This is a genomic window from Aliigemmobacter aestuarii (genome assembly GCF_004799285.1).
GTDB classification, from domain to species: Bacteria; Pseudomonadota; Alphaproteobacteria; order Rhodobacterales; family Rhodobacteraceae; genus Aliigemmobacter; species Aliigemmobacter aestuarii.
The window spans coordinates 338961-421714 of sequence record NZ_SSND01000004.1; the positions used below are offsets into that span (position 1 = coordinate 338961).

At 64.0% G+C, this 82754-nt stretch carries 73 protein-coding genes, 1 tRNA gene, 1 other RNA gene and 1 pseudogene (1 of these 76 only partly in view); 19 read left to right on the forward strand and 57 right to left on the reverse strand.

The window, feature by feature from the left end; all coding sequences use genetic code 11:
- A protein-coding gene (locus E7811_RS15200; RefSeq protein WP_136395500.1) for a carboxypeptidase M32 crosses the window boundary here: on the forward strand, positions 1-225 show its final stretch. It extends 1260 nt beyond the left edge of the window; the window shows 225 of its 1485 coding nt (coding positions 1261-1485); the start codon falls outside the window, past its left edge; it ends in the stop codon at positions 223-225.
- Complete coding sequence (locus E7811_RS15205; protein ID WP_168733050.1) at positions 222-1421, forward strand: MFS transporter; 1200 nt, start codon at positions 222-224, stop codon at positions 1419-1421. The genes E7811_RS15200 and E7811_RS15205 overlap by 4 nt, the downstream gene beginning before the upstream one ends.
- Here the strand turns inward: E7811_RS15205 and E7811_RS15210 are convergent.
- The 9 genes and pseudogenes from E7811_RS15210 to ssrA form a co-directional block, all read right to left on the reverse strand.
- Positions 1403-1627, reverse strand: coding sequence for a ribbon-helix-helix domain-containing protein (locus E7811_RS15210; RefSeq protein ID WP_136395502.1), 225 nt, complete (start codon positions 1625-1627; stop codon positions 1403-1405). The two genes, E7811_RS15205 and E7811_RS15210, sit on opposite strands and share 19 nt — an antisense overlap.
- 107 nt (positions 1628-1734) lie before the next feature.
- A complete protein-coding gene (locus E7811_RS15215; RefSeq protein ID WP_136395503.1) occupies positions 1735-1965 on the reverse strand; it encodes an N-(5'-phosphoribosyl)anthranilate isomerase in 231 nt (76 codons plus the stop codon).
- Positions 1966-2013: 48 nt separating this feature from the next.
- Positions 2014-2193: a DUF4169 family protein gene (locus tag E7811_RS15220; RefSeq protein WP_136395504.1), complete on the reverse strand. Its 180-nt coding sequence runs from the start codon at positions 2191-2193 to the stop codon at positions 2014-2016.
- A 15-nt stretch (positions 2194-2208) separates the two neighbouring features.
- A complete protein-coding gene (fumC, locus tag E7811_RS15225) occupies positions 2209-3603 on the reverse strand; it encodes a class II fumarate hydratase (RefSeq protein ID WP_136395505.1) in 1395 nt (464 codons plus the stop codon).
- A gap of 103 nt (positions 3604-3706) precedes the next feature.
- Complete coding sequence (locus E7811_RS15230; protein ID WP_136395506.1) at positions 3707-4180, reverse strand: SspB family protein; 474 nt, start codon at positions 4178-4180, stop codon at positions 3707-3709.
- 95 nt (positions 4181-4275) lie between these two features.
- A complete protein-coding gene (gene chrA / locus E7811_RS15235) occupies positions 4276-5556 on the reverse strand; it encodes a chromate efflux transporter (protein ID WP_394345627.1) in 1281 nt (426 codons plus the stop codon).
- Positions 5557-5559: 3 nt separating this feature from the next.
- A pseudogene (locus tag E7811_RS18400) lies at positions 5560-5793 on the reverse strand (chromate resistance protein ChrB domain-containing protein); the annotation flags it as partial.
- Positions 5794-6099: 306 nt separating this feature from the next.
- Positions 6100-6759, reverse strand: a complete 660-nt coding sequence (locus E7811_RS15245) for a DUF1194 domain-containing protein (protein ID WP_136395508.1) — start codon at positions 6757-6759, stop codon at positions 6100-6102.
- Positions 6760-6821: 62 nt separating this feature from the next.
- Positions 6822-7177, reverse strand: a transfer-messenger RNA (tmRNA) gene (gene ssrA, locus E7811_RS15250).
- 120 nt (positions 7178-7297) lie between these two features.
- Between ssrA and E7811_RS15255 the strand changes: the two genes are divergently transcribed.
- Positions 7298-8389: an alcohol dehydrogenase family protein gene (locus E7811_RS15255; protein WP_246020477.1), complete on the forward strand. Its 1092-nt coding sequence runs from the start codon at positions 7298-7300 to the stop codon at positions 8387-8389.
- A 114-nt stretch (positions 8390-8503) separates the two neighbouring features.
- Here the strand turns inward: E7811_RS15255 and E7811_RS15260 are convergent, their stop codons facing one another.
- Positions 8504-9550 (reverse strand): extracellular solute-binding protein, encoded by a 1047-nt coding sequence (locus tag E7811_RS15260; RefSeq protein WP_136395509.1) that lies wholly within the window; start codon positions 9548-9550, stop codon positions 8504-8506.
- Positions 9551-9809: 259 nt separating this feature from the next.
- On the opposite strand from E7811_RS15260, the gene E7811_RS15265 reads away from it, so the two are divergent.
- From E7811_RS15265 to E7811_RS15305, 9 genes are all read left to right on the forward strand, one after another.
- Entirely contained in the window at positions 9810-11069 is a 1260-nt protein-coding gene (locus E7811_RS15265; RefSeq protein WP_136395510.1) for an aminotransferase class V-fold PLP-dependent enzyme, read from the forward strand.
- A 98-nt stretch (positions 11070-11167) separates the two neighbouring features.
- On the forward strand, positions 11168-12676 hold the full coding sequence (locus tag E7811_RS15270; RefSeq protein WP_281277065.1) for a cryptochrome/photolyase family protein: 1509 nt from the start codon (positions 11168-11170) through the stop codon (positions 12674-12676).
- Positions 12677-12744: 68 nt separating this feature from the next.
- Positions 12745-13956: an SAM-dependent methyltransferase gene (locus E7811_RS15275; RefSeq protein ID WP_136395512.1), complete on the forward strand. Its 1212-nt coding sequence runs from the start codon at positions 12745-12747 to the stop codon at positions 13954-13956.
- A gap of 30 nt (positions 13957-13986) precedes the next feature.
- Positions 13987-14427 (forward strand): TrgA family protein, encoded by a 441-nt coding sequence (locus E7811_RS15280; protein ID WP_136395513.1) that lies wholly within the window; start codon positions 13987-13989, stop codon positions 14425-14427.
- A 3-nt stretch (positions 14428-14430) separates the two neighbouring features.
- Positions 14431-15555 (forward strand): NUDIX domain-containing protein, encoded by a 1125-nt coding sequence (locus E7811_RS15285; RefSeq protein WP_136395514.1) that lies wholly within the window; start codon positions 14431-14433, stop codon positions 15553-15555.
- A gap of 108 nt (positions 15556-15663) precedes the next feature.
- Positions 15664-16698 carry a cysteine synthase A gene (locus E7811_RS15290; protein ID WP_136395515.1) on the forward strand — a complete coding sequence of 345 codons (1035 nt, stop codon included), beginning with the start codon at positions 15664-15666 and terminating at the stop codon, positions 16696-16698.
- 62 nt (positions 16699-16760) lie between these two features.
- The gene (locus tag E7811_RS15295; RefSeq protein ID WP_136395516.1) at positions 16761-19418 is read left to right on the forward strand and encodes a DUF3772 domain-containing protein; all 2658 of its coding nucleotides are present in this window, start codon (positions 16761-16763) and stop codon (positions 19416-19418) included.
- Positions 19415-20140: an alanyl-tRNA editing protein gene (locus E7811_RS15300; protein WP_136395517.1), complete on the forward strand. Its 726-nt coding sequence runs from the start codon at positions 19415-19417 to the stop codon at positions 20138-20140. Before E7811_RS15295 ends, E7811_RS15300 begins: the two co-directional genes overlap by 4 nt.
- A gap of 78 nt (positions 20141-20218) precedes the next feature.
- Positions 20219-20308, forward strand: a tRNA-Ser gene (locus E7811_RS15305).
- 696 nt (positions 20309-21004) lie between these two features.
- Here E7811_RS15305 and E7811_RS15310 read toward each other — a convergent pair.
- On the reverse strand, positions 21005-21820 hold the full coding sequence (locus E7811_RS15310; protein WP_136395518.1) for an AbiU2 domain-containing protein: 816 nt from the start codon (positions 21818-21820) through the stop codon (positions 21005-21007).
- Positions 21817-25308 (reverse strand): class I SAM-dependent DNA methyltransferase, encoded by a 3492-nt coding sequence (locus tag E7811_RS15315; protein ID WP_136395519.1) that lies wholly within the window; start codon positions 25306-25308, stop codon positions 21817-21819. The genes E7811_RS15310 and E7811_RS15315 overlap by 4 nt, the downstream gene beginning before the upstream one ends.
- Positions 25309-25622: 314 nt before the next feature.
- Between E7811_RS15315 and E7811_RS15320 the strand changes: the two genes are divergently transcribed.
- Complete coding sequence (locus tag E7811_RS15320; RefSeq protein WP_136395520.1) at positions 25623-26468, forward strand: hypothetical protein; 846 nt, start codon at positions 25623-25625, stop codon at positions 26466-26468.
- Between the two features lie 586 nt (positions 26469-27054).
- Here the strand turns inward: E7811_RS15320 and E7811_RS15325 are convergent.
- From E7811_RS15325 to E7811_RS15350, 6 genes are all read right to left on the reverse strand, one after another.
- Positions 27055-27624 carry a hypothetical protein gene (locus E7811_RS15325; protein WP_168733052.1) on the reverse strand — a complete coding sequence of 190 codons (570 nt, stop codon included), beginning with the start codon at positions 27622-27624 and terminating at the stop codon, positions 27055-27057.
- Between the two features lie 460 nt (positions 27625-28084).
- Positions 28085-30640: an AAA family ATPase gene (locus E7811_RS15330; protein WP_136395522.1), complete on the reverse strand. Its 2556-nt coding sequence runs from the start codon at positions 30638-30640 to the stop codon at positions 28085-28087.
- Between the two features lie 69 nt (positions 30641-30709).
- Positions 30710-30910: a helix-turn-helix transcriptional regulator gene (locus E7811_RS15335; RefSeq protein ID WP_136395523.1), complete on the reverse strand. Its 201-nt coding sequence runs from the start codon at positions 30908-30910 to the stop codon at positions 30710-30712.
- Complete coding sequence (locus E7811_RS15340) at positions 30907-31107, reverse strand: helix-turn-helix transcriptional regulator (RefSeq protein WP_136395524.1); 201 nt, start codon at positions 31105-31107, stop codon at positions 30907-30909. Before E7811_RS15340 ends, E7811_RS15335 begins: the two co-directional genes overlap by 4 nt.
- 324 nt (positions 31108-31431) lie before the next feature.
- Positions 31432-32781, reverse strand: a complete 1350-nt coding sequence (locus E7811_RS15345; RefSeq protein WP_136395525.1) for a tyrosine-type recombinase/integrase — start codon at positions 32779-32781, stop codon at positions 31432-31434.
- Positions 32782-32797: 16 nt separating this feature from the next.
- Positions 32798-33004: a hypothetical protein gene (locus E7811_RS15350; protein ID WP_136395526.1), complete on the reverse strand. Its 207-nt coding sequence runs from the start codon at positions 33002-33004 to the stop codon at positions 32798-32800.
- A 482-nt stretch (positions 33005-33486) separates the two neighbouring features.
- Between E7811_RS15350 and E7811_RS15355 the strand changes: the two genes are divergently transcribed.
- Entirely contained in the window at positions 33487-33846 is a 360-nt protein-coding gene (locus tag E7811_RS15355; protein WP_394345628.1) for a hypothetical protein, read from the forward strand.
- 344 nt (positions 33847-34190) lie between these two features.
- Positions 34191-37676 (forward strand): beta strand repeat-containing protein, encoded by a 3486-nt coding sequence (locus tag E7811_RS15360; protein ID WP_136395527.1) that lies wholly within the window; start codon positions 34191-34193, stop codon positions 37674-37676.
- Positions 37677-37997: 321 nt separating this feature from the next.
- On the opposite strand, the gene E7811_RS15365 is transcribed toward E7811_RS15360, so the two are convergent.
- The 19 genes from E7811_RS15365 to E7811_RS18275 form a co-directional block, all read right to left on the reverse strand.
- Positions 37998-38963: a metallophosphoesterase family protein gene (locus tag E7811_RS15365; protein ID WP_168733054.1), complete on the reverse strand. Its 966-nt coding sequence runs from the start codon at positions 38961-38963 to the stop codon at positions 37998-38000.
- On the reverse strand, positions 38960-40396 hold the full coding sequence (locus tag E7811_RS15370; RefSeq protein ID WP_136395529.1) for a hypothetical protein: 1437 nt from the start codon (positions 40394-40396) through the stop codon (positions 38960-38962). The genes E7811_RS15365 and E7811_RS15370 overlap by 4 nt, the downstream gene beginning before the upstream one ends.
- A 17-nt stretch (positions 40397-40413) precedes the next feature.
- A complete protein-coding gene (locus E7811_RS15375) occupies positions 40414-41079 on the reverse strand; it encodes a hypothetical protein (RefSeq protein ID WP_136395530.1) in 666 nt (221 codons plus the stop codon).
- Positions 41080-41130: 51 nt separating this feature from the next.
- Complete coding sequence (locus E7811_RS15380; RefSeq protein ID WP_168733055.1) at positions 41131-42048, reverse strand: SdiA-regulated domain-containing protein; 918 nt, start codon at positions 42046-42048, stop codon at positions 41131-41133.
- An 11-nt stretch (positions 42049-42059) separates the two neighbouring features.
- Entirely contained in the window at positions 42060-42941 is an 882-nt protein-coding gene (locus E7811_RS15385) for a hypothetical protein (RefSeq protein WP_136395532.1), read from the reverse strand.
- 42 nt (positions 42942-42983) lie between these two features.
- On the reverse strand, positions 42984-43424 hold the full coding sequence (locus E7811_RS15390; RefSeq protein ID WP_136395533.1) for a hypothetical protein: 441 nt from the start codon (positions 43422-43424) through the stop codon (positions 42984-42986).
- A 49-nt stretch (positions 43425-43473) separates the two neighbouring features.
- Positions 43474-44481, reverse strand: a complete 1008-nt coding sequence (locus E7811_RS15395; RefSeq protein ID WP_168733056.1) for an SH3 domain-containing protein — start codon at positions 44479-44481, stop codon at positions 43474-43476.
- Between the two features lie 337 nt (positions 44482-44818).
- Positions 44819-45364 (reverse strand): hypothetical protein, encoded by a 546-nt coding sequence (locus E7811_RS15400; protein ID WP_136395535.1) that lies wholly within the window; start codon positions 45362-45364, stop codon positions 44819-44821.
- A 147-nt stretch (positions 45365-45511) separates the two neighbouring features.
- Entirely contained in the window at positions 45512-45739 is a 228-nt protein-coding gene (locus E7811_RS15405; RefSeq protein ID WP_136395536.1) for a hypothetical protein, read from the reverse strand.
- Between the two features lie 208 nt (positions 45740-45947).
- On the reverse strand, positions 45948-46901 hold the full coding sequence (locus E7811_RS15410; RefSeq protein ID WP_136395537.1) for a LysR family transcriptional regulator: 954 nt from the start codon (positions 46899-46901) through the stop codon (positions 45948-45950).
- Positions 46894-47079, reverse strand: a complete 186-nt coding sequence (locus tag E7811_RS15415; RefSeq protein ID WP_136395538.1) for a hypothetical protein — start codon at positions 47077-47079, stop codon at positions 46894-46896. Before E7811_RS15415 ends, E7811_RS15410 begins: the two co-directional genes overlap by 8 nt.
- Positions 47080-47123: 44 nt before the next feature.
- Positions 47124-47393, reverse strand: a complete 270-nt coding sequence (locus E7811_RS15420; protein ID WP_136395539.1) for a hypothetical protein — start codon at positions 47391-47393, stop codon at positions 47124-47126.
- A gap of 67 nt (positions 47394-47460) precedes the next feature.
- On the reverse strand, positions 47461-47793 hold the full coding sequence (locus E7811_RS15425; protein WP_136395540.1) for a hypothetical protein: 333 nt from the start codon (positions 47791-47793) through the stop codon (positions 47461-47463).
- Positions 47794-47846: 53 nt separating this feature from the next.
- Positions 47847-48539 carry a hypothetical protein gene (locus E7811_RS15430; RefSeq protein WP_136395541.1) on the reverse strand — a complete coding sequence of 231 codons (693 nt, stop codon included), beginning with the start codon at positions 48537-48539 and terminating at the stop codon, positions 47847-47849.
- A 27-nt stretch (positions 48540-48566) separates the two neighbouring features.
- The gene (locus E7811_RS15435; RefSeq protein WP_136395542.1) at positions 48567-49526 is read right to left on the reverse strand and encodes an SH3 domain-containing protein; all 960 of its coding nucleotides are present in this window, start codon (positions 49524-49526) and stop codon (positions 48567-48569) included.
- A 30-nt stretch (positions 49527-49556) separates the two neighbouring features.
- Positions 49557-49898, reverse strand: coding sequence for a GlsB/YeaQ/YmgE family stress response membrane protein (locus E7811_RS15440; RefSeq protein ID WP_211092126.1), 342 nt, complete (start codon positions 49896-49898; stop codon positions 49557-49559).
- A gap of 5 nt (positions 49899-49903) precedes the next feature.
- Positions 49904-50812: an SH3 domain-containing protein gene (locus E7811_RS15445; protein ID WP_136395543.1), complete on the reverse strand. Its 909-nt coding sequence runs from the start codon at positions 50810-50812 to the stop codon at positions 49904-49906.
- Between the two features lie 486 nt (positions 50813-51298).
- Positions 51299-52231, reverse strand: a complete 933-nt coding sequence (locus tag E7811_RS15450) for a LysR family transcriptional regulator (RefSeq protein ID WP_136395544.1) — start codon at positions 52229-52231, stop codon at positions 51299-51301.
- A 238-nt stretch (positions 52232-52469) separates the two neighbouring features.
- Complete coding sequence (locus tag E7811_RS18275; RefSeq protein WP_246020478.1) at positions 52470-53261, reverse strand: hypothetical protein; 792 nt, start codon at positions 53259-53261, stop codon at positions 52470-52472.
- Between E7811_RS18275 and E7811_RS15460 the strand changes: the two genes are divergently transcribed.
- The 4 genes from E7811_RS15460 to E7811_RS15475 all read left to right on the forward strand — a co-directional run bounded on the left by E7811_RS15460 (position 53220) and on the right by E7811_RS15475 (position 58228).
- Positions 53220-54563 carry an alginate export family protein gene (locus E7811_RS15460; protein WP_246020480.1) on the forward strand — a complete coding sequence of 448 codons (1344 nt, stop codon included), beginning with the start codon at positions 53220-53222 and terminating at the stop codon, positions 54561-54563. The two genes, E7811_RS18275 and E7811_RS15460, sit on opposite strands and share 42 nt — an antisense overlap.
- Entirely contained in the window at positions 54544-55875 is a 1332-nt protein-coding gene (locus E7811_RS15465) for a serine hydrolase domain-containing protein (protein ID WP_136395547.1), read from the forward strand. The genes E7811_RS15460 and E7811_RS15465 overlap by 20 nt, the downstream gene beginning before the upstream one ends.
- Before the next feature lie 6 nt (positions 55876-55881).
- A complete protein-coding gene (locus tag E7811_RS15470; RefSeq protein ID WP_136395548.1) occupies positions 55882-56421 on the forward strand; it encodes a hypothetical protein in 540 nt (179 codons plus the stop codon).
- Between the two features lie 130 nt (positions 56422-56551).
- Positions 56552-58228, forward strand: coding sequence for an alpha/beta hydrolase (locus E7811_RS15475; protein ID WP_136395549.1), 1677 nt, complete (start codon positions 56552-56554; stop codon positions 58226-58228).
- A gap of 269 nt (positions 58229-58497) precedes the next feature.
- Here the strand turns inward: E7811_RS15475 and E7811_RS15480 are convergent, their stop codons facing one another.
- The 20 genes from E7811_RS15480 to E7811_RS15575 form a co-directional block, all read right to left on the reverse strand.
- On the reverse strand, positions 58498-58878 hold the full coding sequence (locus E7811_RS15480; RefSeq protein WP_136395550.1) for a hypothetical protein: 381 nt from the start codon (positions 58876-58878) through the stop codon (positions 58498-58500).
- 442 nt (positions 58879-59320) lie between these two features.
- Positions 59321-62173 (reverse strand): PAS domain-containing protein, encoded by a 2853-nt coding sequence (locus E7811_RS15485; protein WP_136395551.1) that lies wholly within the window; start codon positions 62171-62173, stop codon positions 59321-59323.
- 92 nt (positions 62174-62265) lie between these two features.
- Positions 62266-62940, reverse strand: coding sequence for a response regulator transcription factor (locus E7811_RS15490; RefSeq protein WP_168733057.1), 675 nt, complete (start codon positions 62938-62940; stop codon positions 62266-62268).
- Positions 62941-63233: 293 nt separating this feature from the next.
- Positions 63234-64163, reverse strand: a complete 930-nt coding sequence (locus E7811_RS15495; protein ID WP_136395553.1) for a type II secretion system F family protein — start codon at positions 64161-64163, stop codon at positions 63234-63236.
- Positions 64164-64178: 15 nt separating this feature from the next.
- Complete coding sequence (locus E7811_RS15500; RefSeq protein WP_136395554.1) at positions 64179-65132, reverse strand: type II secretion system F family protein; 954 nt, start codon at positions 65130-65132, stop codon at positions 64179-64181.
- Between the two features lie 7 nt (positions 65133-65139).
- Positions 65140-66543 carry a CpaF family protein gene (locus tag E7811_RS15505; RefSeq protein WP_136395555.1) on the reverse strand — a complete coding sequence of 468 codons (1404 nt, stop codon included), beginning with the start codon at positions 66541-66543 and terminating at the stop codon, positions 65140-65142.
- Positions 66544-66568: 25 nt separating this feature from the next.
- Complete coding sequence (locus E7811_RS15510) at positions 66569-67129, reverse strand: L,D-transpeptidase (protein ID WP_136395556.1); 561 nt, start codon at positions 67127-67129, stop codon at positions 66569-66571.
- Positions 67126-68301 carry a response regulator gene (locus E7811_RS15515; protein ID WP_136395557.1) on the reverse strand — a complete coding sequence of 392 codons (1176 nt, stop codon included), beginning with the start codon at positions 68299-68301 and terminating at the stop codon, positions 67126-67128. The genes E7811_RS15510 and E7811_RS15515 overlap by 4 nt, the downstream gene beginning before the upstream one ends.
- Positions 68298-68909, reverse strand: a complete 612-nt coding sequence (locus E7811_RS15520; RefSeq protein ID WP_136395558.1) for a TadE/TadG family type IV pilus assembly protein — start codon at positions 68907-68909, stop codon at positions 68298-68300. The genes E7811_RS15515 and E7811_RS15520 overlap by 4 nt, the downstream gene beginning before the upstream one ends.
- Entirely contained in the window at positions 68903-69370 is a 468-nt protein-coding gene (locus E7811_RS15525; protein ID WP_136395559.1) for a TadE/TadG family type IV pilus assembly protein, read from the reverse strand. The genes E7811_RS15520 and E7811_RS15525 overlap by 7 nt, the downstream gene beginning before the upstream one ends.
- Before the next feature lie 92 nt (positions 69371-69462).
- Positions 69463-69654: a hypothetical protein gene (locus E7811_RS15530; RefSeq protein ID WP_136395560.1), complete on the reverse strand. Its 192-nt coding sequence runs from the start codon at positions 69652-69654 to the stop codon at positions 69463-69465.
- Positions 69632-71101 (reverse strand): type II and III secretion system protein family protein, encoded by a 1470-nt coding sequence (locus tag E7811_RS15535; RefSeq protein WP_211092127.1) that lies wholly within the window; start codon positions 71099-71101, stop codon positions 69632-69634. The genes E7811_RS15530 and E7811_RS15535 overlap by 23 nt, the downstream gene beginning before the upstream one ends.
- Positions 71102-71158: 57 nt before the next feature.
- Positions 71159-72274: a Flp pilus assembly protein CpaB gene (gene cpaB / locus E7811_RS15540; RefSeq protein WP_136395561.1), complete on the reverse strand. Its 1116-nt coding sequence runs from the start codon at positions 72272-72274 to the stop codon at positions 71159-71161.
- Positions 72275-72472: 198 nt separating this feature from the next.
- Positions 72473-72643, reverse strand: coding sequence for a Flp family type IVb pilin (locus E7811_RS15545; protein WP_211092128.1), 171 nt, complete (start codon positions 72641-72643; stop codon positions 72473-72475).
- Positions 72644-73007: 364 nt separating this feature from the next.
- Complete coding sequence (locus tag E7811_RS15550; protein ID WP_136395563.1) at positions 73008-74564, reverse strand: pilus assembly protein TadG-related protein; 1557 nt, start codon at positions 74562-74564, stop codon at positions 73008-73010.
- 131 nt (positions 74565-74695) lie between these two features.
- Complete coding sequence (locus E7811_RS15555; protein ID WP_136395564.1) at positions 74696-75178, reverse strand: A24 family peptidase; 483 nt, start codon at positions 75176-75178, stop codon at positions 74696-74698.
- Between the two features lie 37 nt (positions 75179-75215).
- Positions 75216-75737 carry a tetratricopeptide repeat protein gene (locus tag E7811_RS15560; protein ID WP_136395565.1) on the reverse strand — a complete coding sequence of 174 codons (522 nt, stop codon included), beginning with the start codon at positions 75735-75737 and terminating at the stop codon, positions 75216-75218.
- 128 nt (positions 75738-75865) lie between these two features.
- A complete protein-coding gene (locus tag E7811_RS15565) occupies positions 75866-76654 on the reverse strand; it encodes a zinc metalloprotease (RefSeq protein ID WP_136395566.1) in 789 nt (262 codons plus the stop codon).
- Between the two features lie 241 nt (positions 76655-76895).
- Entirely contained in the window at positions 76896-80501 is a 3606-nt protein-coding gene (locus E7811_RS15570; RefSeq protein ID WP_136395567.1) for a porin family protein, read from the reverse strand.
- A 31-nt stretch (positions 80502-80532) separates the two neighbouring features.
- Positions 80533-82754, reverse strand: a 2222-nt coding sequence (locus E7811_RS15575) for a DUF7507 domain-containing protein (protein ID WP_136395568.1), incomplete at its 5' end; no start/stop codon positions are given.

Here is an 82754-nt window from a genome sequence, read left to right on the forward strand (position 1 = left end):
GGATGCCTGCACAAGGCGTTGCGCGCGGATGTGCCCGACCTGGACGACCATCTGGGGCGGGGGGAAACGCAGGTGGCCACCGAATGGCTGCGTGACCGGGTGCAGCGCCACGGCGGCCTTTACGAACCGCGCGAGGTGATCCGCCGGGCCTGCGGCTTTGTGCCGGACGAGGGCCCGCTTCTGGACTATCTGGAAGGCAAGTTCACCGAGATTTACCGGCTGTGACAGTCGATCCGCCCGGCGATGGCCTGTCCGTCTGGCTTCTGGCCTTCGGGCAGACCCTGACCTATGCCGGGCTCTACTATGGGTTCGCCGCGCTTCTTCCCGCGCTCGAGGCCGATTTCGGCTGGACCAAGGCCGAACTCGCGGCGGGGCCGACGCTGGCCTTCCTGGTGACGGCGGTGCTGACGCCCTTCACCGGCGGGTTGGTCGACCGGGGCCGCGCGGGCGAAATGCTGACCCTTCTGCCGCTTCTGGGCGGGGCCGCGATGGCGGGAATGGCGCTGGCGCAGACCCAGGCGCAGTGGCTGGCGCTTTGGGCGCTGGTGGGGGTGGCGCAGGCCGGGGCGATGTATGAAACCTGCTTTGCCTTCCTGACCCGCCGTCTGGGGCAGGGGGCAAGGGCGGCGATCACCCGTGTGACGCTGGTGGCCGGGTTTGCCGGCACCCTGGCTTTTCCCTTCGGGGCGGCGCTGGCTGCGGTCGTGGGCGGCCGGGGCGGCCTTGTGGGCTTTGCGGTGCTGGTCGCCCTGGGGGTGGCGCCGGTCAACCTCTGGGCCGTGGTGCGGCTGAGGCGGCGATCGCCGGCGGCGCGACGGAGGGCCGATCCCGAACCCGGCGCGATGGCGGCGGCGCTTCGGCGACCTGCCTTCTGGGGGCTGGCGGCCGTCTGGGGGCTGATCTGGCTCAACCATACGATCCTGATCACCTATGCGCTGGAACTCTTCACCAGTCGCGGGGCCGCGTCGGGCGTGGCCGTGGTGGCCGCGTCCTGCATCGGACCGGCGCAGGTGTCGGGCCGCCTTCTGCTGATGCTGAACGAGGCGCGGGTCGGAAACGCGCGGGCCACGATGTTCGCCTTGGTGTCGATCCTTGTGGCCTCGGTCTGTCTGGCGGCGGCGGGGGTGGCCCTGCCGCTGATCTTTGCCTTCGCGCTGTGTCAGGGGATGGGGGCGGGGCTTCTGTCGATCCTCAAGCCGGTCCTGACCGCCGACCTGCTGGGGCGGCGCGGGTTCGGCGCGGTGTCGGGTGCGCTGGCGGTGGCCCCGATCCTGTCCTCGGCGGCGGGGCCGTCGGTGGGTGCGGCCCTTCTGGCAGCGGGCGGAACGGCCGCTGTCCTTTCGGCCTCGTTCGCCATGGCGGTGGCCGGAACGGCGATTGCCGCGGTCCTGCTGGCGCGGGGTCAGCGCGATCTGGCCTGAAACTGTTTCAGGACGAAGACCCGGATCGCCGAGGCCAGCCCCTCGCCCCCGCTGCGCGATCCGTCGATTTCTGCCGCCAGCGCGTTCAGCGTCTGCCCGCGTTCGGCGGCGATGTCGCGAAAGGCCTGCCAGAACTCCGGCTCCAGCGAGACGCTGGTGCGATGGCCGTGAAGCGTCAGGGAATGTTTGGCAGGTGGGCGGGGCATGGCGCCAGGCTAGCGCGCATTTCAGGGTGGAGCCAGCCGGAGTTTTCGAAAACTCCGGCGCGAGGAGCCTTTAAAGGCTCCGCCCCGATTTCTTCGAAGAAATCGGATCAACACACACGGCGGATCGGTTCCCGGTTGTAAAAGATCACGAACTGCCCCGCGTTTTCGACCACCGGAAAGCCGCGTCTGCGCATTTCGGACAAAAATGCCTCGCGCCCCACGAAGCGTTCCACATCGCGCACCTGGCGCCGGATCACGCCACCCTCGCGCGCGGCCTGCGACGAAAACAGATGCCCGATCCATCGGTCGGGGCTCAGGTATTCGGGAAAGCTGTGCATCGGGACCCTCCTTGGCGGCAGGTTGCCCCAAGGATGGTAAAGGCGCGGTTAATCCGTCTCGCGCCTGTGGCTGTCAAGCGCACGGGCCGATTTCTCGGCCCGCGCCTGTTCGAGGTCGCGTTCGGCCTTGGTGCGGCCGAACTTCGCGGCGTTCTCGTCACCCTTCGCGCGAGCGGCCTTGCGGGCCGCTTCCTTGCGTTTCTGGCGAAGGTTGACGATCTCGGCCATCGCGGTCTTTTCGCCTCAGCCTTTCGGGCCGATCATGTCTTCGGGCCGCACGATGCGGTCGAAGGTCTCGGCATCGACAAAGCCAAGCGCGATCGCCTCTTCCTTCAGGGTGGTGCCATTCTTGTGCGCGGTCTTGGCGACCTTGGTCGCATTGTCATAGCCGATCGTGGGCGCCAGCGCGGTCACCAGCATCAGCGATTCCTTCATCAGCTTGTCGATCCGCGCCGTGTTGGCCTGTGTGCCCACCACCATGTTATCGGTGAACGACCCCGCCGCATCGCCCAGAAGCTGCATGGATTGCAGCACGTTGTAGGACATCATCGGGTTGTAGACGTTCAGTTCGAAATGGCCCTGGCTGCCGGCAAAGCCGACCGCCGCGTCGTTGCCCATGACATGGGCGCAGACCATGGTCAGCGCCTCGGCCTGCGTGGGGTTCACCTTGCCCGGCATGATCGAGCTGCCCGGTTCGTTTTCCGGCAGGATCAACTCGCCCAGGCCCGACCGCGGACCAGAGCCCAGCAGGCGCAGGTCATTGGCGATCTTGAACAGGCTTGCCGCAACCGTTTTCAGCGCGCCCGAGAACATGACCATCGCGTCATGGGCGGCCAGCGCCTCGAACTTGTTGGGCGCGGTGACGAAGGGCAGGCCGGTGATATTGGCGATTTCAGCGGCCACGCGGGTATCCCAGCCGACGCGGGTATTGAGCCCGGTGCCCACGGCGGTGCCGCCCTGCGCCAGTTCGTAGATATGCGGCAGGCACATCTTCACGCGCTCGATCCCGCGTTCCACCTGCTTGGCATAGCCCGAGAATTCCTGTCCCAGCGTCAGGGGGGTGGCGTCCTGCGTGTGGGTGCGACCGATCTTGATGATGTCCTTGAATTCCTCGGACTTCGCCACCAGCGCGCCATGCAGCTTTTCCAGCCCCGGCAACAGCACGTCGCGCGCCATCATGCCGATGGCCACATGCATGGCGGTGGGGAAGGTGTCGTTCGAAGACTGGCCCATGTTCACATGGTCATTCGGATGGACGGGCTTTTTCGAGCCCATCACGCCGCCCAGCATCTCGATCGCGCGGTTCGAGATCACCTCGTTTGCGTTCATGTTCGACTGCGTGCCCGACCCGGTCTGCCAGACGACCAGGGGGAAGTTGTCGTCGAACCGGCCGTCGATCACTTCCTGTGCGGCGGCGGCGATGGCGTCGGCCAGTTCGGGCGCCATGTCGCCCTGCGCCTTGTTGACCAGCGCGCAAGCCTTCTTGATCACGCCAAGGGCGCGGATGATCGCCACGGGCTGACGTTCCCAGCCGATCGGGAAGTTGATGATCGAGCGCTGCGTCTGCGCGCCCCAGTACTTGTCGGCGGGAACTTCCAGCGGGCCAAAGCTGTCGGTTTCGGTGCGGGTCGCGGTCATAGCGGGCCTCCATGATGCATCACGCGCCGTCTTTAGGGCGGCGGGCGTGCGAAATCAATTGGCATACCGTGGTATACGATGCCGCGGGGGCGGATTTTTCCGACTATTTGCGGAACTTGTCGAGGCTGACGACCTCGGCCTGGTGCGGACGGTCGTCGGGCGCGTCGCCGTCGCCATCGGGATCGTCATCATCGCCGTCGTCGTCGTCCATGTCCTCGTCGTCATCATGCGTTTCGAAGCGCAGGCCGAATTCGACCGAAGGATCGACAAAGGTGCGCACCGAATCGAAGGGGATCACCAGAGGTTCGGGCGAGTTGCCGAAATTCAGCGTGACGGAAAAGCCGTCTTCCGTCACCGTCAGGTTTTCGAACCAGTGCTGGATGACGACCGTCATTTCCTGCGGATAGCGGGCCCGCAGCCAATCGGCAATGGCGACATCGGGATGAGTCGTGTCGAAGGTGATGAAGAAGTGATGCGCGCCGGGCAGGCCGTTATCGGCCACATCCTGAAGAACGGACCGGATCAGACCACGCATGGCGTGATGCATCAGCGTGCCATAATCGATCGAACGCGCCATCGGCCCCCCATGCTTCTTTGTCGCAAGCATAGGGGATTCGGACCGGAAAGGAAGAGGCGGGATTGCCTAATCTGAAGGCGGAACCTGCCCCGCGGCTAGAGCCCCACGGCCGCCAGTCCGACCGAAACCGCCGCCGCCGCGACAAGCGTTGCCACCAGTCCGAGATGCAGACGCAAGAGCATGATCCCGGCCAGCACTGTCAGCAGGGCCGGAACCGGCAGCAGGCTGGCCAGGTCCGGCACCGGCACCGTGACCGGGCCGAACTCCCGGTCCGACAGGCGGGAAAACAGCACGTGCAGAGCGAACCAGACCGAAAGATTGCCGATCACCCCGACAACGGCGGCGGTGATCGCCTCCAGGGCGCCGCTCAGGCGGGGCGCGCGGGTCAGGGCCTGAACATAGGGTGCCCCGGCAAAGACCCACAGGAAACAGGGCACGAAGGTCATCCACAGTGTCACGACCGCCGCGGCCAGCCCCATCGCCACGCCGCCTGCGCCAAACCCCGCCAGATAGCCCACGAATTCCGTGACCAGGATCAACGGTCCGGGCGTGGTTTCGGCCAGACCCAACGCATCCATCATCTGCGCCGTGGTCAGCCAGCCCTTGTCCTCGACCACCGCCTGGGTCATCCAGGCCAGAACGGCATAGGCCCCGCCAAAGGTGACGACGGCCAGCTGCGAAAAGAAAAGCCCGATCTCGGCCAGAAGCCCGCCCTCAAGCCAGATCAGTCCGGCCAGCGGGATCAGCCAGAGGCCGCCCCACAACGCAACGGTCCGCGCCGTCTGTGCCGCACCTGCCGGCACAAAGCCGGCGGTCTCATCCGGCCCGTGGGGCGGTCGGCGGCTTGCCGCAAGGGCGCCGGCGAGGCCGGCCAGCGCAATCACGACGGGAAAGGGCGTGTCAAAGGCGAAAAGCGCCAGAAATGCCAGTACCGCGATTGCCATCGCCAGCCGCCCCTTCAGGGCACGTCGTGCCACTCGCAGAAGCGCCTCGATGACGATGATGACAACGGCGGTCTGGACGCCCCGGAATACGGCCTGCACCCCCGGCACGTCGCCCCATGCGGCATAGATCATCGCCAGCGCCAGGACCACCGCGGCACCGGGCAGGACGAACAGCGCCCCCGCCAGCAGGCCGCCCGGCGTGCCGCGCGCCTTCCACCCGGCATAGGTGGCCAGTTGCATCGCCTCGGGTCCCGGCAGCAACATGCAGAAGGACAGGGCGCGCAGGTATTCGGCCTCGGTCAGCCAGCGTTTTTCGTCGACCAGCACCCGGTGCATCAGCGCGATCTGCGCCGCCGGTCCGCCAAAGGACAGCAGGCCGATCTTGCCGAAGACCCGCAGAAGTTCGGGATAGAGTGGGGGCGCCTGCATCATCGTTCAGCGTCCTGCGGGCCAGTCGTGGCCCCCGTCAAAGCCATCGCGCGCCCATCGGTACAGCGCATCATAAACCGCCATTCCCGCCTCAAGCTGGGCCATGTCGTTTCTGAACTGGCGCGACAGCCCCACCGAAACCGCCAGCAGCCCCGCCGCCTGCGGCGCCAGGTCCGGCCGGTTGGTATCCGCCGCGCGCACGATCAGAGCCAGCCGGTCCAGCGCGGGATGCGCCAGCCCTGGCAGAAGGGGGGCGATCCCTTCTGGCGCGACGCGTTCCGTCGTCGGGATCACGGCGGGCATCGCGGCGAAATCGTCGGGCGGACAGATATCCAGGATGCGGGGGGCTTCCGGGGTGCCGATCAGGCGGAACAACTGGGAGGGGGCGATCTGGTTGAAATTCGGCATGGGGCATCCTGCGATAAGCCTACGGGACGCGAGTCTTGGGCCGATGCCTCACGGGGCGTTCGCAAACCCCACGTGGAACAGGTAGCGACCCGCCGCGACCGGGTCAAGCCACTGCCGGGCGGCGGCAATGGTCTTTGACTAGCCCACCGGTTTTGACAGTTCGCGGATCAGCTTTTCGCGGATCGCGCGGGGGTAATCCTCCAGCCCGCGCGCGACGATGACAAAGCCCTTGGGCGAGATGACCCATTTCCGGTAGAAGGCGGCGATCGGGGTGGTCACGCCCATGTCCTCGATCGCGATGGCGTTGATCTCGATGCCCTGCCGGATCGCCTGCGCGCGGGTCTGTCCGATGGTGAAACCCGCGTTTTCCGGACCGTCGCCGGAAATGTCGATCACGTGGCGGCGGCAGTCGGGCACCTGCGCGAACTGCGCCGTGGCAAAACCCACGGCCTCGCCCACGGCGGTATCCGATCCATCGAAGGCACGCGGCAGGCTGCGCGCGGTGGTGGCAAAGCCTGCCACATCGGCGGGCGTGCGCATCCGCCGCCACGGCACGACGAGCGATTGCAACCCCGTCCCGGACCATTGCACGACCGACAAGGCGACCTGCCCGCGCTGCAAGATCTCGGCCACTTCGGGATCCTCCAGCGCGGCGGCAAGGCCCTGCACCTGCAGGGCATATTCGCCCGCGTCGATAGAGCCTGAGACGTCGATGGCCAGCAAAAGCGCCGTCTCGCAGGCCTTGGCGTCAAGGGCCGGCAACATCAGGCACAAACCAGTCACGAGCGCGCGCATCATGACGCAAGGGTTCCGCAAAGCCGAAGCCAGCGCAAGCGGTTTGACCGGGGGGGAGGGAAGGAAATGCAGGATTCTGTTGCCAGGCTCCTGCGGGCCCCGCCTTGAGCGGCAAAGCCCAAGGACTTGAGGTTTCGGTTACCCGAGCTGCTTACGCAGCCAGAGCGACCGGAGCACGGTTGTCGTTGGCAACTGTACTTTTCGGACCGATAACGGTGGTACCTCACCGAGCGAAAGCTGGCCTCTTTAGACGTTCGTCGATCCTGTTTCGGCCCCCTCCGCCCCCAACGAGGGAGTGTTGGTGGAGCCGCCGGGTACCGCCCCCGGGTCCGATCCGCTTATTACAGGTGCGTTTATCGCCATAGTCCGGGCGAACCCGAACGACCCGAATATAGGAAGTGTCGGGGATGGGGGCAAGGGACGGTCGTATCCGGTCTGACCTTGCCTGTGGAAAAGTTCCGCGCTGCGGGATGGAGGATTTCCCGCTATGGTGCGGTGCCATCGGCTTTTCCACGACGCATGGCAGGAAAGGGGATTTCCCATGGATCAGCTGCACGGTCCTGCAGGAAAAGATGCCACGATGATGGCCGTCGTGACCACCGGCACCGGCGGTTACGACCGGCTGGACTACCGGCCCGTTCCGGTGCCTGCGCCAGGGGAGGGCGAGGTGCTGCTGGCGGTGCTGGCTGCGGGGGTCAACAACACGGACATCAACACGCGGCTGGGGTGGTATTCCGAATCCGTCAGGCAGGCCACGGACAGCACCCCCGAGGATGCCTTGTGCGCGGACGGCGGGTGGAACGAGGCCACGCCGTTCCCGCTGATCCAGGGGACGGACTGTTGCGGGCGGGTGGTTGCCGTGGGGCCGGGCGTCGATCCGGGCCGTATCGGCACCAGGGTTCTGGTGCGCCCCTGCATGCGCGTGGTGGGTTGCGACCGCATGGAGACGCGCTGGCTCGGGTCCGATCTTGACGGGGCCTTCGCGCAATACGTGAAGGTTCCTGCATCAGAGGTCTTTGCCGTGGATTGCGACTGGACCGATGCCGAACTGGCCACGATTCCCTGCGCCTATGGCACGGCGGAAAACATGATCCAGCGCGCCGGCGTGACGCGCGGCGACCGCGTTCTGGTGCCCGGTGCGTCAGGGGGCGTGGGGTCTGCCCTTGTCCAGCTTCTGACGCGCCGCGGGGCAGAGGTGATCGCCGTCACAAGCGATGCAAAGCGCGTGGCCATCCGGGACCTTGGCGCAGCCTCCGTGCTGGACCGGCAGGACGATCCGCTTGCCGTTCTCGGGCCGGAAAGCGTGGATGTCGTCATCGACAACGTGGCCGGGGCGGGGTTCGGCCAGATGTTGAAGACGCTCAGGCGCGGGGGGCGTCTGGCCACCTCGGGGGCGATTGCGGGCCCGGTCGTCGAACTGGATCTCCGCACCCTGTATCTGAAGGACATAACCCTGATCGGCTGCACGGCATGGGATGCGCCGGTCTTTCCCGACCTCATCTCTTGCATCGAAAGGGCCGAGATCCGCCCCCTGCTGGCCGCGACCTTCCCGCTTGACCGGATCGCCGACGCGCAGCGCCTTTTCCTGACCAGGCAGCATATCGGAAAGATCGTTCTGGTTCCGCCAGGCTGATGGCGCGCCGCAGTCACGGGGGCACGCGCCGCGCTGCGGGGGGCGTGACCGCCTGTCGAAAGGAAAAGGCCCGGTCGATCGACCGGGCCTTCGTGTCTTGCGAAACGGCGTGGATCAGAAGCCAGCCTTGATCTTCTCGAACTCTTCCAGCATGCGGTCGCGCATCGCCTGGTCGATCGGCGTCTGTGCCAGAAGCGTCGTCTCGATCGGGTTCACGTCGGCCGCGACGAGTTCCTCGGCGCTGATTTCGGCCATCGCGGCGTCGTTCGAATGGGCATAGCCGAAGTTGTCCAGAAGACCCTTGGCCGAGCCGTGATCCAGCCAGGCGTTGATGAAGTCATAGGCCTTGTCTTCGTTGCCGGGCGCGTCCTTGACATTGACATAGCCGCAGAACCAGGACGAGGCGCCTTCGGTCGCCTGACGCTGGAAGCCGACGGGGAAGCCTTCCTCGCGCATCAGCGCGATGGAATCGTTCCACGACCATGCGACCAGAACTTCGCCCGAAGCCATCAGCTGGGCCAGTTCCGACGGGTCGGCCCAATAAGCGCGGACGTTTTCATGCGCGGTGCGCAGCCATGTGGCGGCAGCGGTGAACTGTTCGTCGGTGACGTTGGTCCAGTCGGTCACGCCGGTGGCCAGCAACGCCAGAGACCACACGTCATCGGTGTTGTCGGGCAGCGAGATGCGGCCGGCGTATTTCGGGTTGTGGAACACCTGCAGCGAGGCGATGTCCTCGGCCGGAACCTCGTTCGTGTTGTAGGCCACGGCGGTGTAGGCGTAGTCGGTCGGGATGTACCAGACGCCGCTGTCGTCCTTGAAGATCGACGAATTCAGGAAGCGCGGGGCGATTTCACCGAAGTTCGGGATGCGGCTGACATCCCAGGGCTCGATCAGGCCGGCATCGCGGTATTTCGACACCATCTGCGAGCAGGGGTGGACGACGTCGGCCTTGAAGCCCGAGGCGACTTTCTGGAAGGCCTCGTCATCGTCGCCGAAGAAGGCGTAGGTGGGCATCTGCCCGTGCTTGGCGACGTAGGACTCGACCAGGGACTGTTCCTCGAATCCGGCCCAGTCAAAGACGATCAGGTCGGGGTCTGCCGCATAGGCCGGCAGGGCCAGTGCCAGCAGGGCGCTGGCCATCAGGTGCTTGCGAATAGTCATGTTACCTCTCTGCGGTCGTTGTGGCATGCCGGGTCGCGTCTGGGGCGCGTGCCGACGACAGGGGAAAGCTAGTGCAGCCACTTGCCCCCCTCAAGTCATTTCCGCATGAGGGCGGCAAATTTGATCAAATTTGGCCAGTCAGGGCGCTTGCGCCCGCGCAAACGCCGGTTAGGATCGGCCCGGATGGCAGGCAGGGTGCCGCTTTTTCCGGCGAATCCCCCCTTTGCCCCGATCAGGCCCCGTCGCACAGGAAACCAAGATGCCCCACGCCCCGATCGCCGCCCCGAAGCTGGACCTTGCCTTCGTGCGCGCCCAGTTCCCGGCCTTTGAAAGCCCGGCCCATCAGGGGCAGGCCTTCTTCGAGAATGCGGGTGGGTCCTACCCCTGCCGTCAGGTGGTGGATCGCCTGACGCGCTTTTACCTGCATCGCAAGGTCCAGCCCTATGCGCCCTATGACGTGTCCGAGGTGGCGGGGGCCGAGATGGACGAGGCCCGCGCGCGACTGGCCGCGCTGATGGGCGTTGCGGTGGACGAGGTGTCCTTCGGGCCGTCAACCAGCCAGAACACCTATGTGCTGGCCAACGCCCTGCGCCAGCACCTGCGCGGGCAGAAGGGCCGTGCGGTGGTGGTCACCGATCAGGACCACGAGGCCAATTCCGGCGCCTGGCGGCGGCTGGCAGACGAAGGCATCGAGGTGCGGGAATGGAAGATCGACCCGCAGACCGGGCATCTTGACCCGGCCCGCCTTGCGCCGCTTCTGGAGGATGGCAAGGTCGCGCTGGTGGCCTTTCCGCATTGTTCCAACGTCGTGGCCGAGATCAACCCGGTGGTCGAGATCTGCGCGATGGCGCGGGCGGCGGGGGCCTGGACCTGCGTCGACGGGGTCAGCTATGCGCCGCACGGTTTCCCCGACATCCCCGCGCTTGGCTGCGACATCTATCTGTTTTCCGCCTACAAGACCTATGGCCCGCATCAGGGGATCATGGTGATCCGCCGCCCCCTGGGCGAGGCGCTGCCCAATCAGGGGCACTATTTCAACGGCGGCACCCTTTACAAGCGCTTCACCCCCGCCGGGCCGGATCACGCGCAGGTTGCCGCCAGCGCGGGCATGGCCGACTATATCGATGCGCTTTTCGTGCAGCATCACGGCGTGACCCATGCAACGCCTCTGGAACGGAACAACGCGGTTCATGCGCTGATGCGCGGGCAAGAGGTGAGGCTGTTGCAGCCGCTGCTGGATTACCTGGCCGGACGGAACGACCTGCGTCTTCTGGGGCCGCGCGACGCAGGCGCGCGGGCGCCTACTGTCGCCGTGGCGCTGGACCGCCCGGCCGAACCTGTCGCCGCCGCGCTGGCCGGGCGGGGCATCATGGCAGGGGGCGGGGATTTCTATGCCGTCCGGCCGCTCAAGGCGATGGGGGTTGACCTTGATCGCGGCGTGCTGCGGATGAGCTTTGTCCATTACACCAGCGAGGCCGAGGTGAAGAAACTGATCGGGGCGCTGGACCGGGTTCTGTAGGGCCGTCCCCGCCCGGCCCATCAAGGGCGGGACGTGACGTTGGGTAAAGTGATCCGCCCCGGTCAACCGGGCGTATTCGTTGAAAAAGACGGACGGTGATGACTGACGCCCCCCTGATCCTGTGGTTCCGCCGTGACCTGCGGCTGGCCGATCATCCGATGCTGACGGCCGCCGTTGCGACCGGCAGGTCGCTCATTCCCGTCTTCATCCTCGATCCGGAAACCGAAGCCACCGGTGCTGCCGCACGCTGGCGGCTCGGCTTGTCCGTGGACGATTTTGCGCAGCGGATCGCAGGCCTCGGCAGCCGCCTTGTCCTGCGGCGCGGTCCGGCGGGAGATGTGCTTGACAGGCTGATCGCCGAAACCGGGGCGGCGGGCGTGATGTGGTCGCGTCTTTACGATCCGGCATCACGGGCGCGCGACGGCGCGGTAAAGGCCGCGCTGAAGGCGCGTGGGCTGATCGCGGAAAGCCATCCGGGCCATGTCCTGTTCGAACCCTGGACGGTGGAAACCGGGCAGGGCGGGTTCTACCGGGTCTACACGCCCTTCTGGAAGGCGGTGAAGGATCGCGCCGCCGGCGCGGCACTGCCCCCGCCGGCGGCGCTGCGCCCGCCAACGGCCTGGCCCGCGTCGGACCGGTTGCAGGACTGGCACCTTGGCCGCGACATGCATCGCGGTGCGGCGGTGGTTGCCCAGCATCAGGCCGTGGGCGAGGTCGCGGCGCGCGCGCGGCTTGACCGGTTCCTGGCGCAATCCGTTGGCGACTATCGCGAGGCGCGCGATTTCCCCGCCCGCGAGGCGACCTCGCGGCTTTCGGAAAACCTGACCTATGGCGAAATCAGCCCCCGGCTGATCTGGCATGCGGGCATGCGCGCGCATCACGAGGGCGCGGCAGGGGCCGAACATTTCCTCAAGGAACTGGTCTGGCGCGATTTTGCCTGGCACCTGATGTATCACACGCCCCATATCGCGACAGCGAACTGGCGCGAGGACTGGTCGCGGTTTCCGTGGCGCGACGACAACCCCGATGCCGAACGCTGGCGGCGGGGCATGACAGGCGAACCCTTTGTCGATGCGGCCCTGCGCGAGATGTATGTGACCGGCACGATGCACAACCGCGCCCGGATGATCGTCGCCAGCTACCTGACAAAGCACCTGCTGACGCACTGGAAGGTGGGGCTGGACTGGTTTGCCCAATGCCTGACCGACTGGGACCCGGCCTCGAACGCGATGGGATGGCAGTGGGTTGCCGGTTCCGGCCCGGATGCCGCGCCATACTTCCGCATCTTCAACCCCGCCTCGCAGGCCGAGAAGTTCGATCCCGACGGACAATACCGGCGCCGCTATATCGCCGAGATGTCGCGCACCCCCGGACCCGAGGCGCTGGCCTATTTCGACGCCGTGCCGATATCCTGGGGGCTGGACCCCGCCGCGCGTTATCCGCGGCCCGTGGTCGATCTGGCGCAGGGGCGGGCGCGGGCGCTTGCGGCCTATGCCCGGCGCGATGGCGTGGATACGGCCGGAGGGAAAATGACCGGCGGGGAAGTGACCGGCGGGGATACAATCGGCGGGGCCGGGCACCGGAAGCCCGGACACCGAAAGGCTTGAGTGCGCGCGAAGGTTGGGGAAAGATGAACGCAATAAACAAAATACATTCACCGGGGGGTGAGACAGCAATGGAAGTCCTGACCACGCCGAAGGGTCAGACCAACCTGCCACGATATTTCGGGCAGGTCTTCTCGGTCGCCCGCAAGCTGAAGGAGGGGCGGATGGATTTCGTCCTGCCCGATGGCCGGCGGTTCCGCATCGAAGGCCAGCGGCCCGGCCCGGTGGCCGAACTGGACGTGCATGATCCCGACATCTTCGCCCGGCTGATCCGCGAAGGCGATCTGGGGTTCTGCGATGCCTATCTGGAAGGCGGCTGGTCCACGCCCGACCTTCAGGCCTTCATGGATCTGGTCCATGCCGACAATGACGATGTCTATGACGGCTATCCCGGCATGGGGCTGGTCCGCGCCTATGAACGGATGCGGTTCTGGCTGCAATCGAACACCCGCCGCGGATCGAAGAAGAACATCGCCTATCACTATGACCTCGGGAACGATTTCTACCGGCTCTGGCTGGATGACAGCATGACCTATTCCTCGGCGCTGTTCGTCACCGGGCAGGAAAGCCTGGAGGCCGCGCAAGAGGCGAAATATGCCTCGATGGTCGATCGGATGGGGGTGCAGCCGGGCGATCATGTGCTTGAGATCGGCTGCGGCTGGGGCGGGTTCGCGGAATATGCGGCCGGAAAGCGGGGGCTGCGCGTCACCGGGCTCACGATCAGCCGCGCCCAGCATGACTATGCCGTGGACCGCATCGCGCGTGCGGGCCTTTCCGACCTGGTCGAGATCCGGTTGCAGGACTACCGCGACGAACGCGGCAGTTATGACGGGATCGCCTCGATCGAGATGTTCGAGGCCGTGGGCGAAAAATACTGGCCCACCTATTTCGACACGCTCAAGGCCTGCCTGAAGCCCGGTCGGCATGCCACGCTCCAGATCATCACGGTGGCCGACAAGCGCTTTGAGGCCTACCGAAAGACGGTCGATTTCATTCAGAAATACATCTTTCCGGGCGGGATGCTGCCTAGCCCCGGCGCGCTCCTGCGCGAGGTGGACCGGGCGGGGCTTCTGTTCCGCGACAGTCTGGAATTCGGCGAAAGCTACAGCCTGACGCTGCGCCGCTGGCACGAGGTGTTCAACGCCCGCTGGCCCGAGATCGCCCGGCTGGGGTTCGATGAAAGGTTCCGGCGGATGTGGAATTTCTACCTGACCTCTTGCGCGGGGGCGTTCCACGGCGGAAACTGCGACGTAACGCAAATCACCGTGACAAGGCCCGCCTGACAGGGCCAGCAGCCCGAGGCCGAGCCATCCATGCCCACTGCCGCGAAACTCGTCTCTGCCGTAATGTTCGCTGCCATCGCATGGCTGGCGGCCGAGGCGCTGAAGCCGGGCCTGCCCGAAGGCATGAGCCCCGGCTTCCTGTCCGAGGTCATGGTCGGGATCGGCCTGCTTAGCGGCTGGCTGGTGATGGGGCGGCTGGTCGGTTCCGGCTACGGCCCGGCGATCAGTTCGGGGGTTCAGACCGCTGCCACCTTCACCTTCTTCGGGGTGCTGGGATTTGCCTTCTACGAGATGATCCTGCGCTCGACCAAGCTGCGTTACGACGGCCCGTTCGAGGCCATTCAGGGCATGATGGAACTGATGTGGGAATATGCAGGCCTTCTGGTGCGGATGGAGGTGCTGGTGATCCTTGTCGTCGGATCGGTCATTGCAGGGGTCGTGGCCGAATGGGTCGGGCGGCGTTGGCCATAGACGATGACCGACCTGTTCTTCTATGGCACGCTGTGCCACGCACCGCTTCTGCGCCTTGTGCTGGGCCGCGAGGTGCAGACCGAACCCGCGCGCCTGCCCGGATACCGGGTGCTGTTCGAGGCGTCCGGGGCCTATCCGCTGATCGTGCCGGATGACGCCGGGGTGGCCGACGGGCTGCTTCTGCGCGGGGCCAGCGCGGAGGATCTGGCGCGGCTTGATTTCTACGAGGGCGCCTTTGGCTATGAAACCCGAAACGTGCCGGTTCTCACCGGCGCAGGGCCGGGAACCGCACTGACCTACTTCCTGCCGATTTCCGGGTTTCGGACGGCGGGCGCCTGGTCATTGGACGATTGGGCGCGGGACTGGGGCGCGGTCGTGGTGGCGACGGCGGCGGACCTGATGGACCAGATGGGCCAGCGTCCGGCGGCCGAGGTGGCGGCGCGCTACTGGCAGATGCTGGTCAGGGGCGCCAGCCGCCTGCGCGCGACCGAACCCGCGCCCGCCACGCTGCGCCGCCGGGGACAACCCGACGATGCGCTGGTCGAACGGCGGCGCACGCCTTACGCACATTACTTCGCAGTCGAGGAATACGACCTGCGGGTGCGGCGGTTCGATGGTGGCCATGGCCCGCTCATGAACCGGGCGGCCTTCGTGTCGGGCGACGCCGTCACCGTCCTGCCCTATGATCCGGTGCGCGACCGGGTGCTTTTGGTCGAACAGTTCCGTGCCGGGCCGTTTGCGCGCGGCGATGCCGAAGTCTGGCAGATCGAGGCGATCGCGGGCCGGGTCGATCCGGACGAAACCCCGGAACAGGCGGCGCGCCGCGAGGCCGTGGAAGAGGCGGGGCTGACGCTTGGGGCGCTTCTGCCGGTGGCGAACTACTACCCTTCGCCGGGGGCCAAGACCGAATTCCTTTACTCGTATGTGGCCCTGACAGACCTTCCCGACGGCTGCGCAGGGATCTTCGGCCTTGCCGACGAGGCCGAGGATATCCGCGGCCACCTGCTCGACTTTACGGGGATGATGGCGCTTGTGGCCTCGGGCGAGATCGCGAATGCCCCGCTGATCCTGACGGCGCTCTGGCTGGAACGGGAACGCCCCCGTCTGCGGGCCGCGGCAGGGGCGTGAATCGGGGGTCACAACCCCGCCAGATGGCCCCGGCGCGGGTCGGCGGTGCTTGAGTTCCGGGCGCGCGCCCCCTACACCTGTGGGACGCGACGAAGAAGGACACCGCCCATGCGCATCTGCAACGATCTGGCCCAGGCGATCGGCAATACGCCTCTCATCAAGCTGAAGAAGGCCAGCGAGATGACGGGCTGCACGATCCTTGGCAAGGCCGAGTTTATGAACCCCGGCCAGTCGGTCAAGGACCGGGCGGCGCTTTTCATCATCCGGGATGCCGTGGCGCGGGGGCTGCTGAAGCCCGGTGGGACGATCGTCGAGGGCACGGCCGGCAACACCGGCATCGGGTTGGCGCTGGTGGGCGCCTCGATGGGGTTCCGCACCGTGATCGTGATCCCTGAAACCCAGAGCCAGGAAAAGAAGGACATGCTTCGCCTGGCCGGGGCGGAACTGGTGCAGGTGCCCGCCGCGCCCTACCGCAACCCGAACAATTACGTCCGCTATTCCGGGCGTCTGGCCGAGGAACTGGCCAGGACCGAACCCAATGGCGCGATCTGGGCCAACCAGTTCGACAACGTCGCCAACCGCCAGGCACATATCGAGACGACCGGCCCGGAAATCTGGGACCAGACCGGCGGCAAGGTCGACGGCTTCATCTGCGCGGTGGGGTCGGGCGGCACTCTGGCGGGGGTGGCGATGGCGCTTCAGCCGAAGGGCGTGAAGATCGGCCTCGCAGATCCCGAGGGCGCGGCGCTCCATTCCTTCTACACCACGGGCAAGCTTGAATCGCCCGGATCATCGATCACTGAAGGGATCGGGCAGGGGCGGATCACCGCCAACCTCGAAGGTTTCACCCCCGATTTCAGCTGGCGCATTTCCGATGCCGAGGCGCTGCCCATCGTCTTTGACCTTCTGGCCGACGAAGGTTTGTGCCTTGGCGGGTCTTCCGGCGTGAACGTGGCGGGCGCGATCCGCATGGCGCAGGAAATGGGGCCGGGCCACACCATCGTGACCATTCTCTGCGACTACGGCACGCGGTATCAGTCGAAACTTTTCAACCCCTTGTTCCTGAAGGAAAAGGGCCTGCCGGTTCCGGCCTGGCTCGACCGTGCGCCGCAGGTTCTGCCCGAGGTCTACCAGGACGCATGATGGCTGTCCTGACGGCGATATCCCGGCTTTGGTCCCGGCGAACCCCCGCCTTTCCGGCGGCCTTGGGGGTAGCGCTTCTGCTGCTGGCGGGGACGCCCGCGCTGCCACAGGATACCGGCGACGCTGGAGAGGCCGCGCGCACCGAGACGGCGCCGCCCGCCCCGACGGCGGCCGAAACCGCGCCCGCCAAGCCCAAAAAGTCGATCTCGATCACCCCCAGCGACCAGTCCAACACACCGGACTATCCGGCCTGGGAGAGGCTGGCGGAACGGGCGGAAGACCTTCTTTCGGATCGCGGCGCGGACCCCGAGGCGCTGACCGAACTGCGCAGCCAGCTTGTCGACTGGCGCGCGGCCTTCCTCGTCGCGCAAAGTACCAATTCGGCCCGGATCCAGACCCTGCGTTCGCAGATCGACGCGCTTGGGCCGCTGCCCGCCGATGGCGAAAGCGAGCCGATCGACATCGCCGAACGCCGCAAGAAGCTGACCGATCAGCTTGTGCGGCTTCAGGCCCCCGGCATCGAGGCGGAAGAGGCCTATACGCGCGCCGACGGTCTGATCAAGGAAATTGACCGCATCCAGCGCGAACAGCAGGCCGACCAGTTGTTGCAACTCTGGCCCTCGCCGGCCAACCCGGCGAACTGGCCCGAGGCGCTGTCCGCCGCCCGCACGGTGATTGCAAAATACTGGGACGAAACGCGCGTCCGCTGGCAGTTGAAGGGCCCGCGCGAGGAGTTGGTGAACAACCTGCCGTTGGTGCTGATCCTGCTGACGATCGGGGTCGCGCTGATGTGGCGCGGGCGGCACTGGATCGAGACACGGGTCGATCGCTGGCAGGAACGGGCATCGGTCAAGGGGCGCGAGATCTGGGCGCTTCTGGCCTCGCTCGGGCAGATCATCGTGCCGACGGTCGGCGTTCTGCTTCTGTCGATGGCCTTCAGTTCGACCGGGATGATCGGCGAGAGTGGCCTTTTGTTCCTGTCGATCCTGCCGTTCCTCGGCTTCATCATCTTCTTTTCGCGCTGGTTGGGTCTGCGGGTCTTTCCGCGGACCGAAGCCGAACGCGGCATCCTGCGGCTGACGGAAGCCGGACGCAACGAAGGCCGTTTCCTGAGCCTGCTGAGCGGGGCCGTGTTCGTGGCCGCGGGCATGCTGGAAACCGTGATTTCCGGTGTCGAGATCAGCGAAGCCGCGCGGGCGGTGGCAAGTATGCCGATCCTCTTGGCCGGCGCCGTCCTTCTGTTCCGCTTCGGCAAGCTCTTGCGCCGGCACGTCCTGAACGACACCGCGCCGGACGAACCCACGAATTTCCGCAACAAACTGGTCGGTTTCGTCGGCCGGGCGGCGGTCATCATCGGCATCGTCGGGCCGCTGCTGACGCTGATCGGCTATGTCTCGGCGGCCGAGGCGATGATCCTGCCCGCGCTCATTTCGCTGGCCTTCATCGGGGTGCTGTTCATCCTGCAAAGGCTGCTGGTTGACCTTTACACGTTGTTCGCCGGCGACGAGGAGGCCGCGCGCCAGGCGCTGGTGCCGACGCTGGCCAGCTTTGTGCTGACCATCGCCACGATCCCGGTCTTCGCTCTGATCTGGGGCGCACGATGGGCGGACCTGACCGAACTCTGGACGCGGTTCCGCGAGGGGTTCCAGATGGGCTCCACCCGGATCTCGCCCACCGATTTCCTGTACTTCGCCGTCATCTTCGCCATTGGCTACATGCTGACGCGGGTGTTCCAGGGGGCGCTCAAGACCTCGATCCTGCCCAAGACGCGGATGGATCAGGGCGGGCAGAACGCGGTTTCCTCCGGGGTGGGCTATATCGGGATCTTCCTGTCGGCCCTCGTCGCGATCAATGCCGCCGGGATCGACCTTTCGGGCCTTGCCATCGTCGCCGGTGCGCTTTCGGTCGGCATCGGCTTTGGCCTTCAGAACATCGTGTCGAACTTCGTGTCGGGCATCATTCTTCTGATCGAACGGCCGGTGTCCGAAGGCGACTGGATCGAGGTGGGCGGCGTCCAGGGGGTGGTGAAATCCATCTCGGTCCGGTCGACCCGGATCCAAACCTTCGACCGTTCGGACGTGATCGTGCCCAATGCCGACCTTGTGTCGGGCCAGGTTACCAACATGACCCGGTTCAACCTGACCGGACGGCTGATCCTTGCCATCGGTGTGGATTACGGGTCCGACACCCGCAAGGTCGAGGCGGTGCTGCGCAAGGTGGCCGAGGCGCATCCCCTTGTCGTGCTGGACCCGCCGCCGATGGTGGCCTTCGTGGGATTTGGGGCCGATGCGCTGAACTTCGAGATCCGCGCAATCCTGCGCGACGTGAACTTCACAATGTCCGTGCGCAGCGAAATGAACCACGAGATCGCGCGGCTGTTCAAGGAGGAAGGTATCGAGATGCCCTTCTCGCAGCGCGATGTGTGGTTCCGCAATCCCGAGGCCATCGCCGAGGCCTTCAGCCATCTGCAGGCGACCACGAAAGGCGCGCCGGGGCAGGGCAAGGGGGCAGGGCAGGCCGCAGGGGGGCCGTCCGCCTCATCCGGGCCGCAGGACAAGGCGGAACCCGAGGCCCGGCCGCCGGCGGCCCCCCCCGTCGCCGATCCGACCAAGATCGTCTTTGATCCGAAACCGCTTCCCAAGGCCTTGCAGGACCGCGAGGACGGATCGGGCGAGCCCTGGAGCCGCGAGGACGACACGGACGACGGAGACAGCCGATGACCGCCACAGACCTGCTTTTCCGGGAAGATCCCTACCTGCGCGAGGCAGAGGCGCGGGTGATCGCCCACACGCCCGAGGGCGGCATCGTGCTGGACCGTTCGGTGTTCTACCCGATGGGGGGCGGGCAGCCCGGCGACAGCGGCGTGCTGCACTGGAACGGCGGGCGGATCGCCATCGCGACGACGGTCAAGGCCGAGGCGGGGCAGGTGGCGCTGGTGCCCGCCGAGCCTGCCGCGATGCCCGCGATCGGCGCCGGGGTGCGTCAGGTGCTGGACTGGGACAGGCGCCATCGCCACATGCGGGTCCACACCGCGCTGCACCTTCTGTCGGTCGTCATCCCGCTTCCGGTCACCGGCGGGCAGATCGGCGCCGAACGCGGCCGGCTCGATTTCGACATGCCCGACCCGCCCGACGATCCTGTCCTTCTTGCAGAGAGGCTCAACGCGCTCATCGAGCGTGACCTGCCGGTGACCGAGGACTGGATCACCGACGCCGATCTGCTGGCCAATCCGGGGCTGGTCAAGACGATGTCGGTCCGGCCGCCAACGGGGCAGGGCCGTGTCCGGCTGGTCCGGATCGGCGAAGGCCCGCGCCAGATCGACCTGCAGCCCTGCGGCGGGACGCATGTGGCCCGCACCGCCGAGATCGGCCAGGTCGAGATCGCCCGGATCGAAAAGAAGGGCCGCCAGAACCGCCGCGTGGTGATCCAGCTTTCCGACTGAACCGGCAAGGGAAATCCCGCGCCCGCCGCATTCCGCCCCTTGCGCCCGCCCGACAAGGCAGGCTAAACACCCGCGGACGGACAGTTGGCCGAGTGGTCGAAGGCGCACGCCTGGAAAGTGTGTAGGCGGGGAACCGTCTCGAGGGTTCGAATCCCTCACTGTCCGCCAAAATCCATTGATGTTATTGGATAATTTGGATTGACTGCTGTGCGGGCACTAAATGGGCACTAGACTGTCCGGTGCTTTGCGGATCGCCTCCTGCCCGGGAAGCGGACCGCCTCAATCACGATACTGTGACAGGTTGACGCATCCGGCTTCGGTGGCTTTAGCGGCTGGCCCTGTGTCCCCGTCCGCATCCACGTCCAGCGCGCGTGCGCCTGTCTGCGTCTGCCGTCCATGTCCAGCGCGGCGGACCTGACAAACCCCGGACGCCTGTCCGCGTCCGGCGCGGGATTTGTCTGGACATGATCCCCCGGCAGGGGGGCGCGTCTCTGGACCTGCGATGCTGCCAGACCGGGAAGGAACCCGGACGAATATACCGCAGCCGCGTCCCGGACGTGCCGCCCCGTGCCGGTGGACCCGGACGCGCCTCGGACGTGGACCCGCCGTCCACGGCCGCACGTCCGGCGCGGACGTCCTGTCCGCGTCCAGCGTGGCGGACGCCGGTCCGCGTCCACGTCCGCCCCGGACCGACCGCGACCCCACCCCCCGGCCTGCCCCGGCGCGGGCGAGGTTTTTCTTTACCCCACGGGCGCACAAAGCGGCGATTTTCTGAACTTTTCTCGCCACGTCGTTGGGTGGTCTTAGCGCCTCAAGGGTCGAAATCCGAGAAAGCCACCACGGTTCGTGGTTGTATCATGGCTTTTATCGCTTCATGAACTTCGTGCCGGTGCTTGGTATTGAGAACGTGCAATTATCCCACAATTCTGCCGTGCAGTTTTTCCAGTTCTTGTCTAACATCTGAAAAGCAAAATCAGATTCATTCACTGAGCGATGAAGGCAGACTATGATGCGAGCGCCAATTGAAAGCAGTTTGTTCTCATCTCCATATCGCAACTTGGGTAATCCCAATTCAGACGCTTCTTTGGAAATACTAGACAGGTTGTGGGCGATCCGTTGATGCCGAAAGCGTGTAACGGACTCATAGGTTCCTGATCTTTCAACGCACTGTGTGGCACGCAGGGCACTTCGAAGCTCTCTCTTGGCGACAGCAACAGCTTGCTTTGCTATCTCTACCCGCTCAATTTTCCACCTTTCCGAGAGTAACGCATTAAGTTCGGTGGGGATTGGAAATCGTGTAGTTGTGTTTGGTTGTGCAAGAGTGGAATGGTATTTAAAAATCTCAGTCAGGAGAAGCTTTTGAACGTCTGGATGGTCCAGCAGGCTTTTGACGGTTGGAACGCTGTTTCGATCTTTCGCTGGGCTATCCCAAATGGCCATTGTTCTAATAATCGCATACTTGTGTAGCGAATTTTGAAGTTGATTGAATGCGTTTGCCGCATAAGACTTTGGGATAAGGTTACTTAATGTTTTCGAGTAAATGATGTGCTTGTTGGTCCATTTTACCGCAATAAGCTCATCGAGCTGACCTATCAGCGCTTTCACTTTTTCCCGAGCCAAGCCTAACCGTTGTTCGCTTGTAAGGTTGTTTACCCACGCATCACTTTTCTTCTTTTTCATATCGCGAACCGGCCTTCCTTCATCACTCGGGCTTGGCCCAAGGCTGTAAGGCTTTCCAGAAGGGGTTGGACGGAACCGGCGCGGGCGCGTTGGAATTGGCGGGCGACCTGTTCGGGGGTGGCTTCGCCCAGATCGGACAGGGCGGCGCGGACGGCGGCGATCTGTTCGGGCAGGGTCTTGGGCCACGGGGCTTTCTCGGCCTTGTCCTTGGGGCCAATGTCCATCGCGGTCTGTTCGCCTTTGGCGGCGACGGCGCGCCCTGCCGGGTTCTGGTATTCGGGGCGCAGCCAGCGGACCAGCCCGCGCGCTTCCTCGGCCGCGCGCTCGCGGTTCAGGTCCACCAGACGGTGCAGGATTTCGTCGTCGGACAGGTCGGCAGGCCAGCCGTAGGCTTCGGCCACCGCCCTGTCGATCTGGTCGTGCAGGTCGCGCAGGATGCCGATCAAGCCTTGGTCATAAGTTTCGCGGTCCTTCCCTTCGATCCGTTCGCCCGCGCGCAGTTTTTCCAGCACGTTATACATGGCGGTCAGGGTCAGTTTCGGATGCGCGGCTTGCTGCGCCTTGCGGTGTGCATCAAGCTGTTCGCCCAAGGAGCGCAGACGGGCTTTCTGATCCTCGGTCGGATCGGGGAAGGGGAAGGGGTCGATGCAAAGCGTCTTGTTATAGCGCGGCCTATCTTCAAGCGTTCCACCTGCCTTGAGCGCCCAAGTGACATGGAAGCGCGACGACAGCACCGCCAGCGCTGCCGCATCATCAAGACCCATGGCGATCAGCATATTATCGGGCAAAACGGATTCATCCAGAAACTGAAAAACCCGATGCTTCGTGGTTTCGACCGTGGCGATGTAGCGGGGCAGACCTTCCAGTGCGGGGCGCAAATCCTTGCGCGGCTCACCGTGTATCCACCAATTCCGTTTGTAGGTGTCGCGGTTGTTCTGGTCACGCTCGGGCTTCACCTTGTCCAGAACATGCTGATACACCGCCGGAAAGCGGTTGCGCACCTCGGCCTCGGTCAGCCCGAACAGATCAATCACCATCACATCGCGGGATGTCGCCGTCAGGTCGCGGCCATTGCGATAGGCGCGGATGTGTTTTTCCAGCCCTGGCACGATGCCAAGGCCCAAGGCCGCAGCCTCTGCCGGGGTAACGATGAAGCCCGCGCCATGCAGCTTCACCCCCGGTGAGCAAATCCCCTCATTCGCCCGCAGGGCCACTGCGCCCGCCACATCCGCCCCGATCCGCAGATCAGCGAAAATCCGGCCCTTTTCCATGGTGAAGGTCACGGGGCGCCCCTCATCCTCGCTTTCGCCCTTGCGTTCCTCGGCAATGGTCAACAGTCGGCCGTTGTCCTTGCCTGCCTTGGCCACGGTCATGGCGATGCGCACCGCCGCGCCATCGCCCGCATCCACCCAAGGGTGATCGGGAATGGCAAAGACCAGCGACAGCGGTGTTTTCGGGTCTGACAGGTGGGGTTCCAGAACCTTGCGGTTGAAGGTCTGCCGCAGGGAATTGGTGGTGATGAAGCCAAAGCGCCGCGCCCCCTTGGCGCGGGCCTTGTCGGACGCGGGCTTGTAGCCCCGCGCGGCCAGCGCCGCCTTTTCCCACCAGAACATCACGAAATCCGCACTTTGCGGCATTTTCGGGTAAGCGGCCCAAAGCGCCTCGGCATAGCCATCGCCAAGGGCGTCGCGCATCCGGCTGGCCCCGATGAAGGGCGGATTGCCGATGATGAAATCGGCCTCGGGCCATTTGGCCGGGACGGGCTTGACGTAATCCAGCACCGCCACCCGCGCCGCAGGGTCAGGCACAGCCTCGCCCGTGACGGGGTGCCGGGTGGTGGTGATGCCATCCCACCGGGTGACAGGCGCGCCGGACGCGTCCAGCCGGGCGCGCGTGTCCTGATAGGTCAGCACCGCGTCGCGGTTTTCGATATTGCGGAAATCGCGCAGCACCGGTTCGGCGGGGGATGCCTTGCCGTGTGTGCGGAAATGCCATTGCAGGTAGCCGATCCACAGCACCAGTTCGGCCACGGCAGCGGCCCAGGGATTCAGTTCCAGCCCGAGGAATTGGTGAGGGTCCACCGTGTGCCCGGCGAGGGCAAGGGCGGTCTGTTCCTCACCCAGATCGTGCAGAAGGGCGGTCACTTCGCCCTCTAGCCGTTTCATCAGTTCAAGGGCGACATAGAGGAAGTTGCCCGATCCGCAGGCCGGGTCCAGCACGCGGATTTCGCACAGGTGGGTGTGGAAGGCGCGGACGGTTTCGCGGGCCTCGTCCAGACGGCCCTGATTGGCAAGGGTCAGGGCGGCGGCCTGCACATCGCGCCAGTCGGCCCGCAGCGGTTCCATGATGGTGGGCACGACAAGCCGTTCGACATAGGCGCGCGGCGTGTAATGCGCGCCCAGCTTGTGCCGCTGGCGCTTGTCCAGCGCGCGTTCCAGCAGCGTGCCGAAAATGGCCGGTTCCACTTCGCGCCAGTCGTGTTCTGCGGCTTGGATCAGAAGCGAAAGCTGGATTTCCGACAGCGGCAGAGCCGTTGCATCCTTGAACAGCCCACCGTTGAACCGCATCAGGTCGCACATCAGGGCGGGAGAGAACCCGCCCGTGTTCATCGTTGTCCAGAGGCTTTGAAGGGCAGGGGCCGCGTGTTCGGGGTGGCCACGCAGCTTTCTCAGCAGGTCGGTGAAGGCGCCTGCCGGGATCAACCGGACGTCCTCGGCAAACATCGTGAACAGGGCGCGCATCAGAAAGCGCGCGACGTCCTCGGATTTGTGGCCCTGACCTTCAAAGGACTTCCCGAGTTCGGCCAGATGCCCGGCAACCCGGCGCGTGACCTGTGCGCTGATCCGCGAAGGGTCCAGACTGTGCGGATCGTTCCAGATCGCAACCAGACGCGTCCGGACAGACTCATGCCGCAGATCATCCAGCGTGATCCGGTAGCGGTTCCCGTCCGGGAATTGGGTGTAGCCCTGCCCTTGCCCGGAGAAGTCGGCAAAGACTTCGATCACATGGCCGACGTCCACGACCAGCAGGAACGGCGGCCAGCCATCTTCGCGTGCCACGGCACGGGCGTAGCCGTCCGCCTGATTGCGGGCGCGCAGCATCGTGTCGTCCCAGCGGCGACTGCCCCGGACGCCGTGTCCTTGGCGCTGGACGCCGGGTTCGGTGGCGAGAAGCGACAGTTGGCCGGGGTCCGCCGCCGCAGACCGCCCCGTGCCTTGCTTGGCCTCCATCACGAAGCGGTGGCGGCGGTAAAGGTCGATGAACCCGTGCGTCTGCGCAGCGGTGTGAATGAACTTCACCGGGCGCTCGAACCTGTAATCGTCGTTCTGCCCGTCCTCGGATGCAGGTTTGGGGGCCTCGACCCCTAGCAGGCGTGTCAACTCGATTGCGAACTGCTGGAAGTTGGCGCGCTCGCTGCCGCCTGATGCCTTCCAGCGCGAGATGAATTCCGAAACCGTGTCCACGAACCGCCCTTGAACTTGCCGCATCCCATTGATGCCCTTCAAAATCCGTTCGCGCAATCGGTGAGTGAGCGTTATAGTGTAACACTCATGTCTGTTTTGTCAGCCATAAGGTGTCTGCCGTGACAAGCCGGGGTTTCAGAAGTCAGGCCCAAGCCGATAACTTTCTGTCAATCGCGCCGCTCTACCGGCGCGGTGGTCCGCTCGCTCAAATTTGCGGGGCACGGACCAAGACCGGCGGCCCGTGCAAGCAATCACCGATCAGTGAGGGAAACGGTCGCTGCCTGAAACACGCCGGGCCGCTTGCTGCCCGCGCGCACCTTGAAACCAAACGCCGCGAAATGACGACGGGCAAGATCAGCGCGGCCGAACTGGCACGGGCCGAAGCCCGTCGGGCACGGAACGCGCTGACATGGGCGTGGCGGAAGAACCCGTCCCTGCCGGGATCGACAATCGACCTGGGGGAATGGGAAGGGGCGTTCCTCGCGTCCGCGTCCGGCGCGGGCGTGGACGTGGGCACGCTCATGCCTGCCGTCCGGGACTGGCTGCAATGGCGGTTCAAGCGGACGCAGATCGACCGGACGGACGCGGCGGCGTGGACGCGGGCGCTGCGGACGGAACTGCCCCGGCGGATCATGGCTGCCGACCGGGCGATGGTCTGGGTCCGGCTGGGGAACCCGGACGGGCGGACCAAGCAGGGGCGTGCCCTCAAGGCCGCCCTGCGTGCAGGGGGCGAGGCGCACGCCCGGGCGCTTGGGTTTGGCTTGGCGCGTCCGCCGGGCGAAACCGGGGCGGACGTGGACGTGGACGCGGCGCAGGGCGGGCTAGGTCCAGCGCGGTCCGCTCCGCAATGGCGCGCTTCGGCACCGGACGGTCCGGACGGCCGCACCGGCAGGCGGGCCATGCCGGATCGGACAAAAGCCCCGCCGCAGGTGCGGGACCGATTGCCCGGACGGCCGGGGCGTCCTCGCAAGACGCCTGAAAGTCAGGACGAAATTGCCGAACTGGCGTCGGTCATCCGGCAGGCGCCGCCGCAGGTCCGGCGCATGTTCGCCGCGCTTTCCCGGCCGGAGGACCAGCTTTGCTTCCTGCGGACGCTGCGTGACCTGACCGCCAATCCGGATGATCCAGCGGCACAGGGCCGCTGGACCCGCTGGGTTATTGCGCTGCACAAACGGGGGTTCTAGCCCCGTCAATCATCGACGCGGTTTGTTCGCGAGACTTGGTTGGGTCAGGAACTGGTGCAGCGACAGACCCTGTTGCCCCGCAACCAAGGCCGCTTCAACGAGGTAACGCCCAAGGCGATCCCGATCTTTCCAAGTGCGCGGGTGGAGGTAGCCTTTGTCTTTCAGGCACTGAGCCGTGGCCTGGAGTACGACCAAGGTAGCGTAGGTTGGCGCTTTGTTGGACGGATCCCCAAAGCGCCGTTCCGTCGGGGGCAGTTTTGAGCCTTTCGGGATGGGCATCCACGGATTTCGCACAACGACGATCATGTTCTCGCCCGGGGCGGGCCCAGCATTATGGTGTCGCCGTGGCCTTTTTCGGTCGAAAGGGACAGACGAAATGATGAGAGGACTACCCCAGTCGTAAATGTCCAACGTCGCCCCGGGAGAGACTTGGCGAGCGTAGTATTCCAAGCCGGGGAAGCTATGAAAGAAGCTGTTGGCCTCAAGAATGTGCTGGGGAGCCGGAGACCACATTGGTGTGATAAACGGAAGGCCCACAGTCGGCTTACGCTTTACGGGGAGGGGGACGCCGACGTCAGGAAGAACGCTACCCATGGTGATCCTCCGTCGCATCGGGGTGGCGCACGGGTGCAGGCTTCGGCGCGAACATGGCGGCCCAGTTCGGGCTGAGTTCAGACAGGTCCGGCAGGACCAACAGGCGAAGGACCGTCAGGGCGTGCCCGGCGTCCACGTCCGCGTCCGCCGTGATGACATGCAAGGCAAGATCGTTTGCGTGCCGGACGGTGGGGTTTTGCGTCCATGTCCGCGCCGCGTCGGACGCCAAGTGTGCGGGGTGTCCTTCCAGACAGACCGGCGTCCAGCCGTCCAGTGCGGACGGATTGAGGACGCGGACGGTCAGAAGCAGCACGCGCTTGTCCGTCCGGGTTTCATCCCGGAAGGTGCGGATGCGGGAAACGGCTTCGGGATTGTCGCGCAGCCATTGCAGATCGGAAGGCAAGGAAAGATCGCGCGGATAGACGCGATCAAGGTCCGGCACCGGGCCGGTGAAAATGTGAAATCTCGCGAACACGAGGTTGTCCCCTTTTTGGTTCGGGGTGGCGTAGGCAAAGGGTCTGTGCCCCTTTGCAGTTCTGTCGCCGGGGCGAGTGCGACACATTTGCGCCCCTTGGCGGTCCGCGAGCCGCCCGTCAGTTCGGGGCCGACCATGGCCCGCCGCAGGAAGATTTGCACGGGCAATCAGCGCCCGGAAAAAACCAAACGAATTTTCACGTCCGGGCTGAATACTGCGCCCGATGGGGTGGAAGGCCCTGCCTATCGGCCCGATTTGCGACAGTCGGCGCTGCCCCCGTAAGGCCCCCGACAGGGGGTGAAACCGCCGATTTTGCGCCAGTCGCAACCTTGCTATCCCGGCACGGGGCCAACCCTTGAAAACAAGGGGTTTTGGGGTGCGCCAGACAGTTGTTTCCCTAAGCACACAACTGGAGCGTCGCACCCGCAACGGTGCCCCTTTTAGGGGCGCATCCGCCGCCGGGCGAGGACGCTTTTGCGCCAGTCTGCGACAGTCTGCGACAGTCAACTGTCGCAACTGTCGCAAGCCCAAGCCCCCCTGCCGGAAATTACTCGACATTTTCGGCGGCGTCCCTCTCGGACGGGCTGTCCGCCGGGTCGGCGTCCAGCACAACGGCGGGCGTCCCGGCATAGACAAAGGGGCGCTTCTTGCGGCTGTCGGTGTCAAGTTCGGTCCGCACCTCCAGCGCGCCAATCCGCACCCACTCATCCACCATGGCCCGGACACGCGCCAACACGGCCGCCTGTGCCGGTGTGCGGTCCGCCGCGCTGGTGGTGGGGCTGCCCATATCAAGGCCCATCACCCGAGCCACCCGCCAGCCAACCCATTCCGGGGAACGTTGGTCGGCGCGCGGCGGACGCGGGGAGGCAAGCAAGGCGTCTTGGACGCGGGCGAGGTCCGCAGCCGTGCCGGTTTGGGATGTCGGCGGGGTCCAGCGTTCGCAGGTCTGGACGCTATCGCCGGACGGGTAGTCCGGAGTTCCATTGCCGAGGTTCACGGACACGATCCTAATCCAGCGGGCGTCCTCTGCCCGTGTGAGGTTCGCTTTCCCGTTTTCGACGCGCATGAAATCCCGACGGTCCCCCGGCTGGACACCGAACCGTCCGGCTTCTGCCGGGGTCATGCGCACGATCTGACGAACGGAGCGGGCCGCGTCTGTGATTGCGGACGCGCCGCGAGACGCACCTGCGCCCGCCGCGTCCATGTCCATCGCGGCGGCCTTGGACGTGTGGTGGACAAGTCCGATGGCGATGTTGGCGCGCTTGGCGATCTGGCGCAATTCTGCGGCCAGCAGGTTCATCGCCTCGTTCGAGTTCTCCGGCAGGGTGTGGACGGCGCCCATCGGGTCGAGAATGAGCACATCGACGCCCAATCGCTTTGCTTCGCCCACGATCCAGTCAGCGGTCGCCGGTGTTGTTTCCGGCCCGTTACGCCCCATCTGGCCCAGCTTGATCGGAACGTCATGCCCCGAAGTCAGGATCAGTCGGCCACCAAGGTCTGCCTGTGAAACCTTATGCTGCAACATCACGGCCAGAAGGCGGCGGTTCTGTTCATCAACGCTGTCCTCTCCGTTATGATACCAGACGGTCAGCGGACGGTTTGCGACTTTCTCCCCCGAAAGGAGTTCTCGCCCCGTGGCCATTGCCACCGCCTCAACCATCGTGAGGGCGGATTTGCCAGACCCGCCGGGCGCGACCAGCGCAGAAATGAACCCGCGAATGTAGACGCGGCCATAAAGCCATTCGCGCGGGGGAATTTGGGCGGGTGCAAGCGCCAGAACGGGCTGAATGGGCACCGCCGAAAGCGCCGCGACGTTCTGCGCCGCCTGAACGCCGAAGGCCGCACGCAACTCGGCTTCCTTGACCTTTTGTGCCCCTGCCGGGTTCTCCCGTTCAAGGGTGCGCATCACGGTGCCCCATCCGCTGTGCGGCTGGCCGATGCTGTCCCATACGCGTTCCGGTTCGTCCGGATCGCCGCCCCACTGCTGCGACCACTGGATGAACGCCTCGCGTCCCTCGGCCTCAATTCCGGCCGCAACAGCGGCCCCCTTGATGGCATGGGCCATGTTCACCCAATCGCCCCGGTTATCAAACCGACCGCCGAGCGTGTTCGGCAATTCCTCAAGAGCCATACGCAGAATGTCCGCGCTCGGGGCAGGCCACCCCGTCTTTCCCCCGGCAACGCTTGCCGCGCTGGACGTGCCAGCGCCTTGCCTTCCCGGAAGTCCAAGCCGTTGTGCAATGCCTTCCAACGTCCGGCACAGGTCGGTAACGCGGGGCACGGTCACGGACGCGGACGTTGACGCGGGGTGAACCGTGCTGTCCGGGACGGCCAGTCGCACCTCAGCCCCCCGTTGCCGCTTCCCACTGTTCGGCAGGTTCACCGTATAGGGGAGCCTGATGATGCGCGGCAGGTCGGACATATCGTCCGAACCGATACGGTCCATGGCGTCCTTGATCGCCACTCTGGACGCGTCCAGGTCCGCCCCGGAAGTCGGTTCCACCTCCAGCCAGACGTGGACGCCGTTTCCGGTCTGGACGACCAGTCCGGGGTCCAGTTCTGTCCGGATCGTGTCCACGGTATTTTTCCAGCCCCGGTCCGCTGCCGGGGCATCCTTGAAGTCAAGGTCCAGCACCACAGCCCGGCGCTGGGTCACGTCCGGGGCGGACGCAGAGCGCGCCGTCCCGGCCATGTCCGCCCGGCGGGGATTGATACCGACATAGAGGTTCCGTTGGCCGATATGGCCACGGATGAAAGTCTCAAGCGCCTGTCGTTCTGCCGGATCGTCCAGACGACCGCAGACGGACGCGGGGCCAGTTCCGGACACGCTCAATGCTCGGAGTTCGATCACATCACCGGGGGCGAAGAACGGGGAAATGGCGTCCAGCGCCTTCGTCGCTGCCGGACCGTCGGCCAGCAGGCGGAATACCCGGCTTTCCAGCCCGGCTGCGTCCACATTGCTCACCAGATAGTCCCCTCGGAGACGTTGCGTTTCTTCCGGATCAGTGATGCCGTGGCTTGCCGCAACTTCAAGAACGTCACACCATTCATTGCCAAGGCTGGCAGGTTGTCCCGTGGGGGTCTTTGTGCTAAAGAAGGTCATAGGTTTTGCCCTAATTTGGGCCGTTTCGCGCGGGGGCGCGGGGCGGCCCTTTCGTTTCCGGATTGTAGGTCAGGCCAGCAGGCGCTGAACTTTTCGGACTTCAAGCCAGTGCAGGACTTCGCTCTCTGGCCATGCCGAAGCGCGTCCGATCTTGACCGGTTTGGGGAAGTTCTTAGCGCGATAGATGTAAGCGCGGCTCATGCTTGTGATCTTCTGCACTTCGGGCAGTCGTATCAGGCGGTCGGGCTTGGGCGTCAGAGCACCGGTCATCGCGCGGCCCCCTCCTGAACGCGATGGCTCTCCATCCACGCAAGAATTTCGTCCTCGCGCCAACGCAACGTTTTCCGGCTGATCCGGATCGGGGTCGGGAAGGTGCCAGCCTTGCGCCAGCGCCATAGAGTGTTGAAATCAATACCGATAATTTTCAACACCTGTTCGGTGTTGAGGAAGGTCGGGTTCTCTCCCACGGTGACGTCTCCTACATCATGGGTTGTCTGTGATCAGATCGGCGCTCCTTCTTTGGGTGGCGTAACGGCGGTCATATTCAAGGAAATGGAATCAGTTTCAAGCAAAAAGAGACCTATGTTGCCCCTTTAAGTCATTGACAAAGCAGACAATTCCGCGATTTTTTTTTGGGCTAGGGGGCTTGTCGGGTCGGACAATTGCGTTCTTCGCGAAGGGGTTAGCGCAAAGAGTTCTCCCAAGCGGTGCAGCAGAGGAACGAACGAAGCCGACGGCGTTCGCCAGTCTCGCGCCGCGCCGTCGGTTGCTCACCAGAGATTAGGGCCGCCTCATGCCTGCCCGCGCGCCGCTACAGACACATGCAGCGGCACAACATTCCCCGAACCCTCTGACGGGACTTGTCCCGCACACACGGCCGCCCATGCTTCCATCATCGGCCTGCGCCGCTCATGCGTCGAGCCACGCTTGTAGGCCCTTTCGACAGCACCGAGTTGGTGCGCAAGCTGTTCTTCGATCAGGTCGCGCGGAAAGTCCGTCTTTTCCGCCGCCCAGTCCCTAAACGACGAGCGCAGCCCGTGGGCGGTGTATTCCTTGAAGGCGTCTGTGCGGCGCAGCAGCATCAGCGCCGTCATTTCGGACAGGGGGCGCCCCGTGCTGGACGTAAATACGGGGTCCGCCGGGTCCGGTTTCTCACCCCGCAACGTGGCGGGGTGCCTGCGTTTCGCTTCCGCGAGGATTTCGTCCATCCGCCCGGTGATCGGCACGACATGGTCGCGGCGCATCTTCATGCGCCCTGCCGGGATCGCCCAAACCATTCGCTCACGGTCGATTTCGCCCCATGTCGCGAAGCGGGCTTCGCCCGTCCGGCACGCGGATAGCGTGATCCATTCCAGCATCAGGGCCGCCATGCTTTCAGCCTGTTTGGTCCTGATGGTCGCCACGAATTCGGAAATCCGTCCGTAAGGGATGGCCGGGTGGTGCCGGGGTGCCACTCGGGGCGGGGGTAAGGTCGCATCGAACTGGCGCCACGACGCGGGGTTGTCGCCTCTATAGTGCCCGTTCTGGATGGCGTGCGAGAACAGCCGTTCGATCCTCTGGCGGCTGCGGCTGGCGGTGACAGTGTGGCTGGACCAGATCGGACGCAGCACGGCAAGCACGTCCTCGCGTGTGATCGTCGCCAGCGGCTTGTTCCGCAAGGCAGCGGCGTGATTGGAGAAGGTTCCCCGCCATTGCTGAATGTGGGCCGGGTTCGAGAAGCCTTGCAGGACAAAGGGTAGGAAATGCTCATCTGCGTAGCGGCCGAAGGTCATGGCCTGCTCTGCGGCCGCGCGGGCCATTTCCGCCGCCCGTTGCTGCATTTCTTCCTCGGCGCGACGTTCCGCTTCAATCGGGTCAATCCCCCGTGCCAACTGGTCCCGCGCCGCAGCGGCCTTGTCCCGCGCCGCAGCCAGCTTGACCGCCGGATATGTGCCCAGCCCCATCGACCGCTGTAGTGATTTGCTGCCCTTCGCTGTTTGCGCTGCCCGGAAGTCCGCATCCGGGCTGACAAACTTGAAGGACCATTTTCCAGACCCCTTCGCGGTGGAGCGGTAGAGAAGGCCGCCCCCGTCCGTCAGGGCCGTGCCGGGTGCGGCGGCTTCGATCTGTTTCACAGTCAGTCGGTGCAGGGGCTTCGACATGGGGGCGGTCCTTGGTTCAGTGAAGGCGGCGCGGATCGACCGGACGCGCGGTGACGTCCAGTTCCGCCCGGCAAGCCGTTTCGTCCAGGCGAATAGCGGCGATCCGGTCCGGATCGTCCAACTGACCGCTGATCGTTGCGATCAGGTCCAGAAGCGCGTCCATGTCCGGGGCGGAAAGTTGAAGCGTCAGCGCGATCTGCGGGGCGGCGGGAACGTCGTTCATCGGGTGTCTCCATTTAGTGCCCGTGGGTTCTGGGCACTAAATGGGCACTAAAATTTGTGTAGCTGTCAAGCGATGGCTGTAGACACTAGTAGACAGGGATTTCCACAAAACTCTGAAATTCAATGATTTTTAACATTCATCCGAAGCCCCAAAGTTATGCTATAGACGTTGATAGACGCTAGTTCGGTGGTCTCACTGTCCGCCATTTCATCCTAAGGATTATATGAAAATCAATTCGCTAGGGGATGATCTTCACTTCCTTCCCCCAGCCCTTCCCTGACCTGTCCTGTCCGAAGGGCTTTTGCCCGAGTATCGGCGCCGCCGCGAAGGGCGGGTGAAAGAGGCAGGGGGTACCCCTTCGTTCGCAACTCCCCCCACCCACGGCAGCATCCGACGGCGCCTCGTCTATGTCCGCATGACCCGTGTCATGCGGAAAGCGTCCCGTTCGACCTTGAGATTGCCGCGGCGCACACCGGCCCTCGATGTCGAAGTGGTCGATCGCGTTGGTCGAGGACCACAAGCTGATCCGCGAAGGCGCGCGGATCTTTGATGTGGGCGGATGGGGGGTCGCGGGCGCGGTCACGTCGGGCGCGTTCCTGTCGCTTTGCACCTTGCCGGTGATCCTTGACCATTACACTGCGCTGGAACTGAACGACATGTCCCGCCAATGGGACCTGCTGAACTTGCGTTCGTTCGGCTATGGGCATTCCTTCGGGGGCCTGTCGCACGACTTTGGTCGCGAGGCGGGCGTGGAGCTGCGCGAGGCCATCGACACCCAGCTGAAGCCCGCCATGGTCGTGTCGAGGGCCGATGGTCATGCTGCCCGAACCGAAGCGTGCTGACGGGTCGATCTCAGGCGAAGGCTGTCGCGAGGGCAGGCAGATCAAGGGGCCAAGAGACAACCCGAATTCGGCGGCGCATCCCGTGTGTGCACTGGCGTTTGACCGGGAAACCCCCGTTATCGAAGTCCGGTCCCTGCCTGTTGATCACCCGAAAGGGGGCATCGTTTGATGAATGAGACTCAGCAATCCGGAATCCCCTTCAATTGACAAACTGATCGTTCCGACAACCATTTAGGGGCCACTTTCACACGCTCAGTGCAGACGTCTCACCGGACCTTTGGAAGGTTGGCGATTCGATATCTCGGTGTGTGCGGCAGATCTCAATTCGGACTCGGTAAGGGCAGATGGCACAAATTGACGGAACGCAGAATGCGGATTTCATTCATCGCCGTGGCGATGGACTTACCGTACCCTCAGGTTTGAACGAGATTGCTGGCACAACCGCAGGCGCGGATATCGTGAGAGCCGGTGACGGCAACGATGTCATCCACGCAGACAGGGGCGCCGACACCATTCACGGTGGCGCCGGGGCGGATCGAATGTTCGGTGGCGATGGGGATGACACCTATCACCTCAATTCGGTCGCCGATCGCGCCAAGGAACTTGTCGGCGCGGGCACAGACCTCGTCATTGCCTCGGTCAACCATGTCCTTGGTGAAAACATCGAAAACCTGCAGCTTGTCGGCGCAAGGGCGATATCCGGAACCGGCAACCGGTCCGACAATCTGATCGTTGGCACCAATCTTGACAATCGCCTCGTCGGTGCGGCCGGGAACGACACGGTCAGGGGACGCAAGGGAAACGATACCATTCTGGGTGGAACGGGCGAAGACGAGCTTTTTGGCGGCAAGGGCGCCGACGAATTGCGCGGTGGCGCCGGCGATGACACGGTCTGGGGATATCGGGGAAATGACACGGTCCTGGGTGGCCTGGGAAATGACCAGGTCTGGGGCGGCGTCGGCGACGACACGGTGCAGGGCGGCGCCGGAAACGACACGCTTGGCGGTTTCTTGGGCATCAATCGCCTCGTGGGGGGCGACGGATCGGATACATATCTTGTTTCGAGCGCGAACAACGTTCTCGTCGAACGGGCGAACGAAGGGCGGGACCTTGTTCGGTCCAAGGTGAGCTTCGTTCTGGGGGACAACTTCGAGAACCTCGATCTGTTGGGGACGGGCAACCTTTCGGGCACCGGCAATGACCTGGGCAACCGGTTGCTTGGAAACGCGGGAAACAATGCGCTGTCCGGGCGGGGCGGGGGGGACACCCTCGTGGGCGGCCGTGGCAACGACACTCTGGACGGCGGCATTGGGAACGACACGCTCTACGGAGGAGCAGGCAATGACACCTACGTCGTCTCTGAGGCGGGCGACCTCGTGGTCGAACAGGGGAACGAAGGAGGCGACAGCGTCCTGACCTCGCTCACGACATATTCGCTTGGCAAAAACCTCGAGAACCTGCGCTACACCGGCACCGGCGATTTCACCGGTAACGGCAACGGGCTTGCCAACCGGATTTCGGGCGGCAGCGGAAACGACACGCTGAACGGTCGCGGGGGGGCGGACAAGCTGATCGGCGGGGCCGGGAACGACGTTTATATCGTGGACAACACCCAGGAAACGATTGTCGAGGAAACCGGCGGCGGTGAGGACGAGATCCGCACGACGCTTGGCAGCTATACCCTGGGGGCCAACATCGAGAACCTGCGCTACACCGGCACCGGCGATTTCACCGGCAACGGCAACGGCCTTGCCAACCGGATCTCGGGCGGCAGCGGAAACGACACGCTGAACGGTCGCGGGGGGGCGGACAAGCTGGTCGGCGGGGCCGGGAACGACGTCTATATCGTGGACAACACCAAGGAAAAGATCCTGGAAGAGGCTGGCGGCGGTGAGGACGAGATCCGCACGACGCTTGGCAGCTATACCCTGGGGGCCAACCTTGAAAACCTGCGCTACACCGGCACCGGCGATTTTGCCGGCAACGGCAACGGCCTTGCCAACCGGATCTCGGGCGGCAGCGGAAACGACACGCTGAACGGGCGCGGTGGGGCGGACAAGCTGGTCGGCGGGGCCGGGAACGACGTCTATATCGTGGACAACACCAAGGAAAAGATTCTGGAAGAGGCTGGCGGCGGTGAGGACGAGATCCGCACGACGCTTGGCAGCTATACCCTGGGGGCCAACCTCGAAAACCTGCGCTACACCGGCACCGGCGATTTCACCGGCACCGGCAACGAATTGGCGAACCAGATCATCGGTGGCGACGGCAACGACTTTCTTGCGGGCCTGCTTGGCGCTGACCGGCTGACCGGCGGCAGTGGCCGCGACACACTGGATGGCGGCGCCGGGGTCGACACGATGTCAGGCGGCACTGGCAACGACACCTACCTCGTCGATAACACCAATGACGTTATCGAGGAACTGGCAGGTGAGGGTGACCGCGATATCGTCCGGTCCACGGCGAACGTCTACACGCTAGGCGACAACGTCGAGACCCTACTCTTCATCGGCACCGGCGATTTCACCGGTACCGGCAACGGCGCCGCCAACAGCATTGTCAGCGGCGGCGGCGACGATTCGCTTGTGGGCCTGCAGGGCGCTGACCTGCTGAGCAGCGGCGATGGCAGCGACACGCTGGATGGGGGCGCCGGGGTGGACACGATGTCGGGCGGCGATGGCAACGACACCTACCGCGTCGACAACACCAATGACCGCATTACGGAATTGCCGGGCGAGGGATCAGATACCGTCCGGTCCACTGCAAACGTCTACACGCTGAGTTCCCACATCGAGAACCTGGTCTTCGCCGGCACTGGCGATTTCACTGGCACGGGCAATGACCTCACGAACTACATCGTCGGCGACGTCGGAAACGATACGCTTTTGGGCCTGCAAGGTGACGACCGGCTGGTCGCGGGCGCCGGCGATGACAGGCTGGATGGCGGCGCGGGCGTGGACACGCTGGATGGCGGCACCGGCAACGACACGTATATCGTCGACAACGCCAATGATGCGATCATCGAGAAATCGGGTGCTGGCACCAGTGACACGGTGAACTCCACCAGCAACAGCTACACGCTGGGTGACAACATCGAAAATCTGGTTTTTGTTGGATCGGGCGACTTCACCGGAACGGGGAACGCCCTGAACAACCGGATCGATGGTTCGGCCAACGGGGCTTCCACCCTTGATGGTCGGGGCGGCAATGACACCATCTCATCCGGTGACGGAAATGACGTGCTGTTGGGCGGTGCTGGCAACGACAGTCTTTCGGGCGGGGCGGGGAACGACACGCTGGACGGCGGCGCAGGCAATGACGTGCTGACAGGTGGGTTGGGCCGCAACCGCCTGATCGGAGGTGGTGGAAACGATACGCTGAACGCCGGTCTTGGCGACGATCGTTTCGTATTCAACTCCACCGATGGGGTGGACCGTATCGCCGGCGCGATGGACCCAAACGACAGGGTCATCTTCGACATGTCGACCTTCAACATCGGCAATGGCGACGCGACGATCGACAACGACATCCTCCTTGGCGGCACGGGCAATGCGACCACCTGGGACAGCAGCAACGAGTTTGTGTTCTTTGTCGGGCCAACCCAGCTTGATAGCGCAAGTGTGGCACAGTTTGTGTCGCAGACGGCCGGCACGACGACCGCTGGCACGGCCCAGTTGTTCTATGTGCGCAATCGGAGCGACTTGGCCGTCTTCTTGCATGTCTCGAACGGAACGGGCACCGTTCAGGCCGCAGATCTGGATCTGATCTTTACCTCGGATGCGAGCAACGTGGCGCAGTTCGGTGTAAACGATGTCTTTTTCGAGCTGTGACGCCATCCCGGCGGGCCCCATGCGCAATGGGGCCCGTGCCGCATGCGGAACTCATCTGCACACCGCTTGCTGAGAACGCGGCCCCGGCGCATCAAGACAGGCGGGGGCCTTGCCCCCCGCTTTCCCGTCGCCTGGCGATCTTGGGTGCAGGGACCCGAACAGCCGCGGGTTTCGGGATATGCCGTGCGGGTTTTGTCCCGTTCCTGATGGAAAGCTGTCCGCCTCCCGCGTACGCGAGATCACACGGTCGAAAACTGGCAGGCGATCATTTCACCGAAGGCCCTGCGAGACGCCGGTGCCGTCGATGACGGGACCGAACGTCTACAGGTCCGGGGCATCCCGGGAAAAAAGAACAAGCCCTGCCGACCCCCGCCCGATTTGCGCGGGCAGCCGGGATTGGCCGATCGGAACCGTGTAGTCCGGCGCGGCGCGGCTGGAGAAGGCGAGCCCTTTACCGGTGCCCAGTTTCAACAGGCCGAAGCCGCGCTCTGCCCGCTCGCCGCCGATATACTTGCGTGGACCACCACCAAGACAGGCTTGCGACAAGAGCAGCACGCCGTCCTTTCGTGCCGGATACCAGCCGTGGTGATGCCCGCTGAGATATGCATCCACCCGGCGATTGACCAGCAAGGTCATGAAGTCGGGATCGCCGATGACGTCGTTCTCGCGGCCCTGTGTGACCGGCCAGACAGGAAGATGACCAAAAACCAGCCGCACGTCGTGCCTGTCGCCCTCATCGCGCAGCAGGCCGTCGAGCCACTCCATTTCTTCGACCGGCAGGCGCCCTGCCACCGTGATGTCGAGCCCGATCAGAAGGATTCCCTTGTGCGAGGCGGCATAGCGGAAGGGGTAACGTTCACCGTCGAGGATTTCGACCTGCGGGGCATTTTCCGTCCAGGTCCGGTCAAAGGCCCGCCGTTCGGCCTGAAAGCCCGGATAAGCCGAAGCGTCGTGGTTTCCGGGCGTGACCAGCAACGGGATGCCTGCGTCGGTCAAGGGGTGGGTGACCGCGACGTGGAAGGCCTGCCACATGGCGGCGATCTGTTGGTCCGAAAGGTGCGGGCCGGTCTTCTGGCCTGCCACCATGTCGCCGGTGCAAATGACGAGATCGGGCGTCAGCGTCCGGATGGACCGGATCGCGTCATGCACCCTCTGGTCATACTCTGTCGATCCGTAGCTTCCATTCAGATCCGAGATCACCGCGATCGTCAGCGGCGATGCTGCCTGTGCCACGCCGGGAACAAGCCCGACCGCAACAGTTGCGCCCAGAAAGGCGCGCCGGTTCAATCCTGTCCGTCGCATGCGATGTCGGCCTCTGTCACTGATCCACTGACAAGAAATGCTTGTGGGTCGAGATCAAAGCGCAGGTCGCCCCGTTCGCAGCTTGTCCGAAGGATATTGGCTGCAAGGGCGGTATTGGTGACCAGCTGTTCAAACTGCGCTGTTGCAAGGCCGAAACTGTCGCGAAGATAGGCATGGAGCGGACCCTGAGCCTGCAAATCCGCGTCCAGCGCCATCAGCTTTCGATAGGTTTCGACAGGGAAGTGACGCAGCTTTTGAAGCATCTCGGTGGATTTCGCGAAATTCGCATATTCGACCCTGCCACCCGCATCGTTGTCGTTGAGATGCGTCCGCTTGATCCGTACGGCCCCTTCCGGCGGAGGGTCGGTTTCGGCCCCGTGGCTGACTGCCTTGCGCGATTTCACCTCGCCGTTTTCCACCCAGAACCAACGCGCGACATAGTCGATGTTGCCCACCCGGTCCTGCTGGCTGAGCATGAAGTCCAGCAGCACGATATTGGCAATGTCCGACATCCAATAGGCCATCTGAGCGGGGTGCACGTTTTCCCCCATGTCCTTGCGGATCTGCTTGTCCTTGATTGCCTCGGCCACGCCTTCGGCGATGGCCTTGTCCAGTTGGGCAGGGGATCGTAGCGCAAGGAATGGCGCAGTGTTCTGGAAGTCCAGATTCTGGCCTTTGCCCCAGCCCGATGCCCGGGTGCCGTTCACCTCGGAATTGTAGCGATCGCCGCTGGATTTCAGCATCACGCCATAGACCGCGCTAAGATCGGACGTGAAAAGGTCAGAGGTCGGGACATAGGCGGTGGGATCAGTATCTGCCGCAACCAGCGTTCGCCATCCGGCCTCGTTCATGTTGGATGAATGGCTGTGGCCCGACAAGGCAAGGCCAGGGCGCGCCACTTCCGACAGGTGCTGTTCCCGGTCCATGCTGCGCCATACGGCGACGGGCACCCCGATATCGGCCCCGAAGTAGCGTGACAGGTGATAATAAAGCAGGGGCGAGGCCGAGAAGGTGCCGCTGGTGCCGCGCGCATTCATTGTCGGCTTGAATTTGGCAAGGTCGCCCGCGGACTGGGACTTGGCGTCCTTCCCCAGTGGGCAGGCGTTGCGCTCGAACCCCGCGCGATCGCCCGCGTATGGTCCGGACGACAAATCATGGATGATCATGCCGGGGCTCGTGCTCCAGGTCTTCGGGCACAGCCCGACAGAGGGCGAATAGAGGTCGATCGCGCAGAAGGCGGCCTCGTCCTTGAGGTCGCCTTTGGAATAGTCGGCACCAGGCATCGGCGCGATCCGCACGCAGGTTTCCCTGACCCCGTTCGGGCTGGTGAAGGTGGTGGCTTCGCCAAGGATGCTGTCATTGGCGGCCGCCAGCGACGGGATCGAGACGGCAAGAAGGAAAAGGGTTCTGGACAGCATGAGGGCCTCCGTCGTGGTCATTTCGGGCAGATTGCGGCGCGTTCGGCGTCGCTGATGGTCAGGGCAGCGTTGAACTTGAAGTGGTCGAAATGGTGGTCGATCCAGGCGTCGCAGCCATCCGAACAATCCGCCCCGTTTCGGGCGTCGTTCCAGTAAGCCTTCGCGCGCTCCTCGCTCCAGCCGCAGAATTGCACGAGCGCCATGGCCGAGATCGCGCCCGACGAATGGACCCCCCACATGCAATGCACCAGCATCGGGCCGCGGCCCGGATCCTTGATGATGCCATGCAGTTCCTGCATCACTTCGCTCGGGCTTGTCGATTTTGCCGACGCATAGGTCATCTTGCCCGTCGAGCAGGATGTGTTGCCGTATTTCGTGTTCTTGCCGAAATCGACATAGCGCGCGCTGGAAAAGCCCGCGCCGCACAACTCCTCTCGCTGGCCCGAAGACAGGCCATCACGTTCCTTGTCGCCGCCCTTGAAACCCGCCCGATAAAGAACCCCGCTCAGGACCGGCCGCACGAAAGCCAGGCCCGCAGCCGGGCTGTGGCCGGACTTGCCGACCAAGGCGGATTGGCTTGGGCCTCCGTTGCGAGCCGTGAAGGACGTGTCAGCGGCAACCGCGCCAGCGGACATAAGGGAAAGGGCGAGTGCGGCAACGATCTTGGTGCGTGTCTTCTGCATGGCAGGTGCTCCTTGTTTGGCGGGATGCGAGATGTTTTAAAAGGTTGGGGTTCATTCGATTGAAAGGATGACCATGCGGGAGTCCTTTCCGTCATCGGTCACGATCCGAAGTCTGGTGCCCTCCGCATCGAGGGAGATGCCTTCGGGGTTCTTCGGCAATCTCAGCGGTTTTTCCGGGGAAAGCCCCCGAGCGCGACCAATGACCAAGCCTGTGTCGGGGTCGGCGATCAGGATGCAGGCCCCGGTGTCGCTCAGCACCCAAAGCACCCGGCGATGGCGGTCGTAATGGATATCGGACACGTCCAACGCTGAATCGTCGGTTCCATCGCAGGCGAAGCCATCCTCTTCAGAAAGAACGACGGCACCCAGTATGGTCGTCAGGTCCGACGACAATCGCAGCAGCAGGCGCGGGTTGGCCTCCTTGACCAGGAGAACCTCGCGGCGGCTCGTGTCGAAAGCTATGCCTTCCAGGCCATTGTTCGTCCGCAGCGATCCGAAGGTTTCGGCAACCTCGGGAAACCCTGCCATATCGGCAATGGGAAATCCCGACACGGAGCCATCTTCCAGGCTGATCTGGACGACGGTCGATGTGCCCTCCTGGACCGCCAAAAGCCGATTTCCGTCTTCGTCGAGCGTGATCCCTTCAAGATCGTCGACGCCCACCGAAAGGGCCTCGCTTGGCTTCAGCTTGCCCTTACCGGTCATCAGGAAGACTGTCGCGCTGTTGTCGCTGACGACCCAATAGTGGCTTCCGTCCGATGCAAGAGTGATGCCGGAGGGTTCGGTGAATTTTCTGGATGGCTCCGCGATGCGAACCGTATCGACCTCACCTAGTGCAAATTCAGTCACTTGTGCGAAGGAAGGTTCGGACCTGAGCCCGACAAGCGCCAGGATCACGCAGATGCCACATGCCACGAATGCATTTTGGGCTTGTGCGTTGTCCGGCCGCGCTGATCGGTGGTCCTGCATCGCTCCTCTCATCAGTCAATGTGCCAGTCGGTGATGCCGTGAAGCTTTGACGACACGATTGATGTCATCTCGCGCAGCAGGGCGTTGCGGCCCGGACCGCCTTCAACGACCAGCAGATATTCGGCATTCGATTTGAATTTCTGCTTGTTTGCCGAGATCACCTGGAAACCACGCTCGCGCAGCAGATCGCGCAGAACATCCATGTTCAGTCTCTGAAGCTTGCCGCTTTCGAACTGAACTTGCAGCGTGACATGCATCTGCCGACCAAGGACCCAGATAATGGCCCAGGCGCAGGCTGTGCCGATTGCCGCCATCACAGGTAGATTCAGGCCGACGCTGAGAGAGATCAGCGTGACGAGGATCAGGCGGCGCGTGTCTCCGATATCACCGGTATCGGTCTTGAAGCGCATCAACCCGCCCAGACCGAAGATCACGAAGCCGATGAGATAGCCGTGGTGCAGGACCATGAAACCGATCAGAAGCCCGACCAGCCCGAACATGAAAAGGGTCCGCGGCTCTTGGTAATCGTCCGCCGTACGGCGTTCCGACCTGACTACCGGATGGTAGGCGATGGAGGCGGTGAGCGCTGAAGCAAACAAGACCGCTACAAGAAACTCAAGGAGTTCCGGCAGGTTCTGAAGCTGCTGCCAGCCCTGTTCGCGCAATTGCAGGGCGCCGTCGATTTGTGTCAGGCCGTCGATACCGGCTGCGGTTCCCGGCAGGGCCGTCATTATGACCATGATCATCGCAACAGGAAGCGCGTCTGATTGTGTCTTACTGATTTGAAGCAATAGTCTGGTCCTCTTGGCGGCCTCGGCAAAGCGGTTCATGGGGAAGTCCGGTTTGGGGTGTGCGGGTATCATCGTTGCCTTCGGGAACTGCGTCGCCAGCATCCCTGGCCGCCCACGCCAGAAGGGCGCCGACCGGACCATCCCTCAGAAGGTGTTCGACCTTGGGCGTGCCGCGATCTGGACCGCGCCACGGACCCGCATCCCAAGCCCGAGCATGAGCAGAGCAAGCATCAGGAACACTCCATTCGCGACGACATTTCCATGAAGGGCAGCGGATGTCTGAGGTGCGCGACCCGTGATGAAAAGGCTTGCCAGCACAAGGGGCCCTGCGGACATCCAGGGCAGCAAGACGACCATCGTCACCGGCCCAAGCGATCGGGAAAGAGATCGCATCATCTGGACAGAAGAGTGCGGCATCGTCCGAACAGGTTGTCTGACGAAACAGCACATGACATGAAAAGCCCCTCTGTCCAGTGTCAATCGGATCGGTGCCGCCATGCAGGCTGAAGGGCAGGGGCGCCCGCGATCGCGGCCGATGATGCGCTCGGCCGGCATGACGATCTTCTGGAATGCGGCCTTGTCCACACATCGACTCCTCGCTGAACCCTTCGTTGCGGCGACCCGGTTCTACGGGTCAACCGCCCCAGATCACGGCATCCGGGATCTCGAACCTTTCACTGCCGATCATGACGATGTTCATGTCGTTCTCTGTGCGCGTGACCGTCATGCTTAGCCCCTGGTCTGCCTGGGACTGGTCGAATGACACCGGGTTTCCTGCCTCGAAGTAGATCACCCGGCTGCCACCATCGGGCCAATCAATGGTGACCGAGCCATTGCCGCTTCCCGGGCTTTCCCGGATCACGCCGAAATTGCACTCTTGCATCGGCGCATCGGCGCTGCGCACGCACGAGATCATTCCGGTCGCGTTGAACGCGGTGCCGGGGACCAGCACATCTTCGACTTCGGGAACGGGCACCATGTCCGGCAATTGGGTCGCAACACCGTCTCCGCCGCTTGCTTCGATCAAGAAATCGCCCGCTGCCCATGCTTCGATGCCCGGATCGGCCAAGGTCGCAACCTGACACCAGCGGCGGCCTTCGTTCATCCGGCAGCCAAGGTTGCGAAGCACCGTTCCATCCTTTGCCACAGTCAGCACCGTGGCGCCCGTCGAGGGCGCATCTCGCAAGTTGATATGGCCGCCAGCCGTGGCTGTCCTGACTGCCAGAAAATCCGGGCCACCCTGAAGGCCATCGGCAAAATCGCCGTGCAGGATTTCCGACCTCTCGCCGACGATCGAAATGTCGAGCGTGAAGTCCGATCTTTCCCCGCGTCTCGCAGCCGAACGGTACATGTAGACCAGCACGGTGTATTCGCCCGATGTCGACAGAACCGAGTCAAACCGGTTCAGGTCGGGGACCATCGGCCCGATCATTTCCGAATTGGCGAGGCCTTCGCCGCCCGGCGCCTGTCCCGGGCCGAACACGGTGAAGTAGGTCGCCAGATTGCTGGCGTTCAGGCTGATGACCATGCGCTGGCCCGCCTCGGCCCCCAGCATGTAGGCGACGGACTCACGCCCGACGATGGTGTCTGTGATCGTGGTTCCTGAGGTTCCGGCAGCAAAGCGGACGGCCTGGCTTCGCATGTCGTCTTGCGCCAGTGCAACTGGCGCAGGCGCAAGAAGCGCGACCGAAAGCAGGAGAGCGGGGAAAGAGATTGGGCGCATGTTGGAATTCCTTCCGGCAAGGTCACTCGGTGGGCGCGCAGGTTCAGGGGCCGGGCACCTGCCGGGTGGTCTGCGCCCGCGCCAAAGACGGGGCCGGACAAACACAAGAGAAGAACGGGGTCTGTTCATCCGGGTTCCTGACGCGGACTACAAAAGCGGAGTGGAAGAGGCAGGCTGGAACAAATACCAGGTTCAAACCCATAAAAGAGCCTGCCTCTACCCCGCCGGCGGTTTCTGGGGCCCGCCGACGAACCAATCAGAGGCGACGATACTCGGTGTTGAAAATCTCGCCCTTGGAGTTGACCGAGCAGACCACATGCTTATGGCCGTGCGCGAGTTCGATATAGAAGTTGTCTGCACCTTCCTGCGCGGCCTTGACCACATGCACGTTGTGCGGGCTCGTCTGAAAGACACCCGTCACGGCGTCATTGAAGCACGAATCCATTGCGGCCTTCGGCACCTTCACGCCGGCAACATTGTTCGTCCGGTGCGCCCTGCTGTTCGTACGTTCCCGTTGTCCGGCATGGTAGCCGTTCATGTAGGCCTCCGTGGGATAGTCCGAGGCATATTGGTGGTTGTGCAGCCCGTCGCGATAGCCCATCTCGAACTGCGCCGTTGCCTCGCCATCTGCCGGCGCATAGCCCTCGCGATAATGATCGTTGTGGTGCAACAGGACCGCCGTCCCGAGAATTGCCAAGGCTGCCGCGGCCTTCTGTTCCTTGCTCATTTCGGCATGGACCGGCGCAGTTGCGAGTGTCAGCAGAAGAGCCGTGCTTGCGAACAGGGCGATAGTTTTCTTCATGGTATTCCTCTTTCGTAGTGTGGTTTTCAACGATTGCGCACTGATCCGACGGAAAGGCCGGAACGGGGAACGGGCCTTTCGAAATCGCGTTCCGTCCCGCTCCAGTGCAGGTCGGGTCGCGCCCGGCTGCCAGCAAGCTGGCAAGTCTCAGGCAGCCCCTTCACGACCGGCGAACATCACCTCGGACACCCGGCCACTGATCTGTGCGTACACCGCCGTACTGCAGGCGCCTCCTGCCGCGTTGCTGACATCCGGCGAGAAACCAGTGTCGGGCAGCATCGGGTCTTGCGAGCTGATTGGAACAACGTCCTGCACGCAATTCATGGGCCGGCCGAAGGCCGCGAAGCCCCCGATGAACTTAACCCGGTGTTTCAACAAGGGTTCCTTCCCGAACAATAAATTCACGCCACGCCCTGACCCGAGCCCCATTTGGACTCGACACTGTGGTTTGGCGTCAGACTCAAGACCATTGACCGCGTGACTCGCTAATCTCGCCTTCAGGGTGCATAAGCCGGCTCATCAAGACAATTGAAAAGAATTCGAACCACTGAGCAGGATTCAGCATATCTCGCGTGGCAGGTCACTATGAGGCCGCCGACTGCTGGCGCGGCTTCAGGCTGACGATCTGGTCGGATCTTGTCGAGCTGTTGACCAATGATTTCATCCATTGGATCAATGTGCGAAGATCCGGGTCGGATCTGCGTGCCGCTTTGTAGCAGAACCTGTAACGGCGCCCCGATGGAACCCGCACAGGATTCAGACAGACGACCTGACCTGCTTCTATCGCCTCGTTCGCCACGAACTCAGGCACAAGCGCCACCCCCACGCCAGCCTTCGCCAATGCCAATGCAAGCAGGTAATGTGTGCAGCGCACGAATTCGGTGTCCTCAATTCCCGTTGCGTCAAGCCCGGCGCCCGCGCAGAAATCGTGCCAGTCCTTCCCCAGCGTGTCTGGTGGAACGTCTGTCGTGATCAGCGATTCCGGAAGGTCGTCCTCGATCGGTGCCGTGCCGGGCTTTCCGACCGCGATCAGCGTTTCTTCGAACAATGTCACCGAGTCGAACCCCTCGCGCACAGTGTTTGCCGTCACGATGACGTCAGCCACCTGGTCCGACAATTCGGGATCCTGAGCGTAAAGTCGAAGCTCGATGTTCAATCCCGGATTCCGGGCAAGGAATTTTGGCAGCCGCTCCGCAAGCCAGAAGGGGCCGAAACTGGAACACACCGCAATCCGAAGGCACTTCTTTTCCTGAAAGATCGTGCCCGAAAGCGCCGTATCCAGTTGCGAGAACGCGGTCGCGATCATTGATTGAAGAAGAATCCCTTTTTCAGACAGGACCAATCCACGGCCTGACTTGTGGAAAAGAACCTCGCCGACAAAACCGGAAAGTGAACGCAACTGGTGACTGACAGCGCTGGCCGATACGCCCAGCTCCTCTCCGGCCGCGGCAACGGACCCAAGGCGGGCAACGGCCTCAAAATACTGAAGCGAACGAAGGATGCGGGGGTCACGAACCAACAGGCTTTTCCTAGACATTCCGCCCCCGCTGCGTTTTGAACGCCTTGATGATCTCGGCGGGCGATCTCATTTTGTCTTCAGTGTCGGCGGGCGCACCGAACCCGGTGACCGGCTGCATCTTCGCGGCCCGACGCAGCGAGAGGGCGCAACTGCCCTGTGCGTCCGTCCTCGATTTGAAGGCGATAAGGTCAAGCATGTCGTCGGTACCTATTCCGTCCAGTTTGTCCCGCGGGCGGCGCTTCAGTTTCGTGCCCAACGGCACAAGGTGGCGAGAAGGCCGATGTTCAACAGCGGCGAGAGCGCTGCGAGCCAAGGCCATGCCGGTTCCGGCGCGAGGTCTACAAACTGGTTCCATGGCAATCCAAGCGGGATCAGGAAGATCCCGGACAAGGGGTCTCGGGGCTGACCGAACAGCCCGAATGTCCCGATGAGGAACAGCGCACCCGCAAGGAGGTAGAGGGCAATGAATGCCCGAAGGACCCAGACGCAGATCGCAGCTCCAAGTGCCATCACGGTTCCCCTGTTTCAAAAACCCGGTGGGCGGCTGGTGCCGCCCACCCTCACTCGCTACCAACGCTCAGGCCGCACCTTCGCTCCCGAGGAACATCAGTTCCGCCCCGCGACCGTCATTGCTCACCAGGCAGCGCCACGGCGCGCCGTTGGCACCGACCCGCATGTAAACCCCGACATTGGCCTCAGAGTATTCGGTGCCGACGACGGAAACGTTGCCGTCGACTTGCTGCGCCAGCGTATTCTGGCAGACGCTCACTGCCGTGTTGCTGACGGCGGGGTCAAAGGTCGTACGGATCGAAGGGCCCGCTGGTGATGCGGGCATCATCCCGTCATCGACGCAGGCTCCAAGTGCGGACAATGCGGCAACGGCAAGCACAGCCTTCGTGATCTGGAACATGTCTTTTCCCCTTGTTTCCAGTGTAAGATGAAGTTTTCGTCGCAAGAGATGCCTCAACCGCCGATCAGCAGGGCATCGACCACCTCGAAGCGGGCATCACCCACGGTGACGATCTGGATATCGCCGTCGCGTGTGACGCTCAGTTGTGCTCCGCCGTCGGCTTCGGATTCATCGTAACGGACGATCTCGCCGTTCTCGAAATACAGAACGCGGCTGCCGGTGTCGGGCCAGAACACGAAGAGGGCGCCGTTGCCGTTGCCTTCCCTTACGACGCCGGCGTCACATTGCCCGGCGCCGGTTCCGGGCCGTTCGCAATTGATGATCGATCCCGCGGTGAAGCTGGAACCCGCGGGCAGGACGCCGCCTACGGGACGTTCATAATTTGGCATGTCGGCACCGCCGCTTACGCCACCAGATTGCAGCGTTGCCAGTTGATCGGACCCGTCGACGAAGAACTCGGACAAACGCAGCTCATTGGCGGGGAAGCCGCAACGGACTTCTGCAACATAGTTCCCAAGGTCCAGTGTGCCGCCTGCCGTGCGGCTGCCGTCGGTGCGTGGTTCGTCGGCGCGCATGTCGGCCACGGCATCGAAGTTGTTGAAGAACTGCCGGGCGGCGTCCGCGCAGGCGCCGGCGACGTCTTCCTGGGCGGAGACCGGCGCGGCGAGGACGAGCCAGGCCAAAGACGCGCCGATGATGCCAGCTGGAATGCGTTTTTTTCGCAAGGAGTGGATGCTGTGGGACATGGTGACTTGCTTTCCTTCAGAGGATGATCATTCGACGCTCAGGATGACCTGGTAAGTTCGGCTCTGGCCGCTGCTGTTGGTGATCTCGACCACATGATCGCCAGACTTCCAGAGTTGACCCTGGTAGGACTTCGAGGCCGGACCCCGATCCAGAAGTGTTCCATCAGGGTTGAGAATGCGCCAGGTCACGGAAGGGCTGCCTGATCCCAGGTTGAAATACAGGAACTGTCCGTTACTGGCCCGCAGCAGGTAACGACGGACCGAGTTTCCGTTGAGTGAATCGTTGAATTGGACGCCGGTCTGCCCCGCCGGGAAACGGATGCGGGCGGTGGTCGTTGCCGAAGGGCCAGAAGGCTCGGGCAACTGGGTGGCCGTGCCCCCGCCGTTTACCTTGCCCGAGGTCAGATAGCGCCCGCTGACCCATCCCTGATCCCGCATGTCGCCCGGAAGCTCGATCAGGCACCAGCGCGCGCCGTTCGGGGCTTCGCAGCGCAGAAGCCGGACACGGTCGCCATTGGCAAGTGCCCCGACGATCCGGTATCCGGTGCCCGGACCGCTTCGAACGTTAAGCACGTCCCCGGCCGAGACCCCCGTCACCCGGGCAAAGCCTTTTCCCGTTTCTGGCGCGGTTGCACTGCCGCGTGACAGGGGGTTTGGCCGCCGTTTGCCCTCGGCAAAGAACTCCACGATCTCTCTCCCGCTCCGGTCATAGGAGCAGGCAAAATCTTCGTATCGCGTTTCAAGGAAAATGCGGCCGTTGATGGCATGTGTCCCATCGACGCGCTGGCCGTTGTATTGCATTTCGGTCGCGGCGGTGAAGTCGCGGAAATAGGTCTGTCCCGCACTCGAACATTCGTTCCGCATGAACTCTCGCGACTGCGCCAAGGCCTCCCCGCCGGACCCGAGCAGGACAGCCGAAAAGAGAGCCGAGGCAGTCACAATCCGACAGAACCGGCTGACTGAGACGATTGAGATCCGGATTGCCATCGCTCATTGCTCCCTTTTGATGGCCGCCTTTCAGGCGCGACGCACGAGTCTGAGGATGAAGAGGATCAGCACCGCACCGGCAAGCGCGGCAAGGAAGGCGCCGAACCAGCCGCCACCCAGCGGGATGCCAAGCCGCGGCAACAGGAAACTTGCCAGCATCGAGCCACCCACGCCCGCCAGAATGTCGGTCAACAGGCCCGAGCCGCTGCCCTTGACGATCAGGCTCGCCAGCCAACCGATCACGGCTCCGATCAGGATCGCCATGGTCATTCCCGCGACAAACCCGATCCCTGCACCGACCGATTGGGGGGATACCTGTGCAAGAGCCGGCGATGCGACGAACACCGGAACAAGCGCATATCTGGCGGACATGGCGGTTACTCCACCCCGATGATTACGCGGAACGACATCGCGCTTCCGCCCCGATTGAACACCTCGATGACGTGATCCCCGGACTGCCAGAGCTGACCGCGGTACTCCATGTCGGTGCGGACCTCATCCAAGAGGGCCGTGTGATTGGGATTGAGAATGCGATAGGACAGTCCCGGCCCGTCAGCAGCGATGCGGACGTAAAGATCCTGCCCGTTCGATGCGCCGACGACGAAACGATGCGACTTGCCGGGGGCGAGGCTGTCGGCAAATTCGGTGCCTGTAGACCCGCGCGGAAAGCGCACGCGTTCAGTGGTATGGCTGGCCTCATTGCCGGCATGGACCGGCGTCGCCCGCGCCGACCGGACCGGCCCCGTGCCCTCGATCAGGAACTCCGCTGCGGCCCAGCCGGAAACGTCCCCATCGGCGATGTGGCACCAGTTGCGCCCCTCGGCCTGTCGGCACCCAAGGTTTTCAACCACCGTCCCGGTTGGCAGGATGCCGACCGTCGGCGACGACGTCGACGGTTGCGAATGGACCTTCAGCCGGGTGTCCACGTTCACGGTGAAATGGTCCGGACCGCCGGCGCCGCCTTCGGGCGCCGCCGGCGCCGCAGCACTTTCAACACCAAGAACCGTGCAGACGCCGTTTGCTCCGCCGGGGCCGGTGAAACTCACGATAAGATCGCGGCCACCGCCTTCATGGCTGATGCTGATGGTAAGGCTCTCCATCCGAGCCTGGTAGTAGTGTTTGTTGAACCGTTCGACGTCCATCACCGCGCCGTTGATGCGGACTGTCCCGGTGCGGTCGGCGTCGATGTAGTTTCCCATGCACTGCGCCGAAAACACCGGCATCTCGGCGAAAGCTGCGGCCGGAAGGATCAGGGCCGTTGCCAGAAAGAAGGAACGCAATGCCATTCTTCATCTCCATGTATCAAACGGTTTCATGTTCCGGGCAGCCAGTGCCCGGGCTTTCATCTTGTTGCGTGACGCGCGCCAGTCCCCGTGAAGCCGCTTCGTCCTCTGCCATCCGGACGCACCGCGCAAACCTTGCCCTTCGAGCCGTGGCCGGAGGTCGGCGACACGCCAGGGCATCAAGACCAAAACGGATCAAACCAAAGCCGGGATGCTTTAGAAAATCAGTCACGTTTTGCTCAACTTTGCCAACGGCCTGCCGAACGGCTGTTCAGCCGGTAACGGCACTGATCCCGCACGGAAACGCACTCGCACCAAGCGCGGGCGTCTATTAAACATGTGAAAAAATTCAATTCACACGGCTTTGAAGGCGCCCGATTGCCTCTTTAGGCAAGCGGATAGGTGACAAGGTGTCAATTGAGCGATCTTGTGTATACTTGAGTCAGAATGGACCGTCAGTCGGTGCGATCGCCAGACGGCCTTGCCAAGTCAGGACTTCTGTCCGCGGATCCACCGCGAAAACAACCTGATCGGGTGCTCTTGTTTTCTGGCCGATTTGAAGTACAGCCGATACGTCCGCCCCGCCAGAACCGATGCCGGATGGATCTGGACAAGGCTGCCGTCGGCAAGCGCATCCCTGGCCATGAAGTCCGGAAGCAATGCCGCGCCAAGTCCGGCCCGTGCGGATTCGAGGGCAAGGATGTAATGCGAACAGAAAAGCCAGTCGCCCCGCTTTTTCGCGACCAGCATCCCGCCGGACATCGCGTCGAACCTGATCCATTCTGCGCCGGGCGCGGTGACCTGCGTGTCCGTCGTGATCAGGACGAACCCCGCGTCACCGGCACTGGCCACGGCTGTCGGAGAGGCGACCGCGACCAGCGTCTCTTCATGAAGAGGCAAGGCCGTCACCCCGCCAGCGAGTGTGGCTGTCGTGATGGCAACGTCAAAGCCCGTTTCGATGGACTCCGGGTCACGCGTGTACATCGTCAGTTCGACGTCGACATCCGGGTAGGCCGTTCTGAACTGTGACAGTCGCGGCACCAGCCAGAACGGACCGAAAGCCGAGCAGACCGCGATCCGGAGCGCATGCCTGCCCTTGCCAACAGCGGTATTGAGACTGGCGTCAAGCAACCGAAGGACCTGCGACACGTCCTGTGCCAGCAACCGCCCGGTGTCCGTCAGAGTCAGCCGTCTTCCGGTCTTCACGACCAGCGGTTCGCCAACGAACGTCGCCAGTTCGTTCAATTGATGACTGACGGCGCTGACCGAAACCCCGAGTTCGCCGGCCGCCTCGGCCAGCGTTCCGCGACGCGCGAATGCATCGAGGTGCTGAAGGCTTCTCAGAAGTCCCGGGTTACGTTGAAACTGTTCCATTGCGTCTCCGAACCTGCGGCAGGGCCCGACCATGTCGACCTTTGGCATTGTTCACCCGGAACGGGCAGGCTTTGCAATCGCCCAGGCTGTTGCCAGCGATGCCATCGGACGGCGTTGTTGCGCCAGCGGGGCCAGGGAAGTCTCGGGACGTGACCATCCCTTGCCTCCTTCGGCCGCAGGCGAACCCTCATCGGTAGGTCCGAACGCACCACGAGACGGCCTGAAACGATGGCGGGGGAAACCAGCGTTCCGTCGCACGGCACGCGTCGTCGGGTGTCAGGCCCGGTCACGCCGGACGCTTCCCTTTTTCTACTGCTTGCGCGACCTCGAATGACTTCAGCAGGGCCGCGAGATAGGCAATCGTTTCGCCCGTGGAGTCTTCCAAGTCGGACGCCGCGCTTGATGCGATGGAAAGGTGGCCGTCCGCGTCTCGGGTCACCCACCCTCTGTCTTGCAGGATCGCGACCTTGCGCCGGACCGTTTCCCGCGGAATGCCGGTGTAGTCGGCCACCGACTGGATGTTGATCGGAAGTTGTGCGCCGTCCGGCCCGAGCCGTATCGTCAGCTGACCGAGTTCCGCCAACTCCTGCTTCCAGCGTTCCATTTGCGTCCTGCTGCCGATCACCGCAAGGATCAACGCAAGGTCCAGATCGCCATCGAACCTGGTGCGCAGGTGCACGAGCAGACGGGTGAATCCCACGATGTGAACGGGCCAGACGATTCCGAAATGGGTCTTCAGGAAATGCCCCTGTTTCGTGTCCCGCGAAGGCATCGCCTCCTCCCTCTGGTTTTGCCCAAATTGGGCGGGAAAGGGCTTGAGATGCAAGCCATTACTTCCCAGAATGAACGGGAAATCTTGCTGCCGGGGGGGCTCATGTCTGTTGATGTCGCGTTCACTGGGAATGCTGGCTGCACCGCGCTTCGCAGGGGCGCGGAACGCTGCATGCGTGCCGACAGGGCGAAGGTGATCGGGGCCGTCTCTGCCATCGCTGTGGCATTGGCGGGGCAGATTGCGCAGGCCCAGGAACGCGACCCCATGCTTCTGCACGAGGACGGGGGGCTGACGGTGCGCGGCCATCTTCAATTCGGTCTGAACGCCGTCAGCGAAAGGAACCTGTTCTGGGACCTCGCGGGCACAACCGCACCGGGAAGCGGCTTTGACCCCGATACAAACTGGCTCGAGGGATATATCAAGCCGGGTTTGAGCTTCGAGTATCAGCTTGACGGCGGCGCAGAGGTCTATGGCAAGCTATCGGCAGTGTCGTCCTACACTTGGGGCACGGATGCGTTCGACACCGGCGATACGGGCGCAACGACCCTGGAAGAGGCGTATCTGGCCATTCGCGGGGAAACGGGTGCGGGGCTGTCCTATGACCTGTCGCTGGGGCCGCGCGAACTGACACTGGGCACCGGCATGCTGATCGCCAACGGCGCCACCAGCGGGTTCGAGCGCGGCGCGCTGAAGTTTGGGCCGCGCAAGGCGTGGGAGCGGGCCGCAATCGCACGCCTGTCCTACAGGAACGTCACGGGAACGGCCTTTTTCCTCGATCCCAACGAACTGCCCTCGACGGACGGGCAAAACGAACTGGCGGGGTTCGATCTGCGGTACGACGACCCGCGCGGCGGTTATCTGGGCGCGACATTCGTGGATGTCCTGCGTTCCAATTCACCCTACCCGCAGGCGGCCCCGGGTGGTGTCGGCGCGCCGACGGTTACGCCGGGCGCACGCGAGGGCACGCGCACTCTGGGCCTGTACGGCAAGACCAACCCGTTTGAAGCGGCGCTTGAAAACTGGGTGTTCACCGGTGAGGCCGCCTATCAGTGGAACGACCGGATCGACATGGAGGCCTGGGCCGGTCGCGTGACCGTGGGCTACACCTTTGCCGACATGGCATGGTCGCCGAACCTGACCGTGGGATACCAGACGTTTTCCGGCGACGACCCCGGGACGGCAAAACTCGAACGTTTCGATCCGCTCTATTATCAGGGCAGTCCCAGTGCCTGGGCGACCGGATCGAAGTCTGCCTCGACCTTCATCAATTCCAATGTGAACGCTCTGACGCTGGCGCTTCGCGTGCAGCCGACGCGGCAGGACACATGGACGCTGCGCTACGCGCGTATTCGCGCGAACGAGTTGCGCAGCCCGGTCCAGTTCGGGCAGGCGACCCGTGTGGATGTGAATGGTAATGTTGTTTCTGGCGTATCCGACGCCCACCTCGCGGACGATCTGTTCCTCGAATACAGCCGCATCATCAACCGAAACACATTTCTGACCGCCGGCTTCTCTGTCTCGTTTCCCGGAGCAGCGATCGACAACGTCGTCGGCACGAGCGCAGATCCCTGGACCGGAGGATTCCTGAATGTCGTCGTCAACTTCTGATCTTGTCGCGCTTGCCACGGGGGCTGTCCTGGCGCTGAGCACCGGCGCCCTGGCGCAATCGGCGCCGCTTTCCGCGCAGGACTCCGATCCCAGGGTCATGGGCTGGATGCAGGGATTTCCGCCACCGGCCGACAAGCTCATCACCCAGCCCGACAGCAACTATTTCAGTTTTCCAAAGCTGCGCTGGTCGGTCTGTCACCTGCGGGAATTCCTTCCCACCGAGGAAATCAGCCGCGGTCTTGGCGCGCCCGTTCCCCTCAACTATCCCTCGCCGGCGGAATTCGCCCGGCTGTCGCGCGAGATCGACGCGCTGACCTTCATGCCGATCGACGGCACCGAGCCGATGACCTGGGAGGACAGCCTCTATGCCAACTACACGGACGGCATGCTGATCCTGCACAAGGGACAGGTCGTCTATGAACGCTATTTCGGCTGTCTCGAGGAAGACGGCAAGCACGCCATCATGTCGATGACGAAATCAATCACCGGCCTGTTGGGCGAAATCCTTGTGGCCGAAGGTGTGCTTGACGATGCCGCCCTCGTGCGTGACGTGATCCCCGAGATCGGCGACAGCGCCTTTGCCACCGCTACCGTGCGGCAGGTCATGGATATGACAACCGGCGTTCAGTATTCCGAAAACTACTCTGACCCGAATGCCGATATCTGGCTGTACTCGCGCGCGGCGAGTCCGTTGCCCAAGCCTGCGGACTACACCGGGCCCGATGGCTATTGGGAATACCTCCAGCAGGTGAAACCCGAGGGCAATCATGGCGACGCCTTCCACTACAAGACCATCAATTCGGACATGCTTGGCTGGATGATCAGCCGCGTGACCGGCAAGTCCGTGACCGACCTCGCCTCCGAGCGGCTGTGGAGCCGCATTGGGGCCGAACAGGACGCCTACCAGACGGTCGATGGCAAGGGTGTGCCCTTTGCCGGTGGTGGCGTGACGGCGGGTCTGCGCGATCTTGGACGACTGGGCCAATTGATGCTTGACGGCGGCGAGATCAATGGTCAGCGGTTGTTCCCCAAGGAGGTGGTCGACACGATCGCAGCGGGCGGGGACCCGTCCAAATTCGCGGGCTTTCCGACGATCCCGAACGGCAGCTACACAAGTCAGTGGTGGGTGTTCCACAACGATCACGGCGCCTATGCCGCGCGCGGCGTGCATGGCCAGACGATCTATGTCGATCCGACGGCCCAGATGGTTCTGGTCCGGCTGGCCTCGTTCCCGCAGGCCCAGAACGGATTCATCGACCCGACCTCGCTGCCGGCCTATCAGGCAGTGGCAGAATACCTGATGGCGCGTTAAGCCGCGATGGCCGGGCCTTCCGTTCAACGTGCCGACGACGGCCCATCGGCCGATCATTCGCATGAATCCGGGTGGAGGCGGCTCGACAAGGCCGCCTTCGGCATCGTCTATGGGGCGATCACGGTCCTTGCGATCCTGATGGCGGCCGGCGCACATCCCGTTGCGCCGTTTGAAACGGCCGCGGTGCTTTTCGGATCCGTGCTTGCGATCACGCTGGCCAAGACCTTTGCCGAGTTCCTCGCCCATGCGCTCGACGCGGGCGAACGTCTGTCGCGGTCAGGCTGGCGTGAGGCCTGGCACCACAGCACGCCCACCTTGGCCACCGCGAACCTGCCGACGCTCTTGTTCGTGGCAAGCGGGCTTGGCTGGATGCAAGCCGAGACAGCCCTTCTTGCCTCGCAAGCCGTGTGTGTCGCGCTTCTGGGCGCAATCGGTGCGCGGATCGGATACGTCCTTCACCGCAGCATCGGTCGAAGCTTCGCAGGGGCGCTGTTCGCGGGGGGGATCGGCGTCTTGCTTGCCGTGATGAAGCACGTCATCCACTGAGGTGGACGATAGCCAGCCGCAGCCTGTCGGCTGTTCGCACCGCCCACACCATTGGCTGGCCACGCCATTGGCCGTAACGTGTTGCCGTCTGAATTTCTGTTGTGCCTGACCCTGCCGCAAGGAGCCATGGATGAAGTCGAGGATCGTGCGTGGGGTCGTCGGTGATTTCTCGATCCCCTGCCTGCTGCTCGGATTGGTTTTTTTCGCGGCCTCGCTGACACCCTCCCTCATCCCGCGCGGCCCGGCGGTGCAGGGCATCCTCGGCGGTCTGGTGACGGCCATCGGCTACCTGATCGGCCTGATTGTCGCGCTTCTGTGGCGGGCGGCGGATCTGCCGCGCCTTTCGGGACGACCGGCAATGGCCCTGACCGCTTCCGTCTCGGTTCCCCTTCTCCTGTGCTTCTTGTGGGTGCTCGCCTCAAGCCTGACATGGCAGAACGACATCCGCGTGAAGATGGGAATGAAAGAGGAGGACGCGCTGCAATTCCTGACCATCCTCGCGCTCGCCACGGGAACCTTTGCCGCCGCCTTCGCTCTTGGGCGTCTGGTGGCAAGCCTGTTCCGGCTGGTGCGCGCGTGGTTCTACCGGGTGATGCCCCCGCGGCGTGCCAACGTGCTGGGGGTGCTGACCGTCGGGCTGATGCTTGTCGTCGTGACGCGGGATGGCATCGTGGACCGGGTGGTCAACGGGTTAGACGAAAGCTACGAGGCGGCGCAGGAACTCTTTCAGAATGCCCCGCCGCGACCGTCCAATCCGCGCATGACCGGCAGCGCCGCATCGCTGGTCGATTGGGCAGCGATCGGAAAACCCGGGCGCGACTTCATCACGTCCGGTCCCGACGCGCAGGACATCGAGGCCTTCACCGGGCAACCGGCACTGGACCCGATCCGCGTCTACGTCGGTCGCGCGAATGGCGATAGCCCCAGGGCGCGCGCCGAGCTGGCGCTCGCCGAGTTGAAGCGGCTAGGCGCATTCGAACGTACGGTGCTGGTCGTGACCAGCCCGACAGGCACCGGCTGGATGGACCCTGGTTCGCACGATCCGGTCGAATACATGCATGGCGGCGACATCGCGACCGTCGCCGTGCAGTATTCCTACCTGCAGTCGCCTTTGGCCCTGATCCTCGAGACCAGCACGGGCCTTGAACAGGCCACGGCCCTTCAGGACGTCATTCATGGTTACTGGAAGACGCTGCCCGAAGGAAACCGGCCGCGCCTCTACGTCCACGGTCTCAGCCTCGGAGCGTGGTCGTCCATGCATGCCACAAATCTTTTCCGCCTGCTGGACGATCCGATCGACGGTGCCTTCTGGGCCGGTCCGCCGTTTCCTTCGGCCTTCTGGAACTATGTCCAGAACCAGCGCAATCCCGGCACGCCTTGGGTGTTGCCGGGCATCGGCGACGGGTCCTTGGTGCGCTATGCCTCTCATACCGCGGATGCCTCGGTCGCCGGCGCAGACTGGGGCCCGATGCGCATCGTGTTTCTGCAATATTCCAGCGATCCGGTCGTGTTCTATGATCCGCGATCGCTTTGGCGTGCGCCGCCATGGATGCGGGACCCGCCTGCAAGCGACATGTCTGACCACCTTTTCTTCATGCCGGTCGTGACGCAGTTCCAGCTTGCTCTCGACATGGCCCTTTCGTTCGGCGCGCCTGCCGGTCATGGACATGCCTATCATGCGCCCGACTATATCGGCCCCTGGGTTGAAACGACCGAACCGGCAGGGTGGTCGCCCGCGAAGACGGAACGTCTGAAACGCCATTGCAACAACGGGTTGCAGAACGGCTGTTCGAACGGCGTGCGTTGATCCTGGCCGTCAAACCAGCGCATCGCCCACATCGGCCAGCGCCTGTTTTCACCGGGGCGTCGCCGCCCGCGCGGCGGCGGGATCTGGAACTGGTGTCGCAGCCCGCTGCAAATTGCATCTTCGGCCAGTTCGCCACATGCCCTCGGCCACCAGATCGGGCGCAAGCTCCGGCTGCGCTTGCCTGACCGGCATGTCCCGTATTCCCAAGCGTTTGTGATGCCCCCGTGTTTACGGGTTTTCCGCCCGGACTGGGGCGTAAAGCGGCACCATCAGTGCGAGCCCGTCAGCGGGAAGACAAAGCGCAGGCGCGCGGCGTCGGGACAGGCAGCAAACACGTCACTGGCGGCGGTGCCGGTCACGAAACAGACCCGCGCATCGGGGAACGCGGCCAGTGTCCGGTCCATCCGGCCCGCCACATCGGGTCGGTGACGGCTTTCGGCGGGCACCACGACCAGGGGCGCTTCGTCAAGGGTCAGGTCGTCAGGGCCAAGAAACACCTCGATCCCCTGCGCCATCAGCGCCGCGCGCCATTCCATCGCCTGCGGATGGGCCGGATCGACCAGGATCGCGGCCTCGACATCCATCTCCCATCCATCCGGCAGAACGGGCGTCGCCCCTTCGAGGGCTGCGGGTCGGAGGATCCCGGTCATCCCGGCACCCGCCCCGCCACCCGCCCCGGCACCCGCTCGGCGATGGCTGCGACCTGCGATGCCCCGCGATGCCCCCCTGCGGGGACAGAGGGCGCGACGAACCAGCGGTAGGGAAGGTCGCGCGCGGTTCTGGCCTTTGCTGTTCTGGCCTTTGCTGTTCTGGCCTGTGCGAATCTGGCCTGTGCGAGTCTGACAGCCTTCCTGCGGGACGCATCCCGCGCTGTCGCCACGTTGCCCTGCATGCCTCTAGCCTTTCTTTACGAACACCCTGTCCCGGTGGCTTGCCCGGCAGGGCTGTTCGAAAAGGCTAATCCCATGCCCGGCCTTGTGCCACGCATGCATTGGCGGCGAGCGCAACTCTTTGGTTTCCGTGCTGCGCAAAAGAGCGTGATTTTCTCGAAAGAGAAATCGCGCAAGCCCTGCCTGCATTGCTTGCGGCGTTTCAGTCTTGTCCAGATGGTTCCGGCTGGGCTGCAGGCCGTTTCGACACCCGCAAGAGGGCGCGGATCAGGTCGGCTTCTGCCGCGGGTTTGCCCAGAACCTCGCGGATGCCCGGAGAGGGCAGGGGGACCCGGTCGGGATGGGTTGTGATGACCACGGCGGGCACCGGCGGATCAAGCGATGCGGCAAGCGCCGAAAGGCCGATCCCGTCCATACCCGGCATGTGCATGTCCGTCAGCAGGGCGGACCACAGCCCCGGCGTTTCATTCAGCAGGGCGCTGGCCTCGTGCGGGTCGGTGATCGCAAGCGCCACTGCGCCCCGGGCATCCAGCATTTCCGAAAGCTGATCGGCCAGATCGGCGTCATCGTCGACGACAAGGATGTGCATCCCGGCCAGCGGTGCCACCCCGCCAGCGTCGGCCGTCGCACGGCCCGGCGGTTTGGCCGGAGCGCCCCCCGCCGGGGGTCGCGGCAATGCCGGGGCGATGGGGACCGAGGGCCAGGCCACCGTCGCGACCGTGCCTTGGCCGGGCGCGCTGTCAAGCCAGAGGGCCGCGCCGCTTTCGCGCAGGATGGTGCCGACGATGGGCAGGCCGAGGCCGGTGCCCGCCTTGCCTTTCGTGGTGAAATACGGCTCGAACAGGCGTTCGCGCGCCCGCGGCGAAATCCCGGCGCCGGTGTCGCTGATCCGGAAGACGGCGTGATCCGCCCCGGGGCTCCAGGTGCCCAGATCCGGCGGGCGGGCAGGCTGCCACTCCGTGCCGGGCAGGACCGCGGCACGGACGCGCGCGGGCCGTTCCGGATCGGCCTCGCAGGCGTTCAGCGCGAGGTTCACGACCACCTGCAGAAGCCTTGTGCTGTCGGCCCAGACCGGCTGTTCGGTGTCGGGCAGCGACAGTGCGATGCCGTGCTGTTCGATCCGCGACGATCCCAGCAGGTCGATCCCCTGGGCGACCAGCGCCCGCAGGTCCTGCCGGGCGGGCCTGGCGTTGCTGCGCCCCAGATGGCCAAGCCCCCCGACCAGATCCCCGGCGACATGAGCGGCCCGCTTGATCCGGCGGACCGAGGCAAGCACGTCGGGCCGCTCGCGGCACTGCGCTTCCAGCAAGGTGGCCGCATTGGAAACCACGGCAACCACGTTGTTCAGGTCGTGGGCGATTTCCGAGGCGACATGGGCGATCGTCTCGCGCCGCTGCGCGATATGCAGCTTTTCTAGGAGCAGGGCCTGTTCCTTTTCGGCGCGCAGCCTTTCGGCCATGTCACGCACGATCACCAGAAGGCTTCCGTCATCGCGGATCGTGGCCGACAGCTCCAGCGGCAGGATGCGGCCGTCCCGCGCCACGCCCTTCAGGCTGCCGCGCCAGTTTCCGCGTGCAACCAGCCTGTGCCAGTCCTGTTCACGCGGCGCGCAAGGCACGTCCGGCGGGAAAAGATCGGCCCAGTGGATGGTCAAGGCGTGTTCGGCCCCGTCGATCCCGAACAGGTCGCGGTAGGCGCTGTTCATGTAGCCATGCGCGCCCCCCGGACCGATCAGCGCGATCCCGTCGCGCGAGGCTTCGATCGCCAGCCGCAGGTCGCGCAGTTCCTTGTGATGCGTCTTCTTCAGGTCCGTGATGTCGGTATGGACCGCGACGAACCCGTCCAGCCGACCCGACTCGTCATGCATCGGCTGGATGTCCATGCTGATCCAGTATTCCTGGCCTTGCCGCGACCGGTTGAGCATTTCAATCTGGACGGGCGTGCCTTCGGCGATGGCGGTGGAAACCTTCAACTGGGCCTCCATATGGGGCCGGTCCGAACGGAACACATCCTGCGGCCTGTGTCCGCGCACCTCGTCGAGGGTCCAGCCGCTGCGCTGTTCGAAGGCCGGGTTGACCCATTCGATGCGCGCCTCGGCATCGGTGACGATGACCATGTTCGAGGTCAGTTCGGCGATCTTGCCAAGCCGTGCGATCCTGCGCTGCTGGTGGTGGCGTTCGGTGAAATCGCGGATGATCAGGAAATAGCCATCCTCGCGCCCGTCAAGGGACCGTCGTGCGATGGTTGCGTTATGCCAGCGGTTTTTGCCGTTCACCGTGATCTCGTAGTCGAACGGGTCGCACCTGCCGTCCCTGTCGAACCGGGCAAGGGCCTGAATGAACTGCTGTCCCAAAGTGGGGGGCAGCGCCTCGTCCACACGGCAGCCGATGAACTGCGACGGTGTGAGAAAGCTGGACGTATCCGCGCCTTCGTTGAAGGCGACAAGCCGCCCGTCACGGTCAAGCTCCACCACCATGTCGGGCAGCGCCGCCAGCATCGCCTTCAGCCGGTCGCGCTTGGCCAGCAGCGCGGCCTTCGCGGCTTCGGCCGCCGCCTCGGCCTTGGCCCGGTCAAGCACCACGCCGATGGCCTTGGCCAGCGATTGCAGCAACCTGATCTCGAAGGGCAGGAAGGGGCGGCAGCGGCGCACCGCGTCATAGCCGACGAACCCGGCCAGCCTCCCGCCATGCAGGAAGGGCGCGATCAGAAGGGACTGCACGCCCTGGCCTTCAAGGATCACGCGTTCGGGCGATCCATCGGGCAGGTCGCGCACATCGGCGATCTCGAACGGTTGCCCGGCGTCCAGCGCTTCGCGCCAGATGTCCAGCAGGTTTGCGGGCAGGTCCTGCGATTCCTCGATCACCGGGGTGATGCCCGTTGCAACCCATTCATGGGTGTTGCGCATGCGGTCCGCGCCTTCGAGGCGATAGACATAAGACCGGTCGACCCCGGCGATTTCGCCCGCAGCGGCCAGGGCGTGCAGGATTGCGGGGGTGACATCCCGGCCCTGCACGCCGATGATGTCGTCGATGACCTGAAGGATGCGCGCGCTCAATGCCTCTTTCGGGCAATCGGGGCCGCAGCATGCCGGTGCCCCGCCGGGCCCGACCGACCCGCCGGTCTCTGCCGCCGATGGATGCGCCCGTTTCAGCACAGCCCTTCGCGCCGCGCCATCAGGGCGGCCTCGGTCCGGTTCCTGACGCCCAGCTTGCGACAGATCGACTTTACGTCCGCCTTCACGATCACCTCGTTCAGGCCAAGTTCATGGGCGATTTCCTTGTTCTGCCGCCCCTCGCAAAGGAAGGCCAGAACCCGCAGTTCGCGCGGCTTCAGCGAGGCGTCGGGCTGTTCCTTCATCAGGACCTTCTGGAGATAGTCGAAGGGGATGTAGGTTTCGCCCTCGGCGATCAGGCGGATCGCGTGTTCCAGCGATTTCACCGGCAAGGTCTTGGGAATGAACCCCTTGGCCCCAAGGGCGATCGCCCGTTCGACGACAGGCCATGTCGCGACGCCCGAAAAGATCGCCACCCGCTGCCCGGTCTGGTCCATCAGCCGGCGAAGGCCCTCCAGCCCTTCGGTGCCCGGAAGGGAATAATCCAGCAGGACGACGTCATAGCCGCCTGTCGCGGCGATCCGGGCCAGGGCCGCATCGACATTGCCTGCCATGTCGACCCGATAGGCGGCCACGGCGGACAGTGTTGCTGCAACGGTTTCTGCAAGCATGAGGTGATCATCCACGACAAGGACCGAGATCGTTGCCGTCCTTGCAAGCTCGGCCGCCTCGTCGAGGGCGGGGTGCATGTCTGAGAGGGTTCGGTTCATCTTGCTCGCGATCGTAGTCCACTGCAGGTTGCACAACCAGAGGGAAAGTGCTCGGTTGGAAATGCCCGCGTTTGAGGGCGTGGTCCAACGTACGATGACGCGTACGGTTCCCGCAGTCACAGGGAAAGAATGGTCACGATCACATGGTTCGGGCATCGGCCCGTCCGGGAACGATGCCGTCTATCGCCGCTTGCATGCCGCTGCAAGAGAGGCGTGCATTCGTATAGATGCGGCATTTCGCCGGGCTGGGATGCGCACGACCGGGGCGCCCCGCGCCCCTTCCGCGCGCCGGTTCAGCCGCCCCCCGGGCTCATGGTGGTGAACATCTTCAGAAGCGCGATCATCACCGGCACCAGAACGATCACCAGGTTGACCGGGAACAGGAAAAGAGCCATCGGAAACAACATCTTGACCGGCAGGGCGTTGGCCTTTTCCTCGGCCTTGATCAGGCGCATCTGGCGCATCTCGGCGCTGAAGACGCGCAGCGTCTTGACCACGCTTGTCCCCAGTTCCTGCGACTGGCGGAACAGGACCGCCAGGGTGCGCGCCTCTTCAAGGTTCAGGCGCTGCGAGAAGTTGTTCAGCGCCTCGTGCAGCGGGCGACCGGCGCGGATTTCAAGGCTGATGATCGACAGATGCCGCCCAAAGCCCGGCCGGGTCGGCAGGAACTCGCGCGCGACACGGTCGATCGCGGCCTCGATGCTCATCCCGGAATCGACGCAGACGATGAGAAGGTCCATGAAATCGGGAAACAGGCGCCGATAGCGGATCTGGTTCGACTTGCCCATGTTGTCCAGAACCGCGTTGACGAGGATGAAGGAGATCCCCGCCACCGCCGCCGCAAGCAAGAGCGCCAGCGGCCCCGACACGCCCGAGCCGACATTGACCAGCGCGAACCACACCGCGACGAAGACAAGGATCGTCACCAGAACCCGGATCAGCACGAAGACGCGGATCGCCTCGCGCGAGAAGTAGCCGGCCCGGATCAACCGCATCGCAAGGCTGTTCGGGTCGCCCTTGGCCTGAACCTCATAGTAATGGCGGATGTCGTCATTGTCCGAGGACAGCGCGAGTTCCTCATCGACGTTGCGGCGGATCCGGTCGGCGCCCAGTTCGTCGATATTGCGCTTCATCTCGCGCCGGTTGGCGATGATGGAAATGGTCGTGAAGGCGACCAGGAGGACAGCCACGAAGACGCTGGCAAGGATCAGGGTATCCGACATCTTGTCCCGCTCCCGTCAGAAATCGAAGGTCACGAGGCGGCGCAGGATAAGGGCGCCGAAGGCCATGACGGCAAGGATGCCGAACACGATCTGTGTGCCGTATCCCGTTTCCCAGACCGGATCGAAATAGGTGGGCACCAGCGTCCGGATCATCAGGAACAGGAAGGCCGGGAACAGTGCCATGATCACCGCCGTGATCCGCCCTTCGGCCGAGATCGCCTTGATCTTGCCCCTCAGCAAGGCGCGGTCGCGGATCATCCTCGACAGGTTTTCCAGCGCTTCGCCCAGATTGCCGCCGGTGTTGCGCTGAACCGAAACCGTCACCGCCAGCAGGTTCAGTTCATCAGCCCCCACGCGGTCGATCATGCTGAGCATCGCCTGATCGAGTTCAAGCCCGAAGGTCAACTGGTCGCTCAGCATCCCGAATTCCGACCCGATCGGATCGGGCATCTCGCGCCCGACAAGGGCGATCGCGGCGTTCAGCGGGTGGCCCGCGCTGAGGCTGCGCACGATGATGTCGATGGCCGAGGGAAGTTGCGTGACGAATTTCTTGATCCGCGCCGCGCGGATCTGGATGATCAGAAAGACGATCGTCGCCGCGCAGATCACCAGCGCCAGCGGGATCTGCACCCAGATCGTGCTGGCGATCCACTGGGCGACCATGAAGCTGCCCAGAAGGATCACGATCACATAGACGACCCGCCGCTGCCGCGACAGGACAAGGCCCGATTGCCGGTAAAGCCGTGTCAGGTCGCCGGGGGAAAATGCGCCAGCCCCGCGCCGGAACAGCGACCTGTCCTGCAGCAAGCTGGAATAGGCGCCGGACTGGTCCTGCCGCAGCTTCAGCCGCTCCAGCCGTTCGTTGACCTCGCGCGCCGCGCGCTGACGTCCAAACAACCGCCGCAGGATCAGTTCCGCGATCAGCAGGACGGCGGCGAAGGTGAAGGCATAGATGATGATGATCGACACGCTGGCCTCACTGCTTGTGCGCGGGATCGAAGATCCGCATGTCGAGCTGAAGGCCGATCGTGCTGATCTCGGTCAGAAAGCGCGGCCGGATGCCGGTGGCGCGGAATTCGCCGATGACATTGCCCGCCTCGTCGACGCCCAGCCGGTGATATTTGAAGATGTCCTGCAACTGGATCACGTCGCCCTCCATCCCGGTGATTTCCGAAATGGTCGTCACGCGGCGCGTCCCGTCGCGCATGCGGTTCAGCTGCATGATCAGGTTGATCGCCGAGGCGATCTGCGCGCGGATCGACAATTGCGACATGGGCATCCCGGCCATGCCGACCATCTGTTCCATACGGGCCAGTGCGTCGCGCGTGGTGTTGGCGTGGATCGTGGTCATCGACCCTTCGTGACCGGTGTTCATGGCCTGCAGCATGTCAAAGGCCTCGCCGCCGCGGACCTCGCCCACGATGATGCGGTCGGGGCGCATCCGGAGCGCGTTCTTCACCAGATCGCGCTGGATCACCTCGCCCTTGCCGTCCAGCGACGGCGGGCGGGTTTCAAGCCGCACCACATGGGGCTGTTGCAGTTGCAGTTCGGCGGCGTCCTCGATGGTGACAAGGCGTTCCTCATGCGGGATGAACGAGGACAGCGCGTTCAGCATCGTCGTCTTGCCCGAACCCGTCCCGCCCGAGATCACCATCGACACCTTGCCCTCGACAGCGGCGGCCAGGACCTGCGCCATCCCCGCCGACAACGCGCCGTGCTTGACGAGGGAGTCGAGGCTGAAGGGCTTCTTCGAGAATTTCCGGATCGACACCTGCGGCCCGTCCACCGCGATGGGGCGGATCGCCGCGTTCACGCGCGAGCCGTCGGCCAGACGCGCATCGACGAGGGGCGAGGATTCATCCACCCGGCGGCCCACGGCCTCGACGATCTTGTTGATGATGCGCAGAAGGTGGCGTTCGTCCTTGAAGCGGACATTGGTCGGTTCCAGCTTGCCACGCCGTTCGATATAGACGGTGCGCGGTCCCACGATCAGGATGTCCGAGATCGTGTCGTCCTTCAGCAGCGGCTCGATCGGGCCAAGCCCGAGGATTTCGTCTGCCAGATCCGACAGAAGCGCATCCATCTCCTTGGCATTGAGCGGGATGTTGCGGGATTTCATGTAGTCCCGCACCAGAGGCCGCAGTTCCTCAAGCAGTTGCGACTGTTCCAGCGTGTCCAGCACGGCGAGGTTGATCTTGTCCAGCAGGAAGCGGTGGAGGTTTACCCGTTCCCCGATCAGGTCGGGGCCGCCAAGATCATCGATCGAAGGGCGCGCCGCGGCGGGCTGAGGGGCGACGTGTTCGGGCGGCAGGGGCACTGCCGCTTCGCCGTCACCGGCCTGCCGGTCCGTTTCGGATTTCCGGAAAAAGCGCCCGACCATCGTCAGTTCCCCCGTCTGGCAGAAGTCATTTCACGATCACCTTGGTTCCCACGGGCACGGTTTCGAACAGTTCCATCACATCGGCATTCGACAGCCGGAAGCAGCCAGAGGTTTCGTATCCTCCGACGGTTTCTGCCGTGTTGGTGCCGTGGATGCGGTAAAGCGTGTCCGAGCCGTTGGAATAAAGATAGAGCGCCCGCGCCCCGAGCGGGTTGTAGGGGCCTGCGGGCACGAAATCGGGCAGCGAGGGATCGCGCTGGCGCATGGCGGCCGGCGGGCGCCATTCGGGCCACTCGGTCTTGCGCCCGACATAGGTCGTGCCGGTCCAGGTGAACCCGTCGCGGCCCACGCTGATCCGGTAGCGCGCGGCCTGACCCTTGCCAAGGACGACATGCAGCGTGCGGTCGCTGTTCGAGATGATGATCGTTCCGGGCCGTTCGGACGAGGGGTAGGGCACGACCTCGCGCGTGGTTGTGCCATGCGAACGCGGCACCTTTTTCACATCCGCAAGCGCCGCGACCGGCAAGGCGACCCCCGCCAAGCCCGCAGCGACCAGCCCGTTGACCAGCGTCCTGCGCCCTATCATGCGTCCACCGGTTCCGCCAGGATGGCGGTCTTTGCGTATTTCGTCAGCGCCTTGAGGAACTTCGAGGAGGATGACAGATCCGACAGGCACAGCCCGCGATCCATCGCCTCGGCGATGTTGGTGGTATCGGCGGGCAGGAAGTGGAAGGGCACCGCGCCGAACAGTTCGCGCAGCTTCGCCTCCTTGATCCGGCGGCCCGAGAACAACCCGTGACTGTCCTTGTTGATCAGCACGTTGACCGGTTTCTTGCCGATCTTGGCCGGTTCCATGGTGTGCAGGATGTCCAGCGTGTGCTTGATCGACGGCAGGCTCAGATCGGTGACCAGCGTGATCGAGTTGACCGCCGCCAAAAGGTCGGCGCGCCAGTCGGTTTCGTAATACGGGATGTCGAGGATCGTGTGCGCCTGCTGCATGGTGACCGCATCCAGAAGCCGCAGCACCAGTTCGTAGCAGTTCAGATGGGTGACAAGCTCGGGCCGCTTGAAGGAATAGACCGCAAAGCCGTGTTCGTGCCGCTGCTGGATCAGGCTGACGAATTCACTGTCGATCCGGCCGGGGTTCGAGGCCACGCTGTGCAGGCTGACCCCGTTGGACATGTTCAGAAGCGCGCCGCAGCCCCCGGTGGTGAAATCCAGGTCGAAAAGCCCGATACTGCCCGCGTCGGTCTTTTTCCGCTGGCTCAGGATATCGGCCAGGTTCACGGCCACGGTCGTCGCACCGGCGCCGCCGACGGCGGAAATCACGGCATGCACGCGGTTGGTGTTCTGCTTCGATGACCGGATGCCGCTTTCGATGGAACTCAGCAGGTCGCCCGGCACCACGGGTTTTTTCAGCCAGTCGTGCACCTTCTGCTTCAGAAGCTTGCGGACATCGGCTTCCTCCAGGGCTTCGGAGACGACGACGATCGGCGTTTCGCCAAAATTCGCCCTGAGGCCCGAGATCACCTCCATCTCGTGCGATCCGACCTTCGAGATGTCGAGGATGATCATGTCGGGCACGATCTGCACGGCCTTGCGGTGCACCTCGTCCTGCGTGGCGCGGTCCAGCGCGAACTGGCCCATTTCCGCGATCACCTGGGCGACATGCGCGGCACTGTCCTGCCCGGTGTCCACCAGCAGGACGTGATGCTTGCGGTGCGGCGCACGCGGCATGTCGGGATCGGCGATATTCATAGGCTGCTTCTCATGTCTTCACTTGTCATCGTGACCGGATGGGCGGGAATGCTGATCGTGTCCGTCGCAAGGGCCAGCAGGCGGCCCAGCAGAAGGAATTCGAAGTTGAGGTTGCGCAGTTCGACGGTGATCGAGACGACCGGCCCGCTTGGCCTGCCGACATAGCCAAGGCCCGCGCGGCGGTAGCTGACAAGGACGTTTCCGGCGGTGATGCGGGGGAAGACGTCGCACATGCCCAGGGTCGTTCCCGCGACATAGTCGCAGCTGGCGTCGCTGCCCGAGATCAGCCGGGCCATCCGTGTGGCATCGCAGGCCGCAGCCCCCGCGCCGCAGGCGACGGTAACGATGGTCCCCGGCACGGCCTCCTGTTCGCCAAGCGCGCCGTAATCCGCGGTCAGGGACGACATGTCGCTGGGCAGCGGATCGGACACCGCCAGAAGCCGCGCGCCGATCTGCACCGCCTTGGTGGCCTGGCTCCACTGGAACACCAGAAAGCCCAGTTCGACGAAGGCTGCGAACATCAGGATGACGATAGGCGTGACGATCAGCGCCTCGGTCAGGCTGATGCCCCGTTCATCGCGTCGGAACCTGCGCCAGAGCGTTACCATCCGATGTACCTCTGTTCATGCACATAGGTGACGCTGATCCCGCCGGAGGTCACAAGGCGGAACAGGGGCGAACCGAGGTAGTCCAGCGTTCCGGTCACGCGGACCAGATCGGTGGCGACGGGGGCTCCGGGCGGGGTTGCCGGCGTGATCGCAAGATCGGCGGCGTCGGACCAGCCCGGAACGCGCAGGTTCCCGGTGCCCGCGGGATTTCCGTAAAAGGCGATGTTGCGGGCGATGTCTATGGAACATGCGCCAAAATCGGGCCTGCAGCGCGACCAGTAGCGCGCGGCATCGCGCACGCCCACCTGCATCTGCTGGCGCTGCCAGAACACGTTGCCGAATTCCAGCACGCCTGCCGCAAAGACCGTCGCCACCGGCACCGCCAGCAGCGTCTCGATCAGCACCGCCCCCTCGCAGGCGATCAGGAAGCGCGCGAGACGTGTCTTGAGACGTTTGCCCACCTTTCCCTCCTTCGCCGGACCACAAGCCTGCCGAAACCGCCGGGCCGCTGGGGCGCCGGCATCACGCGTCACGTCACCTCACGCGGCGGCGGTCAGAGCACGATGTTCGTATCCTCGACATCGGCCGGCCACGGTTCGATCGTCTGGATGGCGGTGTTCGCCTCCGGGGCATTGCCCACACCCAGCGTAATGCTGTCGCGGCGGCTGAGCGTGTCGGCGCAACCGGCCAGGACAACCAGGGCCAGAAGCCCGCAAAGGGCCTTATTTCTTTGTGAGCAGTGCATCGTTGAAATCCAGATCGATGATATGGCCATAGGGGCCAATGATGCCCTCGCCGTTGCGATAGCCGCGGATCATGTCCTTGTTGACCTCGAGCATCCCCATCAGGAACAGCTCCACGTCATTGGAGGACCGGGTCTGATCCAGCGGCGAGACGAGCGGGCGGTTCGGCGTGCCCGGCTGCACCAGCCGCGGCGTGACCAGGATGACCAGGTCGGTTTCGTTCTTCTGGAAGGCGGTCGACCGGAACAGCGTGCCCAGGATCGGCACCTGCGAGATCCACGGCACCGCCTGGATGTTGCGTTCGTTGTCCACCTGCAGAAGCCCGGCGATGGCAAAGCTCTGCCCGTCGCGCAGCGTCACGGTGGTATCGGCCTTGCGCGAGATGAAGGCGGGGTTGCCGTTCACGATCACCGAGGTGTCGATGTCGGAGACTTCCGGGCGGATGCGCAGGCTGATCTGGTTGTTGTCCATCACCACGGGGCGGAAGTTCAGCCGCACGCCGTATTCGCGATAATCGGTTTGAGTCGCTGTCGACCCATTGTCCCCAAAAACAGGCGATACTATTGGTACTTCTCCTCCGACAACGAAGTTCGCCTCAACTCCGCTGGTAGTAACCAGTGTGGGGTTTGCTAGCCGGCGGGCAAGGCCCTTACCTTCGAGCGTGTTAATCACAATATCGATTTCGGTGCCGGCGATTTCGAGTAGGTTCCCAACGAAGCTACCGAAAGGAGGGTTAGCGGCGTTAACTGCGTTGCCCGTCGTCATCCGGGTCACGCCCGCATTGGTGCCGGTCAGGTTCACGCCCAGTTCGCGGCCGAAGTTGCGGCTGACTTCGAGGATGCGCACGTCAAGCTGCACCTGCTGCGGATCGACCACCCGCATCGCGTTCACGACCGGGTTTTCCGAATACTGCTGCGCGATTTCCAGGATGCGGTCGCGGTCGACATTGTCCTTCACCACGCCCGAGATGCGGATGCGGCCGTTCAGGTTCTCCACATCCACCCGCGCGCTTGGCACCGCGCCGTCGATCGCCTGCTGAAGCTCGCTGAAATCGGTGCGCACCTTCAGGATGGTGGTGCCCAGAAGCTTCTTGTTGGCGTCGTAATACGAAATGTTCGTCGTGCCGGGGTTGTTGCCCTGCACATAGACCGACCGGTCGCTCAGCGGAAAGACGTCGGCGACCTGGCTGTTGCCCACGACGATGTCGGTGAAGGGCACGTTGGTCGACAGCGTGAGCGTGAAGCCGGGGCGGATCTCGATCGGAACGACCGGCCCGCCGGTGCCCAGGAAAATCGCCCGTTCCTGCGCGTGAACGACCTGCGGGGCCACCGCCGGAAGGGCCAGCGCACAGGCCAAAACGGAGCAGCGTGCCGCCGTTCGCAGCCCGTCCATCAGCCGTGTCAGGGGCCGTTCGCCCCGGAGAGAGGTGTGGTGCAGCGCCATTTTCATCGTCCCGTGCCCCAATATTCTTGTTGTTCGAGAATGGCGGGCGTTCTGCCCGTCCGGTCACTCGTCCTGACTGTGATTTACACGGTACTCTTCCCGTTGCCCGTTACGAACGATCCCCACCGAAACGTATTCCGGGGCAGGGGGGGCAACTTCGACCAGCTTTTCCACAACCTTCACCACTTCCTTCTCGACGACAACAGGTTCGGTGCGGGTGGTCAGGTTTTCTTCGACAGACTGAAGTCTGCCTGCAACATTTTCCTCGACAGATTGCAGCTTTCCGGCAACATCCGAGCCCAAACTCTGGATCGCCTGCTCCAGCGCCGCCAGTTTTGCGGCCTGTTCCTCGATCAGCTGCTGTTCGGCCGCGCGGGCCTCGGCCTCGGCCTGAGCCTGCGCCTCGGCCTGCGCCCGGGCCAGTTCGGCAGAGGCTGCGGTGACGGACAGTTCATCCAGCGTCATGCGTTCGCTGTCCTCGATATCGGCGGAAACCACGTTGCGCAGCGCCAGCGACAGCGTGCCCACGGTGGCCCCCAGCGTCAGTTTCTGCGCCTCTTCGGTGCTGACCTCGAAGGTCACGGTCTGCACGACGCTTGGCTGGTCCTTGCGGTCGTCGGCGATCTGGTCGATGGCCAGAACCTTGACGCCCTGCAACAGCACATCGACATAGGCCTCTTCGTCGTCGTTCATGTTCGCGCGGGTCAGCATCACGTCGACCCGGTCGCCGGGCAGCACGAAGCCCGCCACGCCAAGCACGTCATTCACCCGGATCGACACGGCCTTCATGCCGGGTGACAGGGCGGTGGACAGTTTCGCGCGCTGGCCGGGGGTGGTGACTTTCGACGACAGGACTGGTTCGCCCTGTTCCATCGAGGCCAGGACAAAACGCGCGGTTTCCTCGGTCGTGCCGGCGAGGTCCTCGACCTTCGAGAAAGAGCCGGGCGGCAGGTTCGGGCTGGCCCAGGGGATCACGTCCAGCTTTTCGGCGGTGATCCGTTCGCCAAAGCGCATCGCCGTCTTGGCAACGACGATGGTCTTCATGTCCTCGTTCGTGCGCTGCTGTTCGGTCAGCGCGATCCGTTCGCGCTGGTCCGCCAGCCATCCGCGCACGCCAATCACGGCAAGAATGGCAAGAACCGATGCCAGTATCAGGCTGATAATGGTGGATGCCCGCATCTTTCCTCAATCCTCTGTGCCTGCCCCCTTGCCCCGGTGGGGTGTCGGCGCAAGGGCCGACAGGGCATGTCAATTGGGCCTGAATGGCCGGACCAGGAAACTCGTCAAGGGATCAAACGCATTGCGGCACCGACCCCGAAGGACCGGCGCCGCGAATGTCTCACGCCGCTGGATCAAAATTGCGGCAATATTGCGACCTCACGGGTTCAGGTCTGCGCCCGCAACCCAGTTCGCCCACGCGGTCCAGCTGGCTGCCAAGTTGGTGCCGAAAAGGGTCACGGCGATGATCACGGCGCCGGTCAGCAGGCCGAGCAGGATCAGGTATTCGGTCAGCGCCAGGCCGGATTCTTCCTTGGCGAAGCGGGTCATCAGGGATTTCATTTTGGAAGCAAGCATTTGCGTTCTCCATTAGGGCTGTTGGTTGAAAGGCGTTCCCCCACCGAAGCCTTCAAGACTGCTGGAACCACGCACCGATTAATGAACCTATTCAATGCCCCATTATTGCTGCAGTTCCTGCCCCTTCGTCAAGTTTTCGCCATGATCATGCGCCGTTTCGCCACGTTTCCGCCCGAAGTCTGCCCCTTTGTTTCGCGACCGCGAACGACCCCGTCGCATCACGGCTTCCGAATACAATCAAAGGTTGATGGGTGGGTTATTAAGCGGCGCAAAGGTTGCAAATGCGATTCGCTTTGCCCCTGCGATTCGCCCTGAAAAAGGGTCAAAATCGGGTGAATCAGCGCACCAGAATCGCCTCATCCCGCACGAACGTGTCCAGCGTCCCGTTCCCGCCCGCGCCCGTGATGTCGATGATTTCGACGTCGATGGTTTCATCCATCGGGTTCACCAGGAACAGGCTGGCATAGGCGTTGACCGGATAGCGGTTGATGCCGCCGCCCTCATCCTCGTTGGCGATGCAGTCGATCAGGGCAGCAAAGACAATGCGGCGGTCGGGATCAGCCAGCCCGTTCACCGGCGGGTTCTTCGACAGGGCGCAGATCGGGCGGCCGGTTTCCTTGCGGTTGTTGTTGTTCCCGCCATCCCCCTGCGACCGCACGTCCAGCAGGTTGTTGTCGATCTCGTAGCGGTAGACGTCATAGCGCGACGGCACGGTCGATCCGGGGAAGGTGGCCAGCGGCATGCTGTTCATCTCGTCCAGCATCGTCTGGGTCAGCGGCACGCTGGGGAAATTGACCGACCAGTAAAGGTTGATGTCCCAGTCCCCCGATCCGATGAAGGCGCCAAGCGCGCCCTGTCCGGGAGGCGCCATCGTGGCGTTTTCGGGGAAGCCGATCGCCCACCAATCCTCGGGCGGGGGCAGGGTCTGGTTGTTGTTCAGCGTGTCGGGATAGGGTTCGCTGTTGCAGGCATTTCCCGACCCGCGGACATAGCCCTTGCGCACGTTTTCCGCGGGCGGATACTGGCTGACCCGGTTGCCGAACGGGCCGTCGTAGATGTCGAACCGCACGTTGATCCCCTGCGCGATCGAGGTCGCGGCCCCCGGCTTTGTCGTGACGGTGCGCGCGTCATAGCAGGTGGGGTTCACCGCCCCGGCAAAGATTTCACGGATCGCATTGGCGCTGGCGGAAGTGTTGTCATTCGCCCCCCGCACGCTGAGAAACCCGAAGTTCCCCGGCGAGGCGGTGTCGCTGCCCTTGGGGTGCAGCTTCAGCAGCCGCCCATACAGATGCCCCGCCGCGAAGGCATCCTGCAGGTCAAGGTTCTGCGTCTCGAACGGGTTGCAGATGTAAAGCGGCGTCACGTCGCAGGCGGCGGTGCGGTAGGTCGCGACCGCATCCGCCGCGATCGGGACCGTGGGGCGCAGCCCCGTGGCGGGGTTGAAGAAGAAGGCGCTCAGATCATCGGCCTGCGCGCGGACATATACGAACAGCGCGTCCTCGCCATCGGTCACGGCGTGATCGGTCAGGAACGTCTCGGTCAGGGCGGTGTCGTCCGAGGCGGGCAGGTCATCGAGGAAGATCACGGTGAATTCGTTGCCGTCCGCATCGGCATAGACCAGGTTTGCTTGCGACGCCTGTTCGGTATCCAGATAGGCCACGCTGTTGGTCAGGTTCGCCATCGCCGCCTTGGCGCGGTCGATGGAATCGGGGCTTCCGTCCAGTTCGCGCCCGGCGGCAAGGGCCAGCGCGTCGGCTGCGGCCTGAAGATCGGAATGGGCGTTGTTGCCCCGGTTGATGTCCATCACGATCAGCCCAAGCCCGACGAAGGCGGGCAGCGCGATCAGGGTGAGGGCCAGAACATAGCCGTCTTCGCGTTTCAGAAAATTCTTCATGAAAGCCTCCGTCTGGGGTCGGATCAACGGGCGCAGGGCGCGGCACAGGCAATCTGATCAACTGCGGGAATTATCCGCCCGAACCCGTGCCTTGTAAAGCAAATCAAGGCGTTTTCCCGGCGATTCGGGTCTCAGAGCCCGGTCAGGATGGCCACGATGGCGGCCAGCGCCATCGGCACGCCATAGGGCATCTTGCGCTGTTCGGCGATCAGCGCGAGGCGCTGGCCGATCAACCCGCGCGCCCGGTCCGGGTCGCCGCGCCCGGCCATGCGGATGCCGATCACCATCAGGACCGACAGGGCCAGAAGGACGACGGCATAGACGCCGATCCCTTGCCAGCCGATCAGCAGGCCCAGGGGCAGGTACAGCTTGGCATCGCCCGCGCCGATCATCCCTAGGGCCCAGAGGCCGAATCCCAGCACGAACAGCACGCCCCCCACGATCAGGCTGCCCTTCCAGCCGCCCGACGGGTCCAGCGCCACGGCGACCAGCGCCACGACGGTCAGGATGATCACGTCGCGGTTGGCGATGCGGAAGGTCAGGAAATCGCGCCAGCCGATCCAGGCCAGCAGCAGCATGGCCAGGACAAGCGTCAGGATATGGGCGGTCAGCATCGGCAGGCCGATCCTTCGTTTCGCCGGTCAGGCAAGGTCAGATCCCGCGCAGGTCGCCCGGTGAACGCTTCTGGTAGTTCACGGAATTGCGCAGCATTTCCAGATTGTTCGCCGCCGTCTCGTTCGACGGGTCGATCTCGTACGCGGCCAGGAAGTGCTTGCGCGCGACCTGAAGGTTGCCGCGCAACAGCATCGAATAGCCATAGTTGTTGTGGAATTCGATCCGGTTGCCGATTATCGGCTGCAGCTTGCGATAGGCGATGTCGGACTGGTCGAACCGGCGCAGCATGTCGGAAGCCGCAGCATAGCCCAACAGAGCCTGCGGGTCGCTTGGCGCCACTTCCAGCGCGCGCTTGAACAGCGTGCTGGCACGGCCATAGTTCTTCGACTTGAATTGGTTCTTTGCCGACACGATCAGCTGATCGTCCGGGTAATAATCCCGGTTCGACGTGTCCGCGACCGTCGACGCCTTGTCACCGAAACTGGACAAATCCCCCAGACCACCCTCGGTGCAGGCAGTCAGGCCAACCACGCACAGGACACAAAGGATCTTCTTCATGATGGAAGCCTCGAAGACAGTGCGATCAGTCTTTCACCTTACTTTCTGCGACCGCCCCTGTCCATCGACGGCCCGCCGAACTGCTGTTTGCTATTGTAAATCGAACACATGCCAGGCGGCATTCATGTTCAGAAGAAGAACCACTCGATCAGCCAGGCGCCGCCCGCCAGATGCGTTGCGGTGATGGCCAGGTAGGTGGCGGCCGCAAGGGCCAGCGCGCGGCGCGGCATGGCGGTCTGTTTGATCTCGAGATGTTCGGGGAAAAGGAAGACGCCGCTGCCGATCATGCAGATCACCAGAAGCTGCGGCGACTGGAACCCGATCGCCAGCGCGCTGGCGATGGCCGAAAGGCCGACCATCGCGCGGTGCCGGGCGTTGGCGCGCAGGCTGTGGGCGATGGCGTTGACGCAGCGCCCGCCGTCCAGCGGCCAGAGCGGCAGGAGATTGATGAAGTTGTAGGCGGCGATGACCGAACCCAGGATGCGCAGGAACCGCGCCACCGCAGGGGCGTGATCCTGCAGAAGTCCGGCCGCGACAAGCGCCACCACCATCGGCGCGATGCTGAAGGCCGCGCCCATCAGGTGCACGAAGACCTCGGCCTGAAGCGTGGCAGGCTTCCTGGTCGAGATCGGGTCTTTCGAGATCATCGGGAGCAGGCGGAACCGCGCATCGCCGTGCCCCAGCAGCCGATAGGCCAGCACATGCCCCGCCTCGTGCAGGATCACTGCGGCGACCAGCGACAGGCCGTAGGGAAAATCCAGAAGCGCAAGGGCCAGAAGCGCGGCGAGGATGCCGATGCGAAGCGAGTCGGCATCCACACGCGGCGGAACAATCGACCCGTCCTGGCTGATCATCCCGGCGCGCAGCCCGTAGATCAGCGCGCTGGCGATGGTGAGTGCGATCACGATCTCGAACATGACGGTCCCCTTGGCCGATGGTGTTGCAAGGCCGATGATGGCAGGGCGTTGGTGACGATTGTTGGGCATAGCCCGCGCCGAATTGTGGCAAGGCAGGGATTTTCCGCATTTCGTGAACAATCCGTGGCCCCGACTGGCCTGAACTGGCCACGCGCGGCGCTTCCGCAGCCGGTTCCGGCGCGGATGGCAAAAGGCCGGCGGAGTTGCCCCCGCCGGCCCTGTCATGTCCTGACGTTCAGGCTCAGAACGTCGCGACGATGTTCAGGAAGGCGCCTTCCTTGCGGCCCGAAATCTCGCGCAGGTCGCTGGACACATCGCCCCACTGATAGCCGACACCGGCCTTCATGTTGTTGCCGAAGTGCCGCCAGACGCCGAACACCGCGCCCTTTTCGGTCACGCCGGTTTCCTGGAACTTCATCATCCGCGCCTCGGCGGTGATGTCCCAGTTGTGGACGACGTGATAGTCGACCCGCAGGATGCCAAGCGTCGCGGTGCTGTTGGTGAAGGCGTTGGTGCCGCGCGCGGCGACCTTCGACTTGCGGTAGCCCACTTTCGCGCCGATCGTCCATTCCTGCGACAGGTCATAGTTGATGTCGGCGCTCAGGATGTGGGACTTCTGGCTTGGTCCGTTCAGGTCGCCCTCGAAGTTCACCTGATCGGGGCCGGGCAGGTCGTAAAGATAGGTGTAGCGGAACAGCGCGTTCACCCGGTCATGGTTGACGGGCCGGTAGGCGAGGCCAAGGTTCGCCTCGACATACTTGCCGTCCCTGAGCGCGGACTGATCGGATTCCGAGATCAGCGCGTCAAGATTGGCCAAGAGCCGCAGGTCTTCGCTGAACTGATAGCGCGCATAGCCGGACACGCCCCAGGTCTTGCGATCCAGCGCCCCGTTGGTCGAGGTTTCGCGGCGGAATTCGCCCGCGATCCCGGCCTGAAGCCGCTCGCCCTCGGAATAGCGCACCCCCATTGAGATGCCCTTGCGGCGGAAGGTGCCGTTGGTCGGATCCTCGGTCCTGCCATAGATCACGCCGCCGTCGATCGCCCAGACATCGCTGGGTGTGTAGGTCACGCCGAACGAATTGGACAGGGACGGCCGGTCGCCCAGGCGGTCATAGGTGTTTTCGGCCCGGACGCTGATCGAATCCGTGACCTGGCTTTGCGCCCCCACGACCCAGGTGCCGCCGTCCTTGCCGCTGAAGTTCGTCTGGTCGTACTGGCGCATCGGGTCAAGCCGGTAGCCGAAGTTGAAGGTGCTGCCGGCGTTGGGTTCGTAGATCACCATCGCATGCCCGGCCTCACCCAGCGATCCGTCCGAAATCTCTGCCTCGAACGACAGCTTTTCGGTCAGCCTGGCCTTCGCGCCGATCCCCAGACGGTCGTTCCGGGGCAGGCCGCCGCTGCGGTCCAGCGTCTGCTGGGCAAAGACCCAGGCAGAAAGATCCTCGTCTCGGGTCCAGGTCAGGCGCGCGCCAAGGTCGGTGCGGGTGCCGTTGCGGGCGGCGATCGCCGAGGGATCGAAACGGTCGGTATGGGCCGCCTCGATTTCCGCCTTCCACTGTTCGTTGATCTGAAAGACCATGCCGACGCGGCTGTCCTCGCGCCGTTCGCCGTTGGCGCGCTTCAGCTTGTCATAGCCGAAGGTCAGCGTGGTACGCGGGTTGACGATCACCTCGCTCGCGAGGCCGATGGCCTCTTGCGTGACCGCGATGTTGTAATCGGCGGAAACGAAGCCCGCCTCCTTCTTGTCGTAATAGGCCGAGACGAACCCGCCCAGCCGTCCGCCGGACAGCTCCATCAGGTCGCCGCGCGCCTCGACCCGGACCGACTCCGCCGGGCGGCCGGTGACGCCCACGGTGCCGCCGGGGGTGAAATCAAGCCCGCCGTTGATCGACCCGTCAGAGCCGAAGCCGGGGCCTTCGCTGCGGGCATATTCCGCCGACAGGTACGTGCCCTCGCTGCGCCGCCACAAGAGATCGACGCCGACCAGTTCGTTGTCGGCAAGCCCGGTGGTTTCCTTCTGCGCGCTGGCCCCCAGCCGCAGGGTATCGGTCACCCAGCCCTCGACCCGCAGGCCGGTGGACATGCCGTCCACATTGCCCACCGACGGGACGTATTCGTATTGGGCGACCAGGTCGATGTCATAGGCGCCCAGGGGCCGGTCGGTGACAAGGCTGCCGCCGCCCGCCTGATCCAGCGGCCGCTTCAGCAGCACGACGCCCTGGAAATAGTTGATCTCGTAATCCTGGCCCTCGATCAGCCGTTCCTGCCGCACCACAAGGCCGGTCACGGGATCGCGCCATTGCACATAGATCGTCGCGGTGCCGGTCAGGATATCCTGCCGTTTCAGGAAATAGGTGCTTCCGCCGGTGCCGCGCAGGACATCGCGCTGCGCCAGGCGGTCGGGTTGCGCCGCATAGGCCGAAAACCGCAGGCGCGGTTCCCCGAACGAGGTCTGCCCCAGGCTTTCATGCACGGCCTGCAGGCCATAAAGCGTGCGGTCGCTGCGCACCAGGCGCAGGGATTCGTCGGTGGTCTGGAAATCGCCCCACAGGATGTGGGAATTGTCCTTCTGCACCTTCACGTAAAGCTTGCCCGAGGTCGGGGCGTCATCGACATAGGTCGAATCGTCGCCGAAGGTCGGATAGACATCGTCATCGAGGATCCGCCGCAGGACCTGATCGGGTTCCTTCGCGCCGATGTCGCGGAAGATCCGGTCAAGTTCGTCCTCGCGGGTGTCCAGGGCCGCGGTGATCGTCACCCCGTTGGCAAGCGTTCCCTTGGCATAGCCCGCGACGCGTCCCAGCGTATAGCTGTCGCCATCTTCCTCGCCCACGGTCAGATCGACCATGCCGAAATAGAACCAGTCTTCTTCCGGGATCTCGACGGTGCGGTCGATGGTGCGGCCACCCACACCCACGCGCACGTCCTGGGTGCCGGGCGGCAGGATGCGCTCCACCGCGAAGGCGCCGGTGCCGTCCACCGGGACGGGTTCGCCCATCACCATCACCGTGGTGCCGGGCGCCACCTGATCAGAGAAGACCGTGACAGTGCCGCCCCGGATCGGGATCGCGCGGCGGCGCGTCATGTCCTCGCCTTCGCCCGCGGCCACGATCGGGCCATCAAGCAGCGGATCGGAATAGCGTTCGGCCGACCGCGACAGGGGCAGCATGACCGTTTCGTCATAGCGGCCCGCGCTGTCATAGACACGCAGCGAATAGACCATGTCGGGCGACCCGCCCGCAGGCATCGCCCATTCCGCCGTTCCATTGGCCGTGATCGGCAGCACTGCGATCACCCGGCCAGGGTTCCGGCTGTCGATGATCCGCACCTCGGAGCGCGCGATATAGGCCGGGTAATTCGATGAGGCCCGGAAGGTCACGCGATCCCCGCCGGCATAGCTGCGGCGCAGGTCGTCGGTCGATACCGCAAGGCGCGGGCGGGCGCCGAGGCCGTCAAAGCGCACCTCGACCCCGGCATCGGCCAGCGCGCGGTCGACGCGGCGCAGGTCGTTGATGCGCACCTTCGCGCCATCCACCACGACAGGCGCGCCACCGGGGCTGTCTGCCTCGATGATGATGGAAAAACCCTCATCACCCAAGGGGCCGGTCTGGATGTCCGGCTCCGAATTCGCCCCTGCCGGCATCGTGACGACCGTTCCGGCGTTCAGATGCGTGCAGTCGTCGGGCAGGCGGCCATCGACCAGGTCGCAACCCTCGATCGGCGTGCCCTGCGCAAGCACCGGCACGGGAAACAGCGCCAGCACCGCGACACTTGCCAGCAGACCGGTGCGGACCCAGGTTTGCGACCCGCGCCGAGTTGCTGTTTTCGAAGTCAGACAGTCCGACATCGCGAACCTCCTCAAAGCTTATATCCTGGCTCTATTTCTTGATGGTCTTTTCGACCGTCAACTTGTAGCGCCCATTCCCCGGCCAGTAGGTTTTCAGGACCTGCTCGATCGCCCGCATCCGTGCATTCGCGACAGAACGGGATTCACCTGCCAGCTGATAGCTGATCCGCACCGTGGACGGCGTGTCCTTGATGCGTGTCACCAGCCGGCGCACCGCCAACACCAGTTCCTCCGACGGCGTGTTCGAGCCGGCGACGAACGCGTTGCTGGCCACCTCGATCCGCACCACACGCGAGATCGACACACCGAAGTTAAGTTCGGTCATCTTGCCAGCAGTCAGGCGTACCACGCGAGGGTTTTCTGTCGTCAGGCGATAACCCGAGGGCAGGGACCGCGTGTCGAGCTTCATGGCGAAGTTCGAACCGATGTCGCGCGGCAGGTCGGCACAGGCCACATGGTAGCGGCCATGCTCGTCCGTCGTGATCAGCTTGCCACGAACCGTCACCACGCGCGCTCCGGCGATGCCGGGTTCGCCAGGGTTCTGGTACCCGTCGTGGTTCTTGTCGTTGAACACCTTGCCGATGATGGTGCCGCAGTCGAACACGGGTTCGGCGTCTACGATCACGCTGGCCGAGGCTTCAAGGAACGGCCGCACGATGTTGGCAAAGTTCGTGTGAACACCCGGCTTGACCCCGCCCGACACGAAGGTGTCCAGCGTGATCCGGACCGTCGCACCCGGCGCCACCCGCACGTTGCGGAAGATAACCTGCGATCCGACGACTTCGGGCGTGACCGCGCTGCCGCCGATGCGGGCGCTGCCTTCCTTGTAGATGAAGCCCTGCGGCAGGCGGTCGATCACGGTGATGCGACGCGGGGTGAAGGCGTTCAGGTTCTCCACCTCGATCCGCCAAGGGGCAAGCTCGCCCTGCTTCACATGCGACCGCAGCGCCACCTTGCGGATCTCGTACTCCGGTTCCTCGTCGGGGTTGGTGATGCTGATGACCACATCGGTCACCGCATCATCCGATTTCGTCCCGGTCTCGGCCGTGTCGAAGGTCGCGACGTTGCGGATGCTGGCGCGGCCTTCCTGAAGCATGTCGCGGGTGATCCTGAGGGTCGCGGTATAGACCCAGGTTTCGCCCACATCCAGTTCGGCATCGGCGTCCGTATCGCCCGAGGCCAGCACGGGTTCCTGCGTCAGGGCCAGCGGGATCGGGTCGCCCGTGGTGGTGCGCTGGCGCAGCCGGTCGGTCAGTTGCGTGCCGGTCAGCGTGACGTTGCCGGTATTGGCGACGGTGATGGTATAGCCCAGGATCGTGCCCGGTTCTTCCACCTCATCGGCATCGGCCACCTTCTCGATCGTGAAATCGGGGTTGTAGTCGACGCTGGTGCTGGTTTCGCCGGGCAGCGGATCGACCCCGTCGGCGGTGAAGGTCGCGACGTTCACGATGGGCTCGCCCGCGTCGATCATCTCCTGCGTCACGTCCAGCGTCGCGGTCCAGACCCAGGTCTCACCCGCGTCCAGAACGTCCGGCGTGCCGGTGTCGGTCGGCTGCTGGGTGAAGGTCACCGGCAGATCCTCGGTCAGGACCGGATTGGTCAGCCCGACATTGCCGGTGTTCACGACCGTGATCGTATAGGTCAGCGTGCCGGGGGCGTTGATCGTCGCACGGTCCACGGTCTTCGTGATGGTGAAGCCGGGCTGCGCCGTGATCGCGGTGATCGCATCGTCGGAAACGGGCTGCAGCTGGTCCGCCTGGAAGGTCGCGGTGTTCACGATGTCCGCACCTGCGTCGATCATGTCCTGCGAAACGTCCAGCGTCGCGGTCCAGACCCAGGTCTCGCCCACGTCCAGCGCGCCGGACGTGCCGGTGTCGGTGGGCTGCTGGGTGAAGACCACCGGCAGGTCATCGGTCAGCTGCGGACCCGTCAGCGTGATGTTGCCGGTGTTCACGACCGTGATCGTATAGGTCAGCGTTCCCGGTGCCGTCAGTTCCCCAAGGTCCACCACTTTCGCGATGGTCGCGGCGGGCTGTTGCGCCGCGGTCAGCGTCACGCTGTCGGTGTCGGTGACGGCGTCGCCCACGGGCGGGGTGCCCGAGGCGGTCGCGGTGTTGGCGATGGAGCCTGCGTCGAGGTGGTCCTGGGTGACGGTCAGCGTGGCGGTGAAGATCTGGCTGGCGCCGGGGGCCAGGCTGACCGGGGCCGGGGTGATCGCCGACAGGCCGGTCAGCGGGTCGGTGACCGAGACAT

Excerpts from the sequence above, each read along its gene's own strand:
- E7811_RS15465 (WP_136395547.1), top strand. The coding sequence starts at position 54,544 with ATGTCGTCGTCAACTTCTGATCTTGTCGCGCTTGCCACGGGGGCTGTC.
- E7811_RS15505 (WP_136395555.1), bottom strand. The coding sequence starts at position 66,543 with ATGGTCGGGCGCTTTTTCCGGAAATCCGAAACGGACCGGCAGGCCGGT.
- E7811_RS15420 (WP_136395539.1), bottom strand. The coding sequence starts at position 47,393 with ATGGCACTTGGAGCTGCGATCTGCGTCTGGGTCCTTCGGGCATTCATT.
- E7811_RS15275 (WP_136395512.1), top strand. The coding sequence starts at position 12,745 with ATGGAAGTCCTGACCACGCCGAAGGGTCAGACCAACCTGCCACGATAT.
- E7811_RS15470 (WP_136395548.1), top strand. The coding sequence starts at position 55,882 with ATGGCCGGGCCTTCCGTTCAACGTGCCGACGACGGCCCATCGGCCGAT.
- E7811_RS15290 (WP_136395515.1), top strand. The coding sequence starts at position 15,664 with ATGCGCATCTGCAACGATCTGGCCCAGGCGATCGGCAATACGCCTCTC.
- E7811_RS15380 (WP_168733055.1), bottom strand. The coding sequence starts at position 42,048 with ATGCAGGACCACCGATCAGCGCGGCCGGACAACGCACAAGCCCAAAAT.
- E7811_RS15230 (WP_136395506.1), bottom strand. The coding sequence starts at position 4,180 with ATGGCGCGTTCGATCGATTATGGCACGCTGATGCATCACGCCATGCGT.
- E7811_RS15345 (WP_136395525.1), bottom strand. The coding sequence starts at position 32,781 with ATGTCGAAGCCCCTGCACCGACTGACTGTGAAACAGATCGAAGCCGCC.
- E7811_RS15410 (WP_136395537.1), bottom strand. The coding sequence starts at position 46,901 with ATGTCTAGGAAAAGCCTGTTGGTTCGTGACCCCCGCATCCTTCGTTCG.
- E7811_RS15350 (WP_136395526.1), bottom strand. The coding sequence starts at position 33,004 with ATGAACGACGTTCCCGCCGCCCCGCAGATCGCGCTGACGCTTCAACTT.
- E7811_RS15490 (WP_168733057.1), bottom strand. The coding sequence starts at position 62,940 with ATGAACCGAACCCTCTCAGACATGCACCCCGCCCTCGACGAGGCGGCC.
- E7811_RS15285 (WP_136395514.1), top strand. The coding sequence starts at position 14,431 with ATGACCGACCTGTTCTTCTATGGCACGCTGTGCCACGCACCGCTTCTG.
- E7811_RS15560 (WP_136395565.1), bottom strand. The coding sequence starts at position 75,737 with ATGAAGAAGATCCTTTGTGTCCTGTGCGTGGTTGGCCTGACTGCCTGC.
- E7811_RS15515 (WP_136395557.1), bottom strand. The coding sequence starts at position 68,301 with ATGAATATCGCCGATCCCGACATGCCGCGTGCGCCGCACCGCAAGCAT.
- E7811_RS15255 (WP_246020477.1), top strand. The coding sequence starts at position 7,298 with ATGGATCAGCTGCACGGTCCTGCAGGAAAAGATGCCACGATGATGGCC.
- E7811_RS15385 (WP_136395532.1), bottom strand. The coding sequence starts at position 42,941 with ATGCTGGCGACGCAGTTCCCGAAGGCAACGATGATACCCGCACACCCC.
- E7811_RS15400 (WP_136395535.1), bottom strand. The coding sequence starts at position 45,364 with ATGAAGAAAACTATCGCCCTGTTCGCAAGCACGGCTCTTCTGCTGACA.
- E7811_RS15280 (WP_136395513.1), top strand. The coding sequence starts at position 13,987 with ATGCCCACTGCCGCGAAACTCGTCTCTGCCGTAATGTTCGCTGCCATC.
- E7811_RS15430 (WP_136395541.1), bottom strand. The coding sequence starts at position 48,539 with ATGTCCCACAGCATCCACTCCTTGCGAAAAAAACGCATTCCAGCTGGC.
- E7811_RS15375 (WP_136395530.1), bottom strand. The coding sequence starts at position 41,079 with ATGCAGAAGACACGCACCAAGATCGTTGCCGCACTCGCCCTTTCCCTT.
- fumC (WP_136395505.1), bottom strand. The coding sequence starts at position 3,603 with ATGACCGCGACCCGCACCGAAACCGACAGCTTTGGCCCGCTGGAAGTT.
- E7811_RS15325 (WP_168733052.1), bottom strand. The coding sequence starts at position 27,624 with ATGTGTCGCACTCGCCCCGGCGACAGAACTGCAAAGGGGCACAGACCC.
- E7811_RS15535 (WP_211092127.1), bottom strand. The coding sequence starts at position 71,101 with ATGAAAATGGCGCTGCACCACACCTCTCTCCGGGGCGAACGGCCCCTG.
- E7811_RS18275 (WP_246020478.1), bottom strand. The coding sequence starts at position 53,261 with ATGGCCGCGCACCGTCAGCCCCCCGTCCTCGTGCAGAAGCATGGGGTC.
- E7811_RS15520 (WP_136395558.1), bottom strand. The coding sequence starts at position 68,909 with ATGGTAACGCTCTGGCGCAGGTTCCGACGCGATGAACGGGGCATCAGC.
- E7811_RS15555 (WP_136395564.1), bottom strand. The coding sequence starts at position 75,178 with ATGCTGACCGCCCATATCCTGACGCTTGTCCTGGCCATGCTGCTGCTG.
- E7811_RS15450 (WP_136395544.1), bottom strand. The coding sequence starts at position 52,231 with ATGCCAAAGGTCGACATGGTCGGGCCCTGCCGCAGGTTCGGAGACGCA.
- E7811_RS15530 (WP_136395560.1), bottom strand. The coding sequence starts at position 69,654 with ATGCACTGCTCACAAAGAAATAAGGCCCTTTGCGGGCTTCTGGCCCTG.
- E7811_RS15210 (WP_136395502.1), bottom strand. The coding sequence starts at position 1,627 with ATGCCCCGCCCACCTGCCAAACATTCCCTGACGCTTCACGGCCATCGC.
- E7811_RS15445 (WP_136395543.1), bottom strand. The coding sequence starts at position 50,812 with ATGGCATTGCGTTCCTTCTTTCTGGCAACGGCCCTGATCCTTCCGGCC.
- E7811_RS15545 (WP_211092128.1), bottom strand. The coding sequence starts at position 72,643 with ATGACCCGCTTCGCCAAGGAAGAATCCGGCCTGGCGCTGACCGAATAC.
- cpaB (WP_136395561.1), bottom strand. The coding sequence starts at position 72,274 with ATGCGGGCATCCACCATTATCAGCCTGATACTGGCATCGGTTCTTGCC.
- E7811_RS15475 (WP_136395549.1), top strand. The coding sequence starts at position 56,552 with ATGAAGTCGAGGATCGTGCGTGGGGTCGTCGGTGATTTCTCGATCCCC.
- E7811_RS15245 (WP_136395508.1), bottom strand. The coding sequence starts at position 6,759 with ATGATGCGCGCGCTCGTGACTGGTTTGTGCCTGATGTTGCCGGCCCTT.
- E7811_RS15270 (WP_281277065.1), top strand. The coding sequence starts at position 11,168 with ATGACTGACGCCCCCCTGATCCTGTGGTTCCGCCGTGACCTGCGGCTG.
- E7811_RS15320 (WP_136395520.1), top strand. The coding sequence starts at position 25,623 with ATGACGACGGGCAAGATCAGCGCGGCCGAACTGGCACGGGCCGAAGCC.
- E7811_RS15510 (WP_136395556.1), bottom strand. The coding sequence starts at position 67,129 with ATGATAGGGCGCAGGACGCTGGTCAACGGGCTGGTCGCTGCGGGCTTG.
- E7811_RS15360 (WP_136395527.1), top strand. The coding sequence starts at position 34,191 with ATGGCACAAATTGACGGAACGCAGAATGCGGATTTCATTCATCGCCGT.
- E7811_RS15425 (WP_136395540.1), bottom strand. The coding sequence starts at position 47,793 with ATGTTCCAGATCACGAAGGCTGTGCTTGCCGTTGCCGCATTGTCCGCA.
- E7811_RS15265 (WP_136395510.1), top strand. The coding sequence starts at position 9,810 with ATGCCCCACGCCCCGATCGCCGCCCCGAAGCTGGACCTTGCCTTCGTG.
- E7811_RS15565 (WP_136395566.1), bottom strand. The coding sequence starts at position 76,654 with ATGTTCGAGATCGTGATCGCACTCACCATCGCCAGCGCGCTGATCTAC.
- E7811_RS15335 (WP_136395523.1), bottom strand. The coding sequence starts at position 30,910 with ATGACCGGTGCTCTGACGCCCAAGCCCGACCGCCTGATACGACTGCCC.
- E7811_RS15495 (WP_136395553.1), bottom strand. The coding sequence starts at position 64,163 with ATGTCGGATACCCTGATCCTTGCCAGCGTCTTCGTGGCTGTCCTCCTG.
- E7811_RS15310 (WP_136395518.1), bottom strand. The coding sequence starts at position 21,820 with ATGAAAAAGAAGAAAAGTGATGCGTGGGTAAACAACCTTACAAGCGAA.
- chrA (WP_394345627.1), bottom strand. The coding sequence starts at position 5,556 with ATGATGCAGGCGCCCCCACTCTATCCCGAACTTCTGCGGGTCTTCGGC.
- E7811_RS15480 (WP_136395550.1), bottom strand. The coding sequence starts at position 58,878 with ATGACCGGGATCCTCCGACCCGCAGCCCTCGAAGGGGCGACGCCCGTT.
- E7811_RS15300 (WP_136395517.1), top strand. The coding sequence starts at position 19,415 with ATGACCGCCACAGACCTGCTTTTCCGGGAAGATCCCTACCTGCGCGAG.
- E7811_RS15440 (WP_211092126.1), bottom strand. The coding sequence starts at position 49,898 with ATGTCCGCCAGATATGCGCTTGTTCCGGTGTTCGTCGCATCGCCGGCT.
- E7811_RS15315 (WP_136395519.1), bottom strand. The coding sequence starts at position 25,308 with ATGCGGCAAGTTCAAGGGCGGTTCGTGGACACGGTTTCGGAATTCATC.
- E7811_RS15355 (WP_394345628.1), top strand. The coding sequence starts at position 33,487 with ATGTCGAAGTGGTCGATCGCGTTGGTCGAGGACCACAAGCTGATCCGC.
- E7811_RS15460 (WP_246020480.1), top strand. The coding sequence starts at position 53,220 with ATGCTTCTGCACGAGGACGGGGGGCTGACGGTGCGCGGCCATCTTCAA.
- E7811_RS15550 (WP_136395563.1), bottom strand. The coding sequence starts at position 74,564 with ATGAAGAATTTTCTGAAACGCGAAGACGGCTATGTTCTGGCCCTCACC.
- E7811_RS15370 (WP_136395529.1), bottom strand. The coding sequence starts at position 40,396 with ATGCTGTCCAGAACCCTTTTCCTTCTTGCCGTCTCGATCCCGTCGCTG.
- E7811_RS15220 (WP_136395504.1), bottom strand. The coding sequence starts at position 2,193 with ATGGCCGAGATCGTCAACCTTCGCCAGAAACGCAAGGAAGCGGCCCGC.
- E7811_RS15215 (WP_136395503.1), bottom strand. The coding sequence starts at position 1,965 with ATGCACAGCTTTCCCGAATACCTGAGCCCCGACCGATGGATCGGGCAT.
- E7811_RS15435 (WP_136395542.1), bottom strand. The coding sequence starts at position 49,526 with ATGGCAATCCGGATCTCAATCGTCTCAGTCAGCCGGTTCTGTCGGATT.
- E7811_RS15260 (WP_136395509.1), bottom strand. The coding sequence starts at position 9,550 with ATGACTATTCGCAAGCACCTGATGGCCAGCGCCCTGCTGGCACTGGCC.
- E7811_RS15415 (WP_136395538.1), bottom strand. The coding sequence starts at position 47,079 with ATGCTTGACCTTATCGCCTTCAAATCGAGGACGGACGCACAGGGCAGT.
- E7811_RS15570 (WP_136395567.1), bottom strand. The coding sequence starts at position 80,501 with ATGTCGGACTGTCTGACTTCGAAAACAGCAACTCGGCGCGGGTCGCAA.
- E7811_RS15395 (WP_168733056.1), bottom strand. The coding sequence starts at position 44,481 with ATGCGAAGCCAGGCCGTCCGCTTTGCTGCCGGAACCTCAGGAACCACG.
- E7811_RS15330 (WP_136395522.1), bottom strand. The coding sequence starts at position 30,640 with ATGACCTTCTTTAGCACAAAGACCCCCACGGGACAACCTGCCAGCCTT.